At 72.7% G+C, this 115,343-nt stretch carries 93 protein-coding genes and 1 tRNA gene (1 of these 94 running past the window's edge); 29 read left to right on the top strand and 65 right to left on the bottom strand.

Features of this window, described 5'->3' with window-relative positions; translation table 11 throughout:
- From ACFQRF_RS11800 to ACFQRF_RS11785, 4 genes are all read right to left on the bottom strand, one after another.
- On the bottom strand, window positions 1–71 hold the 5' end (the start) of the coding sequence (locus tag ACFQRF_RS11800; RefSeq protein WP_379871089.1) for an RNA polymerase sigma factor. Its footprint begins 496 nt before the window's first position; 71 of the gene's 567 nt are visible here — the first part of the coding sequence; the start codon lies at window positions 69–71; its stop codon lies beyond the left edge, outside the window.
- A 121-nt stretch (window positions 72–192) separates the two neighbouring features.
- Complete coding sequence (locus ACFQRF_RS11795) at window positions 193–978, bottom strand: hypothetical protein (RefSeq protein WP_379871088.1); 786 nt, start codon at window positions 976–978, stop codon at window positions 193–195.
- A 137-nt stretch (window positions 979–1,115) separates the two neighbouring features.
- Window positions 1,116–2,264, bottom strand: a complete 1,149-nt coding sequence (locus ACFQRF_RS11790; protein ID WP_379871087.1) for a glycoside hydrolase family 53 protein — start codon at window positions 2,262–2,264, stop codon at window positions 1,116–1,118.
- 45 nt (window positions 2,265–2,309) lie between these two features.
- Window positions 2,310–4,361: a beta-galactosidase gene (locus tag ACFQRF_RS11785; RefSeq protein WP_379871086.1), complete on the bottom strand. Its 2,052-nt coding sequence runs from the start codon at window positions 4,359–4,361 to the stop codon at window positions 2,310–2,312.
- 165 nt (window positions 4,362–4,526) lie between these two features.
- Between ACFQRF_RS11785 and ACFQRF_RS11780 the strand changes: the two genes are divergently transcribed.
- The 5 genes from ACFQRF_RS11780 to ACFQRF_RS11760 all read left to right on the top strand — a co-directional run bounded on the left by ACFQRF_RS11780 (window position 4,527) and on the right by ACFQRF_RS11760 (window position 9,794).
- A complete protein-coding gene (locus ACFQRF_RS11780; protein WP_379871085.1) occupies window positions 4,527–5,822 on the top strand; it encodes an ABC transporter substrate-binding protein in 1,296 nt (431 codons plus the stop codon).
- Window positions 5,819–6,748, top strand: coding sequence for a carbohydrate ABC transporter permease (locus ACFQRF_RS11775; RefSeq protein ID WP_379871084.1), 930 nt, complete (start codon window positions 5,819–5,821; stop codon window positions 6,746–6,748). The genes ACFQRF_RS11780 and ACFQRF_RS11775 overlap by 4 nt, the downstream gene beginning before the upstream one ends.
- On the top strand, window positions 6,745–7,659 hold the full coding sequence (locus ACFQRF_RS11770) for a carbohydrate ABC transporter permease (RefSeq protein ID WP_379871083.1): 915 nt from the start codon (window positions 6,745–6,747) through the stop codon (window positions 7,657–7,659). Before ACFQRF_RS11775 ends, ACFQRF_RS11770 begins: the two co-directional genes overlap by 4 nt.
- 44 nt (window positions 7,660–7,703) lie before the next feature.
- Complete coding sequence (locus ACFQRF_RS11765) at window positions 7,704–8,741, top strand: LacI family DNA-binding transcriptional regulator (RefSeq protein WP_379871082.1); 1,038 nt, start codon at window positions 7,704–7,706, stop codon at window positions 8,739–8,741.
- A gap of 129 nt (window positions 8,742–8,870) precedes the next feature.
- Window positions 8,871–9,794 (top strand): CPBP family intramembrane glutamic endopeptidase, encoded by a 924-nt coding sequence (locus ACFQRF_RS11760; protein ID WP_379871081.1) that lies wholly within the window; start codon window positions 8,871–8,873, stop codon window positions 9,792–9,794.
- Between the two features lie 162 nt (window positions 9,795–9,956).
- On the opposite strand, the gene ACFQRF_RS11755 is transcribed toward ACFQRF_RS11760, so the two are convergent.
- On the bottom strand, window positions 9,957–10,406 hold the full coding sequence (locus ACFQRF_RS11755) for a CBS domain-containing protein (protein WP_379871080.1): 450 nt from the start codon (window positions 10,404–10,406) through the stop codon (window positions 9,957–9,959).
- A gap of 359 nt (window positions 10,407–10,765) precedes the next feature.
- On the opposite strand from ACFQRF_RS11755, the gene ACFQRF_RS11750 reads away from it, so the two are divergent.
- From ACFQRF_RS11750 to ACFQRF_RS11740, 3 genes are all read left to right on the top strand, one after another.
- The gene (locus tag ACFQRF_RS11750) at window positions 10,766–11,881 is read left to right on the top strand and encodes an FAD-dependent monooxygenase (protein WP_379871079.1); all 1,116 of its coding nucleotides are present in this window, start codon (window positions 10,766–10,768) and stop codon (window positions 11,879–11,881) included.
- 405 nt (window positions 11,882–12,286) lie between these two features.
- Entirely contained in the window at window positions 12,287–15,355 is a 3,069-nt protein-coding gene (locus ACFQRF_RS11745; RefSeq protein ID WP_379871078.1) for a hypothetical protein, read from the top strand.
- Window positions 15,356–15,428: 73 nt separating this feature from the next.
- Entirely contained in the window at window positions 15,429–16,346 is a 918-nt protein-coding gene (locus ACFQRF_RS11740; RefSeq protein WP_379871077.1) for a hypothetical protein, read from the top strand.
- A gap of 207 nt (window positions 16,347–16,553) precedes the next feature.
- Here ACFQRF_RS11740 and ACFQRF_RS11735 read toward each other — a convergent pair whose 3' ends face one another.
- Together ACFQRF_RS11735 and ACFQRF_RS11730 are read right to left on the bottom strand one after the other, a co-directional pair.
- On the bottom strand, window positions 16,554–19,388 hold the full coding sequence (locus ACFQRF_RS11735) for a glycoside hydrolase family 3 C-terminal domain-containing protein (protein WP_379871076.1): 2,835 nt from the start codon (window positions 19,386–19,388) through the stop codon (window positions 16,554–16,556).
- 1,090 nt (window positions 19,389–20,478) lie between these two features.
- The gene (locus ACFQRF_RS11730) at window positions 20,479–21,708 is read right to left on the bottom strand and encodes an ROK family protein (RefSeq protein ID WP_379871075.1); all 1,230 of its coding nucleotides are present in this window, start codon (window positions 21,706–21,708) and stop codon (window positions 20,479–20,481) included.
- Between the two features lie 223 nt (window positions 21,709–21,931).
- Here ACFQRF_RS11730 and ACFQRF_RS11725 point away from each other — a divergent pair, with 223 nt between their 5' ends.
- The 6 genes from ACFQRF_RS11725 (at window position 21,932) to ACFQRF_RS11700 (ending at window position 31,594) form a co-directional block, all read left to right on the top strand.
- The gene (locus ACFQRF_RS11725) at window positions 21,932–23,596 is read left to right on the top strand and encodes an extracellular solute-binding protein (protein ID WP_379871074.1); all 1,665 of its coding nucleotides are present in this window, start codon (window positions 21,932–21,934) and stop codon (window positions 23,594–23,596) included.
- Window positions 23,589–24,626 (top strand): ABC transporter permease, encoded by a 1,038-nt coding sequence (locus ACFQRF_RS11720; RefSeq protein ID WP_379871073.1) that lies wholly within the window; start codon window positions 23,589–23,591, stop codon window positions 24,624–24,626. The genes ACFQRF_RS11725 and ACFQRF_RS11720 overlap by 8 nt, the downstream gene beginning before the upstream one ends.
- Complete coding sequence (locus ACFQRF_RS11715; RefSeq protein WP_379871072.1) at window positions 24,623–25,534, top strand: carbohydrate ABC transporter permease; 912 nt, start codon at window positions 24,623–24,625, stop codon at window positions 25,532–25,534. Before ACFQRF_RS11720 ends, ACFQRF_RS11715 begins: the two co-directional genes overlap by 4 nt.
- Window positions 25,535–25,574: 40 nt before the next feature.
- Complete coding sequence (locus ACFQRF_RS11710) at window positions 25,575–27,623, top strand: beta-galactosidase (RefSeq protein ID WP_379871071.1); 2,049 nt, start codon at window positions 25,575–25,577, stop codon at window positions 27,621–27,623.
- A gap of 900 nt (window positions 27,624–28,523) precedes the next feature.
- Window positions 28,524–31,199, top strand: a complete 2,676-nt coding sequence (locus ACFQRF_RS11705; protein ID WP_379871070.1) for an AfsR/SARP family transcriptional regulator — start codon at window positions 28,524–28,526, stop codon at window positions 31,197–31,199.
- A 77-nt stretch (window positions 31,200–31,276) separates the two neighbouring features.
- Window positions 31,277–31,594 carry a type II toxin-antitoxin system prevent-host-death family antitoxin gene (locus ACFQRF_RS11700; protein WP_379871069.1) on the top strand — a complete coding sequence of 106 codons (318 nt, stop codon included), beginning with the start codon at window positions 31,277–31,279 and terminating at the stop codon, window positions 31,592–31,594.
- A 276-nt stretch (window positions 31,595–31,870) separates the two neighbouring features.
- Here the strand turns inward: ACFQRF_RS11700 and ACFQRF_RS11695 are convergent, their stop codons facing one another.
- The 23 genes from ACFQRF_RS11695 to polA all read right to left on the bottom strand — a co-directional run bounded on the left by ACFQRF_RS11695 (window position 31,871) and on the right by polA (window position 59,620).
- On the bottom strand, window positions 31,871–32,356 hold the full coding sequence (locus tag ACFQRF_RS11695) for a hypothetical protein (protein ID WP_379871068.1): 486 nt from the start codon (window positions 32,354–32,356) through the stop codon (window positions 31,871–31,873).
- A 219-nt stretch (window positions 32,357–32,575) separates the two neighbouring features.
- Window positions 32,576–33,091 carry a 2-thiouracil desulfurase family protein gene (locus ACFQRF_RS11690; protein ID WP_379871067.1) on the bottom strand — a complete coding sequence of 172 codons (516 nt, stop codon included), beginning with the start codon at window positions 33,089–33,091 and terminating at the stop codon, window positions 32,576–32,578.
- A gap of 86 nt (window positions 33,092–33,177) precedes the next feature.
- Entirely contained in the window at window positions 33,178–34,605 is a 1,428-nt protein-coding gene (gene der, locus ACFQRF_RS11685; protein ID WP_379871066.1) for a ribosome biogenesis GTPase Der, read from the bottom strand.
- A gap of 97 nt (window positions 34,606–34,702) precedes the next feature.
- Window positions 34,703–35,410: a (d)CMP kinase gene (gene cmk, locus ACFQRF_RS11680; RefSeq protein ID WP_379871065.1), complete on the bottom strand. Its 708-nt coding sequence runs from the start codon at window positions 35,408–35,410 to the stop codon at window positions 34,703–34,705.
- A 336-nt stretch (window positions 35,411–35,746) separates the two neighbouring features.
- Window positions 35,747–36,832 carry a prephenate dehydrogenase gene (locus ACFQRF_RS11675; RefSeq protein WP_379871387.1) on the bottom strand — a complete coding sequence of 362 codons (1,086 nt, stop codon included), beginning with the start codon at window positions 36,830–36,832 and terminating at the stop codon, window positions 35,747–35,749.
- A 109-nt stretch (window positions 36,833–36,941) separates the two neighbouring features.
- Window positions 36,942–37,304, bottom strand: a complete 363-nt coding sequence (gene aroH, locus ACFQRF_RS11670; protein WP_379871064.1) for a chorismate mutase — start codon at window positions 37,302–37,304, stop codon at window positions 36,942–36,944.
- Window positions 37,305–37,351: 47 nt separating this feature from the next.
- The gene (locus ACFQRF_RS11665) at window positions 37,352–39,193 is read right to left on the bottom strand and encodes a pseudouridine synthase (protein WP_379871063.1); all 1,842 of its coding nucleotides are present in this window, start codon (window positions 39,191–39,193) and stop codon (window positions 37,352–37,354) included.
- Window positions 39,177–39,803, bottom strand: coding sequence for an SMC-Scp complex subunit ScpB (gene scpB / locus ACFQRF_RS11660; RefSeq protein WP_379871062.1), 627 nt, complete (start codon window positions 39,801–39,803; stop codon window positions 39,177–39,179). Before scpB ends, ACFQRF_RS11665 begins: the two co-directional genes overlap by 17 nt.
- Window positions 39,800–40,627, bottom strand: a complete 828-nt coding sequence (locus ACFQRF_RS11655; RefSeq protein WP_379871061.1) for a segregation and condensation protein A — start codon at window positions 40,625–40,627, stop codon at window positions 39,800–39,802. The genes scpB and ACFQRF_RS11655 overlap by 4 nt, the downstream gene beginning before the upstream one ends.
- A gap of 421 nt (window positions 40,628–41,048) precedes the next feature.
- Window positions 41,049–41,489: a hypothetical protein gene (locus tag ACFQRF_RS11650; RefSeq protein WP_379871060.1), complete on the bottom strand. Its 441-nt coding sequence runs from the start codon at window positions 41,487–41,489 to the stop codon at window positions 41,049–41,051.
- Window positions 41,462–42,424, bottom strand: a complete 963-nt coding sequence (locus ACFQRF_RS11645; RefSeq protein ID WP_379871059.1) for a ParA family protein — start codon at window positions 42,422–42,424, stop codon at window positions 41,462–41,464. Before ACFQRF_RS11645 ends, ACFQRF_RS11650 begins: the two co-directional genes overlap by 28 nt.
- A gap of 216 nt (window positions 42,425–42,640) precedes the next feature.
- The gene (locus ACFQRF_RS11640; protein ID WP_379871386.1) at window positions 42,641–43,675 is read right to left on the bottom strand and encodes a site-specific tyrosine recombinase XerD; all 1,035 of its coding nucleotides are present in this window, start codon (window positions 43,673–43,675) and stop codon (window positions 42,641–42,643) included.
- Between the two features lie 103 nt (window positions 43,676–43,778).
- Window positions 43,779–44,411: an NUDIX domain-containing protein gene (locus tag ACFQRF_RS11635; protein WP_379871058.1), complete on the bottom strand. Its 633-nt coding sequence runs from the start codon at window positions 44,409–44,411 to the stop codon at window positions 43,779–43,781.
- Complete coding sequence (locus tag ACFQRF_RS11630; protein WP_379871057.1) at window positions 44,408–46,063, bottom strand: CTP synthase; 1,656 nt, start codon at window positions 46,061–46,063, stop codon at window positions 44,408–44,410. Before ACFQRF_RS11630 ends, ACFQRF_RS11635 begins: the two co-directional genes overlap by 4 nt.
- A 328-nt stretch (window positions 46,064–46,391) precedes the next feature.
- Window positions 46,392–47,309: a hydroxymethylglutaryl-CoA lyase gene (locus ACFQRF_RS11625; protein WP_379871056.1), complete on the bottom strand. Its 918-nt coding sequence runs from the start codon at window positions 47,307–47,309 to the stop codon at window positions 46,392–46,394.
- Between the two features lie 151 nt (window positions 47,310–47,460).
- Window positions 47,461–49,227 (bottom strand): gamma-glutamyltransferase, encoded by a 1,767-nt coding sequence (ggt, locus tag ACFQRF_RS11620; RefSeq protein WP_379871055.1) that lies wholly within the window; start codon window positions 49,225–49,227, stop codon window positions 47,461–47,463.
- Window positions 49,228–49,499: 272 nt separating this feature from the next.
- Window positions 49,500–50,495: a GNAT family N-acetyltransferase gene (locus ACFQRF_RS11615; RefSeq protein ID WP_379871054.1), complete on the bottom strand. Its 996-nt coding sequence runs from the start codon at window positions 50,493–50,495 to the stop codon at window positions 49,500–49,502.
- A 343-nt stretch (window positions 50,496–50,838) separates the two neighbouring features.
- Window positions 50,839–52,947 (bottom strand): excinuclease ABC subunit UvrB, encoded by a 2,109-nt coding sequence (gene uvrB / locus ACFQRF_RS11610; RefSeq protein WP_379871053.1) that lies wholly within the window; start codon window positions 52,945–52,947, stop codon window positions 50,839–50,841.
- Window positions 52,948–53,051: 104 nt separating this feature from the next.
- Window positions 53,052–53,663, bottom strand: a complete 612-nt coding sequence (gene coaE, locus ACFQRF_RS11605) for a dephospho-CoA kinase (RefSeq protein WP_379871052.1) — start codon at window positions 53,661–53,663, stop codon at window positions 53,052–53,054.
- 171 nt (window positions 53,664–53,834) lie between these two features.
- Window positions 53,835–54,323, bottom strand: a complete 489-nt coding sequence (locus ACFQRF_RS11600) for a GNAT family N-acetyltransferase (protein WP_379871051.1) — start codon at window positions 54,321–54,323, stop codon at window positions 53,835–53,837.
- A gap of 78 nt (window positions 54,324–54,401) precedes the next feature.
- Window positions 54,402–55,895 carry a 30S ribosomal protein S1 gene (gene rpsA, locus ACFQRF_RS11595; RefSeq protein ID WP_379871050.1) on the bottom strand — a complete coding sequence of 498 codons (1,494 nt, stop codon included), beginning with the start codon at window positions 55,893–55,895 and terminating at the stop codon, window positions 54,402–54,404.
- Between the two features lie 437 nt (window positions 55,896–56,332).
- Complete coding sequence (gene arfB, locus ACFQRF_RS11590; protein WP_379871049.1) at window positions 56,333–56,767, bottom strand: alternative ribosome rescue aminoacyl-tRNA hydrolase ArfB; 435 nt, start codon at window positions 56,765–56,767, stop codon at window positions 56,333–56,335.
- A gap of 81 nt (window positions 56,768–56,848) precedes the next feature.
- Entirely contained in the window at window positions 56,849–59,620 is a 2,772-nt protein-coding gene (polA, locus tag ACFQRF_RS11585; protein ID WP_379871048.1) for a DNA polymerase I, read from the bottom strand.
- A gap of 95 nt (window positions 59,621–59,715) precedes the next feature.
- Between polA and ACFQRF_RS11580 the strand changes: the two genes are divergently transcribed.
- The 3 genes from ACFQRF_RS11580 (at window position 59,716) to ACFQRF_RS11570 (ending at window position 62,584) form a co-directional block, all read left to right on the top strand.
- Window positions 59,716–60,144, top strand: coding sequence for a PaaI family thioesterase (locus ACFQRF_RS11580; RefSeq protein WP_379871047.1), 429 nt, complete (start codon window positions 59,716–59,718; stop codon window positions 60,142–60,144).
- Between the two features lie 67 nt (window positions 60,145–60,211).
- The gene (locus ACFQRF_RS11575; RefSeq protein ID WP_379871046.1) at window positions 60,212–61,018 is read left to right on the top strand and encodes a DUF554 domain-containing protein; all 807 of its coding nucleotides are present in this window, start codon (window positions 60,212–60,214) and stop codon (window positions 61,016–61,018) included.
- 333 nt (window positions 61,019–61,351) lie between these two features.
- Window positions 61,352–62,584 carry an ABC transporter substrate-binding protein gene (locus tag ACFQRF_RS11570; RefSeq protein WP_379871045.1) on the top strand — a complete coding sequence of 411 codons (1,233 nt, stop codon included), beginning with the start codon at window positions 61,352–61,354 and terminating at the stop codon, window positions 62,582–62,584.
- A gap of 246 nt (window positions 62,585–62,830) precedes the next feature.
- Here the strand turns inward: ACFQRF_RS11570 and ACFQRF_RS11565 are convergent, their stop codons facing one another.
- The 5 genes from ACFQRF_RS11565 to ACFQRF_RS11545 all read right to left on the bottom strand — a co-directional run bounded on the left by ACFQRF_RS11565 (window position 62,831) and on the right by ACFQRF_RS11545 (window position 68,015).
- On the bottom strand, window positions 62,831–63,685 hold the full coding sequence (locus tag ACFQRF_RS11565; RefSeq protein ID WP_379871044.1) for an ABC transporter ATP-binding protein: 855 nt from the start codon (window positions 63,683–63,685) through the stop codon (window positions 62,831–62,833).
- A complete protein-coding gene (locus ACFQRF_RS11560) occupies window positions 63,682–64,569 on the bottom strand; it encodes an ABC transporter ATP-binding protein (RefSeq protein WP_379871043.1) in 888 nt (295 codons plus the stop codon). The genes ACFQRF_RS11565 and ACFQRF_RS11560 overlap by 4 nt, the downstream gene beginning before the upstream one ends.
- On the bottom strand, window positions 64,559–65,545 hold the full coding sequence (locus tag ACFQRF_RS11555; protein WP_379871042.1) for a branched-chain amino acid ABC transporter permease: 987 nt from the start codon (window positions 65,543–65,545) through the stop codon (window positions 64,559–64,561). Before ACFQRF_RS11555 ends, ACFQRF_RS11560 begins: the two co-directional genes overlap by 11 nt.
- Window positions 65,546–65,553: 8 nt before the next feature.
- Complete coding sequence (locus ACFQRF_RS11550; RefSeq protein ID WP_379871041.1) at window positions 65,554–67,107, bottom strand: branched-chain amino acid ABC transporter permease; 1,554 nt, start codon at window positions 67,105–67,107, stop codon at window positions 65,554–65,556.
- Window positions 67,108–67,448: 341 nt separating this feature from the next.
- Window positions 67,449–68,015, bottom strand: a complete 567-nt coding sequence (locus ACFQRF_RS11545) for an ANTAR domain-containing response regulator (protein WP_379871385.1) — start codon at window positions 68,013–68,015, stop codon at window positions 67,449–67,451.
- Between the two features lie 147 nt (window positions 68,016–68,162).
- Here ACFQRF_RS11545 and ACFQRF_RS11540 point away from each other — a divergent pair.
- From ACFQRF_RS11540 to ACFQRF_RS11530, 3 genes are all read left to right on the top strand, one after another.
- Window positions 68,163–68,236: transfer RNA gene (locus tag ACFQRF_RS11540), tRNA-Leu, on the top strand.
- Window positions 68,237–68,367: 131 nt separating this feature from the next.
- Complete coding sequence (locus ACFQRF_RS11535; protein ID WP_379871040.1) at window positions 68,368–69,174, top strand: transposase; 807 nt, start codon at window positions 68,368–68,370, stop codon at window positions 69,172–69,174.
- A 225-nt stretch (window positions 69,175–69,399) separates the two neighbouring features.
- Window positions 69,400–70,344, top strand: a complete 945-nt coding sequence (locus ACFQRF_RS11530; protein WP_379871039.1) for a DUF1266 domain-containing protein — start codon at window positions 69,400–69,402, stop codon at window positions 70,342–70,344.
- A 147-nt stretch (window positions 70,345–70,491) separates the two neighbouring features.
- Here the strand turns inward: ACFQRF_RS11530 and pyk are convergent, their stop codons facing one another.
- The 6 genes from pyk to gltB form a co-directional block, all read right to left on the bottom strand.
- Window positions 70,492–71,922 (bottom strand): pyruvate kinase, encoded by a 1,431-nt coding sequence (pyk, locus tag ACFQRF_RS11525; protein ID WP_379871038.1) that lies wholly within the window; start codon window positions 71,920–71,922, stop codon window positions 70,492–70,494.
- Window positions 71,923–71,981: 59 nt separating this feature from the next.
- The gene (locus ACFQRF_RS11520) at window positions 71,982–72,554 is read right to left on the bottom strand and encodes a type 1 glutamine amidotransferase domain-containing protein (protein WP_379871037.1); all 573 of its coding nucleotides are present in this window, start codon (window positions 72,552–72,554) and stop codon (window positions 71,982–71,984) included.
- 278 nt (window positions 72,555–72,832) lie between these two features.
- Entirely contained in the window at window positions 72,833–73,732 is a 900-nt protein-coding gene (locus ACFQRF_RS11515; protein WP_379871036.1) for a prenyltransferase, read from the bottom strand.
- A gap of 120 nt (window positions 73,733–73,852) precedes the next feature.
- Entirely contained in the window at window positions 73,853–74,254 is a 402-nt protein-coding gene (locus ACFQRF_RS11510) for a DUF2784 domain-containing protein (protein ID WP_379871035.1), read from the bottom strand.
- A 130-nt stretch (window positions 74,255–74,384) separates the two neighbouring features.
- Window positions 74,385–75,842: a glutamate synthase subunit beta gene (locus ACFQRF_RS11505; protein WP_379871034.1), complete on the bottom strand. Its 1,458-nt coding sequence runs from the start codon at window positions 75,840–75,842 to the stop codon at window positions 74,385–74,387.
- A gap of 34 nt (window positions 75,843–75,876) precedes the next feature.
- Window positions 75,877–80,454, bottom strand: coding sequence for a glutamate synthase large subunit (gene gltB / locus ACFQRF_RS11500; RefSeq protein ID WP_379871033.1), 4,578 nt, complete (start codon window positions 80,452–80,454; stop codon window positions 75,877–75,879).
- 526 nt (window positions 80,455–80,980) lie between these two features.
- Here gltB and ACFQRF_RS11495 point away from each other — a divergent pair.
- A complete protein-coding gene (locus ACFQRF_RS11495) occupies window positions 80,981–82,642 on the top strand; it encodes a bis-aminopropyl spermidine synthase family protein (RefSeq protein ID WP_379871032.1) in 1,662 nt (553 codons plus the stop codon).
- Window positions 82,643–84,038: 1,396 nt separating this feature from the next.
- On the opposite strand, the gene ACFQRF_RS11490 is transcribed toward ACFQRF_RS11495, so the two are convergent.
- The 13 genes from ACFQRF_RS11490 to hisI all read right to left on the bottom strand — a co-directional run bounded on the left by ACFQRF_RS11490 (window position 84,039) and on the right by hisI (window position 95,640).
- Window positions 84,039–85,067, bottom strand: a complete 1,029-nt coding sequence (locus ACFQRF_RS11490; RefSeq protein WP_379871031.1) for a hypothetical protein — start codon at window positions 85,065–85,067, stop codon at window positions 84,039–84,041.
- A 161-nt stretch (window positions 85,068–85,228) separates the two neighbouring features.
- Window positions 85,229–86,626: a hypothetical protein gene (locus ACFQRF_RS11485; protein ID WP_379871030.1), complete on the bottom strand. Its 1,398-nt coding sequence runs from the start codon at window positions 86,624–86,626 to the stop codon at window positions 85,229–85,231.
- Window positions 86,627–86,792: 166 nt separating this feature from the next.
- Window positions 86,793–87,806: a prolipoprotein diacylglyceryl transferase gene (gene lgt, locus ACFQRF_RS11480; RefSeq protein WP_379871029.1), complete on the bottom strand. Its 1,014-nt coding sequence runs from the start codon at window positions 87,804–87,806 to the stop codon at window positions 86,793–86,795.
- Window positions 87,807–87,814: 8 nt separating this feature from the next.
- Window positions 87,815–88,828, bottom strand: a complete 1,014-nt coding sequence (locus ACFQRF_RS11475; RefSeq protein WP_379871028.1) for a DsbA family protein — start codon at window positions 88,826–88,828, stop codon at window positions 87,815–87,817.
- A 148-nt stretch (window positions 88,829–88,976) separates the two neighbouring features.
- A complete protein-coding gene (locus ACFQRF_RS11470) occupies window positions 88,977–89,534 on the bottom strand; it encodes a MauE/DoxX family redox-associated membrane protein (RefSeq protein ID WP_379871027.1) in 558 nt (185 codons plus the stop codon).
- Window positions 89,535–89,866: 332 nt separating this feature from the next.
- Window positions 89,867–90,679 (bottom strand): tryptophan synthase subunit alpha, encoded by an 813-nt coding sequence (trpA, locus tag ACFQRF_RS11465; RefSeq protein WP_379871026.1) that lies wholly within the window; start codon window positions 90,677–90,679, stop codon window positions 89,867–89,869.
- Window positions 90,676–91,920: a tryptophan synthase subunit beta gene (trpB, locus tag ACFQRF_RS11460; protein WP_379871025.1), complete on the bottom strand. Its 1,245-nt coding sequence runs from the start codon at window positions 91,918–91,920 to the stop codon at window positions 90,676–90,678. Before trpB ends, trpA begins: the two co-directional genes overlap by 4 nt.
- Before the next feature lie 190 nt (window positions 91,921–92,110).
- Entirely contained in the window at window positions 92,111–92,917 is an 807-nt protein-coding gene (gene trpC / locus ACFQRF_RS11455; protein WP_379871024.1) for an indole-3-glycerol phosphate synthase TrpC, read from the bottom strand.
- Between the two features lie 215 nt (window positions 92,918–93,132).
- Window positions 93,133–93,582 carry a DUF2752 domain-containing protein gene (locus tag ACFQRF_RS11450; protein WP_379871023.1) on the bottom strand — a complete coding sequence of 150 codons (450 nt, stop codon included), beginning with the start codon at window positions 93,580–93,582 and terminating at the stop codon, window positions 93,133–93,135.
- A 4-nt stretch (window positions 93,583–93,586) separates the two neighbouring features.
- Window positions 93,587–93,967, bottom strand: coding sequence for a CD225/dispanin family protein (locus ACFQRF_RS11445; protein WP_379871022.1), 381 nt, complete (start codon window positions 93,965–93,967; stop codon window positions 93,587–93,589).
- A 253-nt stretch (window positions 93,968–94,220) separates the two neighbouring features.
- Window positions 94,221–94,556: an HGxxPAAW family protein gene (locus tag ACFQRF_RS11440; protein ID WP_379871021.1), complete on the bottom strand. Its 336-nt coding sequence runs from the start codon at window positions 94,554–94,556 to the stop codon at window positions 94,221–94,223.
- Entirely contained in the window at window positions 94,556–95,257 is a 702-nt protein-coding gene (locus ACFQRF_RS11435; RefSeq protein WP_379871020.1) for a Trp biosynthesis-associated membrane protein, read from the bottom strand. Before ACFQRF_RS11435 ends, ACFQRF_RS11440 begins: the two co-directional genes overlap by 1 nt.
- Entirely contained in the window at window positions 95,254–95,640 is a 387-nt protein-coding gene (gene hisI, locus ACFQRF_RS11430; RefSeq protein WP_379871019.1) for a phosphoribosyl-AMP cyclohydrolase, read from the bottom strand. The genes ACFQRF_RS11435 and hisI overlap by 4 nt, the downstream gene beginning before the upstream one ends.
- A 187-nt stretch (window positions 95,641–95,827) precedes the next feature.
- Here hisI and ACFQRF_RS11425 point away from each other — a divergent pair, with 187 nt between their 5' ends.
- Entirely contained in the window at window positions 95,828–96,817 is a 990-nt protein-coding gene (locus ACFQRF_RS11425) for an SIS domain-containing protein (protein ID WP_379871018.1), read from the top strand.
- 61 nt (window positions 96,818–96,878) lie between these two features.
- Here the strand turns inward: ACFQRF_RS11425 and ACFQRF_RS11420 are convergent, their stop codons facing one another.
- The 9 genes from ACFQRF_RS11420 to hisD form a co-directional block, all read right to left on the bottom strand.
- Window positions 96,879–98,732 carry an ABC transporter ATP-binding protein gene (locus tag ACFQRF_RS11420; RefSeq protein ID WP_379871017.1) on the bottom strand — a complete coding sequence of 618 codons (1,854 nt, stop codon included), beginning with the start codon at window positions 98,730–98,732 and terminating at the stop codon, window positions 96,879–96,881.
- Complete coding sequence (locus ACFQRF_RS11415) at window positions 98,729–100,696, bottom strand: ABC transporter ATP-binding protein (protein WP_379871016.1); 1,968 nt, start codon at window positions 100,694–100,696, stop codon at window positions 98,729–98,731. The genes ACFQRF_RS11420 and ACFQRF_RS11415 overlap by 4 nt, the downstream gene beginning before the upstream one ends.
- A gap of 539 nt (window positions 100,697–101,235) precedes the next feature.
- The gene (hisF, locus tag ACFQRF_RS11410; RefSeq protein ID WP_379871015.1) at window positions 101,236–102,006 is read right to left on the bottom strand and encodes an imidazole glycerol phosphate synthase subunit HisF; all 771 of its coding nucleotides are present in this window, start codon (window positions 102,004–102,006) and stop codon (window positions 101,236–101,238) included.
- 46 nt (window positions 102,007–102,052) lie between these two features.
- Window positions 102,053–102,781, bottom strand: a complete 729-nt coding sequence (gene priA, locus ACFQRF_RS11405; protein WP_379871014.1) for a bifunctional 1-(5-phosphoribosyl)-5-((5-phosphoribosylamino)methylideneamino)imidazole-4-carboxamide isomerase/phosphoribosylanthranilate isomerase PriA — start codon at window positions 102,779–102,781, stop codon at window positions 102,053–102,055.
- Between the two features lie 71 nt (window positions 102,782–102,852).
- Complete coding sequence (gene hisH / locus ACFQRF_RS11400; RefSeq protein ID WP_379871013.1) at window positions 102,853–103,488, bottom strand: imidazole glycerol phosphate synthase subunit HisH; 636 nt, start codon at window positions 103,486–103,488, stop codon at window positions 102,853–102,855.
- Window positions 103,489–103,556: 68 nt separating this feature from the next.
- On the bottom strand, window positions 103,557–103,715 hold the full coding sequence (locus ACFQRF_RS11395; RefSeq protein WP_379871012.1) for a hypothetical protein: 159 nt from the start codon (window positions 103,713–103,715) through the stop codon (window positions 103,557–103,559).
- On the bottom strand, window positions 103,716–104,309 hold the full coding sequence (gene hisB / locus ACFQRF_RS11390) for an imidazoleglycerol-phosphate dehydratase HisB (RefSeq protein ID WP_379871011.1): 594 nt from the start codon (window positions 104,307–104,309) through the stop codon (window positions 103,716–103,718). It lies immediately after the preceding gene.
- Between the two features lie 39 nt (window positions 104,310–104,348).
- Window positions 104,349–105,437: a histidinol-phosphate transaminase gene (locus ACFQRF_RS11385; RefSeq protein WP_379871010.1), complete on the bottom strand. Its 1,089-nt coding sequence runs from the start codon at window positions 105,435–105,437 to the stop codon at window positions 104,349–104,351.
- Window positions 105,434–106,747, bottom strand: coding sequence for a histidinol dehydrogenase (gene hisD / locus ACFQRF_RS11380; protein WP_379871009.1), 1,314 nt, complete (start codon window positions 106,745–106,747; stop codon window positions 105,434–105,436). The genes ACFQRF_RS11385 and hisD overlap by 4 nt, the downstream gene beginning before the upstream one ends.
- A 247-nt stretch (window positions 106,748–106,994) precedes the next feature.
- On the opposite strand from hisD, the gene ACFQRF_RS11375 reads away from it, so the two are divergent.
- From ACFQRF_RS11375 to ACFQRF_RS11350, 6 genes are all read left to right on the top strand, one after another.
- Window positions 106,995–107,561: a ferritin gene (locus ACFQRF_RS11375; protein WP_379871008.1), complete on the top strand. Its 567-nt coding sequence runs from the start codon at window positions 106,995–106,997 to the stop codon at window positions 107,559–107,561.
- A gap of 157 nt (window positions 107,562–107,718) precedes the next feature.
- On the top strand, window positions 107,719–108,396 hold the full coding sequence (locus ACFQRF_RS11370) for an LON peptidase substrate-binding domain-containing protein (protein ID WP_379871007.1): 678 nt from the start codon (window positions 107,719–107,721) through the stop codon (window positions 108,394–108,396).
- 600 nt (window positions 108,397–108,996) lie between these two features.
- Window positions 108,997–110,064 carry a TIGR04222 domain-containing membrane protein gene (locus ACFQRF_RS11365; RefSeq protein WP_379871006.1) on the top strand — a complete coding sequence of 356 codons (1,068 nt, stop codon included), beginning with the start codon at window positions 108,997–108,999 and terminating at the stop codon, window positions 110,062–110,064.
- A gap of 39 nt (window positions 110,065–110,103) precedes the next feature.
- Window positions 110,104–110,586, top strand: coding sequence for a Cys-tRNA(Pro) deacylase (gene ybaK, locus ACFQRF_RS11360; RefSeq protein ID WP_379871005.1), 483 nt, complete (start codon window positions 110,104–110,106; stop codon window positions 110,584–110,586).
- Window positions 110,587–110,757: 171 nt separating this feature from the next.
- Window positions 110,758–111,867 carry a TIGR04222 domain-containing membrane protein gene (locus tag ACFQRF_RS11355; RefSeq protein WP_379871004.1) on the top strand — a complete coding sequence of 370 codons (1,110 nt, stop codon included), beginning with the start codon at window positions 110,758–110,760 and terminating at the stop codon, window positions 111,865–111,867.
- A gap of 597 nt (window positions 111,868–112,464) precedes the next feature.
- On the top strand, window positions 112,465–112,638 hold the full coding sequence (locus tag ACFQRF_RS11350) for a hypothetical protein (protein WP_379871003.1): 174 nt from the start codon (window positions 112,465–112,467) through the stop codon (window positions 112,636–112,638).
- A gap of 204 nt (window positions 112,639–112,842) precedes the next feature.
- Here the strand turns inward: ACFQRF_RS11350 and ACFQRF_RS11345 are convergent, their stop codons facing one another.
- Entirely contained in the window at window positions 112,843–113,481 is a 639-nt protein-coding gene (locus ACFQRF_RS11345) for a hypothetical protein (protein WP_379871384.1), read from the bottom strand.
- 154 nt (window positions 113,482–113,635) lie between these two features.
- On the opposite strand from ACFQRF_RS11345, the gene ACFQRF_RS11340 reads away from it, so the two are divergent.
- Window positions 113,636–114,157, top strand: coding sequence for a DinB family protein (locus ACFQRF_RS11340; protein WP_379871002.1), 522 nt, complete (start codon window positions 113,636–113,638; stop codon window positions 114,155–114,157).
- A gap of 78 nt (window positions 114,158–114,235) precedes the next feature.
- Here the strand turns inward: ACFQRF_RS11340 and ACFQRF_RS11335 are convergent, their stop codons facing one another.
- Window positions 114,236–114,820 carry a PadR family transcriptional regulator gene (locus tag ACFQRF_RS11335; protein WP_379871001.1) on the bottom strand — a complete coding sequence of 195 codons (585 nt, stop codon included), beginning with the start codon at window positions 114,818–114,820 and terminating at the stop codon, window positions 114,236–114,238.
- Window positions 114,821–115,343 lie beyond the last annotated feature (523 nt).

Below are 115,343 nucleotides of genomic sequence, written 5' to 3'. Positions count from 1 at the left end.
TCGTAGTGTCGTTCGAAGAACCGGGTGAACTCTCCGTGGGCGTCCGCATCCGGGGCCTCGTCCCTTGTCATCGGGTCCCTTTCGGTTGACTCATCTCCTTATGTCGGGGGGACCGCGATCGTTACCCATGGGATGGGGCCGATTCGGGGACGCGAGGTGGACGCACCCACGGCGGGGACGTCCGGCCGGGGGCTACTCGCCGGCGGTGGCGACCGCGCGGAGCACGCGTTCGCTCACCCGCCAGCGGTCGGAGGCCGCGCGGTAGCGGCGGCCGCGCTGGCGCTCGATCGTGGTGACGAGCCGGTCCCGCTGCGCGGCGTCGAGGTCGCCGGCCATCTCGGCGGCGAGCAGCATGGCGTGGTAGTGCTCGAACGCGCTGCGGGGGTCCTCGACGGCCGCCAGCACCGCCTCGGGGTCACGCAGGTCGGGCCGTTCCCGCATCATGGCGAGGGCCGTCACCCGTTCGCCCTCGTCGTCACCGCGCAGCCACGCGGCGACGTCCCCAGGGCTCGCCCGCAGTTTCGCCGCGGTGCCGCGCGCCCGGTCCATGACGTCTTCGAGCATCGCCGTCCGGTCCTGCCCCGGGGGCATGGCCGTCCGGAGCCGCCGGTACTCGCTGGCGGGCGCCCTCGCCTCCTCCAGGAACGCCACCGCCTGCTCGCGCAGCCGCTCCGCCTCGTCGCGGTCGCCCTCCAGCTCCGCCTTGCGCGCGGACGCCGCGGCCTCGGCCGCCTTCCGCAGGTTCACGCGGGTGCCGTTGAACTCGAAGCTGTCGACGAGGTGGCCGAACATCCCGACGAGCAGCAGCAGCCCGCCGACCGTGAGCAGCGCGGTCGTCCCGGCCTCGTTGTCGCTGGTGAACACCGCCACCGCGCCGGTCACCAGCGCCGCGCCGCCGGTGCAACCGGCGATCCACTGCAGCGTGCCGGGCGGCGGCTTCGGGCTCCTCGGGGTGGACGGGGGTTCCGAAGGGGGCACGCGGGTCTCCTCACCGTCGCGGACGGACGACCACCGGGACCCGGCGGGTCCCGGGGCCATTCAACCGGACCGGAGGCGGGGGCGCAGGCGGTCGCCGGTCCCGGGCGGCACGGACCGCCGGTGGCCATGGCCGGCCGTCAGTCGCCGCCGAGGACCTCCAGCGCCGGCAGGGCGCGGTCGGCGTAGTCGAACAGCGCCTGGTTCTCCCACGCGTTCCCCGACGCCGGGTCGGTGGGGTCCCAGCCGCTGCCCGCCACGGCGGTCCAGGTGGGTTCCCAGTAGAAGACGCCCAGGCCGCGCCCGCCGGGAACGGACTCCACCGCCGCCATCACGTCGCGCAGGTTGGCGCTCTGCCCCTCCGGCGTCGCCGGGTAGCCGGGAACCAGGTCGGAGGTCCCGGCGATGATGTTGGGGTGCGCGTCGTCGTTGTCGAGGGTGAAGGGGTACGCGGTCTCGGCGACGAGGACGTCCTTGCCGTACCGGGCGGCGGCGTCGGCGAGGTTGGCGCGCAGGTCCTCGATACCGCCGTGCCAGTACCCGTAGTAGGACAGGCCGATGACGTCGAAGGGCACGTCCCGGGCCACCGCCTGGTCGAACCACCACCGGGTCTGCTCGTTGTCGCCGCCCTCGGCCAGGTGCAGCACCACGCGGGTGGCGGGGTCGGCGTCGCGCACGGCGGACGCCCCGGCGGTCAGCAGCCGGGCGAGTTCCTCCCAGTCGTCGATGGATCCGTCGGGCCACAGCATCCCGGCGTTGAGCTCGTTGCCCACCTGCACCATGTCGGCGGGGGTGCCCTGCCCGGCGAGGGCGGCGCACAGCGCGTAGGTGTGGTCGTACACCGCCGTCCGCAGTTCCTCGCCGGACAGGCCGGCCCATGCGGCGGGCTTGGTCTGCCGGCCGGGGTCCGCCCAGAAGTCGGAGTAGTGGAAGTCGATCAGGGTGCGCAGGCCGGCGTCGTGCGCGCGCCGGGCCATCTCCAGCACGCGGTCGTGGTCGTTGTAGCCGTCCGCGGGGTCCACCCAGACCTTCAGCCGGACGTGCGTGACGCCGCTCTCGGCGAGCAGCCGCAGCGGGTCGGCCGGTTCGCCGGAGGAGGTCAGGTAGCCGGCGCCGAAGTCCTCGTTCTTGGCGAGGCTGGAGACGTCGGCGCCGCGGACGTCGAGCACCGCCGCCGCGGCGGGGGCCGGAGCGGTGAGGAGGGGCAGCAGCAGCGCGGCCGCCGCGAGCGCGCAGGCCGGCGCGCGGCGGGTTCGGGAGGTTCCGGTGGCGCGGGGGGACATCGGCATCGCCCTTTCTGGTCGTGGGCCGTCGGGGTGCGGAGCCGGGCACCGCTAACCGGCGGCGAGCCGGACGACCCGCACGCCGCCGGGCGGCACGGTTGTGGTGTCGGCGCAGCTCTCTCCGGTGAGCAGGTCGGTGCCGGAGGCGGGGACCTTGACCTCGTCGCCGGTGTGGTTGATGGCGAACAGGTACTCGGTGCCGCCACGGCGGCGCCGCACCACCTCCACGTCGGCGGGCAGGTCGGCGGGGACGGCGACGCCGGCGTCGGCGAGCACGCCGTCCAGCAACCGGCCCAGGTGCTGCCCGGTCAGGCGGGTGGAGACGTACCAGGCGCGTCCGCGGCCGAGTTCGTGCCGGGTGACGGCCGGGCGGCCCGCGGCCGGGCCGTCGCGGTAGTCGTGCACGGCCGCGGCGCCGGTCAGGTCGATGGCCTCGGCCCAGGCGTCGGCGCGCAGGCCGTCGCCGACCGTCACGGTCTCGCCGGCGCGCAGCGGCAGGAACTCCTCGATCTCCAGGCCGAGCAGGTCGCGCAGCGCGCCGGGCATGGCTCCGGGGTGCAGCGCGTCGTTGGCGTCGACGATGCCGGAGAAGTAGGAGACGAGCAGGGTGCCGCCCGCCTCGACGTAACGGCGCAGGTTCGCCGCGGCGGCGGGGGTGGTGAGGTAGAGGGCGGGGACCACGACGAGCGGGCGGCCGGACAGGTCGGCCTCGGGGGCGACGAAGTCGACGGTGAGGTGCCGGTCCCACAGCGACTCGTAGTAGGCGGCGATCCGTTCCCGGTAGTCCAGCTCGACGGAGGGGCGCCACTCCAGGCCCTGGGCCCACCAGGACTGCCAGTCCCACACGATCGCGACGTCGGGGACGACGGTGGCGCCGCGGACCTCGTCCAGTGCGGCGACGTCGCCGCCGAGCTCGACCACCTCCCGCCAGATCCGGCCACGCGGGCCGGCGTGCGGCACCATGGCCGAGTGGAACTTCTCCGCGCCGAAGCGGGAGGCCCTCCACTGGAAGAAGAGGGCGCCCTCGCTGCCGCGGGCGATGTGCGCGAGGCTGTTGCGGCGCATCTCGCCGGGGCGCTTGGCCAGGTTGCGGGGCTGCCAGTTGACGGCGCTGGTGGAGTGCTCCATGAGCAGCCACGGCCCGCCGCCGGCGAGGCCACGGGTGAGGTCGGCGGACATCGCGAGGTCGATGTGGTTACGGGGCTGTTCGGCGTTGAGGTAGTGGTCGTTGCTGACGACGTCGACCTCCGCGGCCCACGCCCAGTAGTCCAGGGAGGCGCAGTTGGTGGTCATGAAGTTGGTGGTGACCGGCACGCCCGGGGAGAGCCGGTGCAGGATGTCGCGCTCCCGGCGGAAGCAGGCCAGCAGGGCGTCGGAGGAGAAACGGGCGAAGTCGAGCCGGTGCGCCGGGTTGGCGGTGGTGGGGGTCTCGCGCGGGAGATCGACCTGGTCGAAGTCGCCGTAGCGCTGGCCCCAGAAGGTGGTGCCCCACGCCTCGTTGAGCGCGTCGATGTCGCGGTAGCGGTCGCGCAGCCAGTCGCGGAAGGCCGCCTGCGCCGCGTCGCTGTAGCTGGCGCCGGTGGGCGCGCCGTACTCGTTGTGCACGTGCCACAGCGCGAGTGCGGGGTGCCCGCCGTACCGCAGGGCGAGCTGCTCGGTGATGCGGGCGGCGGCCTCGGCGTAGGCGGGCGAGCTGGGGCAGTACCCGGCACGTGAGCCGAACCCGAGGACGCGGCCGTCGCGGGTCACCGGCCGGGCTTCGGGGTGGGCCTGGAAGAACCAGGCGGGCGGGACCACGGTGGGGGTGGCGAGGTCGACGGCGATGCCGCCGGCGTGCAGCAGGTCCAGGAGCCGGTCCAGCCAGCCGAAGGTGTAGTGGCCCGGCCGGGGTTCGAGCAGCGCCCAGGAGAACACGCCCACGGTGACCAGGTTGACCCCGGCGGTGCGCATGAGTTCGACGTCGCGGGGCCACAGCTCCTCCGGCCACTGCTCCGGGTTGTAGTCGCCCCCGTAGGCGATGCGGTCCAGTTCCGGGGGCAGCCGCCAGCCGTCGGCGCCGGGGGCGGCGGCGCGGGGGGCGTGCCGGGGGCGTTCGGAGTGCATACGGCTCCTCGTGACTGTGAACGTTCCCAGTACTTGTCGGCGTTGCCACCGGTTCCGTGCCGATACTCCCAGATTCGAGCACATTGACAAGTGACCCAGTTCACAAATTAGTGTGTACGTTCCCAACACTTGGCGCCACCCGCTGCCCCCGAGCCGGAGGTCCCCATGAGACGCAGGCTGCCCGCCGAGATCACCGGTCTGGCCCTGAGCGCGGCGCTGCTCGCCGGATGCGCCCAGGGCCCCGGCGACGCGGCGGGCGATGGCGTGGTCGAACTGACCTTCTGGGCCTGGGCGCCCAACATGGAGCGGATCGTCGACGAGTGGAACGCCGACCGCCCCGACGTCCAGGTCACCGTCAGCAACCTCGCGCAGGGCGACAACCTGGTCACCAAGCTGCTCACCTCGCACAAGGCCGGATTCCTGCCCGACCTCGTCCAGGCCGAGTACCAGGCGCTGCCGACCCTGGTCAGCCGCGGGGTCCTCGCCGACATCTCCGGCCACACCCAGGGCGCCGGCGACCGCTTCCCCGAGAGCGCCTGGCGGCAGGCCACCCTCGGCACCGACGCCGTCTACGCGATCCCGCAGGACGTCGCGCCGATGATGATGTTCTACCGCCACGACCTCTTCGCGGAGCTGGACCTCGTCGTGCCTCGCGACTGGGACGAGTTCGCCGATACGGCGCGCCAGGTGCGTGAGCGCGATCCCGGCCGCTACCTCACGACCTTCTCCGCCAACGATCCCGGCTGGTTCGCCGGACTCAGCCAGCAGGCGCGCGCGTCGTGGTGGAGCACCGAAGGCGGCACCTGGAGCGTCGGAGTCGCCGGCCCGCCCACCCTCGACGTCGCCCGCTACTGGGGTGAACTGGTCGAACAGGATCTGGTCGACGACCAGCCCATGTACACCCCCGCCTGGAACAAGGCCCTCGGCGACGGCACCCAGCTCGCCTGGCTGAGCGGGGTGTGGGCGCCGGGCGTGCTCGCCGGCACCGTGCCGCAGACCGAGGGCGACTGGCGGATGGCGCCGCTGCCGCAGTGGGACCCGGACCGGCCGGCCACCGGCAACTGGGGCGGCTCCACGACCGCCGTCACCACCGGCTCGGAGCACGCCGCCGCGGCCGCGGAGTTCGCGCTGTGGCTGAACACCGACCCCGAGGCCGTCGGACTGCTCATCCAGGAGGCCGGGGTGTACCCCGCTCTGGAGTCGGCGCAGACCGGGGGCGCGCTGACCGAGCCGCCGCCGTTCATGGCCGGCCAGCCGGACTTCTACGAGGAGGCCGCCGGCATCGCCGCCACCACCTCCCCGTTCGCGTTCGGCCCGAACGTCAACGTCACCTACGCCACCTACAAGGCGGCCTTCACCGACGTGATCAACGAGGACGCCGACTTCACCGACGCCGTGCGGCGCATGCACGAGGCGACGCTCACCGACATGCGTGACACCGGATTCGAGGTGGCCGGATGACCGCCGCCCCTCGCGCTCCCCGCGCCGCCGCGCGGGCGCGCCGCGTCCCGTGGCTGTTCCTCGCCCCGGCCGGCACCCTGTTCGTGCTCGTCTTCGCGCTGCCCATCGGGTACACGGTGTACCTGAGCCTGCAGCGGGTGCGGATCACCGGCCTGGGCCTCGAACCCGGCTCGCGCCGGCAGGTCTTCGCCGGGCTCGCGAACTACCGCGCGGTGCTGACCGACGCCGAGTTCGGCGCCGGGATACTTCGGGTGCTCGGCTACGGCGCGCTGCTGGTGCCGTTGATGCTCGGGCTCGCGCTGGTGTTCGCGCTGCTGCTGGACAGCGGCCGCGCCCGGCTGCGCAGGCTCGCGCGCGTCGCGATCTTCCTGCCCTACGCGGTGCCGAGCGTCATCGCGAGCCTGCTGTGGGGCTTCCTCTACCTTCCGGCGGTGAGCCCGCTGCTGAACGCGCTCACGGCGTTGTCGCTGCCGGTCCCCGAGCCGCTGGCGCCGTCGGGCGTGGTGTTCGCGCTGGTGAACATCGGCCTGTGGGGCGGGGTCGGTTACAACATGATCGTCATCTACACCACACTGCGCGCGGTGCCGCCCGAGCTTTACGAGGCCGCCCGGCTGGACGGCTGCTCGGAGGTCCAGATGGCGCTGCGGATCAAGATCCCGCTGGTGGCGCCCGCGCTGGTCCTGACCGGGCTGTTCTCCGTGATCGCCACCCTCCAGGTCTTCGCCGAGCCGATGGCGCTGGTGCCGCTGACCAACTCTCTGTCCCGCACCTGGAGCCCGCTGATGAAGATCTATGAGGACGCGTTCGTGTTCGACGACATCCACGCCGCGGCGGCCATGTCGGTGCTGGTGGCCGCCGGGACGCTGCTGCTGTCCTCGCTGTTCTTCCGGATCGGCGGCACCCGCGCGGCCGGCGGTGGCCGGTGAGCGCCGTCACCGCGCCGCGCGTCCCACGGGCGGGGCGGCGGCCGGGTGGAACGGCGCGGCGCGGCCGGACCGGCGGTGGGCGCGCGCTCGGCTCACTCGCGCCGACCGCCGTCCTGCTGCTCGGCACGGTCTACTGCCTGCTGCCCGTGGCCTGGGTGGTGGTGGCGGCCACCAAGACCAACGGGGAGCTGTTCGCCGACGCCACCTTCGCCCCCTCCACCGCGCTGTGGGCCAACGTCGCCGAACTGTCCGCCTACGGCGACGGCGTCTTCTGGCGGTGGATGGCCAACACGGCCTTCTACGCGGGCCTGGGTGCGGCGCTGTCCGCGCTGCTGTCGGCGCTCACCGGGTACACGCTGGCCAAGTACGAGTTCCGCGGCCGGGAAACGGTGTTCCGGGTGCTGCTCGCGGGCGTGCTGGTGCCGCAGATCGCCCTGGCGGTCCCGCAGTACCTGCTGCTGGCCGACGCCGGCCTCACCGACTCCTACTGGTCGGTGCTGGTGCTGTCGGTCTTCAGCCCGTACGGGATGTACCTGGCGCGGGTGTACGCGCAGGCCGCGGTGCCCGACGAGGTGGTCGAGGCGGCTCGGGCGGACGGCTGTTCCGAGGGGCGGATCTTCGCGCGGATCGCGCTGCCGATGATGCTGCCCGGGCTGGTGACGATCTTCCTCTTCCAGTTCGTCGCGATCTGGAACAACTTCCTGCTGCCGTTCATCATGCTCGGCGATGACCGGAAGTTCCCCCTCACCCTGGGCATCTACACGCTCCTCAACCAGGGCACCAGCCTGCCCGCCCTCTATACACTGGCGCTCACCGGAGCGCTCCTGTCCATCATCCCGCTGGTCGCGCTGTTCCTGACCCTGCAGCGGTACTGGCGGGTCGACCTCGTCAGCGGCGCGATCAAGGGGTGACGCCCCAGCCGGGCGCTCCGCACAGCAGCCGGACCGAGGAGCACATGGCACCCGAGCAGTCACGACGGCCCCGCCCGCGCGCAGCGGCGGACCGCCCCACCATCCACGACGTCGCGGCGGCGGCCGGGGTCTCGCGTGGCACCGTGTCGCGGGTGCTCAACGGGGGCGCCAACGTCAGCGCGAAGGCGCGTCTGGCGGTGCAGGAGGCGGTGCGGACGACCGGGTACGTGCCCAACCCGGCGGCGCGCAGCCTGAAGACGCGGCGGGCGGGCTCGGTGGCGTTCCTGCTCACCGAGCCCCAGGAACGGCTGTTCGAGGACCCGACGTTCGGGGTGCTGCTGCACGGCTGCACCAAGGCGCTGGCCCGGCATGATCTCCCGCTCACCCTGCTGACCGCCGGCACACCGGAGGAGCGGGCGCGCGCCCGCCGCTACGTTGAGGCCGGGCACGCCGACGGCGTCCTCCTGGTGTCGGGGCGGGCGGGCGAGCCGCTCGTCGGCGCGTTCCACCGATCGGGGACGCCGCTGGTGCTGTGCGGCCGGCCGATCGGGCAGGCGAGCGGGATCGCGTACGTGGCGGCCGACGACCGCGAGGGCGCCCGCCAGATGGTGCGCCACCTGCGCGAGCGGGGTCACCGCCGGATCGCGACCATCACCGGGCCGCTCGACACCCCCGGCGGCGTGGACCGGCTCGCCGGCTACCGCGACGTCATGGGCGAGGCGGCGGCACCGGAGCTCGTCGCGGTCGGCGACTACAGCGGCGCGGGCGGCGCCGCGGCGATGGAGTCGCTGCTGCGGTCCGCTCCCGACCTCGACGCCGTGTTCGTGGCGTCGGACCTGATGGCGGCGGGGGCGATCGGCGCGCTGCACCGCGCGGGGATCAAGGTGCCGGACGACGTCGCGGTCGGCGGTTTCGATGACACCACGATCGCCGCGGGCACGAGCCCGCCGCTGACCACCGTCCGGCAGCCGCTGCCCCGGATCGCCGCGGAGATGGTGCGCCTGCTCATGGAGATCATCGACGGCTCCCCCGGCGCCGCGGTCATCCTCCCGACCACCCTCGTGCGGCGCGGGTCCGCCTGAGCGCGCGCTCCACCTCTTCCTTTTTGGTGTTTTGCCTGTTCGGCCTCATGTGACCGCCAAGGGCGGGGAACGCTGGTGGAAGGTGGTGCGGGCGGACATCGGGGGTCCGCCGCCGGGGGAGGTTCGGTCATGCTGGCAGCCCGAGGGCGGTGGGCCGTGGCCGCCGCCGGTGCGGCGGCCTATGTGGCGGCGACCGCCCTGATGTTCGCGACCGGGCACACCTCGGTCGCCTCACCCAGCCGGCAGGCCTCGGGGCCGCTCACCCAGCTATGGCCGGCGGTCGCGGTGGCGCTGCTGCTGATCCGGCTGATCCCCTGGCGCACGCCCGCCGAGACCGAGGCCGAACGGCTGCGCCGGGAGCTCGGCATCCGGCACCTTCCGATGGAGGTCGCCGCACTGCTCGGCTGCCTCGTCGGATTCCACGTCGGCGACGTCGCCCTGGGTCACTTCCTGGGGATGGTGAACCCGTCGTTCCCCGCGCTCTCCTACGACACCGCCAAGGTGCTGTTCCTGCTCATCGTCCCCATGATCCTGATCGGCCCCGAGGGCATCCTGCGGTACACCAGCGCCGGCGTCCCGCGAACGGCCAGATTGGGCGTGCGCATCTCCGAGTCGTGGCGGTGGGCGGGCGTGGTGGCCGTCGCCGCCTACCTGTACATGGCGGTCTACGTCCCGTGGACCAGCCCGCTGCCCACGCCCTACGCCCTGCCGAGCGGGTATCCGTTGTGGGCGCGGGTGCTGCTGACCTTCGCCGACTCCGTCGTGCTCGGCGAGATCTTCTACCGGGCGGTGCTGCAGACCCGGCTGGAACTGCTCCTCGGCCGGTGGCCGGGAATCCTGCTGTCCGGCCTGATCTACGGCGTGTCGAGCGGCATCGGCGCGCACGCCTACCCCGCGTGGTGGGTGACGGTGGCGATGGGCATAGCGGTGCAGGGCGTCGCGGCGCTGCTGCTCGGCTACCTGTGGTCGCGGTACCGCAATCTGTGGATGAACATCCTGCTGCACACCTGCATCACCGGCGTGACGCTGCTGCCGGTGCTCACTCGCGGTTAGGCGGCGGCAGGGCGGTGAACTCCTGCTGCCCTCCTCCGCCGCGGACACGGTGACCGGCTGCCCGGACTACAAGGTCACCGCCGTGGCGCTACGGCCCGCCCCATCCGGCGGGCCGACGGCGCCGGAGGGCTGACGGCAGCGCCGGCCGCCCCCGCCACCGGCCTACGGCCGCTCGCCCGCGGCCGGCCGGCGCGACCGCGGGACCAGGGTCTCCATCGAGATGGGACCGAGCAACCCGGAGATCATGTGGTGCGCGCGCAGCAGCAGATCGTCCACGGTCACCAACCCGACGACGGCCTGACCGTCCACGACCGGGAGCCGGCGGAAGGCGTTGTGGCCGAAGATGTCGAACACCTCCTCCAGGTCGTCGTCCGCGTCGACCACCCTGGCGTCGCGTGACATCACGTCCCGGACCAGGGTCTGCTCGGGCGACCGGCCCTGCGCGACGCACCGCAGCACGATGTCACGGTCGGTCACGATGCCGATGATTCCCCCGTCCATGACGACCAGGCAGCCGACCCCGGTCCGCTGCATCTCCCGGGCCGCCTCCGCCACCGCGGCGACCGGTGGGATGGCGTCGACCGGGGTCGTCATGACGTCGCGTACCTTCATGTCGGTTCCCCCGTGAGTTCGCGGGCGGACGGTGTTGACGACCGTCCCGGCGGCCGGGTGGGGCCGCCTACGTTCCAGACTCACGCGCGGTGACCGGGGACGAACAGGGCCGAAGGCCATGACGGTGCGGGGACGTGCCTCCTCAGGCCGACGATCCCGGCCGGGGCCCGGATTCCGTCCCGCCATGACGAAGCGCCTCCCGGATGGCCGGGCGTGGCGGGGGCCGACGGCCCGCTGGGCCAGTCGCACGCGGACACAACGATCGGGTCACATCCTGCCCGGAGGCCGCTCGCCACCCCTAAAGCAACTTATCGTCGCTATAGTCACCGCGTCGGTACAGGGGAGCGAGAGGGGACGGGATGCAGATCCTGGTCAGTGGTGCGGGAGCGGCCGGACTGTGCGCGGGCATCGATCTGGCGCGCGCCGGGCACGAGGTCGAGGTCGTCGAGCGGTCGGACCACCTGCGCGTCAACGGCTCGCCCATAGACGTGCGCGGCGACGCGATCGAGACGGCCGAGCGGATGGGCATCCTGGACGCGGTGCGCGAGCGGCGGATCACGATGACCGAGCGGACGAAGTTCGTCGACCGGTCCGGCGCGGCGGTCGCCTCCCTGGTGATGCAAGAGATCAACGAGACCTCTGACGACATCGAACTCCCCCGCGAAGACCTCATGATCATCCTGCGGCAGGCCCTGCCCGAGCAGGTCGACCTGCGCTTCGAGGAGTCCATCGCGAGGCTGGTCGACGACGGGGATCGGGTCGCGGTCACCTTCGCCTCCGGCCGCGAGGCCGCCTACGACATCGTCATCGGCGCCGACGGGGTGCACTCGGGGGTGCGCCGGCTGGTCTTCGGCCCGGAGAAGGAGTTCACCGAGCCCCTCGGGGTGTACGTCGCGATCGCGGACGCGCCCGGCCAGGTGACGCCCGGCGACACCCGCGAGACGGAGATCCTCAACCTGCCGGGGCGCTTCGCGGGTGTGGCCCGTTACCGCGACAAGGCGCTGGCGATCTTCGAGTTCCGGTCCGACCCGATCGACTACGACTACCACGACCTGGCCGCCCAGAAGCGCATCCTGGCCGACGCCTTCGCCGGGATCGAGGACTGGAAGGTCCCCGAGCTGCTGGAGACCGCCCAGCACGATCCCCGGCTCTACTTCGACGCGATCGCCCAGATCCACATGCCGACCTGGCACCGGGGACGGGTCGTGCTGATCGGGGACGCCGCGCACTGCGCGACTTCGATGGCCGGGCGCGGCACCTCGCTGGCCCTGCTCGGGGCGTGGACGCTCGCCGAGGAGCTCGGCCGTCACGGCGACGACATCGAGGCGGCCTTCAGCGCCTACGAGCAGCGCCAGCGCCCCCACGCGGCGGCGGCCCAGGAGTTCGCGCGGGGCGGGGCCGACCTCGTGGTCCCCGCCACCTGGGAGGCCATCGAGGCGCGCAACGCACGGCTGCGTGCGGCACAGCCGCTGTAGGCCGTGGCCGAGCGGGCCGTCGCTGTCGCACCCACCCGGCATCATCCCCATCACCGGCCACCGAGCCGCGAAATGATCACCGGCACCAAGATCATAAAAAAAAGTCCGGGTCAAGGACATCGACGGCCCGCGCAGGCCGCCGCATTTCACCTGCACCCTGAACTGGGAATTCACCCGGAAATCAGTGTGCATCCACCTCCACCGTACGTACGTACCTCCGCCACGTGCACCGCCCTTATTCCGGGCCGAAAAACCGGCCTTGGATTCGTCCGACCCGTCGGCCATAATCGCGGCAGAAAGTCCGCTCGATTCGGGATCCGTGTGCGACCCCGAACCGTCGGACATTTCATCCGCTGGGGTGCGGCGGAGGTGACAGGTGAATGACGGGGCGCTTGGGGTGCGGCGTTGAGCGAAGAGTACGTGATACGGCCTGACGAGATCATCGTTCCCGAACTCAACGTCTGCGAACTGCAGACCGCGGCCGGCGCCCTGCGCAGCGACGGCACCGGGATCGCCCAGCTCGGGAACGACATCAAGAGCGCCTGGGGCGGGCTGGAAGGCAACTACATCGCCCCCGAAGCCGACATTCTGCTCGCGGCGGTCAATCCGGTGGCCACCGCCGGCGACGACTTCAATTCCGCGATCTCCACCGTCGCTGACGCGCTGGACGACTTCGCCGAGGAGGCCGGCCCCATCCAGGCCCGGCTGCGCGAACTCAAAGCCGAGGCGGTGGCGTTCAAGGCGCACATCGACGCCAACGACGACTGGCGCGAGGACGAGGACAAGGTCGAGGAGTTCAACGAACTCAACGACGAGATTCTCGCGAAACTCAACGCCTACATGGCGGCGGAGCGCGCCTGCGCGAACAAGATCACCGCCATCTTCGGCGGGACCACCTTCGTCGCCGGCGAATACGGCGCCGAGCCCACCGAGCGCGACGGCCGGCAGGTCTACGGCTACACCGACGTGCCCGAAGGCGTGCAGACACCATGGGCGACCCCGCAGGAGCACGACGCCGGATGGTTGTCGGACGTCGGCAGCGGCATCTGGGATTTCGTCTCCGCCCCGTTCCTCGACGCGGCCTCCATGGTCGGGCTGTACACAGAGGACGGTGGCTGGTTCGACGGTAATCCCATCGACAATGCGAAGCAGTACTGGGGCGACACCTTCGACGGGGTGCTCTCCCTGGTGGGCGTCAACGGGCTCTCAAGCGCCTGGGACGCGTGGAAGGAGGTGGCCCACTCCTTCGTGCCCTGGCGGGAGTGGGGCGACCGCCCCGGCTACGTCATCACTCAGGGCATCCTCAACATCGGCACCACCGTCGCCGGTGTGGTCCTGAGCGCCACCGGTGTCGGCGCCGTCGTTGGCGCCCCGCTGCTGGCCATGCGCGGCTCAAGGATCCTGCGAGCCCTGAGCGGGGTGCGCGGCGACGGACCCGAAACACCGAACGCGCCGAACGCACCCGACGCCCCGAACAATCCAACGGACAGGTCCGACCTCCATATCGACCAAGGCCCCGACCGCCCCGGCCGCGACGGCGGCCCGTCCCCGGACGCCGAACTCGACGCCGCTCTCGACGGGCTCGGCATCCCGCGTAACCAACTCGACGGCCTCAACGAGTCCCTGGACGACGCCGCCCGCCTCAGCGAACTCCCCGACCCCCCGACGCCCGACACCCCCACCCGCCCGGACACCCCGGACAGCACACCGTCCGAGCCGAGCCGGCCGGACGCGGACACCACCCCCGCCGAACCCACCGACCGGACCCCCGAGCCCCCCACGCGGGACGAGCCACCGGCCGAAGCGGAGCGGCCCGCCGACAGCGACCGCAACGATGCCGACACCACTCCGGACGGGCCCGACAGCGAGACCGGCGACGCACCACGCACGCCGGACCTCGACGCCGACGCGGACGCCGACCAGGAGCGAAGGGACGCCGACGCGGACGCCTCCGACCCGCTCCAGACCCCCGAGAATCTGCCCACCACCCGGCAGATCCAGGAACTCGTCGAGCGCTTCGGCGAGGACCTCGACCTGGCCGACCTGGCCCACCCCGAGGGCATCATCGGCGAACTCAACGACCGCCAGCGGGAACTCGTGAACGCGGGCGTGCCGGAGGGCCGCGCGGAGATGCCGATCGGCGACCGGCCGGGCGGCGGGTCGTCACCGGACCTGTCACCTTCGGCACGGCTGGACACACCGTCAGGAGGAGGCCCGTCAAACGACGGGATCGACCTTCCTCCGTCGGGCCGCGGTGGTACCGGGACGATCGACGCGCCCAGCGGTGGCAGCGGTCCGTCGGGCGGCGGGCCGGACCTGCCGCCCGGCGGCCGAGGGGGCGGGCCAGGTGGTCTGCCAGAGGGCGACGGAGGATCGTCGGATCGCGAAACTCCGGAGTCGTCCGCCGACGGCTCCTGGCACCCGGAAAACACCGACCCTGCTCCGCCCGGCTACACGTGGGTTAAGGGCGACCCACCGTACGTCAGGCGCCTGGAGGTTCGCGATGATCTGCCGCAGCTGAGGTGGAATTGGGACAAGGGAGAATTCCAGGAGGTCACAGGACGCGAGCGGGAAGATTTCCAGCCGGGAACCACTCGAGAGCAGGCCTACGACGTCCTCACCAGGAGCGACAACTCCTCTCTTCGAAAGTTCGTCGAAGTCCTGACGGACTTCGGCCTCATTGACGCGAACAATGTCGATGCCGCCGGACGTCCGATCGATATCCTTAACGCGATTTCGAATGACCCGGGGGCCGATCTGGGCGGACGCCCACACGACTACGTTCGCCACTTCGCCAAGGAGCAATTCCGCGAGGCTCTGGTCCGCCACGTGCTGGATCAAGACGTCATCGTGAACGACCCCCGCTTCACGGAACTCCTTGACCGGGGTCTCGACGCCGACCAGGCCTTCCGGGCCACGAGTCACGAGCTGATGCTGGAGGCGAGCCGGGACCTTGCCAGCTCGGATCGCGGCAGTCTGGGCGAGGCATGGTACCAAGAGATGTACGCATCGGAGGGGCACTCTCAGGTCCGAATCAGCCGAGAACAGGCGAGCCAGCTGGGATTCCAGTTGGAGGGCAACCGCCGGATCGACTTCGTCGAAGTCAGAGACGTCAGGGGAGTGGAATCCGGCCGGGTCATTGAGATAAAGAACGTCACGACCAGACTCGGCGACCGAGAAGAACGTCAGATCAGAGACCTCCTTAATATTCCCGGGAACGAAATAAATGTTCCGGGACGGAATGACCCGCTTCCGATCAGAAGCGTCCGGGTCGCATTCCCCGATCCGAGAGGGACTCTAAGCAACGCGACCTTCTTGGCGGACTTCCTGGAAGAAAGACGAGGCGCCCCTATCGAGATCGAGATCCACGGCCCCGAAGGGCTGCGACGAACGTTGAGGGCAAACCAGGAGAGCATCGATTTCCTTCGCAACAGGACTGACCTAAAAGAATGGCTAGGCCTGGACGGCGAATAGCCGACGGCAACACCACCACTGGGCAGTAGTGTGGAGTACGGACACGCAGCGTCCTGTCATCGGAAGGCGAACAATGCGACTGGAACGGCTCTCCGTGGCCTTCAGCGGGCCCGATCTCATCGCCATAGCCCGGCGCCTGTGGGCGCTCGAACTGTGGGGTGACGTGATACTGCCCCAGGAGGTTCGGGTCGACCAGAAAGGTGTTCCGGTCACGGCCGACTGGATTGAGCGATACGTGGATGCCGGACAGACGGTCGCCGCATTCCTCGATGACCAGCACCACTATGACCTGATCATCCACACGGACGGTGTCGTCCACGCCACCTTCGACTTCGCTGACGGCCCGTCCGGCCTCCCTGCCTTCCTCGGCTCGATCCCCTTCGAAGTCGCCTCCTTTGGAACCCGCCACGACGAGTGGATCGGCGATCCAGACCCTTACTACGCGGCCGGGTTCGGCAACCACCACCTACCACACGGGTGGGCCTGCGCCTTTCGAGGGGAAGGCCACCGCAATCTGGTCTCCCGGCGTTGGCTCGAGACCGGCCCGTGGCGAGTCCTGCGGGGGCCGCACGACACCACGCTCGTGCAGTTCCACGACCTCAGCCTCGACGCGGAAGCCGCCCTTGATCAGGCGGTACCCGCCCACGAACACATGGGGATCTCTCCAAAGGGCGGCTACCTCCAGACACCGTACGTCTACCGCCACGATCTCAAGGGCCTCTACGACGAGAACCGCCACGTCCTGAAGATCGTCGTCCTCGGCCGCACCGTTCCGGCCGTCGAGATGCGCGACGCCTGCGCCGCCCGCCGCGACAACGCCCTCGGCCCGGACCGCCCCATCGACAACGTCGCCTTCATCTTCCCCGACCCGGAGGAAGCCCGCGCCCACCTCCCCCGGCTCTGGCCCTACGAGTTGGAGTGCTGGACCATCATCGACGGCGTCGAGACCCGCCTCGACACCGACCAGCCGCCGGAGGAGACCGGAACCTGACCGTGTTCCGCCATCGATTCGGCCGACGGCCGAGAAGAACCGGCGTTCGCCGGACGCGGCGGCGGGCGGCGCGATAGCGTCGGTCGCTGTTCCTGCCTCCTTGGCGCAGAGTGGTGAGGAACCGCGGCCCGGGCCGGTGTTCGTGCACCGGCCCGGGCCAGCCGTCGTACCCGCGTGCGGCGCCAAGGGCGGTCGGCCACCGTGGCGTCAGTCCGCCGCCCCGAACGCCAGTGACGCGAACGCGATCCCCGTCCGGGAGAGCACCACGTACAGGTCACGCGCCCCTTCGGCTCCGTTGAGCGGGGCCGTGACCTCCGTGAACGCGTACGGTTCGGCACAGACCGGCGTCTCGACGGTCCCCACGACCGGCCCGCTCAGCGGATCGTCCAACCGCAGCGTGATCGTCCCGCCCTCCGGCGCGTTCACCAGCAGCCGACACGATGTCGCTCCCGCCTCGAAGTCCACGTCCCGGAACGCCACCCACGCCGCGGGTTCCGTGCACCGCACCGCCTCTCCTCGCTCCCGGGTCACGGGGCACGGCGTCACCCCGTGGTACTCGTCGTGCCCGGTCGCCGCCCACGCCCCGGCGTACGGGTCCCGCGGCGGGATCACCTCTCCCGGGACGTGCAGGGGTGCCGACAGCCGGATGTCCCGCGAGGACCGTCCCACCTGGACCGTCCGCTGGGCCTCTTCCACCACGTACCGGTCGCGCGTCACGTCCCAGACCGCCAGCGCCGCCGCCTCGAACGCCACCTGAACCGTCCGGGTCTCCCCCGGCTCCAGCCGGACCCGGGTGAAGCCGCGCAGCTGGCGCAGCGGCTGCTTCACCCGCGAGGTGTGCTGGTGGGTGTAGCACTGCACCACCTCCTCCACGGCCCGCTCGCCCGGGTTGGCGAGGCGCACCGTCACCTCCACTCGGTCGCCGGTGGCGGTCACCTCGATGCCGAGGTAGTCGACCGTCCCGTAGCCGAGCCCGTGCCCGAACGGGTACAGCGGCGTGCCCAGGTAGTACAGGTACGTTGCGTCGTTGGCGATGATGTCGTAGTCGAACAGGTCGGGCAGTTCGGTGACCGAGCGGTACCACGTCTGGGTGAGCCGTCCGGCGGGCTCGGCGTCGCCGAACAGGACCTCGGCGAGGGCGTGGCCGTACTCCTGGCCGCCGTGCGCGGACCACACGATCGCCGGTACGTGCTCGTCGGCCCAGGTGATGCCGAACGGGTAGCCGCTGCTCAGGACGAGCACGGTCGCCGGGTTGACCGCGTGCACGGCGCGCAGCACCGTCTCCTGGGCGGCGGGCAGGTCGAGGTCGCGGCGGTCCTCGGTCTCGCGGCCGTTGACCAGCGGGTGGTCGCCCGCGACGACCACGGCGACGTCCGCGGACGCGGCCAGGGCGGCGGCCTCCGCGGCGCCGCTGCGCAGCAGGTCGACCGTGAACGGGGCCGCCGCGTCGGCGTCGGCGGCCAGCCGGAGCACCCCGTCGCCGGCCACGGTGACGTAGCGGCCGGTCGCGATGTGGAAGAGGACGATCGCGCCGTCAGGGCGTTCCTGGGCACGGAAGGTCTGCCGGACCTCCCAGCCATTGGGGCCGGGCTGGTCGTTGACGAGGACGTCGTCGCCGTTCTCCGAGACGTAGCGGCCGTCCGCCACGGCGCGCAGTGCCCAGGCGCCACCCCAGTCGAACACGTCGAAGGCGATGGAACCGTCCACGTCGGCGCCGCCGGGGGCCAGGGTCAGTGGCCGGCCGTCGCCGCGGGCCGTGACGTACCCGCCGCCGTGCCGCAGCGCGATCCGGTCGGCCGCCTCGCAGAACACGGTCTCGGCCCGCTCGGCGATGCCGGCGCGGGCGGTGACGGCGTAGGGCAGTGTTCCGCTGTACCAGTCCTCCTGGAGGGTGTCGCCGAGCTGCCCGATGACCGCGATCCGGCGCGGGGCGCGCAGGGGCAGCAGACCGTCGTTCTTCAGCAGCACGATGGCGCGCCGCGCCGCCTCACGGGCGAGGTCCTGGTGGGCGGGGTCGGGGACGGCGCCCACTGGCTCGCCGTTCCACGGGTCGGGGTCGAACTCGCCCAGCCGGAAGCGGATCGACAGGACGTGCCGGACCGCCGCGTCGACGTCGGCCTGGTCGAGCAGGCCGTCGTGCAGCGCCTGGCGGAGGTGGGAGAGCGTGGGTTCGGGGCGTCCGTCGTCCTGGGTGAAGCTGTCCAGGCCGGCGCGGACGGCGTGTGCGTAGGCGTGCGGCGGGTCGGGGTGGAAGCGCTGGAGTTCGGCGATGTTGCCGGGCGCGTAGGCGTCGCTGACCACGAGGATCGGCCCGGGGGCGGCAACGCGCAGCACGTCGGCGATGAGGGGGCTGAGGTGCGCCGGGCGGCCGTTGACCAGGTTGTACGACGGCATGACGGCGACGGCCGCGCCTGCGCGCAGGGCGGGCAGGTAGGCGGGCAGCTCGTACTCCCACAGCACGCGGGGCGGCAGGTTGCTGGAGGTGGTGCAGCGGTCGGTCTCGTTGTTGTAGCCGAGGAAGTGCTTGAGCGTGGGCGCGGTGCGCAGCCGCCGCGGGTCGTCGCCGGCCAGCCCGCGGGCGTAGGCGGTGCCGAGCACGCCGGTGAGCCATGGGTCCTCGGCGTAGCCCTCTTCGTTGCGGCCCCAGCGCGGGTCGCGCAGCGGGTTGACGACCGGGGACCACACGTTGCGGCCGGCGAGGGCGGGCTCCTGGCGGTGCCGGGCGACGACCTCGGCGGCGGTGGCCGCGCCGACCCTGCGCAGCAGGTCGGGGTCCCAGGTGCTGGCCAGGCCGACGGCCTGCGGGAACACGGTGGCGGGGCCGCACCAGGCGAGTCCGTGCAGCGCCTCGGTGCCGGTGCGGAACTCGGCGATGCCGAGGCGGTCGATGGGCGGCTGGTACTGGTGCAGCAGCGCGACCCGCTCTTCGGGGGTGAGCCGGGCGAGGAGGTCGGTGATCCGGTCCTCGAAAGGAAGGTCGGGGTCGCGGAACGGGTGCGTGGCGGAAGCGGCGGGCAGGTCGGTGGGCGCGGGTTCGGTCACGGTGGCCTCCTTGGTGGAGCGGTTGGTGAACCTGGGCTCCCGGCGCCCGGAGCGAGCCGGGGTGGCTGGTGGTCTAACGCCTGCCCGCGAAGGCCGGGGCGACCTGGAGGTTCGGATCCGCGCGGCGGCCGGTCACCCCCTGGCGGGGCGGGGAGATCGGGCGACCGTCCGGGGTGGTCCCGCGATCGCGCACAGGGTTCGTCGCTGTGGCCGGCGCTCTGGCCCCGGCGACGGCGGACGCTCGCCGGCCCACGCCGGCCGAGTCCGCGTGCGGTTCCGAGCGCGCCGCCGGCCGCCGGTATTCGTCCCCGCGCCGTTGACCGTTCGGGCGCCGTGATTCAGCCATGGCGGATCCCGGGCCGCGGCGGGGTCCCAGAGCGCGTGACGGAGCGTCCCACGACGTCCGGCGGCTGGGCGCCCACGCCGCAAGCGACTCCGGCTCCGGGCCGCTGCCATCGCTTACGGCGAGCATTTCGCGTGCCTGCCCGGTCGGACCGGATGACCATCGGCCCGAGCCGGGGACACAGCGTTCTCTCGACGGCCGGCCCCTCCGCGATGGGACGCACCGCCACGAGACGGCCGGGCGGGCACTCCCTCGGCGCTGGCCGCCCGGCCGGCTTGACTCAGCCATTGAACGTCTTCTCGATCGTGGCGGGCACCGGAGCACGCGAAGCTGTGCCCCACAACGCCCGGCACCACTCCCCCTCCGGACGCCCCACCAGTCGCCTGCGTCGGCCCGGCCCGGTCCCGCGTCGTTCCCGTCGTGCCGTCCGCCTTGTTGACCTGGCTGCTTCCACCGCCCGCGGTGGGTCGGCTGCCGGCCAGCGGCTTTGGCCCGAAGACGGGTGGGCCGGCACGCTCCGAGGGCGGAAGTGCGGAGCGCCGGAGGGCACTGCTGTGAGACGGCGCAGCGTTCGCCCTCTCGGCGTCGATCGTCCGGGCGGCCGGGGCTCAGCCATCGCGGGTCTCCTCGGTCGTGGCGGGCGGAGCAGCACGCGAAGCACCGCCACAGCCGCATTTCGATCCATAGCGCCGACTATTTGCTCAATTTCCGATCAATTTCGATCTGAATCGTGCACGTGTTTCGGGTTCAGGTCAAGAGCCGCGGCTGCACCGCCCCGGCCGCCGACCACAGATGGTCACCGGGCAGCCGCCCTCCCTCCACCACGTCGAGGATCCAGCCGGCCGCGCCGAGCGCGGCGGCGTCCCGGCCGAGCGTCGAGGCGACCACGCGGCGGCCGTCGACGTCGGCCTCCTGCTCCCGCAGGACGGCGTGCACCCCCGGCAGCAGCCACGGGGCGAGCGGGGCGTAGTGCCCGCCCAGGACCACGACGGCCGGGTCCAGCACGCGGAGCAGCACCGCGACGCCGCCGCCCAGGTCACGTCCCGCCGCCGCGAGGGCGTCCAGCGTGGGGCGGTCGCCGGCGTGGGCGCGGGCGACGGCCGCGTCGATCCGCTGGTCCACGTCGACCGGCGCGCCCTTCGTCTGTGCCACGGCCTCGGCTCCCGGGGGCGTGGCGCGGCGGGCGACGGCCGCGGCACCGGCCACCGCCGTCAGGCAACCGCGCCGGCCGCAGGCACACGCCGGGCCGGCCGGGTCGACCACCAGGTGGGCGATGTCGCCGCTGCGGCCGAGGCTGCCGCGGTGCGGCGTCCCTCCGAGGACCAGACCGGCGGCCGGGGCCGGGTCCGCGGTGAGGTACACCAGGTCGGCGACCCCGGCGTGCGGCCCGAAACGGCGCTCGGCCAGCACCGCGAAGTCGGCGCCGCGGCCGGCCTCCACCGGGAAGGTGGGGGCCTGCAGCGCCGCGGCGAGGTCGGTGGCGAAGCCGGGCCCTGCCCCGGTGCCGTCGGCGAGTGCGACGGCGAGGCCGAGCACGGTGCGGCCGTCCTGGTCGGCGCGGGTGACGACGCGGCGGCCGAGCGCGGCGACCGTGGTCACCAGGCGGGTGCGGGCTTCCGGCGGGAGTGCGCGCCGCCAGGACAGCAGGGTGCGGCCGGTCAGGTCGACGGCGATCGCGGTCAGGTGCTCGGCGGCCACCTCGACGCCGATGGCGGCGTAGGAGGCGCCGTCCAGCGTGAGCATGACGGCCGGGCGGCCGACGCGGTTGCCGGCCATGCCGACCTCGCGCAGCAGCCGGCGTTTCAGCAGCTCGGAGACGAGGCTGGAGACGGTGGTCTTGTTCAGCCCGGTGGCCGCCGCGATGTCGGCGCGGGAGCAGGGCGCCTGCTCGCGCACGCAGCGCAGCACGACGGCGAGGTTGGTGCTGCGGACGTCGGCGGCGTCCACACGTTGCGGGTCCGTGGGCGGTGTGATCACTGTGGGCCCTGTCTGGGTCGGCCGGTCGCGGTGGCCCGTGACCACCGTGCGGGTGCGGGGACGTGGTCCGGCGGGCCGGGAGTACCGGCGGCGGCCACCACCTGGGTGCTTGTGGCGCAGATCACCCATCGAGTAATTTGTTTGTCGGGCTTGCAAACTAATTCTACCGGAGCTTGATCGACCCCACACCCGGCCTTCCGCCGTGCCAGCGAAGGAACTCGCCATGTCCCCCAGGCCACCATTCCCGGCGCCCAGCCGCCGCCGCTTCCTCGGACTCGCCGGCGCCTCCACCGCGGCCGCGCTCTCGGGCGGGCTGCTCGCCGGCTGCGCCCCCGACGGCCCTCGCCCCGGCACCGGGTCGGCCGCCGGCGTCGACCGGCTCGACGCCCTCATCCCCGACCACATCCCGTTCGCCGGGCCGGCCCCTGACATCCCCGGGGTCGACGGCGCACCCGACGGGTTCACCGCCTACCCCGACCCGCTGGCGCGCGCCCTGGACGGCGGCTCGCGCGGCAGCGGCGGCCACTACCGCGCGATGACCCCGCTATGGGGTCCCATCCCCCCGGGCCTGGGCAGCAACTCGCATTACGCGCTGGTGAACGAGCGCATGGGCGCCACCGTGGAGTTCAACTTCCAGGACGGCAACACCATCATCGACAAGATGAACGCGGTGATCGCGGCCCGTGACGTCGCCGACATCACCATGGTCCCCGACTGGCTCATCAACCTCATCCCGCAGTTCGGCCGGGCGGTCGGCGAGCTCTTCGAGGACCTCACGCCCTACCTGGCCGGGAACGCGGTCGAGCCGTACCCGATGCTCGCCAACCTCTCCAGCGACGCCTGGAAGTGGGGGGTCTTCAACGAGCGGCTGCAGGGCATCCCGTTGCCGGCCCAGCCGTTCTCCCAGTGGCTGTTCTACCGCCGCGACCTGTTCGAGCAGCACGACTGGCCGCTGCCGAGCACCGCCGAGGAGCTGTTCGAGCTCGGCCAGGAGATCAACGACCCCGACAACAACCGCTGGGCGTTCGGCGACTTCTCGCTCGTCGCCCGCCAGTTGTTCGGCGCCCCGCGCGAGTGGCGGTACGAGAACGGCGAACTGGTCCACCAGTTCGAGACCCCGGAGTTCCGGGCCACCGTGGAGTTCATGCGCCGGGTGTTCGACGCCGGGCTGGTCCACCCGGACCTGGTCGGGGGCGGGGGCAACAGCAAGGAGCTGCTCAAGTCCGGGCGCACCGTCATCGACCAGGACGGTTTCGGCGGCTGGACCGAGGCCTACCAGGACGTGCTGCCGGAGAACCCCGACTACCGGATGGACCTGCTCCCGGCGTTCGGCCACGACGGCGGCGCCCCCGTGCTGCACCGCAACGACCCCTCCGAGCACACGGTCTTCATCCGGAAGGGGCTGGAGCCCGAGCAGATCGAGGAGATCCTCAGCGTCTGCGACTACTGCGCCGCCCCGTTCGGCACCGAGGAGTACGTGACCTACCGCTACGGCGCCGAGGGCGAACACTTCGAGTTCGACGGCGACGGCGCCCCGCAGCTGACCGAACTCGGCCAGCGGGAGGTCTCCAACGGCTACCTGTTCATCAGCGGGCGCCCGCCGGCCATCACCGAGAGCCAGTACCCCGACTACGTCGAGTCGTTCACCACCTGGTACAACGACGCCGCCCAGTACGCCGGGCCGAACCCGTTCGAGGGGATCCGCATCCAGCGGCCCACCGACTACGCCGGCCTGGAAACCCCCACCACGGACAAGGTGAACGACGTCATCCGGGGCCGGCGCGACGTCGGCGCCCTGGACACGATCGTGCGGGAATGGCGCCGCGACGGCGGTGACGCGGCCCGCGAGTTCTACCTGCAGGTCCTGCAGGACAACGGCCGTGCCTAGCCGCCGGGGCGCCGGGGGCACCGCCGAGGCACCCCACGTCTCCCCCGCGCCGCGCCCGTCCGGGCGCGGCACCGGCCGCCGCGCACGGGCCGCCGACGGGCCGCCGCGCCCCCGCCGCCGCGCGTCGCTGAGGGCGCGGCTGCGCCGCGACTGGCAACTGCTGCTCATGACGGTGCCGGCGGTCGGGCTGCTCGCGGTGTTCCACTACGTCCCCACGGCCGGCAACGTCATCGCGTTCCAGGACTACAACCCGTTCGACGGCTTTCTCGGCAGCCCGTGGGTGGGGTTCGACAACTTCTACTGGCTGTTCACCGACGTCTCGTTCTGGCACGCCACCGGCAACACGTTGCTGATCACCGCCGTGCAGCTCGTGTTCTACTTCCCGATCCCCATCGGGCTGGCGATCCTGCTGGACAGCGTCATGTCGCCCCGGATCCGGCTGGCGCTGCAGAGCATCGTGTACATGCCGCACTTCTTCTCGTGGGTGCTGGTGGTGACGCTGTTCCAGCAGATCATCGGCGGCGCCGGGCTCCTCTCACAGCTGCTGCGCAGCAACGGGTTCGAGGCGCTGGACATCATGACCAACCCCGACGCCTTCCTGCTCGTGGTCACCGCGCAGACGGTGTGGAAGGACGCCGGCTGGGGGACGATCATCTTCCTGGCCGCGCTGGCGGCCATCAACCAGAACCTGTACGAGGCGGCGGCCGTGGACGGCGCCGGACGCTGGCGGCGCATGTGGCACATCACGCTGCCGGGGCTGCGGCCGGTCATCGTGCTGCTGCTCATCCTGCGGCTCGGCGACGCGCTCAACGTCGGATTCGAGCAGTTCTTCCTGCAGCGCGACGCGTTCGGCGCCCAGGCGGCCGAGGTGCTCGACACGTTCATCTACCACCGCACCCTCGTCACCGGCGCCTACAGCTATGGAGCGGCGGCCGGCCTGGTCAAGGGCGTGGTGGGGCTGATTCTCATCCTGGTGGCCAACAAGGTGGCGCACCGGCTGGGCGAACATGGGATCTACCGGCGGACATGACAGCGAGAACACACCCCCAGCGCCCGGTATGGGCGGAGACTCCGGGCATCCTGGGCCGTACCGGCAAGGGCGTCGCCCTGGTCGCCATCGCGCTCGTGGTGGTCCTGCCGATCTACGTGGTCGTGCTGACCAGCCTCTCCCCGGCCGAGAGCATCAACCGGGCCGGCGGGCTGGTCCTCGTGCCCGACGGACTCAGCTTCGCCGCCTACACCGAACTCTTCGCCGGCGGCGTGGTGACGCGGGCGGTGCTGGTCAGCCTCGGCGTCACCGTCGTGGGCACGGCGGTCAGCCTCGGCGCCACGGTGCTGGCCGCCTACGGGCTGTCCCGGCCGGGCTCGCTGTGGCACCGGCCGCTGCTGTTCACCGTGCTGCTGACCTTCCTGTTCGGGCCCGGCATGATCCCGCTCTACCTGCTGGTCAGCTCACTGGGGCTGATCGACAGCTACTGGTCGCTGATCCTGCCGGCGGCGGTCAACGCGTTCAACGTCGTGGTCATGCGGGCGTTCTTCATGAACATCCCCGCCGAGATCGGGGACAGCGCGCGGGTCGACGGTGCGAGCGAGTGGCGGATCCTCACCCGGCTGGTGCTGCCGATGTCCAAGGGCGTCACCGCCGTCATCGGCCTGTTCTACGCGGTGGGGTACTGGAACGCCTTCTTCAACGCGGTGCTCTACATCAACGACAACAGCAGGTGGCCGCTGCAGGTGATCCTGCGGCAGTACGTGCTGCAGCAGCAGTCGATCACCGCGGGATCACTGGTGGACCCCTCCACGGCCACGGCGCTGCCGCCCAACCTCGCCATCCAGATGGCGATCGTGGTGGTCGCGCTGGTGCCGGTGACCCTCGTGTACCCGCTGGTGCAGCGGCACTTCACCAAGGGCGTCATCATCGGCGCGGTCAAGGGCTGAACCGGCGGGGAAGCACATGGCGGGGCGGAAGGAGACGGGCGTGACGGTTCCGGGCGCACCCGAGACCGGCTACTGGTACGGCGGCGACTACAACCCCGAGCAGTGGCCCGAGGAGGTACGGCGCGAGGACATGGCGCTGATGCGCCGGGCCGGCGTCACCCTGGCGACCGTGGGCGTGTTCTCCTGGAGCCTGCTGGAGCCCGAGGAGGGCCGGTACGACTTCGGCTGGCTGGACCGGGTGCTCGATGACCTGCACGCCAACGGGGTCCGGGCGGCACTGGCCACCCCGACGGCCTCGCCGCCGCCCTGGTTCGGGCCGGCCTACCCCGACGCGCTGCCGGTGACCGCCGACGGCGTGCGCCTCACCCACGGTAGCCGCGACACCTACTGCGTCTGCGCGCCCGCCTACGCCGTGGCGTCCCGCCGGATCGCCCGCGCGCTGGCGGCCCGCTACGGCCGCCACCCGGCGCTGGCCCTGTGGCACGTGCACAACGAGTACGGCACCTGGTGCCACTGCGATCACGTGGCGCGGGCCTTCCGGACCTGGCTGCGCGACCGCTACGGGGCGCTGGCCGCGCTCAACGAGGCGTGGACCACCGCATTCTGGAGTCAGCGCTACGCGGACTGGGACCAGATCCAGCCGCCGCGCGCCACCCAGTACCTGCCCAACCCGGCGCACCGGCTCGACTTCCGCCGTTTCCTGTCCGACGCGATGCTCGGCCACTACCGCGCGCAGCGCGACGTGCTGCGCGCCGCGGCGCCGGGGGTGCCCGTCACCACGAATTTCGCGTACGGCGGATGGGTGCCGGTGGACCCGTGGACGTGGGCGGAGCACCTGGACCTGGTGGCGGTCGACCACTACCCGGACGAGACGGGGCTCGCGGCGGCGGAGCAGACGGCGTTCGCCGCCGACCTCGCCCGGTCGTGGGCGGGCCGACGGCCCTGGCTGCTGATGGAGCAGGCGGCCGGGGTCACCTACACGGCGGGCGGCCGGACCCGCCCGAAAGCCGCGGGCGAGCTGACCCGGCACAGCCTGGCCCACCTGGCGCGGGGTTCGCGCGGCGCGATGTTCTTCCAGTGGCGGGCGTCACGGGGCGGTGCCGAACAGTGGCACGCCGGGATGGTCCCGCACGCCGGGCCGGATTCGCGGGTCTTCCGGGAGGTGTGCGCGCTGGGCGGACTGCTGCCGCGGCTGGCGGCGGCGCGGGACGCCGATGTCGCCACCGGCGCCGCCGTGCTGTGGGACCCGGAGTGCTGGTGGGCACTGGACGCTCCGTCGCTCCCGTCGTCGGGGATCGACTACCTCGCGGCGGTACGGCAGGCGCACCGGGTGCTGTGGCGGGCGGGGTGCACCGTGGATTTCGCGGCGCCCGTCCGGGAGGAGGGGCGGCCGTTGGGGGTGTCCGCGCCGTTGCTGGTCGTACCGGCGCTGTACCTCGCCTCCGACGCCACGGCGCGGGCGCTGACCGAGTACGTCGCGGCCGGCGGGACGCTGGTCGCCGGGTACCTCAGCGGCGTGGCCGACACATTCGGGAGGGTGCGGACCGGCGGCTACCCGGGGGCGCTGCGGGACCTGCTGGGCGTCCGGGTGGAGGAGTTCCATCCGCTCGGCCCGGAGGAGTCGGTGCCGCTGGCCGTGGACGCGGGGCGGCCGGAACTGGGTGCGGGCTCGGACTGGAGCGAGCGGGTGCACTTGGCCGGTGCCGAGGCGGTGGCCGGGTACGCGGCGGGGCCGCTCGCCGGGCTGCCGGCCGTCACCCGGCACCGGCACGGCGCGGGCACCGCGTGGTACGTGTCGACCCGGCTGTCCGACGACGCCTTCGGGCGGCTGCTGGGTCTGGCCGCCCCGCACGTGGCCGGGGCGCCCGGCGCGGGCGCGGTCCCGGCGGGTGTGGAGGTGGTGCGCCGCCATCGGGACGGGACGGCGTGGGTGTTCGTGCTCAACCACACCGAAGCCGCGCACCGCCTCGACGTCGAGGGGCTGGGCCTGCGCCGCGGCGCCCGGGATCTGGTCTCCGGGGCGCCGGCCGAGGGCCTGCGGCTCGCGGCGGGCGGGGTGGCGGTGCTGGAGGGGCGGCCGCTCGCCTAGGGCCGTTGAGCGGTCCGGCGGCGCCGGTGCGACCGGACCGCCCTGGGCCGTCGGCGCCCAGGGGGCCGGGCCTGCGGGACGGGAGAGGTCACCCGCAGTGCCCGAAGGGACCGTGGTGGCCGGTGGAGCCGACCGCGCCGCCCCAACGGAGGCAGGTGGCGCGGGCCTGCGCGCGGACCGGACCGGCGTGGTGGGCGATGTTCCCGGAGTCGGTCGCCCGGCCACGTCCCTGAACCTCCAGGTGGGCCGACGTCGCCGTCGCGGTACCGACGGAGGTGTTCTTGGGGTGACCACGCAGTCGCCGCCGTTGACGGAGGTGTTCGGCAGCCGGCCGGTCCCGGCCGACCGATTGCGGCCGAGCCGATCACGCGGGACCCCGGGGCGCACACCTCCTGCGGCGGATACGGGTCGGCGCCGATGTTGCGCGAGGTCAGGTGCACTCGCAGGTGGGCGCAGTAGGTGCGCCACCCGCCGCCGTGGTCGTTGACGACGAGGCCGCCGTACCCGTTGACGGGTCCCTGGTGGGGAACGGTGATGACCCGGCCGCCCGCGGCGGCGACCACGGTGTCGCCGAGGTCGGTTTCGGCTGCGCCACTGCGGTTGAAGTCGAGCCCGTAGGACCGGTGCGCGCCGCTGTTGCCGGAGCCGCCGTGCCGGCCCTGCCCGGCGGGGAACGGGAGCCGAAAGGCGGGGCACGCGCCGGTGGCCTGAGCCGGGGCGGCACCGGCAGCGAGTCGCTCGGTTCGCATGGGGCCGGCGTCGTGGTGGCGGCTACCCACCGGGGTACATCTTCCCAGCGAAGCCACAAATCCCGACAAATGACGGTAATCCCACCAACCGTCCATTACTGAACGGTAACGTCGTGCCCCACATCCCCCAGATGCGGTCGGAGGACAGAACATGTCGCGTCCGGAGTTGAGATTCGAGATCCTCGGCCCCCTACGCGTTCACGTCGACGGCGCCGGCACCCGGGTGAGCGCCGTCAAGCCCCGTATGCTGCTCGGCACCCTGTTGCTGCACGCGAACCGCACGGTGCCGCTCGACACCATCGTGGAGGCCTTGTGGCCGGACCGGCCGCCCGCCTCCGCCGTGGCCAACGTCCGCACCTACGCCAGCGCTCTGCGCACCGCGCTGGGCGGGTCGGACCGCATCCGCGCCGGATCCGCCGGATACACGATCCGGGTCGAGCCCGCCGAACTCGACCTGCACGCGTTCAACGACCTCGTCCGGCAGGCCGAGTCGGCCCGGGATCGGGCCGACCACGAGACGGCGCTCGGCCTGCTGCACCGGGCGCTGTCCCGCTGGCGCGGCCGCCCGCTGGCGGACCTGCCGGCCAGCCCCGTGTGGGAGGGCGACGTCGGGCGGCTCATGGAGCGGCGGGTGAGCATCGCCGAGGAGCTCGGAGCGCTGCAGCTCTCCCTCGGCCGGCACGCCGCCGCGATCGCCCCGCTGCGGGCGCTGATCGCCGAACATCCCTTCCGGGAGCGGCTGTGGCTGCAGCTCGTTCTCGCGCTGTACGGCAGCGGCCGGCGCGCCGAGGCCCTGAGCGCCTACGCCGAAGTGCGGCGCATGCTCAACGACGAACTCGGCGTGCAGCCGTGCGCCGAGCTGCGCCAGGTGCACGAGGCCGTCCTCGCCGGTGAACCCGCCGCCGCCACCGTCACCGCGGCGCTGACCACCGTGCTGCCCGAGGCGCTGCCCCCGGTCTGCCAGCTTCCCCCCGATCTGCCGGACTTCCAGGGCCGCACCGAGCTCGTGCACGACCTGCTCCGGCTCGGCGCCGACCGGCAGCGCGGCCCCGCCGTCGCGGTCGTGGCCGGGCCGCCCGGGGTCGGAAAGTCCACCCTGGCCACCCACGTCGCCCACCACCTGCGCGACCGGTTCCCCGACGGGCAGCTCTACCTCGATCTCGGCGGGACCACTCCGGAACCGGCCGCGCCCGCCGAACTGCTCGCCGACCAGCTCCGCGCCCTCGGGGTGGCCGGCCGCAGCATCCCGGCCGGCCAGTCCGGTCGCGCCGCCATGTACCGCGCCCGGCTGGCCGGACGCCGCATGCTCCTGTTACTGGACGACGCGGGCGGCACCGAGCAGATCCTGCCCCTGCTCCCCTCGGCGCCGGGGTGCGCGGTCCTCGTCACCAGCCGACGGCGCCTCACCGACCTCCCCGGAGCCCGGCTCGTGGACCTCGACGTCCTCACCCCCGACGCCGGCACCGCCCTGCTCGCCGCCATCGCCGGACCCGAGCGGGTCGCGCGGGAGCCGGAGGCCGCGGCGGCGATCGTCGCGTCCTGCGGCGGACTGCCGCTGGCGATCCGGCTGGCCGGCGCCAAGGTGGCCGGGCGGCACGGGTGGCCGCTGCGGGTGCTCGCCGAGCGTCTGGCCGACGAGTCGCGGCGGCTCGGCGTCCTGGGGGTCCGGGCCAGCTTCGCGGCGAGCCTCCGGTCGCTGCCGCCGCCCGCCGCGAGCGTGTTCCGGCTGCTGGGCACGCTGGAGGAGATGCCCGCGACCCCCAGCTGGACGATCGGCGCGCTCCTGGACCGTCCCGGGTCCGACGACGTCCTGGACACCCTGGTCGACGCGAACCTCATCCACCCGGTCGGCGTGGACGAGCTCGGCCAGCCGCGGTACACGATGCACGACCTGCTCCGGCTCTACGCCCGCGAGGTCGCCACCGAGCCCGGCGACACCGGGCACCGCCGGAACGCCGTGCGCCGTGTGGTCGGCGGCTGGCTGTCGCTGACCGACATGGCCAACACCGGGCTGCCCGTGAGCCCCTTCGTCCCCGGTCTCACCGGCGCGCCCCGCTGGCAGGTGGAGCCGACCGTCGCCCGGCGGCTCGCCCAGCGGCCACGGGCCTGGTTCGACGCCGAGCGCCGCTCGCTCGTCGCGGCCGTAGGCCAAGCCGCCGCCGTCGGCCTGGCCGCGTCGGCGTGGGAGCTCGCGGTCTCCCTCGTGCCGTACTTCGACCTGCGAGCGCACTACGACGACTGGCGGCGCACCCACCGGGTCGCCCTGGCCGCCGCCCGCACGGCCGGGCTGCACCGCGGCGAGGCCGCCCTGCTGCGCGGGCTCGGGCAGTTGCACATCTACCGCGACGAGTTCGACGACGCCGTGCGGAACTTCCGGCGCTCCCAGGAACTGTTCGCCGCGGAGGGCGACGAGCACGGCGAGGCCATCGCCACCAGCGGCCTGGCCACGGTGGCGCGGTTCCAAGGGCGTTTCTCCGAGGCGCTGGAGGACTACTATCGCGCCCTCGCCGGATTCCTCGCGGTCGGCGACCAGCACGGCGAGGCGGTGGCCCGCACCGCCATCGGCCGGGTGTGGCGCGCCCTGGACGATCACGGCCAGGCGATGACGTGGCTCACCGCCGCGCTGCACCTCACCCAGGTCATCGGCGACCGGCACCGCGAGGCGCACGTGCTGCACGAGATCGGCCTGCTGCACCGCGACGACGGCGCGACCACGGCGGCCATGACCCGGTTCCGTGCGGCGCTGGGCATCTTCGAGGAGATCGGCGACACGGAGGGGGTGGCGGAGGTCCTGGGGGACATCGGGCGGCTGACGAGTGAGCGGTGAGCAGCGGTAGATAGGGGCAGGGACGCTCATCCCCGCTCAGCCGGTCGGCGGCGCTATATGCGACACCATTGCAGACCATGGCGATTCTGCGAAACGTTCACGAAGTCAGTGTTACCGAAGCAGCCAGACGCGGTGTCGCGGGCATCGTCAGCGATGCGGAGAACGGTGCCATGATCGTCGTCACCCGGCGACACGAGCCTGTCGCCGCAGTGGTCGGATATGCGCGCCTGGCAGAACTCGAACAAGCCGAAGAGGACTTGCGGGACCTCGCACTGGTCATGGCGCGAGCCGCCACCGACACCGGCGAGCGGATCCCTTTCGAAGATGCGATGAAGGCATTCGGGCTTACGAAGGAGTCACTCGAAGCGCACCCTGACGAGGACGATCGATGGTAACCCTTTACCTCACCGTGGAGGCCATGGACGACCTCCGGCGCATCAGCGCGGATGCCGCCCCGCAAAGTAATGACGAAATTGTATTTGCTTCATGAGAATCCGGAGGCAGGACAACCACTGGGGGCGATCTGCCCGGATATCGCATGCTCGTTGTCGGCCGGAACACTTGGCGGGTCACCTACCGCATTGGTGCCGACAAAACAGTCGAAATCTGCGAAATATGGGCCGTAGGTGCCAGAGCGCTCCCCCGGACCGGCCTGCGCCCTGCCGGTGGGATCAGTTGCCGGCCCGCCCGGCGGGGCGCAGCCGCGGGTAGGTGCGCTCCAGGTAGTCGCGCTCGGACTCCGTGATGGGGTCGACGTAGCTCGATGACCACGGAATCGGGCATGGCCCGCTGTGCTGGAGCTCGGGGCACAGCACCAGGTTGAGCCGCTGCCGGATTTCGTGGCCCTGCGCCTCGGGGAGGAACATCCCGACCCGGATCTCGTGGACGGTGCGTTCGCCCGGGTCCTCGCCCGGGTGCTCGGCGTGCCACTGGTCGGGAAGTTCGTCGTAGAACTCCGTCAGCGGCATATCGTCGGGGTCGGTGCCGTCGTCCTCTTCGACCACCTTGATGTCCCACGGCAGGGGGGCGCTCATGCTGCCTTCCTTCCGCAGCAGCGCGGAGAGGGCGGCGACGGTCTTCGCCACCCCGTCAGGGGTGGCGAAGACGCCGATCCGCGCCTCGAACAGATCGGCCTTGGCGGCCGGCCCATCCGTCACTAAGACCACCTCGGTTACTTGACCGACTTCACAGGCCGCGGTCAACGCGCGAAGACGAACGCGAACCATGCGAATGGTGGCCGAGCTGGGCCGCCGACCCCGCGACCTGGAATCTCAACGCACTGTTACCAAAAATCGACGTTCCGCGTCCAGGTATTTTCGTTCGGCCGGCCCACCCTGGCCGTCGCGTCGCGAGCGAGTTCCGTCCCGAGCGCCGGATCACTCGGACACGCGGCCGGGTCTCCCCTCCAACTCCCCCAGGTACGCCTCCGCCGCGTCGATCTCGGCCTCCGAGAAGACCCGGACCCCATGGTCCGCGAGCAGCCGCGCCGTCACCCCGTCGCCCGGCACCTTCGTGCCGCCGAACGTGCCGTCGCCCACCCGGTGCACACCGCAGGACGGGCTGCCCTCCTTGAGGATCGCCACCCGGATCCCGTGCCGACGCGCCGTCGCCAGCGCTCCCCGGGCGCCCGCCAGGAAGAACTCCGTGGCGTCCGCGCCGGTGTCGGTGACGATGTGGGCCGTGCCGGCCAGCACGTCCCGTGCGGTGGCGCCGGGCTCGATCTCGGCCGGTGGGCGCGGAACCAGGAGGCCGCCCGAGACCTCCGGGCAGAAGGAGACGAGTCTGCGCTCGCGGCGCCAGCGTTCGAAGGCCGGGTGCGCGGTGGGCTTGGCTCGCCCGTCGAAGCGCACCGGCTGGCCCATCAGGCAGGCGCTGACCAGGATCCGTTCCACTCTCCCCACCTCCCGGGCCCACGATAGCCGCGCGCCCGCCCGGTGGACCGGACGGGCGCGGAGGCTGTGGAGGACCGCAGGGCGGGTCAGCGCTTCCAGTCGGGGCGGGTGCTGCCACGCGACGCCTTGGTTCCGCCGCCCTTCTTCTCCCGGATCCGCATGGAGAGCTTGACCGGACTGCCCTCGAACCCGAAGTCCTCCCGCAGCCGCCGCTCGATGAACCGGCGGTAGTTGTCCTCCAGGAACCCGGTCGTGAACAGCACGAAGTGCGGAGGCCGGGTGTCGGCCTGGGTGGCGAACAGGATCTTCGGCTGCTTACCGCCGCGCACCGGCGGCGGAGTCGCCGCCACCAGCTCCTTCAGCCAGGTGTTCAGCCGCCCGGTGGGGATCCGGGTGTCCCACGAGGCGAGGCCGGTCTCGATCGCGGGCACCAGCTTCTCGACGTGCCGGCCGGTCCGGGCGGAGATGTTCACGCGCGGCGCCCACCGCACCCGGCCGAGCTGCCGGTCGATCTCCTTCTCCAGGTAGTACCGGCGGTCCTCGTCCAGCAGATCCCACTTGTTGAAGGCCAGCACCAGCGCGCGGCCGGAGTCCACGACCTGCTCGATCACGCGGATGTCCTGCTCGGCCAGCGGCTCGCTCACGTCCAGGAGCACCACCGCGACCTCGGCCCGCTCCAGTGCGGTGCCGGTGCGCATGGTGGCGTAGTAGTCGGCCCCCTGCAGAGCGCGGAACCGGCGGCGGATGCCGGCGGTGTCGATGAACTTCCAGGTCCGGCCGCCCAGTTCGATGAGCTCGTCCACCGCGTCCCGCGTGGTGCCGGCCACCGCGTCCACGACCACCCGGTCCTCACCGGCCAGCCGGTTCAGCAGGCTGGACTTGCCCACGTTGGGCCGCCCGATGAGCGCGATCCGGCGCGGACCGCCCTCCTCCTCCAGCGTCTCCGGCGGCGCCTCCTCGGGCAGCGCGTCCAGCACCGCGTCGAGCAGGTCACCGGACCCGCGCCCGTGCAGCGCGCTGACCGGGTACGGCTCGCCGACACCGAGGTTCCACAGCTCCAGCGCGTCGGAGTCCTGCAGCGCGCCGTCCACCTTGTTGGCGGCCAGCACGACCGGCCGCCGGGTGGCGCGCAGCACGCGGGTCACGGCCTCGTCGGCGTCGGTGATGCCCACGGTCGCGTCGACCACGAACAGGATGACGTCGGCGGTCTGCGCGGCGTACTCGGCCTGACGGGCGACCATCGCGGCCAGCCCGCTCGCGCTGGTCTCCCAGCCGCCGGTGTCCACGAGGGTGAACTCGCGGCCCCGCCACGTGGCGTCGTAGGCCACCCGGTCCCGGGTGACACCGGGAACGTCCTCGACGACCGCCTCGCGGCGGCCGATGATCCGGTTCACCAGTGACGACTTGCCCACGTTGGGCCGCCCCACGACGGCCACCACGGGCTTGACCGTGACGTCGTCGGCGGCGTCGCGCTCTTCGGCGACGCCCGCCAGGACGTCGGTTCTCTCGCTCATTCGGAAATCTCCCGGTCGCAATGCCCCCACGCGCCCAGGATGCGTGCCGTGGGGATTGGTCAGTGTGTGCCCCGCGGGCAACGCGCGTGCGCCGTCGTTACAGCGCGGGGGTACGCGCTCCGGCCTCGTCGGCCAGCTTCACCACGAGCGCGATGACCTCGTCAAGGGACAGGCCGGTGGTGTCGAGCTCCATCGCGTCCGCCGTCTGCGTGAGCGGGGACGCCGCCCGGCTGGAGTCGAGCTGGTCGCGGCGGGCCAGATCGGCCTGGGTCGCCGCGACATCGCTCGACCGCACTTCCCTGCTCCGCCGCTGCGCCCGCATCTCGGCGCTCGCGGTCAGGAAGATCTTCACCGGAGCGTCCGGGGCGACGACGGTGGTGATGTCGCGACCCTCGACGACGATGCCCGCCGACTCCTCCCGCGCCTCGTCGATGATCTGGCGCTGGCGGGTGACGAGCAGCTCCCGCACCGCGGGTACGGCGCTGACGGCGCTCACGTTGGTGGTGACCTCTTGAGTCCTGATCGCCTGGGCCACATCCACGCCGTCCACCTGGACGGTGGGGGCGTCCGGATCGGTGCCCAGGGTGATGACCGGACGCGATGCCGCGTCCGCGACGGCTGCCGCGTCCTCGACATCGACCTGGTGGCGCAACATCCACCACGTCATGGCCCGGTACATCGCTCCGGTGTCGAGGTACCTCAGCTCCCGCGCGCGAGCCACGCCCTTGGCCGTGCTGGACTTGCCCGACCCCGAAGGACCGTCAATCGCGATGACGATGCCTTCGCCGTGACCCCGCTCGTTCACCGTGGCAACCTCTCCCCGGGTTGTTTCCATCTCATCCCAACGATCCAGGCTACAGGGGCGGGAACGGTACTCGGACCCTGTGGGGAAGGCCATTCCCGGCATCTGGCGGGGGATGCGGCGGCGGAAGGGGAATCCCCGCACACGCGGGGCGCACTGTAAGGGGCCTTGGCATCCTTGGACTTAACGAGGTTCATCCCCGCACACGCGGGGCGCACATCTCTCACCTGAGTGGTTCCGCCACCAGGGCGGGTTCATCCCCGCACACGCGGGGCGCACCCTTCCCGACCTGCCACTCTCCACCACCGTTACCGTTCCGCAACCAACCACGAGGGCGGCCTACGGATGCACCGACCACCCCCCGGCCGCCAGTGCCCGCGACAGCTGCTGCAGGCTGTCCGGCCGGACCGACAGCTGCGCCACACCGACGGGCAGCCCCGGTGAGTGGTCGATGCGCACGTCCTCGATGTTGACCCCCGCGTCCTCCGCCGCCGCAAAGAGGCGGGCGAGGGCGCCCGGCTCGTCCGGGATGACCACGGGCAGCACCGCGTACTCCGGCGTCCGGGCGCCGCCGTGCTTGCCGGGGATGCGGTCGCGCCCCTCCCGGCCGCGGGCGAGCAGGTCGCGGAGGGGGCCGGTCATGTCCTCGGGCCGGGTGCCGTCCGTGCGCAGGGCGGCGGCCGTGCCGGCGAGGTCGTGGGCGACGCCGGCCAGCACGTCGGCGACGGGCCGGGCGTTGTGCCGCAGGATCTCCACCCACAGGTCGGGGTCGCCCCCGGCGATGCGGGTGACATCGCGCACCCCTTGACCGGCCAGGGCGAGCGCCCTGGCGTCGCCGCCGAGCAGCCGGGCCGCCACCGCGGCGGCGGCCACGTGCGGGGCGTGGGAGACGAGGGCCACCGCGCGGTCGTGCTCTTCGGCGTCGAGCGTGATCGGGTCGGCGCCGCACAGCCGGGCGAGTTCGGTGACGACGGCGACCGCTCCGGCGTCGGCCTTGCCGGTGGGGCAGAGCGCCCACGAACGGCCGAGGAACAGGTCGGCGCGGGCCGCGCTCGGGCCCTGCTTCTCGCTGCCGCCCATCGGATGCCCGGGCACGAAGGTGGCGAGGTCGCAGCCGAGCCGGGCCGCCTCGGTGACGACGGAGTGCTTGACGCTCGCGGCGTCGGTGTAGACGTGGGCGAGGCCGCGGTTCTGCGCGGAGCGCAGCACCGCCGGGATGGCCTGCGGGGGCGCCGCGATGACGGCGATGTCGGCCGGACGGACGGGGCCTTCGGGGGACAGCGCGGTGCCGGCTCCGAGATCCTCGGCAAGGCGCACGACGGCGGGATCGCGGTCCGCGAGGGCCACCTCCACGCCGTGCTCGCGGAGGGCCAGGGCGATGGAGGTGCCGATCAGCCCGGCCCCCACCACCACCGCTCGCTCGATCACGGCCGCTGCTCCCCCGCTCCGAAGACGGACATGTCCTGTCGTCCCAGCGTAGAGCACGCGGAGGGGGCGCGGCGCCGTCGCGCCGCGCCCCCTCGGGCGGATGCGGCTACTGCGCGATGTCCAGGCGCAGGGCCTGTGCGCCGCGCAGGTACACGTGCTGCAGTTCCGAACGCGGCCGGTCGGTCTCGACGTGCGCCATCAGCCGCACCACACGGGGCAGCCCGTGCGGGACGGCGATCTCGGCGGCGCACATGAGCGGCACGTCGGTGAAGCCGAGCTTGCGGGCGGCGAGCGCCGGGAACTCCGCTCGCAGGTCCGGGGTGGCGGTGAAGAGCACGCTGATCACGTCGTCGGTCGTCAGCCGGTTGCGCTGCATGACCTCCGAAACCAGTTCGGCCGTCGCCTCCATGATGAGGTGCCGATCATCCGCGTCCACCTGGATGGCTCCGCGGACCGCCCGTACCGCCACGTTCGTCCCCTCTGCTGTCGGTGCTCCCGGCCGCCCGGCCGGGCTGATCACATTCCTGCGGCAGTGTAGAGCTCACTGACCTCCCGGGAGGTCAGTGCCCGCATCGTCCCTGCTTTGAGCGTGTTGAGACCGATCGGCCCGATCTGGGTCCGGGCGAGGTCGGACACCGGGTGGCCGACCGCCTCCATGAGGCGGCGGACGATGTGCTTGCGCCCCTCGTGCAGCTGGATCTCGACCAGCGACTTGGGGCCGGCGTCGTCGACCACGCGGAAGGAGTCGACCTCCACGGGACCGTCCTCCAGTTCCACGCCTTCGCGCAACTGCCGGACGACCTCCCGCGGCACCGGGCCGGGCACCATCGCGATGTAGGTCTTCACGATCCGGTAGCGCGGGTGGGTGAGGCGGTTGGCGAGCTCACCGTCGTTGGTGAGCAGGATCAGCCCCTCGGTCTCGGTGTCGAGCCGGCCGACGTGGAACAGGCGCTCCTCGGTCTGCCCGCAGTAGTCGGCGAGCGTGGGGCGGCCCTCGGGGTCCGACATCGTGCTGACCACGCCGCGCGGCTTGTTCAGCGCGAAGTACAGCAGGTCGGGGGCCGTGACGACCCGCATGTCGTCGACACGGATCTCCGACTTCTCCGGGTCGACCCGGGCGCCGAATCGGCGCACCACCTGGCCGTCGACGGTGACGCGGCCGAGGGCGATGAGCTCCTCGCTGGCGCGGCGGCTGGCGACGCCGGCCTGGGCGAGCGCCTTCTGCAGCCGGATGCCGCCGGGCACGTCGGCGTAGGTGTCGCGCGGCTCCTCGGAACGGTCGTCGTCGTTGGGGTCGTACTCTTCGCGCAGCGCGCGCAGCCGGGCGTGCGCGGCACGGGACAGGTCCCGCTCGGCACGGCGGTCGCCGCCGCGGGACTCGCCCGAGGCGGGTCCGCGCTCGGCCGGCCGGTCGCCGCCGCGCCGGTCCGGGCCGGAGCGTCCGGAGCCGCGCCCGCCGGGAGCGCGGTCGCGGCCGGGACGGCCGTCGCGGCCTCGATCGCCGTCGCGCGGGCCACGCTCGCGTCCACCGCGCTCGTCGCGGCGGCGGTATCCGCCGTCACGGGGTCCTTGATCACGCCCGCCGCGCTCGTCACGCTCGCGGTACCCGCCCGCGCGGGGCCCACGATCACGCCCGCCGCGCTCATCACGGTCCCGGTAGCCGCGTCCGTCGCGGTCCCGGTACCCGCCGTCACGAGGCCCGCGGTCACGCCCGCCACGCTCGTCACGGAAGCCGCGGTCATCGCGGTCACGGGGACGGCGCTCGTCGCGGCGGTCGCGGAAGCCTCCGTCCCGGTCGCGGCCCCGGTACCCGCCGCGATCGTCACGGTTCTGGTAGCCCCGGCCGTCGCGGTCCCGGTACCCGCCGTCACGAGGCCCGCGGTCACGCCCGCCACGCTCGTCACGGAAGCCGCGATCGTCACGGTCGCGGTGGCCGCGCTCGTCGCGGCCACGGTACCCGGAGCCCCGCTGGTCCCGGTCGCCCGGGCGTCCGCCGGAGCGGGTGTCGCGGTCGAAGCGGTCCCGTCCATAGGGGCGGCGGTCGTCGCGTGCGCCGCGCCGGTCATCGTCGCGGCCACGGCCACCGTCGCGGCCGTAGGAGCCCCGCCCGCCGCGGTCGTCGCGGTCCCGGTCGTCCCGATAGCGCCCGCCGTGGCGGCCGCGGTCGTCGCGCTGTTCCCCGAAACGTCCGCCGCCACGGCGGTCGCCGCCGTCGCGGTACTGCGGACGCTGCTGGCCGCGCCCACGGTTGGGTTCGCCGCGCTCACCGCGCGGGGTGGAGGTCCGACCGCGCTCACCGCGCTGGTCGTAGGAGCCCCGCTCGGCGCGGGGCCTGTCATTCTTACGTGGTGTGTTCACCGGTGTCGTCGAGACCTTCGATGTCGTCGGGCAGGAATGGTGCGAGATCGGGGAGTTCGTCGAGGCTGCGCAGGCCGAGCCGTTCCAGGAAGTAGCTGGTGGTGCGGTAGAGCAGTGCCCCCGACTCCGGGTCGTGGCCGGCCTCTTCGATCAGGCCCCTCAGTACGAGGGTACGCATAACGCCGTCACAGTTCACACCGCGGACCGCGGAGACCCGCCCGCGGGACACCGGCTGGCGGTAGGCGACCACCGCCACCGTCTCCAGCGCCGCCTGGGTGAGGCGCACCTCCTGTCCGTCCCGCAGGAAGTGCTCCACCACGTCGGCGCACTCCGGACGGGTGTAGAAACGCCACCCTTCGGCGACCTGGCGCAGATCGAACCCCCGTCCCTGCTCGGTGTACTCGCGGGACAGCTCGGCGAGCGTCGCGGCGACGGTCTCGACCGGCAGGCCGAACGCCCGCGCGATGTCGTACTCCGCCACCGGCTGGTCGACCACCATGAGCACGGCCTCCAGGTCGCGGCGCAACCGAGCGCGCTGTTCCTGCGGGCCGCCGGTATCCGCGGTCGCGCCGGTCGGCTCCTCCGTCGTGGTGGTCTCCCGCACGCTCACTCCGTCTCCCCGTTCCGCTCGGCCGGTTTCTGCTGCCCGTACTCATCGGCGACCGCGATGTCGCCCTGCTCGCTCCCGGTCCACGTGACGTGCAGCTCACCGAGCGGCTCCGGCTGCTCGAAGCCGACGTTGGCCGCGCGGTACAGCTCCAGCAGCGCGAGGAAGCGGGCCACGACCTCGAAGGTACCGGTGCAGTCGGCGGTCAGCTCGGCGAAGGTGAGCGTTCCGTGCTCGCGCAACGCCTGGACCACCAGGACACCCTGTTCGCGCACCGACGTCTTGGTCTGGTGGATGTGGGTCACCGGGACGCTCGGCGGCTCCTTGGGCGTGAGGGCGCGCGCCGCCAGGGCCGCGAACTCCTGCGGCCCGAGCTTGATGAACACGTCCGGCCGGGACTCGGCGAACCGCGGCTCCAGGGGCACGGCACGCGGGAACCGGCGCCCCTGGGCGGCGAGCCGGGCGGCGAAGACCGCGGCGGCCTCCTTGTAGGCGCGGTACTGCAGCAGCCGCGCGAACAGCAGGTCGCGGGCCTCCAGCAGGGCGAGGTCGGCTTCGTCCTCGATCTCGCCGCGCGGCAGCAGCCGCGCGGCCTTCAGGTCGAGCAGCGTGGCCGCGACCACCAGGAAGTGGCTGGCCTGGTCGAGGTCCCAGGAGTCGCCGTGCGCCTTGATGTAGGCGATGAACTCGTCGGTGACCTTGGAGAGCGAGACCTCGGTGATGTCCAGCTTGTGCTTGGAGATCAGCCCGAGCAGCAGGTCGAAGGGGCCCTCGAAGTTGTCGAGGTGCACCTGGAAGCCGCCTGCGGCGGACGCGTCCTCCGTCATGCGGAGCGGGTCGGGGTAGTCACGGTCATTCTTCTAGGGTGGCATCGCCTACGTGGCTGGGAACGAAGGAACCGCTGCGTGGCCGGGAACGGGGAACCGCTGCGTGGCCGGGAACGGGGAACCGCTGCGTGGCCGGGAACGAAAGAACCGCTGCGTGGCCGGGAACGCGGAATCGCTCACTTGGCGGTAGCGGGCGTTGCGCCCGCACGGGGAGAACGGTCGATGCGCCCCACGTGGCCCGGGACGGACCTGCGGGCGGCTGCCGTCCGGCCGCGGGCTCCGCGGTGGGAGGGCACAGCGGCCCTCCCACCGCGAGTGTGCGATCGCCCGGGCGCCCGGCGGCCGACGCGTAAGAGCCGCGCCCAGAGGCGCCGTCGGCTCCGGACGCTCGGCGCCTCGCCGCCGGTACCCCCGGTCGCGCTCAGTCGTCGCCGAGCCGCTGCACCAGCATGCTCGTCTCGCCGTGCTCCTCGAAGTCGGCGAGCAGCACGGCCACCGCCTCCCGCACGATCCGGCCCCGGTCCACGGTGAGGCCGTGTTCGGCGCGCAGGGTCAGCCGGGTCTGCTCCAACGCGAGCAGCTCGGCGGCGGAGATGTACACGGTGATCTTCTCCTCGTGCCGCTGCCGGCCACTGGGCTGTGGCGCCCGCTGCGTGCGGGCCCGCGGTTTGCGGGGCCGGGGTGCGGACACGGTCCGCTCGGTGCCCAGCCGCTCGCCGGGTCCGTCCTCCTCACGGGCCGCCGGTTCGGGCGGCTTCTGGGACGGATCCGCCTGCGGAGCGCTGTGCGGCGCCGACGTGGACCGGAAGAACAGGTCCGCCGCGCCGGGCAGCGTCACGCGCCGTGGTCGCTGAGCGGCCACCTGGCCAGCACCTCCTTGGCCAGTTCGCGGTAGGCGTTGGCGCCCGCCGATGAGGAGTCGAACCGGGTGATGGGCTCCCCCGCGACCGTGGCGTCGGGGAAGCGGATGGTCCGGTTGATGACCGTGCTGTAGACCTTGTCGCCGAACCCGTCGATGATGGTGGCCAGCACCTCGCGGGCGTGCAGGGTGCGCGGGTCGTACATGGTGCCCAGGAAGCCGTCGATGACCAGCCGGTCGTTCAGCCGCTCCTGCACCTTCTGGATGGTGTCCATGAGCAGGGCGACCCCGCGCAGGGCGAAGAACTCGCACTCCAGCGGCACGATGACGCCGTGCGCCGCCGTGAGCGCGTTCACCGTGAGCAGGCCCAGCGACGGCTGGCAGTCGATGAGGATGACGTCGTAGTCGTTGATGACCGGCCGCAGCGCGCGGGCCAGCATCTGCTCGCGCGCGACCTCGCCGACCAGCTGGACCTCGGCGGCGGACAGGTCGATGTTGCTCGGGATGAGGTCGAGTCCGTCGACGTCGGTCTTGAGCAGCACGTCCTCGATCATGACGTCGCGCTGCATGAGCAGGTTGTAGACGGTGAGGTCGAGTTCGCGCGGATCCAGCCGCCCGAGCCCCACCGAGAGCGCTCCTTGCGGGTCGAAGTCGACGAGCAGCACCCGGCGGCCGTACTCCGCGATGGCGGCCCCCAGGTTGATGGTCGTCGTGGTCTTGCCCACCCCGCCCTTCTGGTTGCATAGTGCGACGACCCGGGCCGGACCGTGATCGCTCAGCGGTGCCGGTTCCGGGAATTCCGGTTTCGGTCTGTTGATGGTCAGTGCCGCCCCCGTGCGTGTTTCCCCCCACGGGCTGTCCGCCGTTCCGGTCACCGCGTCCTCCTCGGCGGAGGCGGGATCAGCCGCCTCCGGCTCGTCGTGCCCAGACCAGCTCACAGCCCCTTGACCTCCCTACGGTCCCGTCATTACCGGCCGATTTTCGCCAACCGGTTGACCGACCGTCGGAAAAACTCAATATGTCGACAGCGCGAAACCGTCGTGCCGCGACTCTAGAACGTCGGCTGTGCCCGAATCAACGCGACACTCTCGCACTGGTGGACCCCCGCCGACGAGTGTTTCGCCAGCACAAGCGGCCGGGACGCCCGAACCCGGCTAAGAGTGCGCCACCGCACGCGGGTGACTGGCGGCGTACACCTCCCGGAGCCGGTCGACGGTGACGAGGGTGTAGACCTGCGTCGTGGTCACCGACGCGTGGCCGAGAAGCTCCTGGACGACCCGCACGTCGGCGCCGCCGTCGAGCAGATGGGTCGCGAAGGAGTGCCGCAGCGTGTGCGGGGACACGTCGGTGAGCCCCACCCGTTCCGCGGCGGCCCGCAGCACCGCCCACGCGCCCTGGCGGGTGAGCCGGCCGCCGCGCGCGTTCAGGAACAGCGCGGGCGTGCCGCGGCCGTGGGCGGCGAGCGCGGGGCGGGCGCGCACCAGGTAGGCGTCCAGCGCGCGGCGCGCGAACCGGCCGATGGGGACCAGCCGCTCCTTGCCGCCCTTGCCGCGGAACCGCACGACGGCCACGCCGCCGCGGGCGTCCGGTCCGGCGGGCGTGTCCGCCGGCTCCTCCGCGCCGGATCCGACCGTGAGGCGTTCGGCGTCGTCGACGTCCAGGCCCACCGCCTCGGAGATGCGGGCGCCGGTCCCGTACAGCAGTTCCAGGAGCGCGCGGTCGCGCAGCGCCCGGGGGTCGTCGCCGGTGTCGACGGCCGCCAGCAACGTCTCGACCTGCCGCAGCGAGATGGCCTTGGGCAGCCGCTTGGGCGGTGCGGGCGGGCGGACCTGCTGGGCGGGGTCGACCGCGGTGAGCTTCTCCCGCAGCGCGAACCGGTGCAGGCCGCGTACCGCCACCACGGCACGCCCGGCGGAGTTCACGCCGAGCGGTGGATGGTCGGCGTCGCCCTCGCGCAGCCCGCGCAGGAACTCCGTGACGTCGGTCTCGCGCACCTGCGCCAGCTCGTCCCGGCCGCGCGCCGCCAGGAAGTGCAGGTAGCGGCGCAGATCCCGCCGGTAGGAGGTGAGGGTGTTGGCGGCCAGGCCGCGCTCCACGGTGAGGTGGTCGAGGTAGCCGCGCACCGCGGACTCCAGGGCGGGCGAAGGCTCCGCTCCGTGCGGGTCGTGCTGCTCGGCCGTCGTCGCGATCACCTTCCCCGGGCATCCGGGGGAGATGATGCCACAGACCGGGGCGATTCGGGGCGCGGGGCCGGTACGCCGGACGCCCGGCCCGCGCGTCGCCGCCAGGCGGCTACCCCAGGGCGGGCCGCAGGGTGGCCAGCCCGTCCCGGACCGCCGCCTGCGCCGCCAGGACCCCGATGAGGGTGGAGGCGTTGTGCAGCCGCCCGTTCAGCGCCGCCTGCACGGCCTCCTCCAGCGGCACCCACTCCACCGGCATGTCGGCCTCCTCGTGCACCCGCTCGAAGTCGATCTCCGCCGCGGGCACCTCGGTGAGGTTGCGGGCGAGGTAGACGATCACCCGCTCGGTGGAGAACCCGGGCGAGGGGAACGCCTCGGCGAGTTCGTGCCAGGTGGCGGCCCGGAATCCGGCCTCCTCCAGCAGCTCGCGCTGGGCGGTGCGCACCGGCGGCTCCCCGTCGACGTCGCGCATGCCGGCCGGCAGCTCCCACAGCTGGTGGCCGACGGCGTGCCGGTACTGCCGTAGCAGCAGCACCCGCCCGGCCTCGTCCAGCGCCACCACGGCGACGGCGCCCGGATGCACGAACATGTCGCGCTGCACCACCTCGGGCCGCCCTCCGGCCCCCGGCATGCGCACCCAGTCGGTGCGCATGGCGACCTTGGGGCTGCGGAACCGCTCGACGGTGTCCTCGACCGCCCAGGATTCGGGGTGGTCGGTGATCTTGCGGTCGTCGGCGCCGCTCACGCGCGCACCTCGGCCGGGCCGGCGACGCGGTCGCGTGCGGCGGTGATGAGGCCGCGGAACAGCGGGTGGGCGCGGGTGGGCCGCGACCGCAGCTCCGGGTGCGCCTGGGTGGCGACGAAGAAGGGGTGCTCCTCGCGGGGCAGCTCGGCGTACTCGACGAGGTGGCCGTCGGGCGACAGGCCCGAGAAGACCAGGCCGGCCTCCTCCAGCTGGGCGCGGTAGGCGTTGTTGACCTCGTAGCGGTGCCGGTGCCGCTCGGAGACCTCGGCCTCGCCGTACAGCTCGCGGACCCGCGACCCCTCGGCCAGCGCCGCCGGGTACAGGCCCAGCCGCATCGTGCCGCCCATGTCGCGTTCGCCGGCGATGACGTCGGTCTGGTCGGCCATGGTGGCGATGACCGGGTGCTTGGCCTTGTCGTCGAACTCGGTGCTGTTCGCGCCGTCGAGGCCGAGCACGTCACGCGCGTACTCGATCACCATGCACTGCAGCCCGAGGCAGATGCCGAGGAGCGGGATCCTGTTCTCGCGGGCGTGCCGGATCGCGCCGAGCTTGCCCTCGATGCCGCGCACCCCGAATCCGCCGGGGATGAGCACGCCGTCCACGCCGTCCAGCTCCCGGGCGGCGCCGGCGGGGGTGGCGCAGTCGTCGCTGGCCACCCAGCGGATGTTGACCCGGGTGTCACAGGCGAACCCGCCGGCGCGCAGCGCCTCGGTCACCGACAGGTAGGCGTCGGGCAGGTCGATGTACTTGCCGACCAGCGCGATGGTGACCTCGTGGCCGGGCTGGTGGACGCGGCGCAGCAGGTTGTCCCACTCGGTCCAGTCGACGTCGCGGAAGGCCAGGCCGAGGCGGCGCACCACGTAGGCGTCCAGGCCCTCGCGGTGCAGCACCTTGGGGATGTCGTAGATGGACGGGGCGTCGGGCGTGGAGACCACGCCGCCCTCGTCCACATCGCACATCAGGCTGATCTTGCTCTTCAGGCTCTGCGGGATGGGGCGGTCGGCGCGGCAGACGATGGCGTCGGGCTGGATGCCGATGTTGCGCAGCGCCGCCACGGAGTGCTGGGTGGGCTTGGTCTTCAGCTCGCCCGAGGGGCCGAGGTAGGGCAGCAGCGAGACGTGCAGGAAGAAGCAGTTCTCCCGGCCGATCTCGTGCCGGATCTGCCGCACCGCCTCCAGGAACGGCTGCGACTCGATGTCGCCGACCGTGCCGCCGATCTCGGTGATGACGAGGTCGACGTCGGCGTCGGCCATGGCGTAGATGCGCGACTTGATCTCGTTGGTGATGTGCGGGATCACCTGCACGGTGTCGCCCAGGTAGGCGCCCTGCCGCTCCTTGGCGATGACGCTGGAGTAGATCTGGCCGGTGGTGACGTTGGCCGAGGCCGACAGCTCGGTGTCGAGGAATCGCTCGTAGTGGCCGATGTCGAGATCCGTCTCGGCGCCGTCGTCGGTCACGAACACTTCGCCGTGCTGGAACGGGTTCATCGTGCCGGGGTCGACGTTGAGGTAGGGGTCGAGCTTCTGCATCGTGACCCGCAGGCCGCGGGACTTCAGCAGCCGTCCGAGGCTGGAGGCGGTCAGTCCCTTTCCGAGGCTGGAGGCGACGCCGCCGGTGACGAAGAGGTGTTTGGTACTCGCGGCGGATGCCAAAGTGATGCTCCCGTGGTCGATTGGCTACGGACCGCCCGAACGCGACGGGCGGCCGTGCGGAGCCCGGTGGCCGGCGACGGTTCGCGCCGAATGCCTACCTCGGACGCCACGGGCCACCAGGATAACAGTGTCCCCCACCTGCACAGGTATCCGACCTCGGCTCAGCCCATATCACGGCCGCACCGCGCCCGGGGTGGCCGTGGTGGTCCGGCGGGCGAACGTACCGGGAACACCCGGCGGCCGGGCCCGCGCTCCACTGGCGGTTCTGCCCCGTCATCCGACGGCCATGCGCACACCGCGCCTCACCAGGGCGAAGCGGGCGCCGCCGCTACCGCGGGAAGCCGCCCGCCTTGCCGAGCATCGCCGGCGGTTCCTTGTCCAGGCGCGAGCCCAGCCAGATCCCGGCCATGGCGACGTCGCGCTCGTTCACGCCGGTGTGCACGCCGCTGCGGTGCAGCAGGTACAGCAGGTCCTCGGTGGCGATGTTGCCGGTGGCGGCGGGGGCGAACGGGCAGCCGCCGAACCCGCCGATGCTGGAGTCCAGCACCGTCACGCCGCTCTCGTGGGCGGCGAGCGCGTTGGCGTAGCCGGTGTTGCGGGTGTTGTGGAAGTGGCAGCGCAGCCGCGCGGTCCCCGCCACCGCGCGCACCCGTGCCACGAGGTCCGTCACCTGACGCGGCACCCCCACGCCGATGGTGTCGGCCAGGGCGATCTCGACCGCGCCCATGTCGGCGGCGCGCCGGGCGATGTCGACCACCCGCTCCGGCGGGGTCTCTCCCTCGAACGGGCAGCCGAAGGCGGTGGAGACGGTGACGCTGAGCGGCGTGCCCGCCTCGTGCGCGGCCTTGGCGATGCCGGCGCAGTCGGCCAGCATCTCCTCGACGGTGCGGCCCTGGTTGCGGCGGGAGAACTCGTCGGTGGCCGGCACCGCGACGTTGACCTCGTCGACCTCGGCGGCCAGCGCCCGGTCCAGGCCGCGCCGGTTGAGGACCAGTCCGATGTAGGACACCCCGGGCTCGCGGCGGACACCGGCCATGACCTCCTCGGCGCCGGCCATCTGCGGGACGCGCCGCGGGTCGACGAAGCTCACCGCCTCGATCCGGCGCAACCCGGCCGCGACGGCGCGGTCGATCAGTTCGATCTTCTCCGCGACGGACAGCACCGCGTCCTCGTTCTGCAGGCCGTCCCGCGGTCCGACCTCCACGATCTGCACGCGTCCGGTCTCGGTCGTGGCCTCCGCCGCCATGTCGTGTGGCTCCTTCTCGCCGTCCGCTCGTCACCGGGCCGCGCGGTCCGGGCGCCACCGCGGTGGCGCCCGGTCCGGCGCCGCCGCCGGCCGTCAGGTTCAGCCTAACCGGCCGGCGGCGGCGCGGTCAGCACGTCTCCGCGGACGGGCGTCAGCGCTGCGGGACGAGCACCTCGGCGTGCCCGCCGCCGCGCCGCTCGCTCTCGGCGACCGCCTGGATCCGGCCGCGGCCGAGGAACTCCAGGGCGGCCACGGCGCCGATCTCGTTCACCTCGGTGAAGGTGTGCCCGAGTTCACTGAGCTCCTTCTGCTCCGGGGTGCCCATGAAGGCCGGCTCCACCTGGGTGGCCTCGGCGTTGCGCTGGCTCAGCCGCGGCGCCTCCACCGCCTCGGGCAGCGTCATGCCGCGGTCGATCCGGTCGACCAGGACGTGCAGCACCGTGGTGATGATGGTCGCACCGCCCGGACTGCCGACGGCCAGCCAGGGCCGGCCGTCCCGCAGCACGATCGTGGGCGACATGCTGGAGCGCGGCCGCTTGTCCGGGGCGGGCAGGTTGGCGGCGCCGGCGCCGGTCTCGGACACCTGGAAGTCGAAGTCGGTCAGCTCGTTGTTGAGGAGGAAGCCGCGGCCGGGCACCACGATGCCGCTGCCACCGGTCTGTTCGATGGAGAAGGTGTAGGAGACGACGTTGCCCCACCGGTCCGCGGTCACGAGGTGGGTGGTGGAGGGGCCTTCGGCGCCCTCCACGGCCGGGGTGCCCTGCTCGGCGCAGTCGCCGCCGGCACCGGTCACGTCGCCGGGCGCCGCCGGGGCGGGCAGCACCGCGTCGGGGGAGATCCGGCAGGCGCGCTGCGCCGCGAACTCCGGGGAGAGCAGGGTGTCCAGCGGGACGTCGGAGTACGCCGGGTCGCCGATGTAGGCGTTGCGGTCGGCGTAGGCGAGCTTGCTGGCCTCCAGTGTGAGGTGCTGAAGTTCGGCGGGGCCCAGGTCCTCGGGCTGGTAGCGGTCGAGGATGTTGAGCGCCTCGCCCACGGTCGAGCCGCCCGAGGAGGACGGCGCCATGCCGTAGACGTCGAGGCCGCGGTACTCCACGTGCGTCGGCGCGCGCTCGACGAGCTCGTAACCGGCGACGTCCTCGGCGGTGAGCAGGCCGGGCCGCACCGTGCGGTCGGCGTCCTCGGCCACCGGCGGTGCGGCGGCGGTGGCCGCGATCTCGGTGCCGATGTCCCCGGCGAGCACGCCGGTGCCGTGCCGGGCGAACTCGCGGTAGGTGTCGGCGAGGTCAGGGTTGCGCAGCACGCTGCCCACCTCGGGGGGCGCGCCGTTCGGCAGGAACAGCTCCGCCGTGGCGGGGAAGTCGGCGAACCTCTCGGCGTTGTCGGCGGTCTGCCGGCGGAAGGTCTCGTCGACGACGAAGCCGCGGTCCGCCAGGGAGATGGCCGGCCGCAGGGCGCGGCCCAGCGAGACCGTGCCCCACTCCCGCAGGGCGTGCTCCCAGGTGGCCGGGGCGCCGGGGGCGCCGACCGACAGCCCGGAGGTGACCGCCTCGGGGAACGGGATGGGCTCGCCGTCCTCCAGGAAGGAGTCCTCGCGCATAGCGGCGGGGGCGGTTTCCCGGCCGTCCAGCGTGTACACCTCGCGGTCGGCGGCGCTGTAGTAGACGAAGTACCCGCCGCCGCCGAAGCCGCCCGAGTAGGGTTCGGTGACGCCGAGCGCGGCGGCGGCCGCGACGGCGGCGTCCACGGCGTTGCCGCCGGAGCGCAGGATGCGCATGCCGGCCTCGGTGGCGTCGGGGTCCACGGTGACCACGGCTCCGCCGCGCCCCACCGCCACCGGGTCCCGGTCCGGGGGCCGGGGGTGCTCCTCGGCCGCCGCTGGGACCGCCGCCGTGCCCAGCAGCACGAGCAGTCCGGTCATGGCCCCGGCACGGTGTAACGCACGCTTCACTCGTCGACCTCCGCCTCGTCGCGCCCGGATCGCCCGATACGCTCCGGAAAGTGACATGCGCCGAAGGTTAACGTGTGGTGAGTTATCCGCACCAGTGGGGATTCGCCACGATGCGGTGGTTCCGAGGGCGACCCGGACGGCGACGGCCCTGGACGTTCCGGCGGCGCGCCCCGCGTTCGGCCGGCGGCCGGTCGCGGCCGAGGCCGGGTGCGGTCACGCGGCGGGGCGCCCGCCCGTCCGGCTCAGCGCAGGGCGAGCGCCGGCCGGATCTCCCAGGTGGTCCACAGCGGCCGGTAACCGACGCGGTGCCAGAACGGGCCGGACAGCGGGTTCATCACCGAGTAGTTGAGCAGCGTGACCGCGATGCCGTGGCTGTCCATGGCCTGGTGCGCCTGGCTGACCAGCGCGGTGCCGATGCCACGGCCGCGCTCCTCCTCGGCCACCACGGCGTACCCGATGTAGGCGGCCGGGGCGGCCTTGACCAGCGGCGCCGCCCAGCGGGCGCGCTCGGGCGGCGACACCCACAGCAGCCCCACGGGACGGCCACGGCGCTCGGCAAGCCACACCCACGAGGGCCGCCGGGTCAGCGCCCGGGACACCACCCGCCGCGTCTGCTCGGGGGTCTCGGGCTGGACGAACACGCCGCCGAAGAACTCCTCGTAACGGTGCTCCTCCATGATGAGCCCGACGACGACGGCGAGGTCGTGGATGTCGGCGAGCCGCATGGTGACGTCGCGGGGCGGCAGCGACGGCGGCACGCCCCGGCGCTGGCGGCGGGCGGCGAGCACGGTGATGGGCTGCATGCCGTGCCGCTGCAGTGGCCGCACTCCGCACACGTCGCGGGACGGCCAGGTGAGCTGGGCCGCCGACTCGCTGCCCGTGCCCGAGGGCAGCTTCTCCAGCTGGTCCCGCCAGCTCGTCAGCAGCGAGTCGAGGGCGCCCTCCGGATCGGGGCCGCCCACGAGCGGGGTGAGCCAGTGCTGGTCCGGGACGCCCCACGTCCGCCCGACCTCACCGGGCTGGTACCAGGAGTAGCGCATGGTGCCGGCGGCGACCGGCCGCCCGGCCTCGTCGCTCACCGTGAGCAGCGGGTGGGTGCTCAGCCGCGGGTGGGACGGCTCCGGCAGCAGTGGGTCGATCGAGGCCCAGCGCCTGGCCGCCGATCCGACGAGCAGGTCGTACTCCGCACTGCGTCCGGGCGGACCGTCATGCCGCATCCGGGCGACATAACCGCTCATGTTCCCTCCCTGGCCCCATCGACGTCGGCCGGCGCGTCCATCGCGCCCTACCGGCGTCGCCGTCGCCCCCGACGACGATCACGTGCTGTCGCGCCCCGACTACCCGGTCGACGGTACCGGCTCGCCCGGCGACATGCCGATGCAACCGTCAAACTTTCGGAGATTGTTGTGAAAAATTGTCGCTGTGCAATTTCATGCACGCAAGCGGGCATCCGCTCCCACGTTATCGAACCGGCGTCTCATGATCATCTCCGTTCGATGACGCTCCGGTCCGCCCGCGCCGGCGGCGGAACAGGTCCCCGGAACCGCACCGAGGCCCCGGCGGCCACGTCCCGCGGCGGCCTCAGGAGACCCCGGCCGCGTCCATCCCGCGCAGCTCCCGCTTGAGCTCCTTCACCTCGTCGCGCAGCCGCGCGGCGAGCTCGAACTGCAGGTCCGCCGCCGCCTGGTGCATCTGCGCGGTGAGCTGGTCGATCAGGTCGGCCAGTTCCGCCCGCGGCATGCCCTCGATGTCCTTGGAACGCTCGCCCGAAACCTGCGAGGACAGTCCCGGTACCGGCGCCTTGCCCCGGCTGACCTGGCGGGACGCGCCGCCGATCAGCGTCTCGGTGTCGGCGTCCTCGCGCGCCAGCGAGTCGAGGATGTCGGCGATCCGCTTGCGCAGCGGCTGCGGGTCGATGCCGTGCTCGGCGTTGTAGGCCAGTTGCTTGTCCCGGCGCCGGTTCGTCTCGTCGATCGCCCTCCGCATCGACTCGGTGACCTCATCGGCGTACATGTGCACCTGCCCGGCCACGTTCCGCGCCGCCCGGCCGATCGTCTGGATCAGCGAGGTCTCCGAGCGCAGGAAACCCTCCTTGTCGGCGTCCAGGATCGCCACCAGCGACACCTCGGGCAGGTCCAGGCCCTCCCGCAGCAGGTTGATGCCGACCAGCACGTCGAACTCGCCCGCCCGCAGCTCGCGGAGCAGCTCCACCCGGCGCAACGTGTCGACCTCGCTGTGCAGGTAGCGGACCCGGATGCCCAGCTCGGCCAGGTAGTCGGTGAGGTCCTCGGCCATCTTCTTGGTGAGCGTGGTCACCAGTACGCGCTCGTCGCGTTCGGCACGCACCCGGATCTCGTGTACCAGGTCGTCGATCTGGCCCTGCGTGGGCTTGACCAGCACCTCCGGATCGACCAGGCCGGTGGGGCGGATCACCTGCTCCACGACGTCGCCGCCGCTCCGCCGCAGCTCGTACGGCCCCGGAGTGGCCGACAGGTACACGGTCTGCCCGATCCGCTCCACGAACTCCTCCCACTTCAGCGGCCGGTTGTCCAGCGCCGAGGGCAGCCGGAAACCGTGGTCGACCAGCGTCCGCTTACGCGAGGCATCCCCCTCGTACATGCCGCCGATCTGCGGGACGGTCACGTGCGACTCGTCGACGACCAGCAGGAAGTCCTCCGGGAAGTAGTCCAGCAGTGTGTTAGGGGCGCTGCCCGGCGCCCGGCCGTCGAAGTGCCGCGAGTAGTTCTCGATGCCGGAGCAGGTGCCCACCTGGCGCAGCATCTCCAGGTCGTAGGTGGTGCGCATCCGCAACCGCTGCGCCTCCAGCAGGCTGCCGCGGTTCTCCAGCTCGGTGAGGCGCTCCCCCAGCTCGGTCTCGATGTCGCGGACCGCCCGCTCCATGCGCTCCGGGCCGGCGACGTAGTGCGACGCCGGAAAGATGTACAGCTCCTCGTCCTCGCCGAGCACCTCGCCGGTGAGCGGGTGCAGCGTGCACAGCCGCTCGATCTCGTCGCCGAACATCTCGATCCGCACGGCCAGTTCCTCATAGACCGGGATGATCTCGATGGTGTCGCCGCGCACCCGGAAGGTGCCGCGGGTGAACGCCAGGTCGTTGCGGGTGTACTGCATCTCGACGAGCCGGCGCAGCAGGTCGTCGCGGTCCACCTCCATGCCCACCTTGACGGTGGCCATGCGGTCGACGTACTCCTGCGGCGTGCCCAGGCCGTAGATGCAGGACACCGAGGCGACCACGATGGTGTCGCGCCGGGTCAGCAGCGAGTTCGTCGCCGAGTGCCGCAGCCGCTCCACCTCGTCGTTGATCGAGGAGTCCTTCTCGATGTAGGTGTCGGTCTGCGGAACGTAGGCCTCGGGCTGGTAGTAGTCGTAGTAGGAGACGAAGTACTCGACCGCGTTGTTCGGCAGCATCTCGCGCAGCTCGTTGGCGAACTGCGCCGCCAGCGTCTTGTTCGGCTGCATGACCAGGGTGGGACGCTGCACCTGCTCCACCAGCCAGGCCACGGTCGCGGTCTTGCCGGTGCCGGTGGCGCCCAGGAGCACGTTGTCCTTCGCACCGGCGTTGATCCGCCGCGTCAGCTCCGCGATGGCCGCCGGCTGGTCACCGGCCGGGGTCATGTCCGAGACCACCTCGAACGGCGCCACTCTTCGCTGGATGTCGGTCACCGGACGCACGTCGTCTCATCTCCCCGGATACAGCCTCGCCCCTGATCTCCTTCCACCGTATCGCCGGGCACCGACACCGGAGGACGGCCACCGGACCGGGGCCGGTCCGGCGGTCAGCGGGCCGAGGAGTGCGCAGCGCGCTCCGCCAGCCGCGCCCACACCTCGGCGACCCGGGCGTCGAGGTCGGCCAGGGAGCCGGAGTTGTCGACGACCACGTCGGCGCGCGCCAGCCGCTCCCGCCGGGACGCCTGCGCCCGGATCCGCGCCCGCGCCTGCTCCTCGGTCATCCCGCGATCGGTCACCACGCGGGCGATCCGGACGTCGTCGGGGGCGTCCACGACCACCACGACGTCGTAGTCACCGGCGAGGCCGTTCTCCACCAGCAGCGGCACGTCGTACACGACGACCGCGTCCCGGGGCGCCGCCGCCATCAGCTCGGCGCTGCGCTCGGCCACCCGCGGATGCACGATGGCGTTCAGCCGGGCGAGCCGCTCGGCGTCGGCGAACACGATCTCCCCGAGCCGCCCCCGGTCCAGCCGCCCGTCCGGGGTCAGGACACCCTCCCCGAACTCCGCGACCACCTCCGCCAGCCCACTGGTCCCCGGCTCGACCACCTCCCGCGCCAGCCGGTCGGCGTCGATGACGACGGCCCCACGATCGGCCAGCCGCCGTGCCACCTCGCTCTTGCCCGAGCCGATTCCGCCGGTGAGTCCCACACGTAGCATGCCGCTGATCCTACGAAACGCCGGAGATGGCGCGGGGTGGGGGCGGCTAACCTCACGGCCTGCCACCTTCGCTTGCAGCGCTCGTGGGGATCATCGAGGGTGCGCCCGGCCTCTCCATGAGCTATCAGGAGATCCCGCGCCGGCGACGCGACCGGTGAGCAGCGGCGACGATCAGCACGCCGCCTTGCGCAAGTGGACCAGCGTGAGGTGCTCGGCCACCCGCTCCCGGGAGGTCTCGGTGTAGCCGATCCCCCGGTACAGCCGCAGGTTGCCGTCGCTGTTGTGCCCGGTGAACAGCGCGAACGTCGCCACCTCCGGGTGGGCGGCGCGGGCGTGCTCCTCCACGGCCAGCAGCAGGGCACGGCCGATGCCCGCGCCCCGGTGGTCCGGAGCGACCGCGAGCCGGTTGACCAGGAACGTGGGGCCGGTGCTGCGGCCGCGCACCGTGCCGACGATGCGGTGTCCCACGACGGCCTTGAGGATCAGGCCGCTGGTCAGGGCGGCGCGGATCTGGTCCTCGGTCTCGGTGAGCGGAGCGATGTAGGGGTCGCCGTAGCTCTGCGCCTCGGTCACGTAGGCGGCGCGCTGCAGGGTCCAGATCTCGCCGATGTCGGCGGCGGTGGCCGGCTCGATGGAGACGGCGGGGGCTCGGGCGGCCATGGCGGCAGCATAGCGAAGGACCGCCCCCCGGACGGGGAGCGGTCCTCGGTGATTCGCGCGGTCGGGCGCTGTCCGGGGCTAGCTGTCGCCGCCGCCGGCCAGCTTCTCACGCAGCGCGGCCAGCGCCTCGTCAGTGGCCAGCGCGCCGCTGTTGCCGCTGTCGCCGGAGCCGCTGCTACGGCTGGAGCCGCCGCCCGAGGCGGGCTCGTTCTCGAAGGGCGCCTCCGCGGCGGCCTCGGCCTCGGCGGCCTGAGCCTCCTCGACCTGCTTGCGGTGCGCCTCGAACCGGGCCTGGGCGAGCGCGTACTGCCGCTCCCACTCGTCGCGCTGGGTCTCGAAGCCCTCGAGCCACTCGCCGCTCTCCGGGTCGAAGCCCTCGGGGTAGCGGTAGTTGCCCTGCTCGTCGTACTCGGCCGCCATGCCGTACAGGGTCGGGTCGAACTCCACCTGGTCGGGGGAGACGCTCTCGTTGGCCTGCTTCAGCGAGAGGCTGATGCGGCGGCGGTCGAGGTCGATGTCGATGATCTTGACGAAGATCTCGGTGCCGACCTGGACGACCTGCTCCGGAATCTCCACGTGGCGCTCGGCCAGCTCGGAGATGTGCACCAGGCCCTCGATGCCCTCCTCGACGCGGACGAACGCGCCGAACGGCACCAGCTTGGTGACCTTGCCCGGCACGACCTGCCCGATCTGATGGGTGCGGGCGAACTGCTGCCACGGGTCTTCCTGGGTGGCCTTCAGCGACAGGGAGACGCGCTCGCGCTCCATGTCGACGTCCAGCACCTCGACCGTGACCTCCTGGCCGACCTCGACGACCTCGCTCGGGTGGTCGATGTGCTTCCAGGACAGCTCGGAGACGTGCACCAGACCGTCGACGCCGCCGAGGTCCACGAACGCACCGAAGTTGACGATCGAGGAGACGACGCCCTTGCGGATCTGGCCCTTCTGCAGGGTGTTGAGGAAGGTCTGGCGGACCTCCGACTGCGTCTGCTCAAGCCAGGCGCGGCGGGACAGCACCACGTTGTTGCGGTTCTTGTCCAGCTCGATGATCTTGGCTTCGAGCTCGCGGCCGACGTAGGGCTGGAGGTCGCGTACCCGGCGCATCTCGACCAGCGACGCGGGGAGGAAGCCGCGCAGTCCGATGTCGAGGATCAGACCGCCCTTGACGACCTCGATCACCGTACCGGTGACGACGCCGTCCTCCTCCTTGATCTTCTCGATCGTGCCCCAGGCGCGCTCGTACTGGGCGCGCTTCTTGGACAGGATGAGCCGCCCCTCCTTGTCCTCCTTCTGGAGGACCAGGGCCTCGACGTGGTCGCCGACCGAGACGACCTCGCCCGGGTCGACGTCGTGCTTGATCGAGAGCTCCCGCGAGGGGATGACGCCTTCGGTCTTGTAGCCGATGTCGAGCAAGACCTCGTCTCGATCGACCTTCACGATGGTGCCCTCGACAATGTCACCGTCGTTGAAGTACTTGATGGTCTCGTCGATCGCCGCGAGGAAGGCTTCCTCGGAACCGATGTCGTTGACCGCTACCTTCGGTGTCGAGGTGGCCTCGGTGCTGCTCGTCATGTGTGGGTGGACTCCGGATACGGACAATGGCTGGAATTATGCACGCCGTGGAGTCGAACGGTTCGGGCCGCACCGTGCGGCGAGCCGGAGCCGGGCATCGCTGCCCCTGCCCTCGCCCGTCGCGGACGGCCGACCGCCGTGCCCGCACGTCCTGCGAGGCTCTCGCGGGGTGTGCGAGCTAGCTGTCACACCGCGCGGGAGTCCGAGGCCGAGTTGCGCACGCGAATCCACAACGCTCCGGCCAGGATATGAGACACGGGCGCTGTGGTCAATCGGAAGCGGTATCCCGAAACGGGCCTACCCCGTTTTCGTCACATCTTACGATCACTTCGGGATGCTGTGTCGCCGTCGCCCCCAGTATCGGTCGGTCCTGCGTGGGTCAATACGCGTCATCCGGTTCCGGGACGGTGGGCGTCCGCGGGGCCGGCGTGGTGCGGTCAGTCGTCGGCGTTGCGGGAACGGGTGCGCTTGACGTCGGAGCGCCGGCGCTTGGCCGCGAGCCGGCGCTCGCGGGAGGCTCGCGTGGGTCGGGTCGGGCGCCGGGTCCGCGGGCCGGGGGCGGCCGCCTCGGACACGATCTCGGTGAGCCGCTGCCGGGCCGTCTCGCGGTTGCGGGTCTGGGAGCGGTGCTCCTGCGCCGTGACCGCGAGCACGCCGTCCGCCAGCCGGCCGGCCAGCCGGCGCAGGACGCGCTCGCGCTGCTCCGGGCGCAGCGCGGCGGACGCGGCGACGTCGAAACTGACGGTGACCCGGGTGTCGCTGGTGTTGACGTGCTGCCCCCCGGGCCCGCTGGAGCGGGAGAACCGCCACCGCAGCTCGTCCTCGGGGATGGCGATGGGGACGCGACGGGAGTCGCGCGCGCCTCCGGTCATGCCCTCGCCCCCTCACCCGTGCGGCACCGTCGGCAACATGGTACGCGCGCGCGGGCGGTCCGCGCAGCGCGGCACCCTGGATCAGTGCGCGGCGTCGCGCCAGTTACGGCCGACCCCCACCGAGACCGCGAGCGGCACTCGCAGGTCGTAGGCGTTGGCCATGCATTCCGAGACCAGCTTGCGCACCGCCTCCAGCTCGTCGCCGACCACCTCCAGCACGAGTTCGTCGTGCACCTGCAGCAGCAGCCGGGAGGTGAGGCCCGCCGAGCGGAGTGCGGCGGCGACGTCCAGCATCGCCACCTTGATGATGTCGGCCGCCGAGCCCTGGATGGGGGCGTTGAGCGCCATCCGCTCGGCCATCTCGCGGCGCTGCCGGTTGTCGCTGGTGAGGTCGGGCAGGTAGCGGCGGCGGCCCAGCATGGTCTCGGTGTAGCCCTCGCGGCGTGCCCGCTCCACCACCTCGTGCAGGTAGTCGCGGACCCGGCCGAACTGCGCGAAGTAGTCGTCCATGAGGCCGCGCGCCTCCTCGGGCGTGATGCCGAGCTGCCCGGACAGCCCGAACGCGCTCAGGCCGTAGGCCAGGCCGTAGTTCATGGCCTTGATGCGGGCGCGGGCCTCGCCGTCGACCTCGCCGGCCGGGATGCCGAACACCCGCGCGGCGATCTCGGCGTGGAAGTCGTGCCCGGTCTCGAAGGCGTCGATGAGCGAGGCGTCCTCCGAGAGGTGCGCCATGATGCGCAGTTCGATCTGGCTGTAGTCGGCGGTGAGCAGGTGGTCGTAGCCGTCGCCGACCACGAACGCCCGCCGGATCCGCCGCCCGGCGTCGGTGCGCACCGGGATGTTCTGCAGGTTGGGGTCGGTGGAGCTGAGCCGCCCGGTGGCCGCCACCGTCTGGTGGAAGGTGGTGTGGATGCGGCCGTCGTCGGCGATGGTCTTGACCAGCCCCTCGACGGTGGTGCGCAGCTTGGTCTGATCGCGGTGCCGCAGCAGGATGACCGGCAGTTCGTTGTCGGTGCGGGTGGCCAGCCAGGCCAGGGCGTCGGCGTCGGTCGTGTAGCCGGTCTTGATGCGCTTGGTCTTGGGCAGGTCGAGTTCGGTGAACAGGATCTGCTGCAGCTGCTTGGGCGAGCCGAGGTTGAACTCCCGGCCCACCACGCGGTGCGCCTCGGTGACCGCCTGGCGCACGGCCGCCGCGAACTCCTCCTCCAGGCCGTCGAGGTAGCCGCGGTCGGCGGCGATGCCGGTGCGCTCCATTTCGGCCAGGACGCGCACCAGCGGCAGCTCCACCTCGTGCAGCAGCCGGGTGGCGCCACGTCGCGCGAGGTCGGCGTCCAGCGCCGTCGCGAGTTCCAGGGTGGCGCGGGCACGCAGTGCGAGCCCCTCGCGGGCGGCGGTCTCGGCGTCGGCGTCCCCGTCGCCGGCGATGTCCAGGGCGAGCTGGTCGGAGCCCGTGCCGTCCTCGCGCAGTTCCTTGTTCAGGTAGCGAGTGCACAGGTCGGCGAGGTCGAATTTCCGCTGGCCCGGCAGCGCGAGGTAGGCGGCGAGCGCGGTGTCGCTGGTCAGGCCGGCCAGCGTCCAGCCGCGCGCCTCCAGGGCGAGCAGCGGGCCTTTGGCGTCGTGCAGCGCCTTGGGGTGATCGGGGTCGGCGAGCCAGCCCGCGAGCGCCGCCTCGTCGGCGGCGTCCAGCAGAGTGGGGTCCAGGAAGGCCGCCGGGCCGGCCGCCACGGCGATGGCGAGTCCGGTGATCTCGCCGGTGCCGCGCCCCCAGTTGCCGGTGACCGCCAGGCCGGCACGGGCGTTGGTGGTGGCGTGCGCGGCCAGCCAGCCGGCCAGCTCCCCGGTGCCGGGGGCGGCCAGCTCGACGGTGAAGCCCTCCTCCGCGGCGGCCTCGGCACCCGGCTCGGTCTCGCCGAGGACGGAGAACAGCCGGTCCCGCAGCGTCCCGGCGAACTCCAGGTTGTCGAACAGCGCGTTGATTCCGGCGCGGTCCCAGCCGTCCATGGTGAGGTCGTCCACCGCCGCGGCGATCTCGACGTCGGTGGAGAGCACGTTGAGGCGCTGGTTGCGCAGCACCGAATCGAGGTGGTCGCGCAGGTTCTGCCCGGCCTTGCCGGTGATCTCGTCCACGTGGGCGACGAGTTCGTCCAGCGACCCGTACTTGGTGATCCACTTGGCCGCGGTCTTGGGACCGACCCCCGGCACGCCCGGCAGATTGTCGGACTTCTCCCCCACGAGCGCCGCCAGGTCGCGGTAGCGCTCGGGCCGGACCCCGTACTTCGCCTCGACCGCGTCCGGCGTCATCCGGGTGAGGTCGGACAGGCTCTTGCCCGGGTACAGGACGGTGCACTGGTCGGTGACGAGCTGGAAGGCGTCGCGGTCGCCCGAGGCGATCAGCACCTCCATCCCGCGCGCGCACCCCTGGGTGGCCAGGGTCGCGATGATGTCGTCGGCCTCATAGCCGGCGACCGACAGGCTGGCGACGCCGATCAGGCCGAGCAGTTCCTGCAGCAGTCCCACCTGGCCCGGGAACTCCGGCGGGGTCTCCGAGCGGCCGGCCTTGTAGTCGTCATAGGCCTCGTGGCGGAAGGTGGGCTCCGAGCGGTCCCAGGCCACGGCGATGTGCGTCGGCCGCTCCTCGCGGAGCAGCTTGACCAGCATCGAGGTGAAGCCGTACACGGCGTTGGTGGACTGGCCCGTGCTGGTCCCGAACTTCTCCACCGGCAGCGCGAAGAACGCGCGGAAGGCCATGGAGTGTCCGTCGAGCAGCAGCAGGCGCCGCTCGGCGTCCGGGGCGCCGGCCGCGCCGGGCTCGGAGGGACTGGTCTGCTCGGGGGTCACCTGTGTCTTCACCACACCAGGAATCCTAGGATGCGGTTCGGACTTTGTCGCAGGAGTCCGCCGGGCACCTGCGACGGGACCGGCCGACACGACATGGGATGAGGTGTGCGATGGCGCTGGACACCGACCAGCTGACCGAGATCATGGGCGATCCGGCCTTCGCGGGTGCACTGGGCACCCGGATGGGGCTGGAGGTCCTGGAGGCGTCGGTGGAGCGCGTCGTCGGCCGGATCCCGGTCGAGGGCAACACCCAGCCCTACGGGCTGCTGCACGGCGGCGCGTCGTGCGTGCTCGCCGAGACGCTGGGCTCCGTGGGGTCGGCCATCCACGCCGGTCTGGACCGCATCGCGGTGGGGATCGAGCTCAACGCCACCCACCACCGGGCGGCCACCGAGGGATTCGTCACGGGAACGGCCACCCCGGTGCACCTGGGGCGCTCGCTCGCCACCTGGGAGATCGTCATCACCGACGACGCCGGCCGGCGGGTGTGCACGGCGCGGCTGACCTGCATGCTGCGCGACGCGCCGAAGCGCGCGTAGCGGCACGTTCGACCTTCCCCGGACGGCCGGACGCCCGGCCGCCGATCGACAGACGGAGAACCATTCGATGCCGGGTCTCGGCACCCTCGTCAACGTCATCGCGATCGTCGCCGGTTCGGCCGTCGGCATGCTGCTGGGCGGCCGGCTCCCCGACCGCACCCGCCGGGTGGTGACCGACGCGCTCGGCCTCGTGGTGCTGCTGATCGCGGCGACGAGCGCCGCGAGCGTGCTCGACCCGGTGCTCACCGAGGCCACCGGGTCGGGCGCGCCCACCCTGATCGTGCTCGGCTCGCTGCTCGTGGGCGGCATCGTGGGATCGCTGCTGCGGATCGAGGACCGGCTGGAGCAACTGGGCGAGCTGCTGCGCCGCGTCCTCACCCGCCGTTCCGCCGGGATCGCGGAACCGGTGGCGGCGGCCGCGCGTCCGGAGTCCGCGGCGGGGGAACCGTCCGGGGGCCCGGCCGGCTCGCACCGGTTCGTCGAGGGCTTCGTCAGCTCGTCGCTGGTGTTCGTGGTGGGGCCGCTGGGCATCCTGGGCTCCATCAGCGACGGCCTGGGGAACGGCATCGAGCAGCTCGTCCTCAAAGCGGTCCTCGACGGGTTCGCCTCCGTGGCCTTCGCCGCCGCGCTGGGAGTGGGCGTGATGCTCTCCGCCGCCCCGGTGCTCGTCTACCAGGGGGCGTTCACGCTGGTGGGAGTCGCCCTGGGCAGCTTCCTGCCGGACGCGCACGTCGCCGCGCTCACCGCGACCGGCGGGCTGCTGCTGGTCGGGGTGGCCTTGCGGCTGCTGCGGATCCGCACGCTGCCGGTCGCCGACCTGCTCCCGGCGCTGGTGGTCGCGCCGGTGCTCACCACGGTCGCCGCGGCGCTGTAGCGCGCGCCGCCGGTCCGGCGCCGCGGCGCCTCGCGGGACACGTCCGGGTCTCGGTGGCGGGCCGCGCCGAGATCCCGTCGCGACGCAGCGCGACCCCGGCGGGACGGTCCGTGTGAAGCTGCCCTGAACTGGGCGTCCGCCCTCGCCGATGACTACGGCCGCATAACAGCCTGAACCCGAGTCGGCACCGACATTCCGCACTATCTTCCCGAATCGGACCGGGCGTGTTTAAGCTCCGCTAACGCCCTCGGTTAAGCAGGGCCGTCGGTTCCGGCGGTCCGGGCGTGCAGGTGATGCAGACACGTGTGACGCCGGTGGAACGGAGAGTCCTGAATGCCCAGCAAGAAGGCCCTCAGCCTCACGGCCATGGCCGCGGCCCTGGCCCTTGGATTGACCGCCTGCGGCAGCGATGGCGGTGGGGGCTCCGGGTCGGACGACCCCCTCCAGTTCGGCTACATCTTCCCCGAGACCGGCGACCTCTCCTTCCTCGGCCCGCCGCAGATCACCGCCGCCCGCTACGCCATGCAGGAGATCAACGACGCCGGCGGCGTCCTCGGCCAGGAGCTGCCCGAAATCCTCACCGGTGACGAGGCCGGCGACGCCGCCCAGGCCGGTGACGCCGCCGACCGCCTCATCGGGCAGGACGTCGACGCCGTCCTCGGCGCCGCCGCCTCCGGCATGACCATGGCCATCATCGACCGGATCACCGACGCCGAGGTCGTCCAGTGCTCCGGGTCCAACACGGCCCCCAACCTGAGCACCTACGAGGACGGCGGCTACTACTTCCGCACCGCGCCCAGCGACCTCCTCCAGGGCCCCGTGCTCGCCGAGACCATCGTCGGCGACGGCCACCAGACGGTCGCGGTCGCCTACCGCGCCGACGACTACGGCGAGGGCCTCGCCAACGCCACCGTCGAGGCGCTGGAGGCGAGCGGCGCCGAGGTCGTCGCCCAGGAGAGCTACGACCCCAACGGCACCAACTTCGACGCCGTGGTCCAGGCCGTCGCCAACTCCGAGCCCGACGCCGTCGTCCTCGTCTCCTTCGAAGAGGGCGTGCAGGTCATGACCGGGCTCATCGAGGAGGGCATCGGCGCCGACCAGATGTACAGCGCCGACGGCATGAACGACGAGACGCTGGCCGAAAAGGTCGACCCGAACGACCCCGGCACGGTCTCCGGCTTCAAGGGCACCGCGCCCGGCGTCGACAACCCCGAGTTCGAGGAGGGACTCACCGAGTTCGACCCCGAACTGGAGGTCTTCCAGTACGCGCCGCAGGTGTACGACTGCGCCATCGCCATCGCGCTGGCCGCCGAGTCCGCCGGCAGCACCGACCCGGCCGTCTTCGTCGAGGACATGCCGGCCATCACCTCCGGCGACCAGGAGTGCACCGCGTTCGCCGAGTGCCGCGACCTGCTCGCCGACGGCCAGACCATCGACTACCAGGGCGCCAGCGGGCCGCTGGACTTCGATGAGAACGGCGACGTCACCGTGGCCTCCATCATGATCTACAGCTACGACGACGAAGGCACGCACGCCCCGCTCGACTTCGTGCAGACCACGCCGTAACCGCTCCCCCAGGCGGACGGCCTTCCCCGTGGGCCCCGGACCGGTGCCGGTCCGGGGCCCACGTATGTCCACGGCCCCGCTACCCGGGCGACGGCCAGGGCCGGCCGCCACCCCGGCACGGCCGCGCGGCACCGCCCCGCCTGGCGAATCCCGCCGGGCGGTCCCGGTACCCGGCCCGGACAGCACGGTGCCCCGGGGCGCCACGCGCCCCGGGGCATCCCCCGCGCCCCCTCCCACGGGGCACGCTCACGCTTTGGCGAGCGTCCCCAGGTACAGCTCGATCACGTTGGGGTCGTGCAGCAGCTCCGCGCCGGTGCCGGTGTAGGCGTTGCGGCCCTGGTCCAGCACGTACCCCCGGTCGCAGATCTGCAGGCAGCGCCGCGCGTTCTGCTCCACCATGATCACCGAGACGCCCGTGGCGTTGATCTGCTTGACGCGCTCGAAGACCTCGTCCTGGTAGATCGGCGACAGGCCCGCCGTGGGCTCGTCCAGCAGCAGCACCGACGGCTCCATCATGAGCGCCCGCCCCATGGCGACCATCTGCCGCTCGCCGCCGGACAGCGCGCCCGCCTTCTGGCGGCGGCGCTCCGCCAGCAGCGGGAACAGCTCCGCCACCGCCGCGAACCGCTCGGCGAACCGCTTGGGGCGCAGGTAGCCCCCCATCTCCAGGTTCTCCTCCACCGTCAGCGTCGGGAACACGTTGCGGGTCTGCGGGACATAGCCCACCCCGCGCGACACCAGCTCGTGCGCCGGGCGGTTCGCGATGCTCTCGCCCCGCAGCACCAACCGGCCCGAGCGCACCGGGATCAGCCCGAACACCGTCTTGACCAGCGTAGACTTGCCCGCGCCGTTCGGGCCGATGATGGCCACGACCTCGCCCTCGGTCAGCGTGAGGGTGCACCCGTTCAGGATGTTCACGCCCGGCACGTAGCCCGCGACCAGCTCGTGCGCCACCAGCAGGTGGTCCCCCGTATCGACCGACTCCGCCGCCGCGGCCGCCGCGTGCTCCAGGACCTCCTCGCGGGCCTGCTGCACCGCGGCCGCCTCCTCCACCGCCCGCGGCACGCCGCCGGCGCCTTCCTCCTGCCCGCTCCCGCTCATCGCCCCTCCTCCGCGTCCGCCGGCTCGGCGTGCCGGGCGCCCAGGTAGGCGTCCACCACCCGCTGGTCGGCCCGGATGTCCTCCGGGCGGCCCTCGGCGATGACCTGGCCCTGCGCCAGCACCACGATCCAGTCACTGATGCCCATGATCACGTCCATGTCGTGCTCGACGAACAGCACCGTCATACCGTCATCGCGCAGCGCGGTGATATGCCCGAGCAGCGACTGCACCAGCGCCGGGTTCACCCCCGCCATCGGCTCGTCCAGCATCACCATCGACGGGTCGACCATCAGCGAACGCGCCATCTCCAGCAGCTTGCGCTGCCCGCCCGACAGGCTGCCCGCCATCTCGTGGCGCTTGTCCAGCAGCTTGAACCGGTCCAGAAGAGCCTCGGCACGCTCGATGTTCGCGCGCTCCTGCCCCCGCCACCGCCAGCGCAAGAACGAGCCCCACATCCGCTCGCCCAGCTGGCCCTGCGCCGCCAGCAGCATGTTGTCCAGGACGGTCAGGCGCGTCAGCGCCTTCGTCAGCTGGAACGTGCGCACCATGCCACTGCGCGCCACCCGGTGGCCGCCCAGCCCGTTCAGCCGACGGCCCTCGAACGACCACTCGCCGGCGTCCACCCGGTCGAATCCGGTCAGCAGGTTGAACAACGTCGACTTGCCGGCGCCGTTCGGGCCGATCAGCGCCGTGATCGTGCCCCGCTGCACCTCCAAGTGCTCCACGTCCACCGCCGTCAGGCCGCCGAAAGAACGGCGGACCCCGTGCGCCTTCAGGATCGGGTCCGGTTTGGCCACGCCCGGCGTCGCGGCGACGCCGGCCATCCGGTCCACAGGCCCCGGGGCCGTACCGCCGGCCGTGGCCTCCGTCGCGTCACTTGACATTGACCAGCATCTCCTTGCGGTTGCCGATGATTCCCTGCGGCCGGAAGACGATCAGCAGCAGCAGCGCCAACCCGACCATCGCGTGCCGCAGCGCACCCACGTCCGAACCCTGCAGGAACGGGAGCACGCCCGTCGCGGCGAGCGCCCGCAGCGTCTCGTCGAACACGGTGAGCAGGAACCACATCACCACCGCGCCGAGCACCGGGCCCAGCGTCCGCCCGGCGCCGCCGAGCAGCAGCATCGCCCACAGGTAGAAGGTCACCTGCGGCATGAACTGGTCGGGCGTGATGGTCTGCTGGTTCACCGCGATCAGCGCGCCCGCCAGCGCCCCGAACACGCCGCCCAGCACCAGGCTCTGCATCTTGTACGCGAAGACGTTCTTGCCGAGGCTGCGCACCGCGTCCTCGTCCTCGCGGATGCCCTTGATCACCCGGCCCCACGGGCTGTGGATCAGCAGCCACATCACCAGGGCCGCCAGCGCGACCAGGCCCCAGGCCGCGCACATCATCCACAGGTCGCGGGCGGAGAAGGAGATGTCACCGATGCCGTAGTCCCCGCGCGGGAACGGGTTGGCGTCGTAGAAGGCCGAGGCGAACCCCTGCAGGCCGTACACGCCGCCGGTCACCTCGCGCGCGAACTCGGCTCGGTAGACCAGCCGCGCGACCTCGGCCACCGCGATCGTGCAGATCGACAGGTAGTCGGCGCGCAGCCGCAACGTCGGAATGCCCAGCAGCAACGCCAGCAGCACCGCGCACCCGATGCTCGCCAGCACCCCCGCCCACAGCGGGAGCCCGAACGTCGACACGCTGACCGCGACACCGTAGCCGCCGACCAGCATGAAGCCCACCTGGCCGAAGTTGAGCAGGCCGGTGTAGCCGAAGTGCATGTTCAGCCCGATGGCCGCGAGCGCGTAGATCGCCGCGATCGGGCCGATCGCCGTCTCGACCGCGGTGGCCAGGATGTAGAGGAAGTCCATCGCGTCTCCTACCCGACCCGCTCACGACGGCCCAGGATGCCCTGCGGCCGGACCAACAAGACCACGATCATGATCGCCAGCGCCCACGCGTTCATGAGCTGCGAGGGGAACCAGAGGGTGGACAGCTGCGCCACCAGGCCGATCACCAGGCCACCGACCATCGCGCCGTAGGCGGTGCCGAGCCCGCCCAGCGTCACCGCGGCGAACATCAGCAGCAGCAGATGGAAACCCATCTGCCAGTACACCGTCTGGTTCAGCCCATAGAACACGCCGCCGAGCGCCGAGAGGCCGCCGCCCAGCGACCACACGTACAGGGTCACGCGGTCGACGTCGATCCCCGACGACTCCGCGAGGTCCCGGTTGTCCGCGACGGCGCGCATGGCCTTACCGATCCGGGTGAACTGCAGCATGCACGCCACCAGCACCAGGACCGCCACCGACAAGCCCACGATCGACAGGTCCCGCGGCGTGATGGCGATCGGGCCCAGGCGCAGCATCTCCTGCAACTGGAACTCGTCGTAGCGCTGCCGAGTCCCGCCGAAGGCGACCAGCAGGACGTGCCGCAGGATCAGCGAGATGCCGATGGAGACGATGAACATCTGGATGAGCGCGACGTTACGGCCGCGCAGCGGGCGCCACACGTACCGCTCCAGACCGGCTCCGAACCCGGCGCCCATGACGACCGCGATCAGCGCCGCGGCCACCAGCGGGACCTCCCAGTCCAGCGCCTCACCCTGAATGCCCACGAAGGTGGAGGCCGCCACACCGGCGAGCGTGATGACCGCCGCCACGATCACCGGCACCGGCTTGGGCGCGCGTCCGGCCAGCAGCCACGCGGCGCCGGCCGCCAGCAGCCCCGCCACGAGCAGAACGAGCACGGAGTTGCCGAACCCGCCCGCGCCGGTGCTGAACAGCATCGCCATGACGGCGCCGAAGGTCACCAGGTCGCCGTGGGCGAAGTTGATCATCTTGGTGGTGCCGAAGATCAGCGACAGCCCGATCGCGGAGATCGCGATGATGAGGCCGAAGATCAGGCCGGCCACGGTGAGCTGGGCGACCTTCGTGCCGAACGGGGTGCCGGCGCTGACGCCGGGCGCCGTCGTGACGCCCTCTTCCCCGCCGCCTTCGTCGTCGGCGCCGGCCCCGCCGCCGGAGCCGGAGTCGGCCGACTCGCTCGGCGACGCCTCCGCCTCCTCCTGGCCCGGCAGCGCCAACCGGAAGATCACGGTCCGCTGCTGTTCCGGGCGCACGGAGACGTCGATCTCGGCACCGGGGGTTTCGTCGACGACGAACTCGTCGGGCACGGACTCCTGGTCCAGGGTGACGCGGTAGTCGCCCGGTCCGGGCAGCTCCACTTCCCAACTTCCGTCAGAGTCGGTGGTCGCCGTACCGATCTCCTCCTCACCCTGGAAGACCGTGATGTCGATGCCTTCGACGGCTTCCGGGATGCGGATCTGACCGTTCAGGTTCTCACCGCTCTGATCGTCTGCCACTGCCGGCGCCGTGACCGCCAGGATGGCGGCGACCACGGCGAGCAGCACAGTCACGAGGCGTCTGCGCACGCGCGCTCCTTGCGCATCAGAGAACTGAGGGTGTCGGTTCCGGGCGGAGATGCCCGAACCGGGGGTTTTGCTCCAAGTGGCGCGAGTTTAGCCCGGTTTAGCGCTGTTCTTCAGTGACTCTTAAAGGACGTGATGCAACCGTCACGGGTTCGTGCAGGTCCGTGACCCAATCGGGACCGGCCGCACATTGACGCCCCGCGCGCGGCCAACGAAGAACGGGGTCCCACCACGGTCGGTGGGACCCCGTTGACCCTCAGCGACGCATCGCCGCGGCGCGCGGCGGATGCCGAACGGTCAGCGTCGCGGGCGGACGCGCACCCGCGACGCCTCCCTCGCTTCCCTCACTGCTCCTCGGTGAGCGTCTCGATCACCGTCTCCGCCACCTTGCGCATGGTCAGCCGGCGGTCCATGGAGTTCTTCTGGATCCACCGGAACGCCTCGGGCTCGCTCAGGCCGTGCCGGCTCTGCAGCAGCCCCTTGGCGCGCTCGACGAGCTTGCGGGTCTCCAGCCGCTCGGTCAGCCCACTGACCTCGGCCTCCAGTGCGGACAGTTCGGCGTACCGGCTGACCGCCATCTCGATCGCCGGCACGAGATCGGCCTTGTTGAACGGCTTGACGAGGTACGCCATGGCCCCCGCGTCGCGCGCCCGCTCCACCAGCTCGCGCTGCGAGAACGCGGTGAGGATGACGACGGGCGCGATCCGCTCCGCCGCGATCCGCTCGGCGGCGGAGATGCCGTCCAGGACCGGCATCTTGATGTCGAGGATGACGAGATCCGGTTTCAGCTCGGTGGCGAGCCGCACAGCGGTCTCGCCATCACCGGCCTCCCCGACGACGGCGTAGCCGTCCTCCTCAAGCATCTCCTTGAGGTCCAGGCGGATCAGGGCCTCGTCTTCCGCGATGACCACGCGGCTCTGCGTCTGCGTCACGAACAAGAGCGTACCTAGATCCGCTAGGATGATGCGCATCGCCTTCCATAGCAGCTGGCCAGGTGAGGAGCAGGCGCGTAGGGCGCTACGCACCGGCGGCCACGGACACCAGAAAATGTCCGAAATGCCCCGATAATCCAATTGGTAGAGATAATGGCCTCAAAATCCATAAAGTGTGGGTTCGAATCCCACTCGGGGCACAATTAGACAAAATCCCAAAAGAGTCGTCAGTTGATGACTCTTTTTTTATTTCACAGACCCCTCACCCCTTCGGCAACCTTTCCCTGTGGATTTCGAACACGCGTACGCCTGAAGCATGCATCCTTAAGGCATGTACCCTCCACATGTGCGCCGCTCGGCGGTCTCCCTGCTGGACTCCGGCCTCTCCTACTCCGAAGTCGCGCGCCAAACCGGCATAAACCGCAGCACCTTGCGTGAGTGGTTCCATAATCGCGAGCTGATCGAGAAATACCTTGAGCTCGGCACATGTGCACGGTGCGAGCCCCTCCCCCGGCACCCCGATCCTCCGGACGCCTACGGCTACGTTCTCGGCCTGTACCTGGGTGACGGATGCATCAGCTACGCCGGGGACCGGGAGAAGAATGTCTGGGCCCTGCGCATCATCTGCGCGAACGCCTGGCCGGGGCTGGTCCAGGAATGCGTCAACGCCCTCGCAGCCGTCCTGCCGGGCCATCGGATTGGCATCATCGACAGGCCCGGCTGCAAGGAAGTGGTCGCCCGCTGGAAGCACTGGCCCTGCTACTTCCCTCAACACGGGCAGGGACGCAAGCACCTACGTGCGATCGAACTGGCTCCGTGGCAGCAGGACATAGTGGCGCGTCACCCTCAGTCCTTCGTCCGTGGGTTGTTCCACTCCGACGGCTGCCGGATTACCAATCGAGTACGTCGCATGGTCGGAGGCACGTGGAAGTACTACGAGTACCCGCGCTACCTCTTCACCAATACATCGACGGACATCCTTGGACTGCTTGGCGCTAGCCTGGATGGTTTGAAGGTCGCGTGGCGTCTTCGCTGGCAGAAGCCTTCCCGCGGTTCACTCCAGCCCGCCGGAGTCATCTCCGTCGCTGAGAAGCGCTCCGTGGCCTTCCTCGACTCCTTCATCGGCCCGAAACACTGATTCCCCACCGGCCCGATCAGCCCGCGATGTGGACCTCCGACATGGGCCGTCCTGTGACGACGGCCCGACCCGGTCACATCACGGCCACAACCTGAACACAACACGTGGGTTTCGTGGCCTCGGGTGCGGCCGGTCCCCGATCCTGAGAAGCGGGAGTGTAGCGGGTTTCGCGGTGCGGTGGTCTACACCTGTCGCAACCGTGCCCGGGGAGAAGGGGAGGGTCGGGTGTTCACCGCGGTGGCCGGGGTCCTCGGGGCTCTGGCGATCGGGGCCTGGGTCGTCGTGTCCTGGGCGTCGAAGCGCCGGCAGCCGTGGCTCTTCACGCCCGTTGCGGGGCTGATCGTTCTCCTCGTGGCGTGCGGGCAGCCCGGTTGGGCGCTGCTGCCCGTCGTGGCGCTCTCGGTGGCGGCGTTCGCGGAGCTGGTGATCGGGGCGCGTGAGGCGCCGACGTTGCGGACCAAGTACCCCGACGCCCCGTTGAGCACCGAGCGCTGGGCGGCGGCGGTGGCGGCTCCGTTCCGGGTGGCGCTGGCCGAGCCGTGGGACGTGGTCGTCCGGCCGTCGTTGCGGCGGCGCTACCGCAAGGTGTTCGAGCTGGAGTGGGGCATCGTGGACCGCGCTTCGCTGCTGGCGACGGTGGACCGGCTCTGGGAGGAGCTGCACACCGGCCAGAACGCGGACCTGCTGGTGGACCTGCGCACGGGCACGGCCCGCAGCCGGGATCAGGAGGGCGTCCGGCCGGAGGAGACCATCACGCTCTCGCCCGAGCAGGTGGCGCGCATGCGGCGGATCACCGGCGCGGACGGCGACACCGAGACCGTGGTGATCGGCGCGTACCAGTGGTGGAAGTCGGTGCACTTGGTGCGGCTGACCTGCGGGGCGGCGACGCTGGACTGGCTGAGCCCGGTGGAGACGCAGAGCCTGCTGCGGCGGATCGCCACCGATCTGCAGCGCCGTTACGCGAGCTGGCAGCAGCTGGCCGAGGCGTTCCACGGCGGGTACCTGCTGTGGCATGGCGGGGGCTCGGCGGATGCCGGGGCGGATCGGGTGTGGACGGCGCTGGGGCTGCTGACGGCGGATCCGGCGAGTCCGTGGAACCTGCTGCCGTGGGACATGCCGCTGGATCGGGTCCCTCACGAGCACGGCGTTCCGCACGCGCAGTCGCACTGATCGCCGCGCCGTTCGCGGGCGCCGCGTTCCCCGGAGGTCGCTGATGGCGTCGGCCGGACGCCGTGGGCGGCTGCGGCCGCCCGGTGGCCGGCTGCCCCGGGGTGGCGCGAGGCGCCGTCCCGGGGAGTCGGCCGGTGGTGGCTGTGGCTACTTGCCGTGGGTGATGGCGTCGCCGAGGCGGTGTACCCGGAGGGAGTTGGTGGATCCGGGGGTGCCGGGCGGGCTGCCGGCGACGATGACGACCTTGTCGCCCTTCTGGTAGCGGCCCATGTCGAGGAGCTCACTCTCGACCTGGCGCACCATCTCGTCGGTGTGGTCGACCCAGGGCACGCAGTGGGTCTCGACTCCCCAGGTGAGGGAGAGCTGGGACCGGGTGGCGGTCTGGGTGGTGAAGGCCAGCAGCGGGATGGGGGAACGGTACCGGGCGAGGCGGCGGGCGGTCTCGCCCGTCATGGTGAAGGCGACGAGCGCCTTGGCGCCGACGGTGGCGCCCACCTCGGCGGCGGCCCGGGCGATGGATCCGCCGGTGGTCTCGGGGACGCGGTTGAGGATGTGCGAGGCCCGCAGGGACTCCTGCTCGGCGGCGGCCACGATGCGCGCCATGGTCTGCACGGTCTCGACGGGGTACTTTCCGACGCTGGTCTCGCCGGAGAGCATGACGGCGTCGGCGCCGTCGAGGACGGCGTTGGCGACGTCGGAGGCTTCGGCCCGGGTGGGCCGGGGGGCGCTGATCATGGATTCGAGCATCTGGGTGGCGACGATGACCGGTTTGGCCTTGTCGCGGCAGCGCTCGATGGCCCGCTTCTGCACCATGGGGACGTTTTCGAGCGGGAGTTCGACGCCGAGGTCGCCGCGGGCGACCATGACCCCGTCGAACACTTCGATGATGTCGTGGAGGCGCTCGACGGCCTGCGGCTTCTCGATCTTGGCGATGAGGGGGACGCGCACGCCCACCTCGTCCATGATGCGGTGGACCTCATCGGCGTCGGCGGGGCTGCGCACGAAGGAGAGCGCGACCATGTCGACGCCCTGGGCGAGGGCCCAGCGCAGGTCCTCCTCGTCCTTGGGGGTCAGCGCGGGGACGCTGACGGAGACACCGGGGAGGTTGAGTCCTTTGTGGTTGGAGACGGTGCCGCCGATGAGGACGCGGGTGTGGACGTCGGTGCTCGTGGTCTTGACGGCTTCGAGGACGACGCGGCCGTCGTCGATGAGGACGCGGTCGCCGGGGCGGACGTCGCCGGGCAGGCTCTTGTAGGTGGTGGAGACCCGATGCCGGTCGCCGGGGACGTCGTCGATGGTGACGGTGAACTCGTCTCCGGGGTTCAGGTCGACGGGGCCGTCGGCGAACGTGCCCAACCTGATCTTTGGACCCTGGAGGTCGGCGAGGATCCCCACACTGCGCCCGCTCGCGGCGGCGGCCGCCCGTACGTTGGTATAGCTGGCGTGGTGGTTCTCGTGTGTTCCGTGGCTGAGGTTGAGTCGCGCTACGTCCAGCCCGGCGTCGACGAGCGCGCGGATGCTCTCCGGACTCGATGTGGCTGGGCCGAGGGTCGCGACGATCTTTGCTCGACGTGTCACAGTACACACTCTAGAGCGTTGGAACCGTGGACTGGTCTAAACCAGGTTGCGAGTAGGCGTCATCGAGTTGGCGTCTCGGCGAACGCGGCGAGAGCGGCTTCGGTGAAGGCGGGCAGGTCAGCGGGGGTGCGGCTGGTGACCAGGGTGGTGGGGCCGGAGGTGTCGACGACCACTCTCTCGTCCACCCAGGCGCCGCCGGCGTTGATGATGTCGGTGCGCAGGCTGGGGTAGGAGGTGAGGGTGCGGCCGCGCACTTGGCCGGCCTCGACGATGGTCCATGGCGCGTGGCAGATGGCGGCGACGGGGAGTCCGGCCTCGAAGAAGGCGCGCACGAATTCGACGGCGCGCGGCTGGGTGCGCAGGTGGTCGGGGTTGGCCACTCCCCCGGGCAGTACGAGCCCGGCGTAGTCGGTGGCCTTGACCTGGTCGACGGTGGCGTCCACGGGGAACGTGTCGGCGCGGTCGAGGTGGTTGAAGCCCTGGATCGGCTGGTCGGTGGTGGAGATGAGTTGTGGCCGCCCGCCGGCGGCGCGGACCTTGTCCCAGGGATCGGTGAGTTCGACCTGCTCGGTGCCTTCGGGCGCGGCGAGGAAGGCGATGGTCCGGCCGGTGATGTCGGTCGCGGTGGTCATCGGAATGGTCCTCCTTCGTCGGTACGGATGCCCTGTGGGGGGTCTCCTGCCCGATGCGCGGCCGGTTACGCGTGGCGGCGGCCGGGCGGTTGGTGGGGAGGACTCGGAGGTGCTGGCGGCGCCGCGCGCGCGACCGGTGCGGGCGGCGACCGGACGCGCCCTGCCGGGTGGGCCGGATGCGGAGGTCCTGGCGGGGCTGGGGCGCGGGTGCTCGCCCTGGGGTGAGGGCCCGTCCGCGGGTGCGGGCGGGCCGTCCGGATGCGGGCGCCGCGGGCGGGTCAGGTGGTGCGCTGTACCGTCACGGGATGGCCGAGCCGGTGGTAGGCGCGCAGGGTGAGCAGCCGCTTCAGGGTGATGGCCGCGCGCCGGTCGTTGGTGCTGCCGAGGCACCAGGTGGGTCCGGGCGCCGGCCATCCGCCGTCGGGCTGCTGCTGGGCGATCACGTGGTCGAGGTGCGCGTTGATCTGGGCGTCGGTGAACAGCTGCCGGGCGATGGCGTCGGGCCGGTCGGCGATGTCGAGCGGCGTGTGGACCTGTCCCTCGGCCGCGGGGTCGAGTTCGATGACGGCGCGGATCATCGGGGCGAGGCGGGCGAACTCCGCTTTGGCGCGGGCGCGGTTGGGCGCATGCTCAAGGAAGGTGCACACCGCGATGGCCTCCTCGGGGTGCGTCCAGTGGAGGGCGCCGATGCGGGTCCAGCAGAACGCGGTGGCGCGGTCCCGCCAGCGGTGCGAGATGTGTTGTTTGTGCAGCAGCCCGGCGATGGCCGCGGTGGGCCGGAGCGCTCCGCCGAAGTCGTCCTGATCGCGCCACCAGGGCGCGGCCTCGCTGTGCCGGACGCTGGGCAGCACGCAGCCGACGCCGCCGTTGGGACGGGTGACGCTGATCAGGTAGGTGCAGGTGTCCTGGGCGAGGTCGCGCGGGATGGGGCCGAGCTCGTCGAGGATGCGCAGGGCGGTCTCCACGGCGAGGGGCTGGCTGCCGTGCCCGCGTAAGTCCGGTTCGAGGCCGTTTCCGTAACCGCCGTCGACGTTACGGTAGGCGCCGAGGACGGCGTGGACGGGCTCGGCGTGCCCTCGCTGGAAGTGGTAGGCGAAGCGGAGCCGGTCCAATAGGCGCGCGTTGCGCATGATGAAGTGTTCGGCCGTCTGCAGGATGTCCGAGGTCACCGTGGTCATATTGAGAAGGTACGCCCGGAATGCGGTGGTCAAACATCCTCGATTCGCGGCGCCGGACAACGTTCTCGCAGGTCGTGAAGTTCCCACGGCGGTGGGATACGCCGGAATCCAGACGCTTTCTTAACGCTCCGGGACGGCCTGGTCGCGGGGCGGCGGCCCTGTGGTTCCGCGGCCGCGCCACCGCAGCGCCACTCCCGCCCAGGAGAGCGCGACGACGAGCGCCACGAGCAGCCGGACGGTGCCGACGCTGTCGGCGGGGTACACGACGCCGGTGAGGTAGTGCTCGATGAAGCCCTGCGCACCCAGACCGGGCTCGCCGGCGCGTGTCCGCGCCCAGTTCTCCGCGACGGTGAGCGGGCACGTCCACCCGATGACGAGGATGCCCAGGCCGTAGGCGACGCAGAGCACGTGCCACCACACGGTCCGCGGCCACCGCCACGCGAGGAAGCCTCCCACGACCAGGTAGCCGAGAAAGCAGAAGTGGGCGAGCATGACCGCACCGCCGAAGAGGAGGTACCCCATGTCTCCACGTTAGGCACGGTGGCACCGCCGGGCCATCCGCTCTGCTACTCAGAACGCCCGGGCGGCCGTCCCCCGAGGCGGGCGGGCCGGTGGGTGGGGGCGCGGCGGCCGGTGCCGCCGCGCCCCGGGGTCACACCAGCGGCCGGGCGGTCGGCGGGATCGCGGTGGGCAGCGCGGTCTCGTCGTCCGAGAGGAAGCGGTCCACGCCCGCGGCGGCGGAGCGGCCCTCGGCGATGGCCCACACGATGAGCGACTGCCCGCGCCCCATGTCACCGGCGCAGAACACGCCCTCGACGCTGGTGGCGTAGTCGGCGTCGCGCACGACGTTGCCGCGGCCGTCCAGCTCCACGCCGAGCTCGTCCAGCAGCCCCTCCTTCTGCGGGCCGACGAACCCCATGGCGAGCAGCACGAGCCCGGCGGGGATCTCCCGCTCGGTGCCCTCGACGGGCTCGAAGCCCTTGTCGGTTCGCCGGACGTCGACGAGCCGGAGCGCGCGGACGTTCCCCTGCTCGTCACCGACGAACTCCAGGGTGTTGACCGAGTAGATCCGCTTGCCGCCCTCCTCGTGGGCGCTGGTGACCTTGTACAGCATCGGGTAGGTCGGCCAGGGCTGGCTGTCCGGCCGCGTGGTGGGCGGCTTGGGCATGATCTCCAGCTGGGTGACCGAGGCGGCGCCCTGGCGGTGCGCGGTGCCCACGCAGTCGGCGCCGGTGTCGCCGCCGCCGATGACGACGACGTGCCGGCCGCGCGCGCTGATGGCGGGCTCGGCGTAGTCGCCCTCCTGGACCCGGTTGGCGAGCGGCAGGTACTCCATGGCCTGGTGCACGCCGGCCAGCTCGCGGCCGGTGGCGGGCAGGTCCCGCCAGGCGGTGGCGCCGCCGGCCAGGAGCACGGCGTCGTGCTGGGCGCGCAGTCGGTCGACGGTGATGTCGACGCCGACGTTGACGCCGGTGCGGAACACGGTGCCCTCGGCCCGCATCTGGCCGATGCGCCGGTCGAGGTGCCGCTTCTCCATCTTGAACTCGGGGATGCCGTAGCGCAGCAGCCCGCCGATCCGGTCGGCGCGCTCGTACACGGTGACGTCGTGGCCGGCGCGGGTGAGCTGCTGGGCGGCGGCCAGGCCGGCCGGGCCGGATCCGACGACGGCCACGGTGCGGCCGGTGCGCACGGCGGGGGGCTGCGGGCGGACCCAGCCCTCCTCCCACGCGCGGTCGATGATGGAGACCTCGACGTTCTTGATGGTCACGGCGGGCTGGTTGATACCGAGCACGCACGCCGACTCGCACGGCGCGGGGCAGAGCCGGCCGGTGAACTCGGGGAAGTTGTTGGTGGCGTGCAGGCGCTCGATGGCCTCGCCCCAGTCGCTGCGGTAGACGAGGTCGTTCCACTCGGGGATGAGGTTGCCCAGGGGGCAGCCGTTGTGGCAGAACGGGATGCCGCAGTCCATGCAGCGCGACGCCTGCTTGGCGACGGTGCCGCGGTCGAAGTCCTCGTAGACCTCACGCCAGTCCTGGATGCGGACGTCCACCGGGCGGTGCCGCGGCAGCTCGCGCTCGGTGATGGTGATGAACCCCTTCGGGTCGGCCATGGCGGTGTTTCCCTCCTTCCGTACGAACGCCTGCTCAGGACTGCGCGGCGGCCATGACGGCCTCGTCGACGTCGCGGCCCTCGCGCTCGGCCGCGGCGCGCGCGGCGAGCACGCGCTTGTAGTCGCGCGGCATGATCTTGCCGAACCGCTCGACGGCGATGTCGAAGTCGGCCAGGACGCGCTGGGCGACGGTGGACCCCGTCTCGGCGTGGTGGCGGCGCAGGACGTCCTCCAGGAACGCGCGGTCCTCGTCGTCGAGCGGGTCGATGTCCACCATCTCGCGGTTGACCCGGCCGGGGTCGAGGTCGAGGACGTAGGCGATGCCGCCGGACATGCCGGCCGCGAAGTTGCGCCCGGTGCCGCCGAGGATGACGGCGCGCCCGCCGGTCATGTACTCGCAGCCGTGGTCGCCGACGCCCTCGACGACGGCGAGCGCGCCGGAGTTGCGGACGCAGAACCGCTCGCCGACGACCCCGCGCAGGAACACCTCACCGGAGGTGGCCCCGTAGGCGATGACGTTGCCGGCGATGATGTGCGTCTCGGCCGCGAACGGCGCCTGCTCGTCGGGCCGCACCGTGATGCGCCCGCCGGACAGGCCCTTGCCGACGTAGTCGTTGGCGTCGCCGACCAGCCGCAGCGTGACGCCGCGGGGAAGGAAAGCGCCGAACGACTGGCCGGCCGAACCGGTGAGCGTGACGTCGATGGTGTCGTCGGGCAGCCCGTCGGCGCCGTACCGCCGGGTGACCTCGTGCCCGAGCATGGTGCCGACCGTGCGGTTGACGTTGCGCACCGGCAGGTCGAGCTTGAGCGGCTGGCCGTACTCCAGCGCGCCCTCGGAGAGCTGGATCAGGGTGTTGTCCAGCGCCTTCTCCAGTCCGTGGTCCTGGGCGCGGACCCGCCGGCGGTGGTCGCTGGCCCAGGGCCGCACGTCGTGCAGGATGGGCGTCAGGTCGAGCTGGGCGGCCTTCCAGTGGTCGACGGCCTCGGCGGTGTCGAGGAGTTCGACGGCGCCGACGGCCTCGTCCAGGGTGCGGAAGCCGAGGGCGGCGAGGTACTCGCGGACCTCCTGGGCGATGAACTCGAAGAAGTTCACCACGAACTCGGCCTTGCCCGAGTAGCGCTTGCGCAGCTCGGGGTTCTGGGTGGCGACGCCGACCGGGCAGGTGTCGAGGTGGCAGACCCGCATCATCACGCAGCCGGAGACGACGAGCGGCGCGGTGGCGAACCCGAACTCCTCGGCGCCCAGGAGCGCCGCGACGATGACGTCGCGGCCGGTCTTGAGCTGGCCGTCGGCCTGCACCACGATGCGGTCGCGCAGCCCGTTGCGCAGCAGGGTCTGCTGGGTCTCCGCCAGGCCCAGCTCCCACGGGGTGCCGGCGTGCTTGAGGGAGGTGAGCGGGGAGGCTCCGGTGCCGCCGTCGTGCCCGGAGATGAGCACCACGTCGGCGTGCGCCTTGGAGACGCCGGCGGCCACGGTGCCGACGCCGGCCTCGGACACGAGCTTGACGTGCACGCGCGCCGAGGGGTTGGCGTTCTTCAGGTCGTGGATGAGCTGGGCGAGGTCCTCGATGGAGTAGATGTCGTGGTGCGGTGGCGGCGAGATGAGGCCGACGCCGGGCGTGGAGTGCCGGGTGTCGGCGACCCACGGGTAGACCTTGTGGCCGGGCAGCTGGCCGCCCTCGCCGGGCTTGGCGCCCTGGGCCATCTTGATCTGGATGTCGTCGGCGTTGGTCAGGTAGTGCGAGGTGACGCCGAACCGGCCGGAGGCCACCTGCTTGATGGCGCTGCGCCGCAGGTCCCCGTTGGCGTCGGGGGTGAAGCGGCTCGGGTCCTCGCCGCCCTCCCCGGTGTTGGACTTGCCGCCGAGGCGGTTCATCGCGATGGCGAGGGTCTCGTGGGCCTCGGCCGAGATGGAGCCGTAGGACATGGCGCCGGTGGAGAATCGCTTGACGATCTCCGAGACGGGCTCGACCTCGTCGATCGGGACGGGCTCGCGGACGCCTTCGCGGAGCCGGAACAGGCCGCGCAGGGTCATGAGGTTCTCGGCCTGCCGGTCGATCCGGGAGGTGTACTCCTTGAAGATCTCGTAGCGGCGGGTCCGGGTGGCGTGCTGGAGCTTGAAGACGGTCTCGGGGTTGAACAGGTGCGGCTCGCCTTCGCGCCGCCACTGGTACTCGCCGCCGATGGCCAGGCGCCGGTGGTGGGCGGGGTTGGCGGCGTGCGCGGCGGCGTGCCGCACCCGCACCTCCTCGGCGAGCACGTCGAAGCCGACGCCGCCGAGCCGTGAGGTGGTGCCGGTGAAGCACCGGTCGATGACCTCGGCGCCCAGGCCGAGCGCCTCGAAGATCTGCGCGCCGGTGTAGGAGCCGACCGTGGAGACCCCCATCTTGGACATGATCTTCAGGACGCCCTTGCCGAACGCCTTGAGGGTGTTGCGCGCGGCGCGCTCGGCGTCGACGCCGCTGATGACCCCGCGGGCGACGAGGTCGCGCACGGTGGCGAGCGCGAGGTAGGGGTTGACGGCCGAGGCGCCGTAGCCGATCAGCAGGGCGACGTGGTGGCACTCGCGGACGTCGCCGGCCTCGACGACGAGGCCGACCTCGGTGCGGGTCTTCTCGCGCACCAGGTGGTGGTGGACCGCGCCGGTGAGGAGCAGCGACGGGATGGGGGCCTCTTCGGCGGCGTTCCCGGCGCCGGCTCCGGGGCGGTCGCTGAGCACGATGATGTGCGCGCCCCCGGCGATCGCCTCGGACACCTCGCCGCAGATCTGGTCGAGGCGGTCGGCGAGCGCGGTGCCGCCGCCGGCCACCGGGTAGGTGCCGCGGACCACGTGCGCGCGGAACGCGGGGTCGCCGCCGGGCGCCCCGGCGGCGACGATGGCGGCGAGTTCGGCCTCGTCGATGACGGGGGTGGGCAGCACGATGCGCCGGGCGTCCTCGGGGTCCGGCGACAGGACGTTCTCCTCGGCGCCCAGCGCGGTGTGCAGGCTGGTGACGAGTTCCTCGCGGATGGCGTCCAGCGGCGGGTTGGTGACCTGCGCGAATCCCTGCGAGAAGTAGTCGAAGAGCTGGCGGGACCGGGTGGACAGCGCGGCCACGGGGGTGTCGGTGCCCATGGAGCCGATGGGTTCGGCGCCGGTGCGCGCCATCGGCGTGAGGATGACGCGGAGTTCCTCCTCGGTGTAGCCGAAGACGCGCTGGGCGTGGTCGAGGTCCTCGACGGGGTCGGGCTCGGCGGCGGGGAGCTCGTCGAGGCGCACGACGCCGCGGCGCAGCCATTCGGCGTAGGGGTGCTGCGCGGCGAGTTCGGCCTTGATCTCCTCGTCCTCGATGATGCGGCCCTGGGCGGTGTCGACCACGAAGATCCGGCCGGGCTGCAGCCGGCCCTTGCGGACGACGCGGGCGGGGTCGATGTCGAGCACGCCGACCTCGCTGGCGAGGACGACGAGGCCGTCATCGGTGACCCAGTAGCGGCCGGGGCGCAGGCCGTTGCGGTCCAGGACGGCGCCGATGAGGGTGCCGTCGGTGAAGGTGACGGAGGCGGGGCCGTCCCACGGCTCCATGAGCATGGAGTGGAACTCGTAGAAGGCGCGCACCGCGGGGTCCATCTCGGTGTGGTTCTCCCACGGCTCCGGGATCATCATGAGCACCGCGTGCGGGAGCGACCGGCCGCCGAGGTGCAGCAGCTCCAGAGCGGCGTCGAAGGAGGCGGTGTCGGAGTCCTCGGCGTCCACGATGGGGAACAGCCGGGAGATGTCGCCGGGGATGAGGTCGCTGGCGAGGGTGGCCTCGCGGGCGCGCATCCAGTTGCGGTTGCCCTTGACCGTGTTGATCTCGCCGTTGTGGGCGACGAACCGGAAGGGGTGCGCCAGTGGCCACGACGGGAAGGTGTTGGTGGAGAACCGCGAGTGCACGAGCGCCAGGCCGGAGGTGTAGCGCCGGTCGGACAGGTCGGGGAAGAACGGTTCCAGCTGGGGGGTGGTGAGCATCCCCTTGTAGGTGATGGTGCGCGGGGACAGGCTCGGGAAGTAGACGCCGATCTCGTGTTCGGCGCGCTTGCGGACGCAGTAGGCGTAGCGCTCAAGGTCGATGCCGGTCAGGCCGGCGGTGCCGGTGCCGGGGCGGCCGGCGATGAAGAGCTGGCCGAAGTACGGCATGACCTCGCGGGCGGCGGGGCCGCAGTAGCGGGGCTCGAACGGCAGGTCGCGCCAGCCGAGGACGTCGAGGCCCTCTTCGGCGGCGACGGCCTCGATCCGGCGGACGGCTTCGGCGCGTTCGGCGGCGTCGGTGGGCAGGTAGGCGATGCCGGTGGCGTAGCCGCCGGCCGCGGGGAGTTCGAAGTCGCAGACGTCGCGGTACAGCTCGTCGGGGATCTGGGTGAGGATGCCGGCGCCGTCACCGTCGTCGGGGTCGGCCCCGGAGGCTCCGCGGTGGTCGAGGTTGCGCAGCACGGTGAGCGCCTTCTCGACGATGTCATGACTGCGACGGCCGGAGAGATCGGCGACGAACCCGACACCGCATGCGTCGTGTTCGTAGGTGCTGTCGTACAGGCCCTGGGGAGTGGTCGTGGCGTTCGGTCGGACGGACGAACGCTGAACCCGGCCAGCAGGCATCTACCCTCCTGTCGTCGTGCGTCTGGGCTTTCGAGAAAGCGCATTCGGGACGACATTGGCCCTGCTGCGTCGGTTGTGCTGAGCGGCCACCCGCACCTGTTGCGCCGTCGGCGATCTCCGAATCTGCGGCCACGCCGTCGTGCCGTGCGGAGTTTCGCCAGGTGGCGAGGGTGCTCGGGTACCTTACGTTACATGGTTTTACCTGATGGTCCAGACCTGTCGCCAGTGGAGGTCTAGACCAACCGTCGCCGCGGTGCGACGGTCGTGCCGCTCCGTCCGGGACGGTGCGGAGCGGGTCCGGCGCGTCGTGCCGGCCCTGCCAAGGTGTATCCGTGTGACGGACCCCGCAAACATCCCAAACGGGATCAAAGCAGCCGGACTACTGTACAACCGCCCGGAACAGCGGTCCGCGCCCAGGGGAGCCGAATCACCCGGCCGGGCCGGACCCGCAGGTCAGCGCACCGGCGGGCGGCCCAAGCAGCGGAGGCGTCCGGGGAGCGGCACGGGACCCGTACGATGTGCATCGATGACCGCTCTTCCCCCGGCCCTGACCGCGCTGCTCGACTCCCAGGGCGCGGACGCCTCCCGCAGCCACCGCGTCCTGGCCGCACTGGCCGACGGCGGGTGGTGGACCAGCCGGGAGCTGGTCCGTGGCACCACCGTGGCGCACCGGGCCGTGGAGGCCGTCCTGACCGCGCTCGGCGAGGAGCTGCGGCGCGACGGCGACCGCGTCCGGCTGGCCTCCCCCGCCGCGTACGCCGCTTTCACCGAGGCGCCGCTCACCGACCCGGTGCACCACCTGCTGGCGGCGCACCCGCGTGCGGCGGCGGAACTGGACCGGCTCGTCGCGGAGGCGCCGCCGTCGCGCGCCGACCTGGACCACGTCGCGGCCACGCCCGCGACCGCGCTGCGGCGCGCCCTCCTGCTGGACGGCAGGTTCGCGCTCGCGGGCCGGCGGCTGCTGTGCGTGGGCGACCACGACCTCACGTCGCTGGCCACCACGCTGGTGCGGCCGGAGGCCGAGGCGGTGGTGGTGGACATCGACGAGCGCATGCTCGACTACATCGACACCGCCGCCGCCCGCCTCGGACTGCCGGTCCGCTGCCACTTCGCCGACCTGCGGCTCGGCCTGCCACCGGCGGTGCGCGGCCGGGCCGACCTCGTCTTCACCGATCCTCCGTACACCCCCGAAGGCGTGGAACTGTTCGTGCGGCGCGGCCTGGAGGGGCTGGCCGATCCGCGGCACGGCCGGGTGCTGCTCGCCTACGGCGCCAGCGAGACCACCCCGGCGCTGCTCGCCCGCACCCAGACGCGGCTGACCCGGCTCAACGTGGCCTACGAGGCGATCTGGCCGGACTTCAACCGGTACCTGGGCGCGGAGGCGATCGGGGCGGCCAGCGACCTGTACGTGTTGCGCCCCACGGCGCGCACCCCGGCGGGCGGCGACGGCCGCGAGGCCGCCCGCATCTACAGCCAGGGCGCCAACGCCCGGGAGTCCGCCGGTGGACTGGACGAGACCTCGGTGCACGCGCTGCTGGACCGCTTCGCCGCGGACACGCTCGTGGGCGGCCGGCCGCTCCAGGCCCGGCCGGAGGTGCGGCGGGTGCGGCTCGCCACCTGGCTGGCCGAACCGGCCGCATGGGCGCCCACCGGTACCACGACGTCCGGACCCGGCAGGGACGCGGCGGGCTCCGGCGCGCTGGTCGACCTGACCGGCGGCTGGGACGCCCTGCTGGAACGGGTCCTCCTCGCCGCACCGGCCGCCGACGTGCACGTGGTGCTGCCGAGCGGCGCCGCCCAGGTCCGCAGCGAGGCCGGCCAGCGCGCCCTGCGCGACGCCGTCGGGGACCGCCACGAACTGCGGTTCCTGCGCGGCTGCCCGGACCCCCGGCACACCGTCGTCGCCGCGCGGTACCTCCCCCCGGATGACGACGCGCCGCCGGGCGCGCGACTGCTGCGGCACTGCCGTGACCGCGCACACGGCAGCATCGCCGCGGTGCTGCGCGAGGGACTGATCCGCGTGGCCGCCGAACTCGGCCGGCCGATCAACAAGAAACAGGCCCGCACACGGGTGGCCGCCGCCGCTCCGCGGCTGTCCGGCCACACCCTCCTCGACCTCCCGCTGCACCGGGTGGCGGCGCTGCCGGACCTCACCGCGGCCCTCGTGGCGGAACTCCCGGCCGACTGACGCTGCCCCGGCGCCGTTTTGCCGGCGGCCGAACGACCGCGCGGGCACGCGGGCCGAACGCGGCCGAGCACCGGCCGTTCCGGCAGGCGGTGCCCGCCGGCGACACCGCAGTGGACGCGGCGGGCTCCCCTCCCCCACCCGGTGGAACACCGCCGCGGGCCGGGCGAGGCCCCGCCCTGATCCGCGCATCCGCGGCGGACCGTTCGGCCATCGCCGGCGCCTGGAGAGACGAAGCGGGTGAACGTCCGGCCCGGACCGCCTCCGATCTTCCGGCTCACATCGGCAACGACCGGCGTTGATGACGCGCCGGTGGTCGGCCCGCCGCTTGTCATCGCGGGGGTGGGCGGGCATGAGCGGGGCGGGCCGGTCACCCTCGAAGGGCCGGTGGGTTCATGCCGCCTGGCCATGTCACCCGGCGATACACTGGCCCGTCCCACAGACGTTTGCCCGCCCTAGAGGAGCGAGTCCGAGGTACGGGGGTGGCTACGGGCGCAGCGGAGGGCGTCCGAAGATCTCGCCGTGCGACGAGACCTGGACACCCTGCTGACCGCAATGTGTGCCGCGCCGACCCGCTCACCCGACCCAGGAGGATCGGCCGCCCGCACCGTCCGGCGCCGGACCGATCCGCCTGGCCGTGCCCCAAGCCGCCGCCCGGCTTCGCCTCCGTGCGGCACCGGATCCGCCACGCCCACACCCACTCGCGCGGCCTCTTCCCCCACGTGCCCGCCGGTCCGGAAACCGCGAACGCCGCAGCAGCGCCGACCCACTGTTCGCCCGGCTCGCGGAAACCGGCCCGACGCGTCGTCGGCCAGAACGACGGCCTCTGGCCGGCAGGGCCGGCCACGGCCGTTGCCGCGCTCGCTGCCGTCACCCTGGGGATCGCTTCGAAGCGTTCATCGAACAGTCCGGCCACCATCCGGTCAGGCCCGGCCGCAAGGACGGAACCGTGCCACGGGCACCCGGCCCGAGTCCGCCAGTGGCGCGAAGCCATCATCGAGCAGCGCCTGCTCGCACTCGCCACCGCGATCCGGCGAAGCGGCCGACCGGCGCGCCCGTCGAACGCGCACTGATCGCCTATGACGACCGAGGACATCGGACTCGGTCTGCGCCGTGGCGGCCCGGCTCTCGGCTCGTTCCGTCACCGTTCCGGGCCGATACCGAGCCGTGGCGGCCGAGCACCGGGGCCCCCGGTGGGGCTCCGGCGTCGCGGGCGCGCCCCTGCCGCCGCCCGCACCGTGGGTCCGGGCGTTCCCGCCATGGGACGGCAAAAGGGCGTCCGGCCGGATTTCGGCCGGACGCCCCTGCGGTTCTTCTCCTCGTGGGCGGCGTGCCGTGCTTCCCGAGGGTGCCGCTCCACCCCGTGTCACGGGCCGCCGGACGCCCGGCGGCCGCGAGATCAGCCGGTCGGAACGCCGGTGCCGGTACCCGTACCGTCGACTCCCGTACCCGTGCCGCCGTCCACACCGGTGGTGCCGCCGGTTCCGGCGCCCGGGTCCACGGCCGTTCCGTCCTGGGTTCCGGTGCCCGGCACCTCGGTGCCGGTCCCCGTCGTGCCCTCGGTTCCGGTGCCGGTGGCGGTGTCGTGCTCCAGCAGGCGGCGGAACAGCGGGAAGTCGAAGTTGCCGAGCGCGATCAGCGGGCCGCTGAGGTTCTCGCGCTCCTCCGGCGACGTCGAGGAGAGCGACTGCACCCACGTCACCACCAGGTAGTGACCGTTGACCGTCGCCTCGGCCGCGCTGTAGCCCGCGCCGAGCCGGTCGAAGGGCTCCTCCTCGCTGGGCGGCAGCAGGAAGCCGTTCGCCGCCTCCTCCTCACCGTCCGGCGGCTCCAGTGCCGCGGCGACCGCCCGGGCGGCGTCGGCGTCGCGCAGCTTGAGGATGGCGGCGACTCCGACGTGGTCCTCGGAGGTGTAGCCGGCCCGGGCCACCTGGGAGCAGTCCGCGTCCGCCAGAGCCTGCACGACGGACTCGCCCCAGACCGCCTGGGCGCAATCGTCGGTCAGCGAACTGGCGGCCAGGGTGAAGGTCATGCCCTGGCTGTCGATCTCGTCGTTGCCGCGCTCGAACACCTCCTGCTCGGCCAGCGGGCGCGGGTCGGTCTCGCGGTCGGCGAGCACCTCCGTGGTCTCCCGGCTGGTGTACACCCCGTAGGAGTTCGGGGCCGCCTGTTCGGTGCCGCCGCTGAAGCCGAATCGGATGACGAGGACGACGACGACCGCCACCACCACGGCCGTGCCGAGCACCCCGAGCAGGACGGGTACCAGCTTCCCGCGCTTGCCACCGGAGTCGGATCCGCCGCGCCTCGACTTGCGCCGCGCCCCCTTGCGGCGGGGCGGCGGTGCGGCCAGCCCCTCGATGGAGTCGCCTCCGGCGGGCTTTCTCCGCCGACCGGGGGAACCGGGCGCGGACGGTTCAGTAGTGGACACCAGAACCTCTCGGGGGTGGGGGGAAGCGTTCTCGGGCGTTCCTCGGGGAACACGGTGGAGGGAGACCAGATTAGCGGCGAAATCGCGCCCGGGCGGAATCACGGTCACCGGCGGCGGCGCGGCGCACGCGGTTCCGTCCGTCCGCGCCGCCGCCGACCGGTCTAGCCCTCGTCCTCGCCCTCGGTGGCCGCCGACACCTGCTGGTAGACGGAGACCGCCGCGTCCATCGCGACCACGTTCAGCGTCGCCATGGACTCGTCGTCCTCGGGCTCGGCCCCGTCGGCGCGGGCCACCCAGAACACGGCCAGGTAGTGGCCCATGACCTGGCTGGTGGCCTGGCTGTATCCCTCGTGCAGGCCGGGGATCTCGTCGTTCATGGGGAGCACGAACCCGGGCATGGCCTGCGGGTCCAGCTCCTCGGAGACCGCGGCGGCGGCGTCGGCGTCGGCGAGGTCGAACAGCGTGAACTGCGCCACGTACGTCTCGTTCTCGTCGAGGTAGACGCCGCGCGCGGCCGAGGTGCAGGCGCCGTCGGCCAGCGCCTGGGCGAGGTCCTCGCCCCACACCATGGCGGTGCAGGTGTCGGTGACCTCGGAGTCGCGCAGCGTCAGCTCGAACGGCGACAGTTCCAGCTTCTCGGCGGGGTTGAACACCTGCTCCACGGTGAGGGGCTCGGCGTCCTCGGCCCGCTCGGCGATGGGCGCGAAGATGTCCTGCTGCGGCTGGGCGTGGAACAGTTCGGGCTGGAGGGTGCTGTGCCCCTCGGGCGGGGCGACGATCTGGGTGCTGGCCTCGCCGGGGCCGTCGGAGGGGGCGGCCACGAGCTGGTAGCCGAGCACTCCGAGCAGGGCGACCAACGTCACCCCGAGCAGGCCGAGAATCCCGCCCAGCAGGTAGGTGCCGCGCTTGCGCTGGCTCTGCTCGGCGAGCGTGTAGACCATCTGGCTGGGACGGTCTCCGAGCACGGTGACGCGCTTGAGTGCCGAGGCCGAGAACCGGGAGACCTGGTCGATGGGGCCGCTGGTGGTGGTGCCGGCCGCCCTCCGGCCGCGGCGGGCACCGGTGCCGGAGGCGGCGCGCCGGCCGCCCGGTTCCTTGGCCTCGGTGCCGGCCGGATCGCCGGCCTCCGCGGCCGCCGCGGAGGCGGCGGCAGCGCCGGCCCGGCCGCCGAATCCGCCGAACCTGCCCATCAGGCCGGACTTAGTGGACTTACCGGATTTGCGACCCTGCTTCGCGCCCCGTTTGCGCCCGCCGGAGCGAGCGGACCGGCCGTGCGCCCGGCCGGGCTCGGCGTCCGGGTCGCCGGCCGGCTCCTCGTACTCGTAGGCGTACTCGTCGTCGTACGCGTACTCGTCGTGGTCGTACCCGCCGTACTCGGAGTCCCGCCCGCGCCCGCCGGCCGGACCCTGCGCGCGGCGACCGCGATCGTCGGGCCGGTCGTCGACGGCGGCGCGGCGGCCGGCCGCACGGCGACCGCCCCGGCCGCCCCGCGGCTCGCTCGATCGGGACCGGCGTGAGCCGCGCCGCCGCGTCGGGTCAGTGGAGTCGGAATTGCTCACCTAGGTCTCATCCGTCCGTCGGGACGTCGGGCCGGTCGTGGCGTACTTGCGGTACGCCACGACCGGCCCGCGCCCGTGCTCGCGTTTCGCGGTGTCCGGGCCGTCGTTCACCGGTTCGGTTCCGGCCGACGGTCCCTCGGCCGGCCGCGCGACGCGCGACGGCCGGTCAGGCGGGGCCGCGGTCGCCCGAGGCCGGGGGACCGGTGTCGAGGCGCTCCGTCCGCTGCTCCGTCTCCGCCGTCTGCTCGACGGTGGCCTCCGTGGCGTCCACGGCCACCGTGGCCGGCTCGGTGCCGGTCCCGGCCGGCCGCACCTGGTCGGAGAAGCGGTCGAGCCGCCGACCGGCCCAGATGAAGTACGCCAGGGCGGCCACGAACACCAGGATCGAGGTCCAGTTGTTCAGCCGCAGGCCGAGCACCGTGTGCGCCGGGTCGACTCGAAGGTACTCGATCCAGAACCGCCCCACACAGTAACCCATGACGTACAGCGCGAAAAGCCGTCCGCCGCGCATCTCGAACCGGCGGCCCGCCCACGCCAGCACGACGGCCAGCGCCAGGCACCACAGCGACTCGTAGAGGAACGTGGGGTGGTAGGTGAACTCGCCGGGGATCATCCCCGGCCGCAGCGCCCCCGTGGGGTACGGCGAGATCTCCACCGCCCACGGCAGGTTCGTCGGGGCGCCGAAGAGCTCCTGGTTGAAGTAGTTGCCCCACCGCCCGAAGGCCTGCGCCAGAGGAAGAGTCGGCGCGATGGCGAACGAGAGCCGGCTCATGGACAGGCCGCGCCGTCGCGCCACCAGCCACACTCCGAGCGCGCCGAGCGGGATCGCCCCCCAGATGCCGAGGCCGCCCTCCCAGATGAACAGCGCCCGGATCGGCTCCCGGCCGGGCCCGAAGTACAGCTGGTAGTCGGTGATGACGTGGTAGAGGCGACCGCCCACGAGGCCGAGCAGGACGGCCGGGACCGCGAGGTCCATGATGGTGCCGCGCTCGCCGCCCATGGCCGCCCAGCGGCGCTCGCTCCACACCACCGCGGCGATGACGCCCGCGAGGATGCACAGCGCGTAGAAGTGGATGGTGAGAGGCCCCAGGCTCAGCGAGCTGACGCCGGGGCTCGGGATGGCCGCGAGGGCGCGGCCGGTGGCGGCCGCGCCCGCATCGAAGGTCGACGGGATGGTCATTCGTCCGATTATTCCTTGCCGCTGGATGGTTCGGCGGCCGTCGGGCTCGGGGGCGCGGAGTCGTCGGCGCTCAGCGGCTTGGTGTCCACCTGCCCCGGTTCGGCCTCCTCGACCGCCCTGGTGAGCCCGTTCACCCGGTAGACGTCGTTGCCCTGCAGCGTACCGTCGATGTAGATGGACGGGGTCCCCGTGAAGCGGTTGTCACCGGACGGGTACCGGGCGTTCACCGCGGCGGTGGCGTCCAGGAGCTCCCCGACGTAGGTGCCGTCCAGGAAGGAACCGTCCACGCCGTTGTCGTCGCCCCACGCCATGAGGTCGGGCAGCGTCATGGTGGCCAGCTCCTCCTCCGGGATCTCGGCCTGGCCCTTTTCGGAGAGTTGCGGATAGTACTCGCCGACGAACCGCTCGACGACGCGGTTCTCGGCGTCCACGCGCTCGCCGAAGCCGGCGTCGGTGATGCCGACCTCCTCGCCCCAGCTCTTCAGGTCGTCGACGCTGAACCCCGGCTGGCCCTCCCGCGGCTGGTTCTCGAACAGCACGTCGTTGTACTGCACGAACCTGCCGTAGTCGGCCGCGGCGCGTGCCGCGGCGCCGCCGCGCAGCGAGTTGGTGCTGATGGGGTCGGACTGCTGGGCGAAGATGCTCACCGGGCGGTAGTGCACGATGGCCTCCCCCTCGGCGGCGAGCTGCTTGAGCGTGTCGGCGTTGATCGTCTCGAACTGCCGGCACGCGGGGCACTGGAAGTCGGCGTACACCTCGACCACCGGGGCGGAGGCGCCCTCCTGGGCCATGACGACGCTGCCGTCGTCCTGCAGGATCTGCGGCGCGAGCGCGCCGTTCCACTCCTCGGCGGCCCGCCCCTGCGCGGTCATGTACAGGTAACCGCCGCCGACGACCAGCGCGACCACCACGACCGCGGCGCCGATGATGGCGAGGAGTCTGTTGCGCTTCTCCCGCTGCTGCTGCTTCAGCCGCTCCTGCTTGAGCCGCTCGCGGGCCTCGCGCCGCGACGCCTTTCCCATCAGTCGTTCACCATTCCTCGCCTGTTGGATTCCGGCCGGCGGTGCACGGACGCACTCTGGCGGCACCGCTCGCCACGGGCCGGGCGGCCTGGTGCGGTGGGCGGCGCTTCCGGCTCCGCCCACCCCGGCCCCGGAGCGCCGGGTCGGGTCAGCCGTCGCGTTCCGCGCGGCGGTCGGCGGCCGGGTACAGCCCGAGTGCGCCGTCGAGTGCGAACGGGGAGCGCGGCCAGAGGACGACGATACCGGCCAGTGCCGCGAACCCGATGTCGCGCACGATGTCCAGGCCGTACTGGGTCTCGCCCGCGGCGACCGGCCCGCCGGTGCCGAAGCAGCCGCAGTCGATGGTGAGCCCGCGCGCCCACGCCGAGATGATCCCCGCGATGAACACCACCATCAGGGCTCCCGATACCAGGCCGACGTAGCGGGTGGCCAGACCGGCGAGCAGCAGCAGCGCCAGCGCGATCTCGAAGAACGGCAGCGTGTAGCCGATGAACTGGTTCACCGGTTCCGGGAAGAGCTGGTAGGCCTCCACGGCCTGCACGGACAGCGCCGGGGCGCCGAGCTTGCTCGCGCCGGCGTAGCCCAGCACGCCGGCGAGGCCGAGCCGCGCGGCCAGGGATACCCACGGCTGGGCCGCGGCCCACCCGGACGGCCGGACGCCGCCGGTGGTACCGGGCGGCTGCTGTGCTTCGATGTCCGTCGACATGGCTTCCCCGAGACGCTGAGAGGGTGATGAGAGCCGCGCCGCGCCGGCCGACGTGGGTGCGGGCCGCCGACCGCCCGGTCGCACTCCCCAGCTTACTCTGCGTCGCGGAGCGGCGACGCCGAGTCGCTGGACCGTCCGCGCACCTCGGCACACGGACGTCTGTCACTCTAGTCGGCGGCTCGTCGGCGGGCCCTGGCCGGGGCGGGACGGCGGACCGAACTCTCACCGGATTCTCACCTGGGAACCGGCCCCGGAACTCAGTGCCGGCCTCCGAGAACACCGGAGCCGCCGCGCCCCGGAAGGGCGCGGCGCCTCCGGTGGCCGCGGCGAGTTCAGCCGGCCGAGCGCACGCCCGCCGCCAGCTCTTCGGCGAAGCCGCGCACGGCCGCCAGCCCGCTCGCCAGGTCGGGGGCGTCGAGCACTCGCTGGCAGAAGCCGGCGCCGACGATGACGCCGTCGGCGTAGCCCGCCACCTCGGCCGCCTGCGCCCCGGTGGAGATCCCGAGGCCGACGCAGACCGGCAGCCCGCTGGCGGCGGTGACCGACCGGGTGCGGGTGACCAGCTTCTCCGCGGTGTCGGCCACCTGGGCACGGGTTCCGGTGACGCCCATGAGGGAGGCGGCGTAGACGAAGCCGCGGCAGGCGCCGGTGGTGAGTTTCATCCGCTCGTCGGTGGACGACGGGGCGACGAGGAAGATCCGGTCGAGGCCGGCGGCGTCGCTGGCGGTCAGCCAGTCGCCGGCCTCTTCCGGAAGCAGGTCCGGGGTGATGACGCCCGATCCGCCGGCGGCGGCGAGGTCGGCGGCGAACCGGTCGACCCCGTACCGGTCGATCGGGTTCCAGTACGACATGACCAGGGCGGCGGCGCCGGTGGCGGCGGTCGCCTCGACGACCCGGAGCACGTCACGGGGGGTGGTTCCGGCGGCCAGCGCCTGGTCGGCGGCCCGCTGGATGGTGGGGCCGTCCATGGTGGGGTCGGAGTAGGGCAGCCCGACCTCGATGACGTCGCAGCCGCCCGCGACCATGGCCTGGACGACCTTGATGGAGGAGTCGACGTCGGGGAAACCGGCGGGCAGGTAGCCGACGAGCGCCGCGCGGCCGGCGGCCCTGGTCTCGGCGAGCCTGGTCTGCAGGGCGGTGCTCACGACTGGGCCCCCTCGTTCGCGACGTCGCCGCTGTCCACAAGTCCGAAGTAGCGGGCCGCGGTGTCGACGTCCTTGTCGCCGCGCCCGGAGAGGCTGACGAGCACGACGGCCTCGGGGCCGAGCCGCTCACCGATCCGGCGGGCGCCGGCGAGCGCGTGAGCGCTCTCGATCGCCGGGATGATCCCCTCGGTGCGGCAGAGCAGCCGGAACGCCTCCATGGCCTCGGCGTCGGTGACGGCCTCGTAGGTCGCCCGGCCGGTGTCGGCCAGCCACGCGTGCTCGGGGCCGACCGCCGGGTAGTCCAGTCCGGCGGAGATGGAGTGGCTCGGCACCGTCTGGCCGTACTCGTCCTGGAGCACGTAGGTGCGCGCGCCCTGGAAGACGCCGGGGCTGCCGCCGGTGATGGACGCGGCGTGCCGGCCGGTCTCCACCCCGTCGCCCCCGGCCTCGAACCCGTACAGCCGGACCTCGCTGTCGGGGATGAAGGCGGCGAAGATGCCGATGGCGTTGGATCCGCCGCCGACGCAGGCGGCGACGGCGTCCGGCAGCCGGCCGGTGAGTTCGCGGACCTGCTCGCGGGCTTCGGCACCGATCACGTGGTGCAGGTCGCGCACCATGACCGGGAACGGGTGCGGTCCGGCGACGGTGCCGAGCAGGTAGTGGGTGCGGTCGACGTTGGCCACCCAGTCGCGGAACGCCTCGTTGACGGCGTCCTTGAGGGTGCGGCTGCCGATGGTGACGGGGACGACCTCGGCACCGAGCATGCGCATCCGCGCGACGTTGAGCGCCTGGCGGCGGGTGTCCTCCTCGCCCATGTAGACGACGCACTCCAGGCCGAGCAGCGCGCAGGCGGTGGCCGTGGCGACACCGTGCTGGCCCGCCCCGGTCTCGGCGATGACGCGGGTCTTGCCCATCCGCCGGGTGAGCAGCGCCTGGCCGAGCACGTTGTTGATCTTGTGCGAGCCGGTGTGGTTGAGGTCCTCGCGCTTGAGCAGGATCCGGGCGCCGCCGGCGTGCCGGCTGAAGTTGCGCGCCTCGGTGATCGGGCTCGGCCGGCCGGTGTAGCTGCTGAGCAGTTCACCGAGTTCGGCCTGGAACTCCGGGTCCTCCTTGGCCTTGGCCCATTCGGTGGCCACCTCGTCGAGGGCGGCGACGAGGGCTTCGGGGCTGAACCGGCCGCCGTAGCGGCCGTAGTGCCCGGTTCCGTCCGGCTGGCCGGCTTCGGGGCGTGCTGTGGTCATGTGACGTTCTCCCGACCGCACGCCGGTATGGGGTGCGGTCAATCGCGTTCGGGGAACGTACCGGGCTCGCGGCGGGACCGCGGTCAGGCCGGCACGTGGACGGGCGGCGGGGACGGGAGCCCGCGGGTGCGGACTCCCCCGCGCCATCGACGCGGGCGGGGGAACCGGCGGGCGGCGGGCGTGGCCATGCTCAGTGCCGGTCCCGCAGGGCCGGGTGGGCTCCGGCGGTGACGAGGTCGGCCACCGCGTCGCGCGGGTTGCGGCCGACGACGAGGCTCTCCCCCACCAGGACCGCGTCGGCGCCGGCGCCGGCGTAGGCCAGCAGGTCGTGCGGGCCGCGGACGCCGGACTCGGCGATCTTGATCCGGTCGTCGGGGATCAGCGGCGCGAGCCGCGCGAACGTGCCCCGGTCGACCTGCAGGGTCTTGAGGTCGCGGGCGTTGACGCCGATGACGGTGGCGCCCGCCGCGACGGCGCGCTCGACCTCCTCCTCGGTGTGCACCTCGACCAGCGGGGTGAGACCGAGGGACTCGGCGCGTTCGACGAGGGAGATGAGGGCGTCCTGCGGCAGAGCGGCGACGATCAGCAGGACGGCGTCGGCGCCGTGCAGCCGCGCCTCCCAGAGCTGGTAGGCGCTGACCACGAAGTCCTTGCGCAGCAGCGGCGTCTCCACGGCGGCGCGCACCGCGGCGAGGTCGGCGAGGCTGCCGCCGAACCGGCGCCGCTCGGTCAGCACACTGATCAGGCAGGCTCCGCCGTCGGCGTAGTCACGGGCCAGGGCGGCGGGGTCGGCGATGGCGGCGAGCGCGCCCTTGGACGGGCTGGAGCGCTTCACCTCAGCGATGACCTGCACGCCGGGGCCGCGCAGGGCGGCGACCACGTCCTTGGGCCACGGGACCGTCGCGGCCTGTTCCTTGAGCCGCTCCAGAGGAGTGGCGGCCTGCCGATCGGCGAGATCGGCGCGTACTCCGTCGAGAATCTCGTCGAGCACGCTCACGTGAGACTGCCCCCTCCGTTGGCGATTCCGGTGGACGCCGCGGACGCGGCGGCGTCGGCGGCGCGGACACCTCCGGAGCACGGGATCTCCGGTGAACAGGGTGTTCCGCTGCCCGTCCTGTGGCCACGATCGTACCGACCCGTGCCGACGGACCGGTCACCGCCTCCTCGAACACCGCCGGAGGCGGCGCCCTCCGGTCGGGCGGCGGGTCCACGTTAGCCGGTCGGGACTCCCCCCGGTGCCAGAAACGCGGCGAAAGGCAGGTTGCGCAGCACCCAGAAGGCGAGGATGACCACGAGCAGCGTCCACAGCCAGAAGGGGTGGACCGGCCGGGGCGGGCGCGCGGTGGGGCGGAAGGAGCGGTACAGCCACCGCAGATAGGCCACGCCCATGATGGGGATCATGACGAGGGTCAGGATGTTCATCTGCGCCGCGCCGGCGATGTCGAGGTTGGTCAGCGCGTTGACGCAGCGCATGGTGCCGCAGCCCGGGCAGTAGGTGCCGGTCAGCGCCAGCCACGGGCAGGTGGGGTAGTGGCCCGGTTCGTGCGGGTCCACGAAGTGGACGAGCGTCGCCGCGGCGAGGCCCGCCGCGCCCAGCAGCAACGGCGCCGCCGCGGGATGCGGACGGCGCCGGAGCCGGCTGAGGAGCGCGTACGTACGCACGTCTTTAGTAGGTGGTGCTGTACGTGGTCGCGGAGGCGGCCATGATCACCACGAAGATGATGTAGATGACCCAGAAGACGATCTGGAGGATGAAGGCGATCAGGCTGATGATGCCGAAGATCTTCGCCTTGCTCGCCGCGTCCTCGGCGCCGGCGTAGTCGCCGATGCTCCACTTGCTCCCGACCTGGAGCGCGAAGATCAGGCCGATGATGCCGATGACGGTGCAGCCGAAGATCCCGAGGATGTTCTGCCACAGGTAGTTCTTCGGCTGCTCGGCCGGCGCTCCACCGCCCGGGTAGCCGCCGGGCTGGGGCGGGCCGTAGCCGCCGGGAGGAGGCCCGTAACCACCGGGGTTCTGCGGGCCGGAAGGAGGACCGTAGCTCATTGTTTGGTGTCTTCCTGACGACGAGGGTGTGAGAAGCGCGCCGCGCAAGAGGCGAACACCTGAGACGACCGCCAACATGGGTCAGGGTTGGAGAGCTGGGTGCTACACGCGTCGCGGGCAGACCGAAATCATGCCAGATTTTCCCGGCGAAGCCGACATCGACTTGGGGAAACCACCGACAACCGTACCGATCCACCCACGACGCGGGCCAGCCGGGCGAAGGACGTGATGGAGCCGTTACGTGGGCGCCGTCCTACTTGGCCGCCGCCGCGGGCTCCTTGGCGTCGCCGCCCTTCTTCTTCGCCGACTTCTCCGGGGCGGCCGACGCGGCTGCGGCGCGCTCGGCCTCCCACTCCGCACGGCTGGGCGGCGCGACCCGCGGGCTCTTGCGGCCGAGACCGGCCTTCTTCATCACGCCGGCGATCACGGCGCAGACGACGCTGCCCGCCAGGGCGACGACGGTCCAGGTGACGAGGTCCTTGCCGAGGATGATCGCGACGCCGGCGATGCTCCAGACCACGATCCAGGAGGCGGTCAGGAACCAGGCGGAGGGGGTGTTGCCGTGGTCGTCGTGGTGTGCGTCGGCCATCAACGCTCCTTCAGGTGTGCGTTATCGTCGGATGTCGTTCCCGAGCCGGGCGCCGGCGAGCCGGGCACCCCCGGGTCCGGTGCGGGGTCCGCGGTGGGGTCGGCGCCGGAGTCGAGAGACTTCCACAGGTCCGCGGGGTGGTCGGAGCGGTCCGTGCGCGCGGCGCTGTGGCGATCGTACCGGCTGCTCATGGCGGGCCACGCGGGACCCCGGACCACCGCGAACAGCCCGGCGGCGGTGAGCAGCAGTCCGGCGGCCAGCGCGACCCACGGCCACACCGGGTCCGGGGCGAGCCCACCGGCCTCCCCGGCGGCGGTGGCCTGCCGTTCGGCCAGCCGGACCAGGTGACCGGGCCGGGTCCCCCGCCAGACGTCGATGACGGCGACGGCGCCGAACACCGCCACCAGCAGCCCGGCGGCGCGGCGGGTCCAGCCGCGGGTGGCCACTAGCGCGGCCACCGCGGCCAGACTGACCCAGCCCATTGCCGCGGCGGTGGGGCTCACCTGCCCGGCGGCCAGTTCGACCGGTGCCGGCGCGACCGGGCCGGGCAGCGTGATCTGCCCGCGCGCCCAGGTCTGCGACGTGGCGGCGAGCAGCGCGGCGGCCCCGACGGCGGTGGCGAGCAGCGCCAGGGTGTACTCGCGGCGCGCGCGGTCCGCGGCGCGGGGCCGGGCGTGTTCGGTGACGTCGGGGCCGCTCACCGGGCGGCCCCGTCGCCCAGCGGCAGGCGGCCGGAGTCGAAGCAGGTGCGGTCCCCGGTGTGACAGGCGACACCGGTCTGGTCCACGCGCACCAGCAGCGTGTCGCCGTCGCAGTCCAGTGCGACCGAGACCACGCGCTGCAGGTTGCCGGAGGTGGCGCCCTTGACCCAGTACTCGCCGCGGCTGCGCGACCAGTAGGTGGCGTGCCCGGAGGTGAGGGTGCGGGCGAGCGCCTCGTCGTCCATCCACGCGAGCATGAGCACCTCGCCGGTGTCGTGCTGCTGCACGATGGCCGGCACCAGGCCGTCGGGGGTGCGCTTCAGCCGGGCCGCGATGTCGGGGGCGAGGATCTGCTGGGAGTCGCCGGGTGGGCTCACGCTCATGATCCCACCCTAAGACCGTCCCGGCGGTGGGCGCGGTGGGGCCCCGCGCGCGGCGCGGCGGGAGGCCCGGAACCGCGAGCCGGGCGCTCCTTCGCTGGTCGCGCCGGGTCCTCCCGGCGCGACGCGTCCCGCATCTCCGGAATGTCCTAGAGTCGGACCGGCTTTTCCCCGGAGGAGCAGGAGATCCGTGACCGCCCAGCGACTCGCCGCCGACCTCGCCGGCAAACCCGCCGCGCTGACCGAACTCGCCAACCACCTGGCGCGCCGCGACCCGTTCGCGGCGCTGCCCTCGCTCGTCGACGACGAGCCGGCGACCGTGCTGTTCCTCGGCCTGGGCGCGGCTCGGCACGCCTGCGAGGCGGCGGCGGCCCGGCTGCGCAGCGTGGGGCTGGGCGCCACCGCGGAGTTCTCCTCGGTGGCGGAGACGGTGCCCGCGGGCCCGGACACCCTGGTGGTGGCGGTCTCGCTCGGCGGCGGGCAACTGGAACTGTGCACGGCGCTGGACCGCTACGTCGAGCGCTCCCCCGTCATCGTCCTCACCAACGATCCCGACGCCCCGGTGTCCCGCTACGCCGACGTGCTCGTCCCCCTGCTGGCCGGTGACGAGACGAGCGGGCTGGCGTGCCGCCAGTACCAGCACGCGCTGGCGCTGCTGCTGCTCCTGGCGTACCGGCTGGGGGCGATGCCGCCGGGCGGCATCGCCGACCTGTCGGTCACGCTGCGCCGGGTGGCCAACGCGAGCGCGGAGCTGCTGGAGCGGGCGCGCGAGTGGCTGCCGCCGGCCGCCGCGGCCCTGGAGGGCGGCACGGGCGGCGTGCACTTCGTCGCACCGGCCGAGCGGCTGGCCTCCGCCGGGCAGGCGGCACAGGCGGTCCGGCTGGGCCCGGTACGGAGCGCGCACACCGCCGAGACCGGGGAGTGGTCGCACAGCGACCGGTACCTGGCCGCCGTGGAGGACTATCGGGCGGTGCTGTTCGCCGGGTCGCACTACGACGAGCGGGTCGCCGAGCAGCTGCTTCAATTGCGCGGCCGGTTCGTCGCCGTGGGCGGCGACGTGCCCGGAGCGTCGGCGACGTTGCGCTACCTCGGCGACGGCGACGCCGACGTCAGTCTGCTCACCGAACCGCTGGTCGGTGAGCTGCTGGCGGCGCACTGGTGGTCCCGCCGGCGCGGATGAGCGGCGGGCCGGCGCACCGGCCCGCCCCCGCGCTCCCGCGCCGCGGTGGGGGCGGCCGCCGTCAGGCGGAGCTGCGCACCCACGACGCGTGCAGGTCGGCGTACACGCCCGGCCGCGCGACGAGCTCGGCGTGCGTGCCGCGCTGGGCGATGCCGCCGGAGTCGAACACCAGCACCTCGTCGGCCGCCTCGGCGGTGGACAGCCGGTGCGCGATGGTGACCGATGTCCGGCCGCTGGTGAGCCGGTCCAGCGCGCGCTGGATGCGCACCTCGGTGTCGGGGTCGACGGCCGAGGTCGCCTCGTCCAGCACGAGCAGGTCCGGGTCCGCGATGTAGGCGCGCACCAGTGCGACGAGCTGCCGCTCGCCCGCGGACAGCGACTCACCGCGCTGGCCGACCGGGGTGTCCAGGCCGTGCGCCAGTCCGGCCAGCCAGTCGGCGAGGCCGAGTTCGGCCACCGCCGCCTCCAATTCGGCGTCGGTGGCCTCTGGCCGGGCGAACCGGATGTTGTCCCCCAGCGAGCTGTCGAAGAGGAACCCCTCCTGGGGGACCATCACGACCCGGCGGCGCAGCGAGGCGAACGCCACCCGGCGCAGGTCCACGCCGTCCAGCAGCACGGTGCCCTCCGTGGGGTCCATGAGCCGGGTGAGCAGTTTCACGAACGTGGTCTTGCCGGATCCGGTCTCGCCGACGACGGCGATCCGGGTGCCGGCGCGGATCTCCTCGCTGACCCCGGTGAGGACGGGCGGGCCGCCGGGGTAGGCGTAGCCGACGTCGCGGAAGACGACGCCGACCGGTCCGCGCGGCAGCTCGTGTCCGTCGGGGCCGGGGTCGGCGATGTCCGGCACGGTGTCCAGGACGCCGAGCACCCGCCGCCAGCCCGCGATGGCGTTCTGCGCCTCGTTGAAGATCTCGGTGGCCAGCATCATCGGGGAGACGAAGAGCTGGACCAGGAAGAGGAACGCGACGAGCTGTCCGGCGGTGATGTCGCCGTCGATCCCCAGCAGCACGCCGGCCACCACGACCGCGGCGTTGGCGATGGCGGCGACCAGCTCGGAGAACGGCGAGACGGCCATGGAGAGCCGCTGTGCCCGCACCTGCGCCCGCCGGGTGGCGAGCACGGTCTCGTCGATGCGCCGGCCGGTGCGCTCCTCGGTGGCGTGCGCCCGGATGACGGCGGCGCCGACGACGGTCTCCCCGATGGCGCCCAGCATGTCGCCGGTGCGTTCGCGCACCTTGAGGTAGGCGCGCGACAGCAGGCCCTGCAGCCACCGCACGCCGAACAGCAGCGGGAGGAAGCAGACCCAGACGAGGACGGTGAGCTGCCAGGAGTAGACGGCCATGAGCACGGTGGCGATGAGGAGCTGGCCGGAGCTCACGATGAGGAGCAGGCCGCCCCACTGCATGAAGGCGCTGATCTGGTCGACGTCGGAGGTGACGCGGGAGACCAGCGCGCCCTTGCGCTCGCTGTTCTGGGTGAGGACGGACAGGTCGTGCACGTGCCGGAACGCCTTGCGGCGCAGCGTGGCCAGCCCGGACTCGGTGGCACGGTACAGCCGCACGTTCATCAGGTAGGAACAGATCGCGGTGATGACGATGAGGACCGCGCACAGCGCGACCGCGCGGGTCACGAACGCCATGTCGGGCTGGCCGCTGCCGGGCACCAGCCCGTTATCGGTGATCTGCTGCACGGCGATGGGGGCGATGACCTTGCCCGCGGTGGCGATGACCGCGAACAGCAGGGTCAGCCACAGGCCGTGCGCGAACTCCGGGGAGAGCGCGAGCCCGCGGCGGATGGTGGTGAGGGCGGAGTCGGCGGACCGCCGCAGGGCGGGTCCGCCGGTCCCGGCGCCGGGGTCGGCGGAGGTGGCGGCGCGTTGGTCGCGGTCGTCGCGGGTGCGGGTGACGGCGCTCATCCGAGCAGCTCCTGAGGGTCGGCGGTCTCCTGGTGTCCGGTGCGGCCATCGGCGGCGGCCCGGTCGGCCGCGCGCTCCTCGGCGGCGCGCTCGTAGGCGGTGACGAGGCGCCGGTAGCCGGGCGAGCGCTCCAGGAGTTCGGGGTGCGTGCCGCGGTCGGTGACGACGCCGCGTTCCAGGAACACGACTTCGTCGGCGAGTTCGATGGTGGCCCGGCGGTAGGCGACCACGATGACGGTGCAGTCGAGCTCGGTGTCGCGCAGACCGGCCAGGATCTGCGCCTCGACCTGCGGGTCGACCGCCGAGGTGGCGTCGTCGAGGATGAGCAGCCTGGGCCGGCGCACGACCGCGCGGGCCAGTGCGAGGCGCTGGCGCTGCCCGCCGGAGAGCGTGGTGCCGCGCTCGCCGATCCGGGTGTCGAGGCCGTCGGGCATGGCGGCGACGAAGGAGTCGGCCCGGGCGAGGCGCAGCGCCGCCCAGACCCGCTCGTCGGGGATATCGGCGCCGAGCGTGATGTTCCCGCGCACGGTGTCCTCGAACACGAAGGTGGTCTGCGGGACGAGGGCGGCGTGCCGGGCGATCTCGCCGCGCCGGAGCTCGCGCAGGTCGACGCCGTCGTAGCCGACGGTGCCGTCGTCGGGGTCGACGAGACGCATCAGCAGGGTGGCGAGGGTGGATTTGCCGGAGCCGGTGGGGCCGACGACGGCGACGGTGCTCCCGGGGATGACGTCGAGGTCGACGCCGCGCAGCACGGTGGTGCGCGGCGCGTCCGCGGGGTCGGTGTCGGCGAGGTCGCGGCCGCTTGCGGCCTGGGCCGGTCCGGCCGAGCCGTCCGGGTCCTTGGCCCGGAAGGCGTCGGCGTAGGAGAAGCGCACGCCACGAGTGGTGACCCCGAGGCCGCCGGTGCCGGACAGGGCCGCGTCGCCGTAGGAGGTGCCGCCTTCGCTCCGGAGCACGGCCTGCACCCGGTTCCAGCCCACGACGCTGCGCGGCAGGTCGCCGAACAGCCAGCCGAGCGAGCGGATGGGCATCGCGAGGAGGGTGAACAGGTAGGCGATCTGCACGAGGTCCCCGGCGGCGATCGCGCCGCCCTCGATGCGCCACATACCGATGACGAGGACGGCGAGCACGCCGAGGTTGGGCAGCCCGTCCATGATCGGGTCGAACAGGCCGCGCAGCCGGCCGACCTGGATCTGGGCGTCGCGCAGTCGGTGCGCGGCGGAGGTGAACCGCTCGGTCTCGGTGTCCTCCCGGCCGAGCGCCTTCACCACGAGGGCGCCGTCGAAGGATTCGTGGGCGACCTCGCTCACCTCGGCGCGCAGCGCCTGGGCGCGGGTGGCCAGCGGCGAGACCTGGCGCTGGTAGACGTAGGTGACGACGCCGAGGACGGGGAACACCACGAACCCGACGAGGGCGAGCACCGGGTCGGTGAGCAGCATCGCGACCGCGGCCACCACGAGCATGAAGACGCTGCCGATGACCATGGGCAGCGGGGCGAGCGGCGACCAGGCGGCCTCGACGTCGGCGTTGGCGTTGGACAGCAACTGGCCGGTGGGGTGCCGGTGGTGCCAGGACAGCGGGAGCTGGAGGTACTTGCGCGCCACGGAGCGGCGGTAGCGGGCCTGCATGCGGAACTGCATGAGGCCGGCGTACAGCCGGCGGGCGGCGAGTCCCAGGCCCTTGAGCACGCCGACACCGACGAGCAGCGCCGCGGCGGTGGCCAGCGCCGCCGTGGTCGTTCGTCCCTCGGCGAAGGCGGGCAGGATGACGGTGTCGGTGACGTGCCCGAGGACCGTCGCCGAGCCGACGGTCACACCGGCGTGCAGGCCGGCTCCGAGGGCGGCGACGGCGAACACGGCCGGTTCGGTGCGGATGGCCACCCACAGCACCCACATGCCGCGGCGGAACACCGGAGAGTCACGGGAGTCGACGTTGGGTCGTTCGGTCGTTACCCCCGGTGACATGCGTATCCCCCAGCATCCTTGACGGGCCCTGAACACGACGGTGGCCGCCCGTGGAAGAGCGGCACACTCGATCAACGCTACTGCGACGATCGCCGCGAAGCGTAGTGATTTAATCAGCGTTGGGAGAACGCCGACTATTCCGGCATGACCCGATCCGGATCGCCGCCGCCGCTGGCCGGAGGCGGCCAGGACCTGCCGGCGGCGGGCGCTTTCGGCGAGTGGTTCTGGCGTCCGGTGAGAGTCCGGCCCTGCGGAGCGGGCCGCCGCGATCGGGGCGTGCAGGCCGGCAAGGGAAGGGAACCGGCTGCTGGCACGGCACCGTGGGGATTCCGGCTCCACCTTGGTGGGGTACGGCCGGTCCCGCCCATGGTGCGGCTCCGGCCCGGCCGGATGGGCCGTCAACGGTCACCGCCGCTCCCGACTCGCGCTGCCGCCGGGGGCTGGGCCTGTTCCTGGTGCGCCCCTCCTTCGAGCGGGAACGGCCCTCGCCCCTGTGGTGAGGTCACCTACGGCCACCGGCCGCCGAAGGACCCGCTCGTCTAGCGGACCGCGTAGCCCCGCGCGCGCAGTTCGGCCTTGACGTCGGCGATGGTGAACTCGCCGAAGTGGAACACCGACGCGGCCAGGACGGCGTCCGCCCCGGCGTCGACGGCCGGCGGGAAGTGCTCGACCCGGCCGGCGCCGCCGCTGGCGATGAGCGGGACGTCGACGGCCGCCCGCACGGCCCGGATCAGCTCCAGGTCGAATCCGGCCCGGGTGCCGTCGGCGTCCATGGAGTTGAGCAGGATCTCGCCGCAGCCGAGTTCGGCGGCGCGACCGGCCCACTCCACGGCGTCGATGCCGGTTCCACGCCGGCCGCCGTGCGTGGTGACCTCGAAGCCGCTCGGGGTCGCGGTGCCGTCGGTGACCCGGCGGACGTCGGCCGAGAGCACCAGCACCTGGCGGCCGAAGCGGTGCGCGATCTCCGCGATGAGCTCGGGGCGGGCGATCGCCGCGGTGTTCACGCCGACCTTGTCGGCGCCGGCGCGCAGCAGCCGGTCGACGTCGTCGGTGGTGCGCACCCCGCCGCCGACGGTGAGCGGGATGAACACCTGCTCGGCGGTGCGCCGGACGACGTCGTAGGTGGTGGCGCGGTCGGCGCTGGACGCGGTGACGTCGAGGAAGGTCAGCTCGTCGGCGCCCTCGCCGTCGTAGCGGTCCGCCAGCTCCACCGGGTCGCCGGCGTCGCGCAGGTTCTGGAAGTTGACGCCCTTGACCACCCGGCCGGCGTCGACGTCCAGGCACGGGATGACACGGATCGCGACGCTCACCGGCCGCCTCCTTCCTCCGGGGCCCGCCCGGTGCGCACCGGCGGCCTCACGCGCGCACCGCCGCGAGCGCGTCCTGCAGGGTGAACGCGCCCTCGTAGAGCGCCGTGCCCATGATCGCACCCTCGACGCCCTCGGGCACGAGCGTGGCGATGGCCCGCAGGTCGTCCAGGCTGGACACGCCGCCGCTGGCGACCACGGGCCGGTCGGTGCGGGCGCAGACGCTGCGGAGCAGGTCGAGGTTGGGGCCGTTGAGCGTGCCGTCCTTGTTGACGTCGGTGACGACGTAGCGGGCGCAGCCCTCGGCCTCCAGGCGCTCCAGCGTGCTGAACAGGTCGCCGCCATCGCGGGTCCAGCCGCGCGCCGCCAGCGTGTCACCGCGCACGTCGAGGCCGATGGCGACGCGGTCGCCGTGCTCGGCGATGATCTTGGCGCACCACTCCGGGTTCTCCAGGGCGGCGGTGCCGATGTTCACCCGCCGGCAGCCGGTGGCCAGGGCGGCGGCCAGCGACTCGTCGTCGCGGATGCCGCCGGACAGCTCCACCTTGACGTCCAGTTCGCCGACGATGCGGGCCAGCAGGTCGCGGTTGTGGCCGCGGCCGAAGGCGGCGTCGAGGTCGACGAGGTGGATCCACTCGGCTCCGGCGTTCTGCCAGCCGAGGGCCGCCTGAACGGGGTCGCCGTACCGCCCCCCGGAACCGGCGCGGCCCTGCACCAGCTGGACGGCCTGGCCGCCGGCGACGTCGACGGCGGGGAGGAGTTCGAGTGTGGACGACATGCGATCTGGGCCTTATCCGTTGAGTGGTGTGGAACGGCGGAGGCGGGGCGGCGCCGGGCGCGGGAGCGCCGTCAGAGCGTGCCGACCCAGTTGGCGAGCAGCCGGGCGCCGGCGTCGCCGGACTTCTCCGGGTGGAACTGGGTGGCCCACAGCGGGCCGTTCTCCACGGCGGCGACGAACGGCGCGCCGTGCCGGGACCAGGTGACCAGCGGCGCCGCGATGTGCGGGTCGGTGGCCGTGAGCTCCCAGTTCAGCACACCGTAGGAGTGCACGAAGTAGAAGCGCTCCCCGGGGTCGACGCCGGCGAACAGCCGGGAGCCCTCGGCGATGTCGAGGGTGTTCCACCCCATGTGCGGGACGATCGGGGCGGACAGCCGTTCGACGGTGCCGGGCCACTCGCCGCAGCCTTCGGTGCGCACCCCGTGCTCGACACCGTGCTCGAACAGGATCTGCATGCCGACGCAGATCCCGAGGACCGGACGCCCGCCGGCCAGCCGTTTGCCGATGACGCGGTCGCCGCCGACGGAGCGCAGCCCCTTCATGCAGGCGGCGAACGCGCCGACGCCGGGGACGAGGAGGCCGTCGGCCTCCAGGGCCGCGTGCGGGTCGCCGGTGACGGTGACGTCGGCGCCGGCCCGCTGGACGGCCCGCTCGGCCGAGCGCAGGTTGCCCGATCCGTAGTCGAGGATGACGACGCGTGGTCGCACGGTGGGTCGTGCCTTTCGGTGTGTCGGGTGGCCGGGTCAGGGTGCCCGGCGCGGCCGGGGTGGTCGGGTCACAGGTAGCCGAGGCGCAGCACGCCGGAGGCCACGGCGAGCGCCGCGCAGCCGGCGAGCAGCACGGACATGACCCTGCTCGTCTTCCACAGGGCGATGGTCCCGCCGGCCAGCAGTCCCCCGAGGGCGACGAGCAGCAGCGGCCAGAGGTCGTCCATCTATAGTGCGCCCTTGGTCGACGGTACGCCGGAGACGCGCGGGTCGCGTTCGCTGGCGAAGCGCAGCGCGCGGGCGAACGCCTTGAACTGGCACTCCACGATGTGGTGGGCGTTGCGGCCGTAGGGGACGTGGATGTGCAGCGCCACGCGGGCCTGTGCGACGAACGACTCGAAGATGTGCCGGGTCATCGTGGTGTCGTAGTCGCGGCCGATGACGGGGGCCATGTTCTCCGGTTCGGAGTGCACCAGGTAGGGGCGGCCGGACAGGTCCACGGTGACCTCGGCGAGCGCCTCGTCGAGGGGCACCTTGGCGTCGGCGAAGCGGCGGATGCCGGCCTTGTCGCCGAGCGCCTCGCGGAACGCCGCGCCCAGCGCCAGGGCGGTGTCCTCCATGGTGTGGTGGGAGTCGATGTGCAGGTCGCCCTCGGTGCGGACCGTGAGGTCGAACAGCCCGTGCTTGGCGAGCTGGTCCAGCATGTGGTCGTAGAAGCCCACGCCGGTGGAGATGTCGGCGACGCCGGTGCCGTCGAGGTCGATCTCGACGAGGACCTTGGTCTCCTTGGTGGTGCGTTCGACGCGTCCGGTACGGCTCATGTCGGTTCGGGTTCTCCTGGTGTCGGGATGTGGGCGCGGTCAGGCACGGCCGGTGGCGGCGAGCAGCGCGGTGCGGAAGTGCGCCATCTCCTCGGGCGTGCCGATGGTGACGCGCAGCCATCCGGGCGGGCCGACCTCGCGGATCAGCACACCTTGGTCGAGCATCGCCTGCCAGACGGCGGTGCGGTCGGTGAACTCGCCGAACAGGACGAAGTTGGCGTCGGAGTCGGCGACCCGGAACCCGTGCTCGCGCAGCCAGTCGACGAGCGCGTCACGGTCGGCCCGCAACTGCTTCACGGCGCCGAGGAGCTCGTCGGCGAACTCCAGGGCGGTGCCGGCCACCACCTGGGTGACGGCCGAGAGGTGGTAGGGCAGCCGGACCAGCTGGAGGGCGTCGACGACCGCCGGGTGCGCCGCGAGGTAGCCGACCCGCGTGCCGGCCATGGCGAACGCCTTGGACATGGTGCGGACGACGATGAGCCGCGGGTGCGTGGGCAGCAGGGAGAGCGCGCTGGGGGTGCCCTCGCGACGGAACTCGGCGTAGGCCTCGTCGACCACAACGACGCCGGGCGCGGTCGCCGCGACGGCCTCCACGGTCTCCAGGGACAGCGCGGTGCCGGTGGGGTTGTTCGGCGAGGTGAGGAAGACGACGTCCGGCCGGTGCACGGCGATGGCGACCCGGGCGGCCTCGACGTCGATGTCGAAGTCGCGGGTGCGCGGGACCGGCGTCCAGGTGGTGCCGGTGACGTGCGTGATGATGGGGTGCATGGAGTAGGAGGGTTCGAACCCCATGGCGGTGCGGCCGGGGCCGCCGAAGGCCTGCAGGATCTGCTGCAGCACCTCGTTGGACCCGTTGGCCGCCCAGACCTGGCGGACGTCGAGCCCGTGGCCGAGGTACTCGGCCAGTCCGGCGCGCAGCCGCACGGCATCGCGGTCGGGGTACCGGTTCAGGCCGGAGGCGACGCCGGCGACGGCCCGGCCGAGGGCCTCGGCGAGCCGCGGCGACGGCGGGTACGGGTTCTCGTTGGTGTTCAGCGCGACCGGGACCGCCAGTTGCGGCGCGCCGTAGGGGCTGCGGCCACGCAGGTCGTCGCGGATGGGCAGGTCGTCCAGGCCGATCTCGTTCACGCGTTCTCCCCTCGCCCGACGCGGGCGGTGACGGCCTCGCCGTGGGCGGGCAGGTCCTCGGCCTCGGCGAGGGCCACCACGTGGTGGGCGACCCCGGCGAGGGCGTCACGGTCGTAGTCGACGACGTGGATGCCGCGCAGGAACGACTGGACGCTGAGCCCGGAGGAGTGGCAGGCGCAGCCGCCGGTGGGCAGCACGTGGTTGGATCCGGCGCAGTAGTCGCCGAGGGAGACCGGGGCGTAGGCGCCGACGAACACGGCCCCGGCGTTGCGGACCCGCGCGGCCACGCCGCGGGGGTCGGCGGTGATGATCTCGACGTGTTCGGCGGCGTAGGCGTTGAGCGCGGCGAGGCCGTGGTCGAGGTCGTCGACGAGCACGATGCCGGACTGCGGGCCGGACAGCGCCTCGGTGATGCGCTCGCTGTGCTTGGTGGCCGCGACCCGGGGGGCGAGTTCGGCCTCGACCCGGTCGGCGAGCTCTTCGGAGGCGGTGATGAGCACCGCGGCGGCGACGACGTCGTGTTCGGCCTGGCTGATGAGGTCGGCGGCGACGTGGCCGGGGTCGGCGGTGTCGTCGGCGAGCACGGCGATCTCGGTCGGCCCGGCCTCGGAGTCGATGCCGATGACGCCCCGGAGCAGCCGCTTGGCGGCCGCGACCCAGATGTTGCCGGGGCCGGTGACCATGTCGGCGCGGGCGCAGTCGCCGGCGCCGTAGGCGAACATGGCGATGGCCTGGGCGCCGCCGACCGCGTACACCTCGTGCACGCCGAGCAGCGCGCAGGCGGCCAGGATGGTGGGGTGCGGCAGCCCGCCGAACTCCGCCTGCGGCGGCGAGGCCACGGCCAGCGAGGGCACCCCGGCCTCCTGGGCGGGGACGACGTTCATCACGACGCTGGACGGGTAGACCGCACGGCCGCCGGGCACGTAGAGACCCACGCGGTCGACCGGTACCCAGCGCTCGGTGACGGTCCCGCCGGGCACCAACTGGGTGGTGGTGTCGGTGCGGCGCTGGTCGTGGTGCACCAGGCGGGCGCGGCGGATCGACTCCTCCAGGGCCGCGCGCACGGCCGGGTCCAGCCCGGCGAGCGCGGAGTCGATGGCCTCTCGCGGGACGCGGATGTCGGTGAGCCGCACGCCGTCGAATCTCTCGGTCAGGCCGACCAGCGCCGCGACGCCGCGATGGCGGACGTCCTCGCAGATGGGGCGGACCTGCTGCGCCGCGGCCTCGACGTCCATGGCGGCGCGCGGCAGCAGGTCGCGCGGGTCGGCCGGGTTGCCTCGGAGATCGATACGGGAGATCACGATGCTCATTCTAGGGGCCGACGGCCCCGCTCCCACCTGGTACGAGGGACGTGGCGGCGCTGGGTCCGCGCTGTGCCGCCGGGCGGGCGCGGCAGCGGGCCGGGGTTTTAGGGAAGCCTCACCATAAATGCCGCGAACAAGTGTCACCTAACTTTGGGACGCCTTACCTCAGCGAAATTCGAATAGGCTTTCCTTAGTGGCTGAAGTTACCGTTTCCTTAATGGCTTCGCCGTAATTCGTGCGCTATTGTCGAATCATGACTTCGACGAGCGAGACCCTGACACACGGCCTTTCCAAGTTCCACCGGCTCCTCGTGGACCAGATCCGCCACGAGTTCACCGCCTCGCAGCAGTACATCGCGATCGCGGCGTGGTTCGACGACCGCGACCTGCCGCAACTCGCCCGCGTCTTCTACCGGCAGTCGTTGGAGGAGCGCGACCACGCGATGATGATCGTGCGTTTCCTCATCGACGAGGGCGTGCCGGTGGCGATTCCGGGCACCGGGGAAATCCAGAACTCGTTCGACGCTCCGCGCGATCTGGTGGCGCTCGCGCTGCGCCAGGAGCGCGAGGTGACCGAGCAGTTCCATCTGCTCGCCCGCGCGGCCCGCGAGGAGAACGACTACACCGGTGAGCAGTTCCTCAACTGGTTCCTGAAGGAGCAGACCGAGGAGGTGGCGAAGATGTCCACGCTGCTGGCCGTCGTGGACCGCAGCAAGGGCAACCTCTTCGATGTCGAGACGTTCGTCGCCCGCGACATGCCCGACACGACGGGCGGCGACCCCACCGCTCCGGCCACGGCCGGCCCGGCGCTGACGGTCTGACCGGCCGCCCCGGCCGCGGCGTCCGCGGCGGGCGCCGGGACGGTGCGGCCGGCCCGGCCCGCTCGGTCATCGGGGCGTGCGCCGGGCCGGACGCGACCGGCGGGCCGCCTGGCCGCCAGGTCCTGGACGGCCGTCGGCCTGTGGGCATACTTGTGCAATGCCCCACCGGCTGCCGCTCTTCCCGCTCGGGTCCGTGCTGTTCCCCGGCCTGAGCCTGCCCCTGCGCGTCTTCGAGGATCGCTACCGGCACCTCATGACCGACCTGCTGGCACTGCCGGCGGACGAGCCGCGCAGATTCGGCATCATCGGCATCGAACTCGGCCACGAGGTGGGGGCCTCGTCGGCGCACCAGCTCTCCGAGGTGGGCTGCCTTGCGGAGGTGCGGACGGTCCGCCGGCACGAGGACGGCCGTTACGACGTGATCGTGGAGGGCGCGGAGCGGTTCCGGGTCGACGCTTTCGTGGACCCCGACTCCGACCATCCCTACCTGCGCGCCGCCACCACACCGCTGCCGGACGAACCGGGGCCCGGCGCCGAGCGGCAGGCCGAGCGGGTCGGCCGCCTGTTCGCCCGGTACTGCGAACGCCTCACCGCAATCGGCATGCCCGCCGCGCCGCCCGGCGACTTCCCCACCGACCCGCTGGCCCTCTCCTACGCCGTCGCCGCCGCACTGGTCGCCGACCAGGCGGAGAAGCAGCACCTGCTGGAGGCCGAGCACGCCGCCGCCCGGCTCGGCCTGACGGCCGACCTGCTCCGCCGGGAGATCCGCGTCATCGGCGCGCTGCCCACCCTGCCGGCGGGGCCGTTCCTGCGGCGGGACATCAACCTGAACTGAGCGCCCGCGCCAGGGCCGGTGCCTGTCATGAGCGGGCGTGGCCGATCGCCCTCGGGCGACGCCGGTCTCACGCGGGGCGCCACCGCGTCCGCGGTGAGCCGGGCGGAGCTCACCGCTCCGGAACGGCGGCCGCCCGGGCGGGACCGGGACGCCCCGGTTCCGCGGTCACGTGCCTGCCCAGCGCGGCGCCCGCGCGTACAAACGGAAGCGTCGTGATCCGGGGCTCGCCCGGCACGGTGACCGCCGCCGCGAGCGCTCTCCTCCCGCAGTCGACGAGCCGTCCATGGCGTCCCGTCCGGCGTCCGGCACCCGCCGACCGCCCGGCTCGGCCGGTTCAGGGCCGGCGCGCACTCGCCGGGCCGCATGGCCCGCGGCACCGGAGAGTGCCGTGACCGCGCGCCGTCCGCCATCGCGGCGGCGAACGCCGATCACGCTCGTCCACGGATCGGCGGACCGAGGGTGGCGGGAGTGGCGGCGCAGCGGCACACTCGTTCTCACGCGATCGAGCCGGGCGGGCCGCCGACTCCGGACGCGGGGAACCCGCCCCCTGCGCCGGGTGGCGGCCCGTGCGGCGCGTCCCCGACCCCCGAAGGACCCGCCATGCCGCCCAGCCTCCTGTTCCCCGCCGCAGCCGTGCTGCTGGTGCTGTTACTCGCCGTTCCGCTGAGCGCTCCCGCCCGCCTGCGGCGCTCCCGGCGCCGTGCCCAAGCGGACCGGCCGGCACCCGGCCCCGCCGACCTGTCCCCCGAGCAGTTGGCGTTCCTGGCCGGCGGTCCCGAGCGGATGGCCCAGGTCGCACTGCTCCGGCTCTACCTCACGGGCCGGATCCGCCGGCAGCGCGGCGGGACGTTCACCGTCGTGGGCTCCGCCCGTTCCCGGCCCGCATCCGATGGGCCCATGGCGGGAGTCCTCCTGCGCATCATGCGAGGCCGTGTCACGACTCCGGCCGGACCGCTGATCAGACGGGCCGTGGCCGGGCGCAACCACCTGGCGGTGCAGAGCGAGCTCGGGCGGGCCGGTCTCCACATCGGTCCCCGGTGGGACCGGGCGCTGCGCGAGCACGCGAGCGCGACGATACTGGTCCGGCTGCTGGCCGTCGCCGGTGCCGGGGGCGTCGTCGCCACCCTGGTCTGGGCCGGGTCCTCCGGCACTCCGGCGGCCGACACGGGCCTGCTCACGAGCGGCGTGCTGCTCGCCGGTGGGGTGGTGCTGTCCGCGCTCGGCCGGGCGGTGGGCCGCCGGCGGAGCGGCGCCACAGCTGCCTGCGATGCGGTGCTGGCGCAGGCCCGCGCGTCCATCGACCGGTCCTTCCGGGAGGCGGCCACCGACGGTGATCGGCGCACCGCCCAGCTCCGATACGCCGCCCTGCAGGGCCTCACCCGTACGCGCGGCCGGCGGCGGCGGTCGTTCCACGGCGGCGGGGACACGTCCGTCGTTTCCGCGACCGACCACGGGGCGTCCACCGTGGCCGTCGGCGATCCCCGGGAGGAGGTGCACGGCTTCGCGGACCACTGCGCCACCTCGCCCGACTCCGGCTCCTGGGGCTTCGGCGGCGACTCGGGCGGCGGGAGCTGGGGCGGCGGGGACTCCGGCGGCGGTTGGGGTGGCGGAGACGGTGGCGGCGGTGGTGACGGAGGCGGGGGCGGCGGCGGTGGCGGCGGAGAATGAGCGCATGGATCTGACGCACCAGCGAGAAGGGACCGCAACGTGAGTGGGAAGGGAACGCCGGCCACCGTGGCCGCGACCCGGGCGAAGGCGGACTTCCGGCTGCACACCTACGAGGCGGCGGGCAACGGGGCCTCCTACGGTGAGGAGGCGGCCGACGCGCTCGGTGTACCGCACGAGCGGGTGTTCAAGACGCTGGTGGCCGCGGTCGACGGCACGTTGACCGTCGGGGTGGTGCCCGTGGCGGGCTCCCTGGATCTCAAGGCACTGGCGGCGGCGGTGGGCGGGAAGAAGGCCGCCATGGCCGACCCTCGGCTCGCCGAGCGCACCACCGGCTACGTCCGCGGCGGCATCAGCCCGCTCGGCCAGCGACGGCGGCTGCGCACCGTGGTCGATTCCTCCGCCACCGGTCACGCCACCGTCTACGTCTCCGCCGGCCGCCGCGGGCTGCAGATGGAGCTGGCCCCCACCGAACTGGTCGCCCTCACCGACGCGGTCGTCGCCCCCATCGCGGCACGGCCCTGACCGTACCGGGGTCGGCGCCGCGGGCGGCATGTCCGCGGCACCGGGAGTGGCAACCGGACCCCCGCCGGCGCGCCAACAGAATGTGACGGGCACCACCTCTTTCCTCGAACCGGGCCGCGGCCTACCGTGGATGCACCCGGCTCTCCCGGCGGGCCGCATGAGGGAGGCGTGATGGTGGAGGCGCTCGTGCTGGGCGCGGTGACCGGTTACGCCCTCGCCGCCGGCTGCCTCGTGCTGCTCGGGATCCGCCACGCGCGGATCCGGGCCTTGGCGCCGGCGCGCCCCGCGGTGGGCGCCGACGAACTCTCGGCGTACGAGCTCGCCGTGCTGGCGGCGGGCCCCGGCCGGATCGGCGAGGTGGCGCTGGCGGACCTCTACCTGGCGGGCCGGATCACCGCGTACGGCCGTGGCACGGTGGCCCGCCCTGCCACCGCACGGGCGGCGGAGCTGCCCGGTGACGTCTTTCCCCGGCTGCTGGACGCCCGGCTGCCGGACGGCGCCGCGACGCCCGCCGGACGGCTGGTGGCGGCGGTGGCCCGTGCGGACGCGGCGGCGGCACCGGTGCGGCGGTTGCGCCGGCTCGGCCTGCTGCTCGGCCCGCCCGCGGTGCCGACGTTGCGCGGCGTCCCGGCGGCGGTGCGGCTGGTGCACCTGCTCGCCGGCGGCATCGCGGCGGCGGGGGCGGGGCTGTCGCTGAGAGGGGAGGCGGGTTCCTCCGCGCCGCTGGACGAGCGGTCGCTCGCGTTCGGCGCGGCCGTGCTGTGCTGCGGAGCGGCGCTGGTGCCGGTCCGGCGCTGGATCGGCGGGGCGGTGGCGGCGGCCTCGGCCGCCCTCGCGATCGCGGCCGCCGGGGCGCTGTCGCTCGCGCCCGGCCCCGGCGTGCTGCTGGGGGCACCGCTGTTCGCCACGTGGGCCGCCGCGCAGGCCGTTCTCGCCGTCGGCGGACGGCCCGGGGCGCGGAGCCCGGCCGGCGACGTTCTCCTGGCCGAGAGCGCCGCGTCCACCGGGGAAACGCCCCGGGACACCGTCCTGCGGACGGTCGCCCTGCACGGCCTGGCCGCCCTGCGCCGCGACGCCGGTGGCCGGCGCGCCCCGTCTCCCCCGTCCGCCGAGCTCGCCGCCGCACGCAGCTTCGCGCTGGCCTGCGGCCGCCGGGTGAGCGCCCGAGGCCGCACCGCCGGCCGTTCGCTGTCCCTCGGCTCCTCCTCGTGGCGGGCACCCGCGGCCCGGCGCACCGACGAAGCCCGCCGTGATCCGGACGAAGGAGCGGCGGGCCGGTGACGGGTGGCCGGGCAGGTGCCGGACCCGGCCCGCGGCCGGGACCGCACGTCCGGCAGCGCTGAGCGACGCCATGGAGGTGTCCGGCCGGCCGCGGACGTGCCGGCCGACGGTCGCCGCCCCAGTGCGCACCTGCATCCCCGGGTCGCGGGCACACCGGTTCCCGCCGGGACTCGCCGCCGGGGCCGCTGGATCTCCTGCGGCCGAGCGGTTCCCGGCGTGTCAGAGGCCGATTCGGCTGGCGAAGGGCGCCCACGATCAGCGCGGGACGACGAGCCGGGACGCGCCGCACGGCGCACTGTCCATCAGGACGACCACGTTCTGCCTTCCGCCCGGTGGGCGCACGGACCCGCCCGGCCGCTGACCGACGCGCCGAACCGGTCGGCGTGGCCGTGGCCCGCGTACTCCTGGGATGCGGTCCCGGGCGACGGTGACCGCGCCCGGCCCCGGGCAGGATCGGCCGCCTCTCCCCGCGCCTGCCCGGCCGGTCCGGCCCGGCGGTGCCGGCCCGGTGTCGCGGACACGCTGGCCCGGATCGACGCGGCCGTACGCGCCGACCCGGGCGGCGAGCCGGCCCGCCGCATCCAGCAGACCAGCGGGATGGTGGCCGCCAAGGGCGGCGAGGACACCGCGCTGTACCGCTGCACCCGGTTCATCGCGCTGAACGAAGTGGGCGGCGCTCCGGAAAGGTTCGGCGTGCCGGTGGCGGAGTTCCACGCCCGCGCGGCCGAACGCGAGGCGTCCTGGCCGGGCGCGGCGGCTCGGGGGCGGTGAGGCGTGGCGGGTGGGGCGTGCGCCGCTTCATCTCTGGTCCGTCGTCGATCTCCACGTGGAGTGCAGTGTGGAGGGTGTCCAGGTCTTGCGTCACAACGCGATCGTGAACGCCCGCTCTGCATGCCCGGACACCCACCAGACATCGGAACAACTCGGCTAGCGGGCGTTACCGCCGGACCGATGACGGTGCCGCGGCCCGGCGGCTCAGCCCGTGGCGCCGTCCTCGGAACGCAGCACCGGCGGACGCGCGGGCGACGGTTCGGCGCCGTCCGCCGGATCGGCCCGGATCTCCTGCTCGGCCTGCGGTTCCCGCGCCTCCTCGTCCGGCAGGAACGGCAGGTCCCGCCGCCACATACTGATCGCGTCGAACAGGCCGTACTGGAGCACCGCGACGAACGGCCCCATCAGCAGGGCGCTGACCGAACGCACGTCCAGCGCGGCCGGCACGATGTCGCCGGGGGCCGCTTGCGCGAGCGCCTCCCGGGCGGTGGGGGCGTCCAGCAGGACACCGGTCCGCCAGGCGACCACGCCCGCCAGCGCCGTGCCGGCCGTGACACCGAGCAGCATGGCCAGCCGGAGGTCGACGCGGTGCCGGGCGGACCAGCGGTACTGGGCCAGGTAACCGGCGTACCCGCAGGCGAGGCCGGTGGCGGCCATCATGATCGCGAAGTGGCCCTCCGCGGCGAACAGCGCCTCCGACAGCGGGTACGGCAGCGGCTCGCCGTCCCGCGAGACGGTCATCTCGGCGCGCGGGGCCACCGCCCACCACAGCAGGCCCAGCGGAAGCCCGAGCGCGGTGACGATCCCCAACGCCGTCCCGCCCACGACGAAGTGTCGCCGCATCACAGGTCCGTTCTCCTCTCCGGCCTCGGTCCGCCGGCCGGCGGGTCGGGGCGTTCGGCGGACGGCCCCGGTCGGCACGCCGCCCAACGAACCGTACCGCCGTCGGCCGGTAAACCAGTGGTGCCCCCTGCCGAGCCCGGTCACAATTGCCGCCATGGCAGATACGTCGATCGATCCGCGCCGGGCTCCGCCGACCGCCGCCGACGAGCTGACCATGCTGTCGGCGTGGCTCGACTGGCATCGCGGCACGGTCCACCACAAGTGCGCCGGCCTGGACCCGGCGCTGGCCGGCCGCTCCCCGGTCGCCTCCTCGCCGCTGATGTCGGTGGGCGGGATCGTGGCGCACCTGCGGTGGGTGGAGCACTACTGGTTCGAGGTGGTGCTGCTCGGCCTGCCCGACCGGGGGCCCTACCACGCGGGCGATCCGGACGCCGAGTGGCGGATCGGCGCGGAAGGTCCGCTCCCCGCGCTGCTCGACGCCTACGCCGCGCAGTGCGCCCGGTCCCGGGAGATCACCGGGCGGCTGGAGCTCAACTCGGCGGCGCGGCGCCGGCCGGCCGGTGGGTCCCCGGTGACGCTGCGCTGGGTGCTCATGCACCTTCTGACGGAGACCGCCCGGCACAACGGGCACCTCGACATCGTCCGCGAGTCGGCGGACGGCGTCACCGGAGAGTGACCCGGACCGACGGGACCGACTCGCCCGGGCCGCGGGCCGCCGCCCCGTCTCGGGGCGGCGGGACCCGCGGCCCGCGGGTCAGTCGCCGCCGTCCCCGCCGCCCGGGCCGGTGCCCGTGTCGTCCTCGGCGAGGATGCGGTACAGCCCGCGCCGGGTCTCGGCCAGCAGCCGGGTCGCGCGCTCGACCTGGTCGGGGGTGCCCGACTGGACCACCTGCAGCACGGTGGCGGTCAACTGACTGGCCAGGTTGCCGAGTTCCGCGTACTCCTCGGGGGTGTCGGCGTACTGCTCGGCCGCCGCCTCCCAGGGAGGCGTCATCTCGTCGGCGTGCTCCTCCACGTAGCGCCGCCCCTCCTCGGTGAGTTCGAAGGGGCGGCGGCGTCCCTCCCGGGCCGTCTCGACCGGGTGCACGAGGCCCTCGTCCTCCAGTTGCTGCAGCATCGGGTAGACCGACCCCGGGCTGGGCCGCCATGCGCCGTGGCTGCGCTCTCGGCCCTCCCGGATGATCTCGTAGCCACTGCGCGGCTCCTCGGCCAGAAGCAGCAGGATGCCGGTGCGGACGTCGCCGCGCCGGGCACGCGGGCCGCGGGGCCGGTGCCAGGGTCCGTGGCCGCCGCCGAACGGGCCGCCTGGACCGGGCGGGTGCGGCATGCCCCATGGCATTCCCCACGGTCCTTCCGGCCGGGGCGGCGGAAAGCCTCCGCCGCCGTGGTGCCCACGGTGACCGTGGTGGCCACCGTGCCGGCCCCCGGGACCGGCCATCTCGGCCCAGGGCAGGCCGGGGCCCCCGGTCTCTGGTTCCGGGGGTTCCGGCGGTTCCACTGCGCGCGGCGGATACCAGCCTCTGCCGCGCGGTATGGCCCGGCCGACTCGTCCGCCCCAGTTCCAGGGCAGTGCCATCTCCATCGTCACGACACTCCTTCGATAGGTTGCATACTGTCGAGATAGTCAGACGATATATCGGCACACAATCGCCGTCAACACCTCCGCGGCCATGCGGCCCCGTCACCCACCCCCAGATACGCGAACGGGCCCGCCAACTCGTTCGAGTTGACGGGCCCTGACGGAGCGGCGAGCCGCCGAGCTTCCGGAGCCGCCGACACCCCTGGCGTAGCCCCTCTTCGTGTCGGCGGCGGAGGAAGGCGAGGCGGCGAGCGCGACCAGGAACACCGAGCGGCGAGCCGCC

Origin of the sequence: Marinactinospora rubrisoli (assembly GCF_042664915.1) — a bacterium.
Lineage (GTDB): Bacteria > Actinomycetota > Actinomycetes > Streptosporangiales > Streptosporangiaceae > Marinitenerispora > Marinitenerispora rubrisoli.
Note: the sequence above shows the minus strand (reverse complement) of the source record. Positions and strands in the feature narration are given on the sequence as shown.

Bases quoted from the DNA above. Each gene is read 5' to 3' on its own strand.
- ACFQRF_RS11495 (WP_379871032.1), top strand. From the start codon at position 80,981: ATGACCGCTCTTCCCCCGGCCCTGACCGCGCTGCTCGACTCCCAGGGC.
- ACFQRF_RS11700 (WP_379871069.1), top strand. From the start codon at position 31,277: ATGGCGATTCTGCGAAACGTTCACGAAGTCAGTGTTACCGAAGCAGCC.
- hisD (WP_379871009.1), bottom strand. From the start codon at position 106,747: ATGAGCATCGTGATCTCCCGTATCGATCTCCGAGGCAACCCGGCCGAC.
- hisI (WP_379871019.1), bottom strand. From the start codon at position 95,640: ATGAGCGTGAGCCCACCCGGCGACTCCCAGCAGATCCTCGCCCCCGAC.
- ACFQRF_RS11335 (WP_379871001.1), bottom strand. From the start codon at position 114,820: ATGCCATGGGGCATGCCGCACCCGCCCGGTCCAGGCGGCCCGTTCGGC.
- ACFQRF_RS11365 (WP_379871006.1), top strand. From the start codon at position 108,997: ATGCCGCCCAGCCTCCTGTTCCCCGCCGCAGCCGTGCTGCTGGTGCTG.
- ACFQRF_RS11470 (WP_379871027.1), bottom strand. From the start codon at position 89,534: ATGTCGACGGACATCGAAGCACAGCAGCCGCCCGGTACCACCGGCGGC.
- lgt (WP_379871029.1), bottom strand. From the start codon at position 87,806: ATGACCATCCCGTCGACCTTCGATGCGGGCGCGGCCGCCACCGGCCGC.
- ACFQRF_RS11395 (WP_379871012.1), bottom strand. From the start codon at position 103,715: ATGGACGACCTCTGGCCGCTGCTGCTCGTCGCCCTCGGGGGACTGCTG.
- ACFQRF_RS11440 (WP_379871021.1), bottom strand. From the start codon at position 94,556: ATGGCCGACGCACACCACGACGACCACGGCAACACCCCCTCCGCCTGG.
- ACFQRF_RS11535 (WP_379871040.1), top strand. From the start codon at position 68,368: ATGTACCCTCCACATGTGCGCCGCTCGGCGGTCTCCCTGCTGGACTCC.
- ACFQRF_RS11705 (WP_379871070.1), top strand. From the start codon at position 28,524: ATGTCGCGTCCGGAGTTGAGATTCGAGATCCTCGGCCCCCTACGCGTT.
- ACFQRF_RS11370 (WP_379871007.1), top strand. From the start codon at position 107,719: ATGCCCCACCGGCTGCCGCTCTTCCCGCTCGGGTCCGTGCTGTTCCCC.
- ACFQRF_RS11615 (WP_379871054.1), bottom strand. From the start codon at position 50,495: ATGAGCGGTTATGTCGCCCGGATGCGGCATGACGGTCCGCCCGGACGC.
- ACFQRF_RS11445 (WP_379871022.1), bottom strand. From the start codon at position 93,967: ATGAGCTACGGTCCTCCTTCCGGCCCGCAGAACCCCGGTGGTTACGGG.
- hisB (WP_379871011.1), bottom strand. From the start codon at position 104,309: ATGAGCCGTACCGGACGCGTCGAACGCACCACCAAGGAGACCAAGGTC.
- ACFQRF_RS11510 (WP_379871035.1), bottom strand. From the start codon at position 74,254: ATGGGGTACCTCCTCTTCGGCGGTGCGGTCATGCTCGCCCACTTCTGC.
- ACFQRF_RS11520 (WP_379871037.1), bottom strand. From the start codon at position 72,554: ATGACCACCGCGACCGACATCACCGGCCGGACCATCGCCTTCCTCGCC.
- ACFQRF_RS11740 (WP_379871077.1), top strand. From the start codon at position 15,429: ATGCGACTGGAACGGCTCTCCGTGGCCTTCAGCGGGCCCGATCTCATC.
- ACFQRF_RS11655 (WP_379871061.1), bottom strand. From the start codon at position 40,627: ATGACGGAGGACGCGTCCGCCGCAGGCGGCTTCCAGGTGCACCTCGAC.
- rpsA (WP_379871050.1), bottom strand. From the start codon at position 55,895: ATGACGAGCAGCACCGAGGCCACCTCGACACCGAAGGTAGCGGTCAAC.
- ACFQRF_RS11775 (WP_379871084.1), top strand. From the start codon at position 5,819: ATGACCGCCGCCCCTCGCGCTCCCCGCGCCGCCGCGCGGGCGCGCCGC.
- ACFQRF_RS11350 (WP_379871003.1), top strand. From the start codon at position 112,465: ATGGTGGCCGCCAAGGGCGGCGAGGACACCGCGCTGTACCGCTGCACC.
- ACFQRF_RS11600 (WP_379871051.1), bottom strand. From the start codon at position 54,323: ATGGCCGCCCGAGCCCCCGCCGTCTCCATCGAGCCGGCCACCGCCGCC.
- coaE (WP_379871052.1), bottom strand. From the start codon at position 53,663: ATGCTACGTGTGGGACTCACCGGCGGAATCGGCTCGGGCAAGAGCGAG.
- ACFQRF_RS11760 (WP_379871081.1), top strand. From the start codon at position 8,871: ATGCTGGCAGCCCGAGGGCGGTGGGCCGTGGCCGCCGCCGGTGCGGCG.
- ACFQRF_RS11355 (WP_379871004.1), top strand. From the start codon at position 110,758: ATGGTGGAGGCGCTCGTGCTGGGCGCGGTGACCGGTTACGCCCTCGCC.
- ggt (WP_379871055.1), bottom strand. From the start codon at position 49,227: ATGACCGGACTGCTCGTGCTGCTGGGCACGGCGGCGGTCCCAGCGGCG.
- ACFQRF_RS11555 (WP_379871042.1), bottom strand. From the start codon at position 65,545: ATGGACTTCCTCTACATCCTGGCCACCGCGGTCGAGACGGCGATCGGC.
- der (WP_379871066.1), bottom strand. From the start codon at position 34,605: ATGAGCGAGAGAACCGACGTCCTGGCGGGCGTCGCCGAAGAGCGCGAC.
- priA (WP_379871014.1), bottom strand. From the start codon at position 102,781: ATGTCGTCCACACTCGAACTCCTCCCCGCCGTCGACGTCGCCGGCGGC.
- ACFQRF_RS11780 (WP_379871085.1), top strand. From the start codon at position 4,527: ATGAGACGCAGGCTGCCCGCCGAGATCACCGGTCTGGCCCTGAGCGCG.
- ACFQRF_RS11375 (WP_379871008.1), top strand. From the start codon at position 106,995: ATGACTTCGACGAGCGAGACCCTGACACACGGCCTTTCCAAGTTCCAC.
- ACFQRF_RS11475 (WP_379871028.1), bottom strand. From the start codon at position 88,828: ATGGGAAAGGCGTCGCGGCGCGAGGCCCGCGAGCGGCTCAAGCAGGAG.
- ACFQRF_RS11515 (WP_379871036.1), bottom strand. From the start codon at position 73,732: ATGACCACGGTGACCTCGGACATCCTGCAGACGGCCGAACACTTCATC.
- ACFQRF_RS11345 (WP_379871384.1), bottom strand. From the start codon at position 113,481: ATGCGGCGACACTTCGTCGTGGGCGGGACGGCGTTGGGGATCGTCACC.
- ACFQRF_RS11565 (WP_379871044.1), bottom strand. From the start codon at position 63,685: ATGAGCGGGAGCGGGCAGGAGGAAGGCGCCGGCGGCGTGCCGCGGGCG.
- ACFQRF_RS11725 (WP_379871074.1), top strand. From the start codon at position 21,932: ATGTCCCCCAGGCCACCATTCCCGGCGCCCAGCCGCCGCCGCTTCCTC.
- ACFQRF_RS11715 (WP_379871072.1), top strand. From the start codon at position 24,623: ATGACAGCGAGAACACACCCCCAGCGCCCGGTATGGGCGGAGACTCCG.
- ACFQRF_RS11575 (WP_379871046.1), top strand. From the start codon at position 60,212: ATGCCGGGTCTCGGCACCCTCGTCAACGTCATCGCGATCGTCGCCGGT.
- ACFQRF_RS11505 (WP_379871034.1), bottom strand. From the start codon at position 75,842: ATGGCCGACCCGAAGGGGTTCATCACCATCACCGAGCGCGAGCTGCCG.
- ACFQRF_RS11790 (WP_379871087.1), bottom strand. From the start codon at position 2,264: ATGCCGATGTCCCCCCGCGCCACCGGAACCTCCCGAACCCGCCGCGCG.
- gltB (WP_379871033.1), bottom strand. From the start codon at position 80,454: ATGCCTGCTGGCCGGGTTCAGCGTTCGTCCGTCCGACCGAACGCCACG.
- ACFQRF_RS11560 (WP_379871043.1), bottom strand. From the start codon at position 64,569: ATGTCAAGTGACGCGACGGAGGCCACGGCCGGCGGTACGGCCCCGGGG.
- ACFQRF_RS11765 (WP_379871082.1), top strand. From the start codon at position 7,704: ATGGCACCCGAGCAGTCACGACGGCCCCGCCCGCGCGCAGCGGCGGAC.
- ACFQRF_RS11750 (WP_379871079.1), top strand. From the start codon at position 10,766: ATGCAGATCCTGGTCAGTGGTGCGGGAGCGGCCGGACTGTGCGCGGGC.
- arfB (WP_379871049.1), bottom strand. From the start codon at position 56,767: ATGACCGGAGGCGCGCGCGACTCCCGTCGCGTCCCCATCGCCATCCCC.
- ACFQRF_RS11420 (WP_379871017.1), bottom strand. From the start codon at position 98,732: ATGAGCGCCGTCACCCGCACCCGCGACGACCGCGACCAACGCGCCGCC.
- ACFQRF_RS11755 (WP_379871080.1), bottom strand. From the start codon at position 10,406: ATGAAGGTACGCGACGTCATGACGACCCCGGTCGACGCCATCCCACCG.
- ACFQRF_RS11570 (WP_379871045.1), top strand. From the start codon at position 61,352: ATGCCCAGCAAGAAGGCCCTCAGCCTCACGGCCATGGCCGCGGCCCTG.
- trpB (WP_379871025.1), bottom strand. From the start codon at position 91,920: ATGACCACAGCACGCCCCGAAGCCGGCCAGCCGGACGGAACCGGGCAC.
- ACFQRF_RS11580 (WP_379871047.1), top strand. From the start codon at position 59,716: ATGGCGCTGGACACCGACCAGCTGACCGAGATCATGGGCGATCCGGCC.
- ACFQRF_RS11625 (WP_379871056.1), bottom strand. From the start codon at position 47,309: ATGGCGGCGGAGGCCACGACCGAGACCGGACGCGTGCAGATCGTGGAG.
- ACFQRF_RS11340 (WP_379871002.1), top strand. From the start codon at position 113,636: ATGGCAGATACGTCGATCGATCCGCGCCGGGCTCCGCCGACCGCCGCC.
- ACFQRF_RS11415 (WP_379871016.1), bottom strand. From the start codon at position 100,696: ATGTCACCGGGGGTAACGACCGAACGACCCAACGTCGACTCCCGTGAC.
- ACFQRF_RS11785 (WP_379871086.1), bottom strand. From the start codon at position 4,361: ATGCACTCCGAACGCCCCCGGCACGCCCCCCGCGCCGCCGCCCCCGGC.